The organism is Aminobacter aminovorans (assembly GCF_900445235.1).
GTDB classification, from domain to species: domain Bacteria; phylum Pseudomonadota; class Alphaproteobacteria; order Rhizobiales; family Rhizobiaceae; genus Aminobacter; species Aminobacter aminovorans.
The window spans coordinates 1-115,343 of sequence record NZ_UFSM01000003.1 but is presented as its reverse complement, the minus strand read 5'-3'; the positions used below and the strand labels follow the sequence as shown (position 1 = coordinate 115,343).

Here is a 115,343-nt window from a genome sequence, read left to right as displayed (position 1 = left end):
GGCGGAAGCCGTGAAGAAGGCGGTCGAGCAGGTCGATCGTACGCGGCTCGAGCCAAAGGGGCCCGGCCTCGCCGGCCTCAAGCCAGTGGGTACGTAGGGAACTGCACCTTCGGGCGCGATCTCTTGGGTGAGGATATCAAGGAGGAGAAATGTCAGTCCTATCTATGTTGGCGCAGCACGCCGATATGGCCGTCCAGAACCTGCACGTCGCGGGTTCGATGGCCACGGATGCTGCAATTCACGGCAAGCTCGCCGTCAAGGGAGCAACCAATGATCTCGTCGTGCTCGCCCAGGCGAGCGGCGACCTGACCGTTGAGCAGTTCAAGGAAAAGCTCAACACCGTTGCCCAGGAGGAGCAGCTCGGCTGGCTCACCAGCATCGGCAAATACTTCATCGGCATCTTCCAGAAGGGCGGCGAGGTCTTCGCCGGCTTCGTCACCGGCATCATCCCGACGCTCGTCGTGCTGATGACGGCCTTCTACGCGCTGACCGAACTGGTCGGCGAGGAGAGGGTGCATGGCATCGCTCGCGGCGCCGGCCGCATCGCGCTGACCCGATATACGGTTCTGCCGTTGATCTCGGTATTCTTCCTGACCAATCCGATGGCCTACACCTTCGGCTCATTCCTTGAAGAAAAGCACAAGCCCGCCTTCTACGATGCGGCGGTGTCCTATGTGCATCCACCTCTCGGCCTGTTCCCGCACATCAATCCGGGCGAATACTTCGTCTGGGGCGGCATCCTCGTGGCTCTGCTCGAGCTTGAGAAGAAGGGCGCTGTTCCCGGCGGCTATCACATCCAGGTCGCCATCTGGTACGCCATCGTCGGCCTCGTCGTCATCCTGCTCAAGGGCATGCTGACCGAGCGCATCACCGCAATCATGGCACGCCGCCAGGGCGTCGAGCTGTAAGGGCGGGGAGGGGCACATGGCCAAGTCTTACAAGGCAGTCAAGATTTCCCGCGGCAAAAGCGGCTGGGGCGGTCCCCTGGTCGTCCAGCCGACGCCGGAACGCAACAAGGTCGTCTCCGTCACCGGTGGCGGCATTCACCCGGTCGCTGCGCGCATCGCCGAGATGACCGGCGCCGAAGCCGTCGACGGCTTCAAGTCGCCGCCGGTCGAAGGCGAGATGGCGGTGGTGGTCGTCGACTGTGGCGGCACCGCGCGCTGCGGGGTCTATCCGCGCAAGCGCATTCCTACCGTCAACCTCACCCCGGTGGGGCAGGCGGGTCCGCTCGCCCAGTTCATCACCGAGGACATCTACGTGTCGGGCGTCAAGGAAAGCGACATCACCATGGCCGACGGTTCGGAAGCAGTGACATCGGCAGGTTCTGCCTCCAACGCGAACAACACCTCGTTCGCGACGGCGGCCAAGGCAGCCCCCGTGCCGACCAATGATGGCGGGTTCATCAACCTGATCGCCAGCGTAGGCCGCGTCATGGGCCGCGTCGTCAACATCTTCTTCAATGCCGGCCGCCGTACCATCGACCAGGTCGTCCGCAACGTGCTGCCGTTCATGGCGTTCGTGACGATGCTGATCGGCCTGATCCTGTACACCGGCATCGGCGACGTGCTTGCCCAACCGATGGGACCGCTGGCCAACAACATCGTCGGCCTGCTGGTCATCTCGGCCATCTGCGGCCTGCCGTTCCTGTCACCAATTCTGGGGCCAGGTGCGGTCATCGCCCAGGTCATCGGCGTGGCGATCATCGGCCCGCAGATCGCCAACGGCACGATCTCGCCGGCGATGGCACTGCCGGCGCTGTTTGCCTACAACACCCAGGTCGGCTGCGACTTCGTCCCGGTCGGCCTGGCCCTCGGCGAGGCCAAGCCGAAGACCATCGAGATCGGCGTTCCCGCCGTTCTGATCAGCCGCCAGATTATGGGCCCGGTGTCGGTGCTCATCGCCTGGGCGGTCAGCCTGGTCGTGTTCTGATACCCCTTGCCCGGCGGCACATGCTGCCGCCGGGCATCTTCAATCGCCGGTTCAGGCCGGCACCGAACATCGTCCAGGCAGGCATATCGGCCTGGATTCCATAGAAAGGCTTCGATCATGTCGGTTCATCTCAAGACGCACATCACGGCAATCGGACCGGAAGTGGCAGAGCTGGCCGAAGGCGGCGTGCTGATCCTGTTCGCTGACGGCGCTCCGCCGGAACTGGCCGAGGTGTCGGTGCTGCACAAAGCCGAAGTCGGGCCAAGCGACGCGGCGCCCGCCGTCGGCGCGTCAATAGCCATTGGCGAACTCCAGGGCACCATCACCGCCATGGGTGACAGCGCCTGGAACAAGGTGCGCGAGATCGGCCACGTGGTCATCAATTTCAACGGCGCTGCCGCTGCCGAGCGGCCAGGCGAAATCTGCGCCTCGGCGGTCGAAGGCGGAGTGCTGGTCGCTGCCCTCAAGACCGGCGCTGCCATTACCATCGGCCGCTGATCGCCGCGTGCCACGCCCGTCATACTGAACTGGAACAAGAGACCTGCCTATGGAACGCTCGACGATCGTCAGAGTGCATGAAGGGCTGCATGCCCGGCCCGCGACCCGCTTCGTCAAGCTCGCCAAGAGCTTCGAGAGCGAGGTTGAGATCATCAAGGATGGCAAGTCGGCCAGCGCCAAGAGCGCGGTCAAGCTGATGCTGCTTGCCGTCAAGGAAAACGACGAGGTCACGATCCGCACAAGGGGTGCTGACGAGATAGAGGCTGTGGAAGCACTGGTCGGCTATCTCGAAAACCCGCTCGCTGGCCTCACAGAGGAGCAGGCACCGGCTGAGCCGGATGCTGCCTCTGCCGCTGGCGTGACCCTGAAGGTCGAGCCAACCAAGCCGGCAGCATTCGAGGAAGAGGTATCAGGTGCATTGAAGGGTGTTGCCGCCAGCGAGGGATATGCCGTCGGTGCCGCCTTCGCTCACTTCCCTCCGGAGATCAAGCCGGAACGCCGGACGCTTTCGTCCGGCGACATCAACGCTGAACTGGCTCGCTTCGCGGAGGCCGTCGAAGCCGTGCAGGCGCGCATGAACGCCTCGCTGGCATCGGCCACGCTGTCGGCGAACGACCGTGGCATCATCGCCGCGCTGCGCGACATAGCCGCTGACGACGAACTGCGCGACGAAGTTGTCGCCACCATCAACACCGGCAGCGACGCGGTCACCTCGGTTATCGGGGCCGCCGCCAAGATTGCCGCGCAGTTCGGTCAGGTCGACGACCCCTATCTCAACGCCCGCGCCGATGACGTGCAGGCGGTCGGCCGCCAGATCTGCCTGGCGCTGCTCGGCCAGGCCGACATCAGCCTCGACGACATTCCCAAGGGGGCGATCCTGATCGCCGAGGACATCGGCGCATGGGACCTGGCACGCGCACCGCTCAAGCGCATTGGCGGCATCGTCTGCGGCCATGGCGGAGCTACATCCCACATCGCCATCATCGCCCGCGCCCATGGCATTCCTGCCGTGCTCGGCATGGGCGCGCAGGTGCATGAACTCGCCAAGGCACGCGAGATCGCGCTCGATGGCCATCGTGGTCATGTCGTCGGCGACCCCGATGGTGCGGTGCTCGACCGTTTCCGCGCCCGCATCGACGAGGCGGCCCGCGAACGCGAGGCGCTGAAGGCGTTCCGCGATACCACCCCGCGTCGCGCCGACGGCACGGTCATCGAAGTGGCTGCCAATATCGGCTCGCTGGAAGAGATAGACGCTGCTCGCGAGGCGGGGGCCATGGGCGTCGGCCTGTTCCGTACCGAGCTTCTGTTCATGCGCCATATGCACCTGCCATCCGAGGATATGCAGGCCGAGACCTACGCGGCGCTGGCCAAGGCCTTCGCGCCTCATCCTGTTATCGTGCGCACGCTCGACATCGGTGGCGACAAGCCGATCTCCGGCATCGAGTTTCCTCCGGAGGAGAACCCGTTCCTCGGCTGGCGCGGCATTCGCATGTGCCTTGACCGGCCCGACATCTTCAAGCCGCAGCTGCGAGCGCTGTTGCGCGCAGCCGTCCATGGCAACGTCAAGGTGATGCTGCCGATGGTCGCCGACGTGGCGGAAGTGCGCGCCACGCGCGCGCTGATCGAAACCTGCAAGGCCGAACTTGCGGCGGAGAAGGTAGCCTTCGGCGAATTTCAGCTTGGCGTCATGATCGAGACGCCGGCTGCGGTTCTGATTGCGCCGGCGCTGGCGAAAGAAGTCGCCTTCTTCTCCATCGGTACCAATGACCTGACCCAGTACATCATGGCCGCCGACCGGCTGAACCCGACTGTCGCCAAGCTCAACGACGTGACCAATGTCGCTGTCATGTCGGCGATCGAGATGACGGCAAGGGCAGGGGCAGCGGCGGGCATCATGGTCGGCATGTGCGGCGAGGCGGCCGGGCGGCCGGACCTGATCCCGGAATTCCTGCGCATGGGCTTGACCGAGCTGTCGATGAGCCCGGCCTCGATCCAGCGCGCCAAGAAGCGGATAGCCGAGCTCGGCGGCTAGCCGGATCAGGGCAGATGTGCGAGCAGCACCCGGAAGACGGCGCCAAGCTCCTTGATGGGTTCGGCGCTGTCGAGTGCGCGCAGGATGCGCTCGCGGCGGGCGTCCGCCGCCAGACCGGTGGCCTCCAGCAGGTCGGCGTCACTCATGCCTGACGGCGACAGCGTCAAGATGGCAGAGGCAAGAACCATCGGCGCAAGCGGCACGAGAGCAGGTGCCATTGCCTCGTCGCCAGACAGGGGCTGGCAGGCAAGCAGTTCGACAAACGTTGCGGCGGCAACGGCAGCGACGGCTTCAAGCCGGCTCTCCGGGCTCGCCATGTGCATGGCGGTGAGCAAACCGCCATGCTTCTTGCGGACGGCCAGATGCGCCTGGCTGAAACCTGCTTCGTGAAGCGGCAATCCATCGCCGGCTGCCTTTCGTGGCATGGCCTTGAAAGCTGCATAAAGATCGCGGCGGAACAAGCGCTCGCCCTCGACCGGGGCCGAGCGCCCGGTTGCGAAATAGGTGTCGAAGCCATGCAGCCGGGCGCTGTCACCGGTGCGCACCATCGGCAGCAGCGTGCGCGAAACCGTTTCGGCGACGGTCAGCGTGTCGTCGACCACGCTTGCCGCACGGCCCAGCAGGCGCTCGATCTCGGCCGGGGGCGCAAACGGCTCGGCCATCTGTGGCCGGCGTGGTCCGCCGGGATTGTCGTGGCGGCTGGAGCGGACAAGATGGCGCATGTCGCGGAGGCGATCCTTGATGTTGACGACAACATCTTCCGAAAGACTTCTCAGCATCTCATGCATTCCCTGGCTGCCGCTGCGGTTACATGACGAAGCCGCAGACTCGAGGCATTGCAGCACTCTTTTGCACGGGGTGCAATTCAATCGCGACACCTCGCCGCTTGACCTTGCCTCGGTTCCTTGAAAAGTGATGTGAAATGAAACGGGGGGAATGGCGTGAGCAAGGGTGTCAAAGGGTCGGGTGGAAAATCGCGTGCCGCCGAGACACCTCAGGATGTCGAGGGTTCCCCGACCGACAGCCGGGCTGACCGCCTGCGCGTCCGCGCCGCCTGGATGTACTTCATCGAACAGATGACCCAGAACGACATCGCCGAGGTGCTCGGCGTCGGACGCGTCACCGTCGTGCGCATGCTCGCCGAGGCGCGCCTGCGCAACGAGATCAAGATTGCCATCGAAGGTGACCTGTCCGAGATCGTCCGCCAGGAGCGGGCGCTGGAGCAGAAGTTCGGCGTGCAGCGGGCCATCGTCGCACCGCTCTCGGGGGAGGGCTCGGATCCGATCCCGACGATTGGAGCGGCAACCGGCGCGTATCTGTCCGAGGCGATGAAGTCGGGCATGTCCGTCGGCGTCGGCTGGGGCCGCACGCTCACTGGCACCTTGCCCTACATCAGCGGCAAGCCACTCAATGATTTCCGCGTCATCTCGCTGCTCGGCGGCGTTGGCGTCGCACGCCGCACCAACCCGGCCGAATTCGCCTGGCGTTTTGCCCAGGCCTTCCAGGGTGACGGCTATCTCATTCCGGCCCCAGCCGTGGTCGACAGCGTCGAGACCAAGCGTGCGCTCATCGAGCGCTGCGGACTGTCCGAGGTCTTTGCACTCGCGGATTCGCTTGATGCGGTGCTGGTCAGCGTCGGCGACATTGCCTCGGCCTCGACCTTTTATCGCGGCGGCTTCCTCACCGAGGCCGAGCGCGAGAAGCTGGCTGCCAAGGGCGCGGTCGGCGATCTTCTGTTCCATTTCTTCGACCGCGCCGGCAAGCTTGTCGACCATCCCATCAACCAGCTCGGCATGTCGGTCGATGTCGACCGCATCCTGCGTGCGCCGTTACGCATCCTGACTTCGGGTGGCTCAGACAAGATCGACGCGCTGCTCGGCGCGATGAAGCTGGTCAAGCCGACGGTGCTGATCACCGATGAACACAGCGCAAGGCGGATGATCGAAGCGCCCTGAGCTACAAATGCCTGCCGTGCTTGTCATCCACCGGCGTGACCTGCATGATCGCGAATGGCGGCTTGCTCGACGAGCCGCCGGACGAACCGGATAGCTTTGCCACCATTGGAGGTCCCATGCCTGATTTCAACCCGGAGAATGTCCGTTCCCTGGTCAGCAAGGTCATGAGGGCGTCGCCTTCCGACGTCAGGCTTATCGCGCAGCGGCTGCATGACCACGCCGTCGAAGAGCGCATGTCGCCCGAGGCGGCGAGGGCTTTTGTCACGGAACTCGGCTACGGCAGCCTCGAAGCCTTCTGTGCCGATATCGGCCTTCCCAGCCATATCGCCGAGCGCTGGGGCCGGTTCGGCGTCTCCGGTGAAATGCGCCAGGTCTTCACCTTGCTCGCCGCGCAGCGCCGGAAGATGGCCGAGGCCATCGCCGAATTCGAGGCCATGACCCATGTCGGCATCGAGGATTTTCTGCGCGAAAGAGGGCTGCTCTAAGCCGCTGCCCGCAGGACAGCTAGGTCAGCGCTGCTGCGCTGTCGCTGTCGGTGATCAGCACATTGGCGTTGACGGCGGCAAGGGCGGCGCGAATGGCCGGGATCTTGCGCTTGCCGCCGGCGGCAAGGACCAGGTTCGGCACGGCGCTGACGGCCTCGAGATCGATCGCCATGACCCTGTCATTGACCTCGTGGTCGACCATCCTGCCGTCGGCGTCGATGAAGTAACACAACATGTTGGCGACAGCGCCCTTGGCCTTGAGCGGGGCGACGAAGGATTGCGGCACGATGCCGTGTCTGAAGATGGTGGCGTTGGCCGACATCTCACCAACGGTCAGCAGGGCGACATCGGCTTTGGCCGCGCGCTTGCGTACGTCAAGCAATTCCGGCTGGGCCCACAACAGGTCCCGCAGTTCTGGGCTGTGGGTGATGACAGGCGCGGTGATCTGATAGCTGTCGACGTCGAAGGCCTCGGCCACCCTGGCAGCCACCGTCGACGGGTTGATCCACTGCGAGTGCGGCAGGCTGCCGACGAGAGCAACGACGCTCGCACCCTTGAGGTGCCTGCGGCTGAGGAAGCCGATGCTGGAATGCAATGTGGCCCCGCCGCCAATCGCCAGCGTCATGCCGTCCTGCATCTGCTGGTCGAGATAAAGCGCCACCGAGTGGCCGATCGCCCGTTCCAGATGTTCGTCGTCGGAGGGGGTCGGCACGACGATTGCGGCATCGAGGCCCCACCGCTTTTCCAAAGCTCGCTCGAGTTCGACCTGCCTGGCGGTCTGGGCGTTGATTGTCGTCACCACCACGCCGTCGGTCGTGCAGGCGGCGAGCGTGCGCATCACCTTGACCCGGCTCACCTTCAGCTTGTCGGCAATCTGCTCCTGGGTCAGGCCTTCGACATAATAGAGCCAAGCGGTCTTCACCGTGAGATCGGACGAGACCATGGCGGCACCTGGCTCGACCGGCATTTCCTGCTTCGTGCGCATCCCCGTCCAGTCTCTCCCGCAGCGCCATGACGATTCTGAACAATGGCGTTTCTGCTGTCTCGCGCAAGGGCTGGATGTCCAGCCGGAGACGCCTTTTACGTCAGAAATTTCGCAATGCAGTATGTTCATTTGTATTTGACATGCAACAAATGATCATATCATAAATGTGTCAGCGTTCCGTCACCCAAGTGTCAAACGCGCTGTGTAGGGAGGTCGTGGCACGCGGATCTGAAGCCGACTTGCCATGTGTGGACACAACAGGAGGTTTCATGAAAACGACATTCGCCAGGCTGGCCGCAAGCCAGCTCGCCCTGGCCGTGGTGCTCTTTGCCGGAGCTGCCAGCGCTGAAACGTTGACCCTTTATACCTCGCAGCCGGAAGCCGATGCGACCAAGACCGTCGAGGCCTTCAAGAAGGTACATCCCGACGTCGACGTGCAGGTCTACCGCTCGGGCACCAGCGATATCCTCGCCAAGCTCGCCGCCGAGTTTGCCGCAAACAGCCCGCAGCCGGACGTCCTGCTGATCGCCGATGCTGTCTCGATGGAGCTGCTGAAGAAGGACGCCCGTCTGATGCCTTATGCCGAGGCCAAGCTTGACGGCTTTGCAGCGGATTCTTATGACGCCGACAAGACGTACTTCGGTTCCAAGCTGATCACGACAGGCATCGCCTACAACACCGCCGCCGCCGAAAAGCCCGAGCATTGGGCCGATCTGGCCAAGCCTGCCTATGCCAACGGCATCGTCATGCCGAGCCCGCTCTACTCCGGCGCCGCCGCTTACCTGCTCTCCGGCTTCACCGGCAATGCCGACTATGGCTGGGACTATTTCGACAAGCTCAAGGCCAACAACACCATTTCGGTTCGTGGCAATGGTGCCGTGCTGAAGTCAGTTGCGAGCGGCGAGAAGCCTTACGGCATCCTGGTCGACTTCATGGCGATGAATGCCAAGGCCAAGGGCTCGCCGGTCGAGTTCGTTTTCCCGTCCGAGGGCGTGCCCGCCGTCACCGAACCGGTGGCCATCCTTTCGACGGCAAAGAACGTCGCGGCCGCCAAGCAGTTCGTCGACTTCATTCTCTCCGATGACGGCCAGAGGCTGGCGCTCGATCAGGGTTACCTGCCGGCCAAGCCCTCCGTCGGTCGGCCTGCCTGGCTGCCAGAAGGCGTCGAGGTCAAGGTCATGAACTTCAATGTCAAGGCGATCGTCGAGAAGATCGAAGCCGACAAGGCCAAGTTCTCCGGCCTGTTCGGCGGCTGATTGTTCAACCCGGAAGGCCCTCGGCCTTCCGGGTTTCTCCAGATTTGAACTGGCTGATGTGCCAGTATCGCGCGGCACCCTTGCAAGGGAGAGCCGCCCTGTTTTCCGGAACCGAAAAAATGTCTGTCAGGCTGAATCAGGGTCGCGGCCAGGAATGGGCCATGACGATGGTGGTCGCCGCACTCATCGTGCTGCTGTCGATCCTGCCAATGCTGCGCCTGATCCAGGAGATCTTTGCGCCGGGCGGCACCTTGTCCACCGCAGCGATCAGCTCAGGCTTGACCAACGCGACGACCTGGGTCGCCACGGGCAATACGCTCGTTGTCGGCTTCTTCGGCACCGCGCTCGCCGTGATCCTCGGCACGTCGGTCGCGCTGCTTGTGACCCTCACCGACGTGCGCGGCCGCAGCGCCTTCGTGCTCTGCTACGTCATGCCGCTGATGATCGCGCCGCAGGTGACCGCACTTGCCTGGCTGCAACTGTTCGGACCGGCAAGCCCGCTGCTCAAGATGCTGGGTATCGCGCCGCCGCTCGGCAGCCGCAATCCGCTCTATTCGCCCGAGGGCATCATCCTGCTGCTTGGCGTGCAATATGGGCCGCTGGTCTTCCTGCTCGTGCGCGCCGGGCTGAGGAAGCTGCCGCGTGAACTGGTCGAGGCTGCTCGCGCCAGTGGTGCTGGATGGTTCACTGTGCTGCACACCATCGTCTTGCCGTTGATGACCCCGTCGGTCGTTGCTGCGGCCGCGCTCGCCTTTGTCTCCTGCGTCGGCAATTTCGGCATTCCTGCCTTCCTCGGCATTCCCGCCAATTATCTCGTGCTGCCGACGCTGATCTACCAGAGGCTCGCCGGCGGCGGCCCTGCCGTGCTTGGTGACGCGGCTTTCCTGTCGGTGTTGATTGGCCTGATCGCCATGGCGGGCATCCTTGCCCAGGAAGTGATGAGCCGGCGCCGCGACTACCGCATCAGTTCGACGTCGCTCGCTGCCGAGCCCTACGAACTCGGCAAGTGGCGGATCCCGGTGCAGGTCATGATGTGGTGCCTGATCATACTGATCCTGATCCTGCCGCTGTTCGGCTTGTTGCTGAGTTCGCTGGTGCCCGGTTACGGCATTCCGCTCAACGCTGCCACTGCCACGCTCGACAACTACCGCTTTGTGCTGTTCGAATATGGCGCGGCCCGGCGGGCCTTCCTCAACAGCTTCGTGTTGTCCTTTTCAGCTGCGGCCTTCGCCGTGCTGGTCGCCATCCCTGTCGCCTATCTCGTCGCCTGGAGTGGCAAGAAGTGGGTCAAGTACCTGAACCTAGCGGTCGAGCTGCCCTACGCCCTGCCGGGCGTGGTGCTGGCGATCGCGTCCCTGCTGATGTTCCTCAAGCCGATCCCGTTCACCGGCGTCCAGATCTACAACACCGTCTGGATCATTCTCTACGCCTATCTCGCCCGTTTCCTGGTGCTGGCGTTGCGGCCAACGATCGCTGGCTACCACCAGATCGACAGAGCGCTCGAAGAAGCGGCGCGGGTCGCCGGAGCGAGTCTGTTTACCCGCATGCGCACCATCATCTTTCCCCTCGTCGCCCCGGCAGCACTTGCCGGCGGGCTGCTCATCTTCATGACAGCGCTCAGCGAGCTCACGGTTTCGGCGCTGCTGTGGTCGTCCGGTTCCGAGACCATTGGCGTCTTGATGTTTTCCTTCGAGCAAGGCGGCGATTCCAACTACGCGTCGGCAATTTCGGCGATCACCGTGGCGATAACCTTCGTCCTGATGCTGCTGGCAAACCAGCTTGCCGCCCACCTACCCAGCGGAGTGCTCCCATGGCGGGACTGACCATCAACGGCGTTACCAAGACCTTCGGCGATTTCGATGCCGTCAAGGACGTCTCCATCGATGTCAGGGACGGGGAGTTCCTCGCCGTTCTGGGGCCATCGGGTTGCGGCAAGACCACCTTGCTCCGCCTCGTCGCCGGGTTCGAGAACGTCACCTCAGGCGACATCCGCATCGGCAGCGAGGTCGTTTCCACCGCCGAGGGCTGCGTTCCGCCGGAGAAGCGGCGCGTCGGCATCGTCTTCCAGAACTATGCGCTGTGGCCGCACATGACAGTTGCCGAAAACATCGGCTACTCGCTCAAGGTCGCCAAAGTCGATGCCGAGACCCGCAAGCGCAGGGTCGAGGACGCCATGGCGCTGGTCGACCTCAAAGGTTTTGGCGATCGCCGTCCGGCCAATCTGTCCGGCGGCCAACGCCAGCGCGTTGCGCTCGCCCGCTGCCTGGTCGCTGCACCTTCGCTGGTGCTGTTCGACGAACCGCTGGCCAATCTCGACGTCCACCTGCGTGCTGCCATGGAGGACGAATTCGCTGCCTTCCACAAACGCACCGGCACGACGATCGTCTACATCACCCACGACCAGGCCGAGGCCATGGCGCTGGCCGACCGCATCGCTGTCATGGACAACGGCCGCCTGGCCCAGCTCGCAGCACCCCGGGATCTCTATCGTGAGCCGGCCAACGAGATGGTCGCCTCCTTCATCTCCGAAGGCATCGTCATTCCAGCTCAGGTGCTGAGCCCGGCCGAAGGCGGCCATATCAAGGTCAGCGTGCTCGGCCAGGAGGTTGTCGTCCGCTGCCGTCCTGATGAAGCGCCACGCGCCGGCGCCAAGATATGCTGCCGCGCACCGGAAATCTCGGCAGCCACCTCGAGCGAGCCGGGCATCGACGGCACGGTCAGGCGCGCCGTCTACAAGGGTGGCGTGGCGCGCATCGAGTTGGCGCCAGATGCGGACCCTTCAGTTTTGCTGCACTTCGAGCAGCCCGATCCCAACCCCTTCGAGGCCGGTGCCAGGGCGCGCGTCCGCATCGCCTCCGGTTGGCTGATCCCCGGTGCTGCGGCATGAGCATGCATATCGACCTCTGCGGAGGCTTTGGTGAGAAGGGGCGCACCAGCGTTGCCATTTCAGGCGGCGGCCGGCGCATCCTGCTCGATGCCGGCATCAAGGTCGGCGCTTCCGGCCCGGACTACTACCCGGTGCTTGCTGGCGGTATCAACGAGCTGGACGCGGTGCTGATTTCCCATGCCCATGAAGACCATGTCGGCGCGCTGAGCTGGCTGCTTTCGCAAGGCTATGGCGGTCGCATCCTGATGACTTCCGAGACGCTCGATGAAGCCCCAGCAACGCTGCGCGCCTATGCTGATCCGGACGACTTCAGGCGCTTTCCGCTTCTTAAGGACCGGATAGAACTCTTCGAGCCGGGCGACAGCCTGACCATTGATGGGCTGAGCATAGCGACAGGCCGTTCCGGCCATGTCGTCGGCGGAGTCTGGTTCACGGTCGACGACGGCAGCCGCAAGATTGTCTATTCCGCCGACGTGGTTCCGGACAGCAGCGTGTTCGTCATGGACGCCATGCCGCCTTGCGATCTCCTGGTGTTCGATGCGTCCTATGGCGCTGATCCGGTCGGCGGTGCAGCCCGCGCGCAGGCAATCGCCGAGTGGGTCGCTGCCCGTCCCGGTGGCTGCCTGCTGCCGACGCCGCTTTCCGGCCGCTCGCTCGAGCTCATGGCCATACTCGATGGACCCTTCGCCATCCACGCCAGCATGCGGGCCTCGCTCGCGGCTCAGATCGAGGCGAGGTCGGCTCTCTATCCGGCGGTGGTGCCACTGTTGCAGCGGAGGCTGACTGATGCCGCCGACTGGCATGACGGCGACGCCTTGCCGGCCTGCCCGCTTCTCGCCGATGACGGCATGGGCAAGGCCGGGCCGTCAGCCATGCTTCTGCCGCTGGCCGACGTTGCCGGCTATCCCATCCTGCTCACCGGCCATCTGCCTGCGGGTTCGCCGGGCGAGGCGTTGCATGCGGCTGGCCGTGCCGGCTGGATCCGCATGCCGACGCATCCGACGCTGTCAGGAAATCTCGCTATCTGGGAAGGTGCCGGCCGGCCGCTGGCGCTTGGCCATTCCTGTCCGCCCGACATGCTTGCCGAGCTTGTGCCGCACATACCCTCGCTGCGCGTCGACCTGCGCACCGGCGACAGCTACACTCTCGCTTCTTGAGGTCCGCCATGAAAATCCTGATCTGCAACGACGACGGCATCGCTGCGCCGGGCCTGGCCCGTCTGGTGGCGGCAGCGCAAACCATCAGCGACGATGTCTGGGTCGTCGCGCCCGAGCGCAAGCACACGGCCGCCGGGCCTTCCCTCACCATGGCCGAACCGATCACCATGCGCCGCACCGCCGAACGCTGGTATTCCTGCTCCGGCCGGCCGGCGGACTGCGTCGTCACTGCCATGACCTGGCTGCTTGCCGGCGACGACAAGCCCGACCTCGTTCTCGGCGGCATTAATGACGGCCGCAACGTTGCCGAGGATCTAGCTTATTCGGGTACGCTCGGCATTGCCCGTGAAGCCAGCTTCTGGCGCGTTCCGGCAATCGGTTTCTCCCAGGTCAAGTCGCCTGACATTCGGCCCGGCGACGATACCTGGCTCGGCGGCCTGATCGCCGACCTGTGGCGCAAGCGGGCGGAATGGGTGCTGGAGGGCCATTGGCTCAGCATCAACCTGCCGTCATCGCTGCCGGCCGAAATCCGTCAGCCAAAGATCGGCCGCGACAAGATCGCCCGGCGTTCGGAAATCGTCGAACAGGACGGTGACCGCACCGTGCTCGTCGTGCCCCGAGGCCGTGAGCGGACGAGTGTCGAGGGTGACGAGAACAGCACCATCGATGCCGGCTACATTACCATCAACCGCATCAACTGGTTTGGCGAGACGCGCCTGGCCGACAGCTTTCTGAAGGCGTGACCGTCGGTCAGAGCCGGAACCGGCTGAAGCTGGAACTGCGTTCGGTCTGACGCCAACCGTCGAGCACTGTTGCGACATTGGCATCAACGCCATCCGTCGTGTCCAGTTCCAGGTCGTAGGTCTTGCCGAGATGGATTGTCTCGTAGTCGCGTTTGGCACTTCCTATCAGCCGGTCGCCGCGCTCGCTTTCGCGTTCGATCAGCAGTTCCAGCGGACAGTGAACGGCGACGAAGAACACGTCATGTTGCGCCAAAGAGCCAGAAAGCGTCTCAAGCCACCCTGGTGTATCCAGTATGTGTTCAAGGATCAGGTTGTTGCCGGCGTCGGCATAGGCGGCAAGCGACGCGTGGAAGCCGTCGAAAAAAGCCTTCCTGGATTCGGTCCAGACGAATTCCCCGCTGCGGAAGCGGCTGAGGGGGAGAACGCCGGAGTCGCGCAGGTGGTCGATCGAAATGTGCCAGAACGGCTTTTCGATGCGGGCTTGCAGTTCTCTAGCGATGGTGGATTTTCCGCTGCTGGATGCCCCATGCAGGAAAATGATCTGCGCCATGTCATGCCTCGTCTCGTCTTTCGGCGCCGTTTTGTTGCCGTGATATGTCAGGCATATGACCGCTCTACTCCGGGGCGCCGTCGATGCCTGTGCGACCATGTCGGCGTTCCGCCAGCAGACACATTGCCAGCGCCGCGCATACCAAGCCTAGCGCCAATGGCAGTCCCTGATGTCCGATCAGTTGTATCGCCAGGCCCGTCGCAGGCGAGCCCACGATGCCGCCGATGCCCCATGCAAGCGCGAAGCCCGCATTGCCGGCGATCAAGGTCTGGCCGGAGAAACGCTCGCCGAGCTGAATCAGTGCCATGGTGTAGATCCCGAAGGACGCTGCGCCCCAGAGGAAAACAAGCGGCCAGATCGGCCATGCGTCGAAAACCAGCGGCAAAAGCAGGCAGCCAGCCAGTGAAGCCAGGACACAGAACAGCATGGTTCGCCTTGAGCCGAGTTGCTCGGCCATGCGCCCGAGCAGGATCTGCAACAAGGCGTTGCCTGCGATGAAGCAGGTGATGAGCGAAGCGATCCTGCCTTCGGCGCTGCCGAGTGCTGCGCCATAGACCGCAAACAGGGAGATCAAGGTCTGCTCGAAGGCGGCGGCGGTGAAAACCGCAAACAACAGCATAGGCGCAAGCGCGAAGAAGCCGCCGATCGACGTCGCCTCGCCGTCATGGGGCATCCTCGGCATGCGTTGTACGACCGCAAGCACGATCAGACCGCAGGCAAGGAATGCCACGATGCCGACCAGAAAAGGCGGCCAGCCCTGGGTACCAACCAGGCCGAGCGATAGCGGACCGATGGCGAAGCCGCCGGAAACGATCGCCGAATAAAGGCCCATGATGCGACCTCTCCGGGATGCTGGCGTGATCGCCAGCAGCCAGGTTTCGCTGATCACGTAAAGCGGATTGGCGAAGAAGCCGAGCAGGAAACGCAGTGGCATCCAGGCCCACACGTCCTGCGTCAGGGCGATCGCCACCAGGGTGGCGGCTGCCAGCATCGAACAGAGGACGGCAAGACGTGCAGCACCGACGCGCCGCGTCAATGCCGGAATCGCAGGCGAAGACACAATGAAGCCAAGCGGCGTCATCGCCGCCGAGAGGCCGATCAGGCCCGGCGTCGTGCCTTGTCGCTCGAGCATGAAACTCAGCAGCGGATAGGTCAGCCCCTGTGCCACGGCAAACACCGTGACGGTGGCAATCACACCCGCCATCGCGGCCCACGGGATCTCTCGCTCCAATCTCTTGCTTTCGGCGGTCATGCGGACCTCGAGACAGGGCAGCCCGCCTCCGGCTCGTAGGCGCGCCGGCGAACCGTAGCGGCACGAAGAAGCTGGACGTCAGGTGTCATTGCAGCTTTGCCTCATGCTTGCCAGAAATGTTTGGTGAGTTCCGTCTCGACCTGTCGCGTCGTCAGGCCGACATCGTCGATCAGATGGGGATCGGATCTCCATTTCTGCTCGAGTTCCCAGCGGAAGCGTATCCGCCAACGCCAGTTTGCCAAGATGCCCAGCAGGGACACCCCTCCTGTCTCAGGTGGCGGCGGCATAACCATATCAGTGTCGTTCATGGGCTGCCTCCTTTCGGCTTGAGGTGCTGGACCTTCAACCTGATGAGGAGGACTTCTGCAGCAGACGAACGGCGTTCGTCCTTAAGCGCCGCCAAATAGTTCCAAAAACTTCCAAACCGGCTATAGATGCGCGGCATGCAGGGAGCGCGTTTCGCCTTTGGTCCGTTCGTGCTTGATCCGGACGCTGGAACATTGCTCCGGAACGATGAACCCGTTGCCATAAGCCACCGCGGGCTGAAGTTGCTCGCAGCACTGGTCGGGCGATCGGGCGAGATCCTCGGCAAGGCCGAACTGATGGATGCGGCCTGGCCGGACACCTTGGTCGAGGAAGGCAACCTCACCGTTCAGATCGCACAGCTCAGAAAATGGCTTGGTCTCACGGCCGACGGCGGTGAATGGATCTCCACGGTTCCGCGCGTCGGCTACCGTTTCACGGGGTTGGTCGAACAGCTAGGCGAAGCCAGGCGAAAACCTTTGCCGCTACCCGACAAGCCGTCGATTGCCGTGCTGCCCTTTGTCAACGTCAGCACAGATCCAGAGCAGGAGTCGTTCGCCGATGGCTTGACCGAGGACCTGATCACCGATCTCTCCAGGGTTCCCGGCCTGTTCGTCATCGCGCGCAACTCGTCCTTTGCATACAAGGGGAGGGCGATGGACGTGCGCATGATCGCAAGCGAACTCGGCGTGCGCTACCTGCTTGAAGGCAGTGCCCGGCGCGCCGCGGGGCGGGTGCGTATCAATGCCCAGCTAGTCGATGCGGTGAACGGCGATCATCTCTGGGCGGAGCGTTTCGATCGCGGCCTGGCCGATATCTTTGCCGTTCAGGACGAAGTCACCGGCAAGATCGTCGAGGCGTTGCTTGGCCGGCTGCGCACCCCGCCGCCGCGGATCCGGCCCAAAAGCCTTGAGGCTTACGACCTGTGCGTCCGCGCCCGCAAGCTGATGGACGATTCACCGCAAGCGGCGCGTGAAGCGCATCTGATGCTGACGCGGGCGATTTCGCTCGATCCTGACTATGCCGAGGCCCATCGCTGGCTTGCCATGAACCACTGGATGGGATGGGTGCACAGCGGCGGACCGGCAGAACCCACCCGCAAGGTCGCGCTCGACCTTGCGCGCAAGGCTGTGGCGCTCGATCCCGGCGACGCCGGCTGCTGCTGGGTGCTGGCATATCTGCTTGCCTACCACAAAAGCTTCGCCGAGGCCGATGCGGAGTTCGCCAGGGCGATCAAGCTCGACCCGAATGAAGCCGACACCTGGGCGGCACTTTCCGACATCGCGATCCTTGCTGGCCGGATCGACGAAGGCCTCGATCACATCCGTAAGGCGTTTCGGCTGAACCCGTTTCCGGCAAGCTGGTACTATCTGACGCTTGGCCAGGCGCAGTATGCCGCCCGGGACTACGAAGCGGCCGTCGAGACGCTGCTCAGGGACGAGACCTATCGCACGAGCTCGCGTCGTTTCCTGGCGGCAAGCCTCGCCCAACTGGGCAGGCTCGACGACGCACGTGCGGAAGCCGAACTGTTTCTTGTCGGCAACCCCGAATACACCACCCGCCACTGGGTTGCGACTGAGCCGTTCCGCGACGCTGCCACGCTTGCGCATTTCGTCGAAGGTTTTCGCAGGGCTGGTCTTCCGGAGTGACGCACAAGAAGTTTCCGGTCGCAGCGTAATGACGAGTTCCATAAGATAGATTACGCGGCAATTGGTTGTAGCGCGGTGGGTTCTACCTTGAAGTGCGACTTTGCAGCGATACCAATGGGCTATCGCAGGGCATGGTTCAGGGTTCGGTCACGCTGACCCCTGTCGGCACGGTGATGGTGTGGTTCCAGCAGGACCTCGACGATGTTCAGCTCGGCCCGCTCCATGTCCACCGAGATCGACCTCACATCGACCAACGCCACGCGCCTCTACAAGGGCGGCCAGTGGTCGACACCGTCCTGACCCAGCAAGGCGTCCCGGGCGGCGATCGTCGCCCGGGAGGTTTTTTTCAGCCGGCGTTACTTGCGTCATCGACATGGGCGCTCGTTGTTCCTTGTCATGAAACCATCATCCTGTTGTCATCGCGCTGAAATCTCATTGCCCCAAACGAAGACCGCAATTCCGTTCAGGCAAAGAGGTTTCCCATGTCACGCAAGCTCCTGCTTTTGACGTCCGCGCTGGCGGCGTCCGCAGTCTTCCCTGCTTATGCCGACCAGGCTTTCAACCGGATCGCCACCTTTCCGGTCGCGACCAATCTGCCGGCTGGCGTAGACGCCGCAACCCTGACGTCGTCTGAAATCATCGCCGCGTCCGAAGATGGCATGACGCTGGTCTATTCCGACAGCCCGCTCGGCGCAGTCGGCTTCATCGACATCACCGACGCCAAGGCACCGAAGGCCGCCGGCATCGTCAAGATCGAAGGCGAGCCGACCTCCGTCACGGTGCTGGGCGGCAAGGTCTTCGCCGGCGTCAACACCTCGAAGAACAAGCAAGAGCCCTCGGGCAATCTGACCATCATCGACCTCGCCTCCAAGGCGATCGAGGCCTCCTGCGATCTCGGCGGCCAGCCCGACTCCGTGGCGCTGAGCAAGGATGGAAAGTTCCTCGCCATTGCCATCGAAAACGAGCGCGACGAAGAGCTGAACGAAGGCGCCCTGCCGCAACTGCCCGCCGGCAACCTCAAGATCGTGTCTCTTAAGGACGGTTGGGTGGACTGCGCTTCGATCAGGACGGTCGACCTGACCGGCATCGCAGCGGTTTCGCCGGAAGATCCGGAGCCGGAGTTCGTCGCCTTCAACGAAGCCGGCGAGATCGCCGTCACGCTGCAGGAAAACAACCACATCGCCATCGTCGAAGCCGCCTCGGGGAAGATCGTCGCGCATTTTTCGGCTGGTGACGTGACACTCGAGAACGTCGACACCAAGAAGGACGGCGCGCTCAGCTTCACCGGCAAGGTCGAGAACGCACCTCGCGAACCCGATGCGGTGAAATGGCTCGACAATGATCGTCTCGTCGTTGCCAATGAAGGCGACTACAAGGGCGGTGCGCGCGGCTTCACCATCTTCTCCAAATCAGGCGAAGTGCTCTACGAGTCCGGACCCGCCTTCGAATACCAGGCGGCCGCCGCCGGCCACTATCCCGATGCCCGCAACAAGAAGGGCATCGAGCCGGAAGGCCTGGAGTTCGCCCAGTTCGGCGATCAGAAATACATCTTCGTTGCCGCCGAACGCGCGTCGCTGATCGGCGTCTACAAGGACACCGGCAAGGAGCCTGAATTCGTCCAGCTCCTGCCCTCGGGTATCGGACCGGAGGGCCTCGTTGCCATCCCGCAGCGCAACCTGCTGGTCACCGCCAACGAGACGGACCTCGTCGAGGACGGCCTCGCCCGTTCGCATGTCATGGTCTATGAACTCGGCGAAGGTGCAGCCGTCTATCCGCAGATCGTGGCAGCTTCCAATGACGACGGCACGCCGCTCGGCTGGGGCGCTCTCTCGGGCCTCGCCGCCGATCCCAAGGAAGCCGGGAAGCTTTATGCGGTGTCGGACTCGGTCTACCGCTCGGCGCCGGCGATCTTCACCCTCGACACCACCAAGACCCCTGCCCTGATCACCGCAAAGACCATCGTCACACGTGATGGCAAGCCGGCGCAGAAGCTCGATCTCGAAGGCCTGGCACCCGACGGCAAGGGTGGCTTCTGGCTCGCCTCCGAAGGCCGCACCGACAAGCTGACCCCGCACGCCATTTTCAACGTTAACGCCAAGGGCGAGATCAAGGACGAGATCGCGTTCCCGGCGGAGCTGCTGGCGCATGAGACCCGTTTCGGCCTGGAGGGCATCACCACGGTCGGCGAAGGCGACGACCTCACTCTGGTCATGGCAATCCAGCGTGAATGGGCCGACGATCCCAAGGGCCAGGTCAAGCTTCTTGCCTACAAGCCCAAGGACAAGGAATGGTCGGCGGTACGCTATGCTCTTGATGCGACCGACAAGGGCTGGGTCGGCCTGTCGGAAATCACTGCCCATGACGGCAAGCTCTTCGTCGTCGAACGAGACAACCTGGTCGGTCAGGATGCCGTCAACAAGCGCCTTTATTCGGTGGCGCTCGATGGCTTCAAGCCGGTCAAGCTGGGCGGCGAGCTGCCGGTGGTGGCAAAGATCCTGGTGCGGGATCTCGTGCCCGATCTCAAGGCGGCCACCAACGGCTACGTCGTCGACAAGGTCGAGGGCTTTGCCATCGATGCGTCAGGCGAAGCCTTCGTCGTCACCGACAATGATGGCGTCGACGATTCCTCGGGTGAAACGCTGTTCATCCGCCTGGGCAACATCGCAGCCATCAACTGAGCGGATGGCGTGTCTTGAAAAGAAAGCCGCGGCATCGATGCCGCGGCTTTTTTGCTGTCCGGCTTTGCGGACGTTACATGCTGCTCGGAGATTCAGTCGATCTGCAGGACCAGCGCCGGATGCAGCTTTTTCAGATTTGGCAGCGACTTGGACTGCCAGGGTATCTCGGAACTGCCGCGCACGATGAGCTGCACGTCGGGGTGCTTGCGCACCTCGATGGTAAACTTTGCCAGAAGGTTGATACCGGATGAGTTGAGAAACTCGAGGTCGGTCAGGTTGAGCGTCATGGTTTCAGGCTTTTCGGCGAGAATTGCCGTCATCACCGCCAGTACCGGCGCGTAAGCTTCCGAGCCGGAAAGCCGCATGGAGCCATCGAAATAGACATCGCTGTTTTCGGTCCAGACGCGATAGTCATCGGTTCTTACTTCCATGGGCGCCTTCGTTCTTTCCTTAGTGAGCCTGCGAGATCGGGATCGTGGCGTAGGTTTCGACGTGAACCCGGTTGCTGGATTCAACCGGGCTGAAGATCCATGCCAGTCGGGCGCCATAGTCGCTCATCAACGTCAGCAATCCAAGCCCTGAGCCCGTAGCATCGGGATCGGCGGCATTTGCCTCGATCTGCTGGATCAACAGGTCGCCCGGATCGCCTATGGTAATCTGGGAGAGAAGCTTCTGAAACGTCACCGCGGTCTTGTCGGCAACGATGTTCGAAACCTTCACCTTGAAATTATCGGAATCCATCGATGCTTCGACGATGATCTCGCCCGGCTCACGAAACTTCACCGCGTTCTCGATCAGCTCGTTGACCAGGTATCCGATGCTGTGGCGCACTTCCTTGTAGTCGTTTCGTGACGCGTGGAAGGGCAGCGCGAAAAGATCGGCGATGAAGTCCGAAGTCGTTGCGCAGTGGTGCCATTTCAGGTCCAACGGCCCGTCAAACAATCTGACGCGGCTGATGTTGTCGCGCATGCCCATCGCAATGTCGGCCGGTCCATACATAGTTGTCATGTGCTCACCTGTGCCTCATGACGACGAGTGTAATATCGTCGTGTATCTTCCGTGTGCCGATATATGCCATCAGGTCGTCGACAATTCCCGTCTTGATCTCTTCGGCGCTGCCGCCATAGCGCGACCGTGCGCTTTCGCTGAGCCGGTCGAGACCAAACAGCTTGCCGCCTGATCCTTCCGCCTCCGTCACGCCGTCGGTGTGAAGCACGATGACGTCGCCGCTGCTGAACGGGATGTTGCGGGTCGCGACGAAAGGCGAGATGTCGCGCTCGAGACCGACCGGCAGGCCAAGGTCGAGCGTGTCGATCCGTTCGACGTTACCCCCGGCGCGGACAACCAGAACCTCTTCATGCTGGCCTGACAGAACGAGACGCTCGTCTTCATAGTCAAGGAACGCGAGCGACAGGTGCTTGTCGGAATTGGTGCGCTCCAGGTTCTTGAAGATGGCGCGGTTCAGCCGGTCGAGGAACTGCCGGGGATTGTCTTCGCCAGTCTCCTGGAGCGCGCGCGCGACTGATTGCACCATCAGCATCAGCACGCCGCTTTCAAGGCCGTGTCCGGTGACGTCGCCAATGCCGATCTTGAGGCGATGCCCATCCTGCAGGACATCGTAATAGTCGCCGCCGACTTCATCTGCCGGCCGCATGTAGGCGGCGATCTCGATGCCCGGGATCAGCGCCAGTTCGCGCGGCTTGGGCAGCACCATCATCTGTATCTGGCGCGCGACATCGAGTTCGGCGCCCAATCGCACGTTTTCGCTGCGCAGCTTTTCGTTGAGCGAAGAGATTTCGACGTTGGCGTCTTCGAGATCCCTGGTGCGTTCATCGACCAGCTGTTCAAGGTTCTCGGTGTGGAAGCTGATCTGCTCGGCCATGCGGTTGAAAGCCACGCCGACCTCGCCGACCTCGTCCTTGGACGGGATGTTGACGCGGACGGAATAGTCTTTTGCCTGGAGCCGGCGGGCACCAGCAGCAAGTGCACTCAGACCTGCCGTGATGCGCTTGGACAGGCCAAACACCGCGGCAAAAACGATCATCAGCGAAACGATGATAGCCAGGAGCTGATAGAGCAGGATCCGGTTCGTCGCCTTCGAAATGCTGTCCTGCGCCGCAAACAAGGCAGCATAGATCTCGCGCTCGGGCACGACGATGCCAACCGACATCGCCTGTTTTTCGATGGGGCCGGTGCTCCAGAGATTGGTTGGCTTCAGCCCCTTGAGGACGACGATGTAGGGAACGTTTTCGCCGTCCTCCTGCAGCAGGACATGCTGGATGACGCCGTCATTGCCGCTGTTGAGGTCGAGCGTCGCGATGGCCGGCTGGGTGCTGGAGCGCAGCGAGCGTTCGAGGCCGGTGACCCCGTCCGTACCCTTTTGATTCGAAGAAACCAGGCCGATCGTCGCTTCGCTCTTCGCATTGATGGCCACCACGTTGCCGTTCGGCATCGTCAGGAAGCCGAATCCTGTATCGGCGATCTTGACGTTCTCGACGATCTCGGCGAGCTGGTCGAGGGTGATATCGGCGCCGGCGGCACCTGCGACGCCCGTGCGGTCGCGCGTCCATAGCGGATGGAAGAAGCTGACGATCAGCTTGCCGGTAATCGCGTCGGTGTAGGGGGCGGTCTGGGTGATGTCGTTGTCCGGGATGAAACGCGACGCCGGATCGCGTGCCCATTGCTGCCACGAGCCATAGATGCCGGGGAAGAAGAACTCCCAGAACTCCGAACTGTTATGGCCGGGATAGAGGCGATCGAAAGTCTGGGCCTGGTCCGTATAGGGCGCCGTCCTGAAGATTGGCCGCTCCTTCGGGCCGATGTAATACATCTGCAGCTTTGACGAACCGCTGGTCAGCAGGCTCGGTGCGACGAGGTCAAGCACCGCGCTGTTTTCGATCTCTTCCTGGACGGCCGGCAGCGGCTTGTGGTCGGGGCCAAGCAGATAGCCCCAGACACTGACCACGGACGGTGCGCCGGGCAGGTTCTGCGCCCACTGTCCCTTGGTGTCGTAGACCACCTGAACAGAGGCCGCTGCCTGGTTCGCCAGCGTGGCGCCGACCTGTTTTTGTCGGTCGGGGTCGTCGATCTGACCTTGAATCACGCCGGCCAGTGTCTTGACGTCGGCATGGACCCGGTCGAGCAACAGGTCGACCCGCGACGCCGTCGACTCGGCATAGGAGCGGATATACTCCTGGTTTGCCGTCGTCAGGCCAGCGCCAACCTCGGAGGTTGCGTCTTTCGACAGCCGCTGCACGTTCCACAGCGCCAGGCCACCGCTCATCAAAAGGTCGAACAGGACGGCTCCGCCCACAACCAGCACGAACTTCGCGCGGAAGGAATGCAGTCCGAAACGTGGGGTGTCCTGCATATCCGTGCTCATAGCGGCTTCTGCCCCGAGGCAGCCCAGATGGGCCAGCCTGCGTATCCCTTCGGGTGGAGGGCAGCCGAGATGTGATCCTTGAAACCTTGCCTGAACTGCTTGATGAACTCGCCGGAATCGCCGCGCTTGACCGCCATGTCACCGGCATAGACCTCTTCCCATGCCGCGATCATGTCGGCAAAGTCCTTTGGGTCGCCGTCGAGATTGGTCACCATGAACTGTTCGACGCGGATGTCGTCAAAGCCGGCATCGGCCAGGTAGCGCCGGCTTTTGGGGCCGAGCTCGACATCCATGTCGAAGTGTTCGAACAGCTTTGCCACCTCGTTGTAGGTCCAGCGGATGCTTTCGGCGCGTGGCTCACCCAGACAATGAGAGTTCTTCTCATTGGTGATGTAGACCCGGCCTCCCGGTTTGCAGATCCGGAACAGCTCCTTGAGGATCTGCGCCGGACGATTGAAGATCTGCAGCGAGTGCCGGCAGGTGACGAGATCGAACTGGTCGTCATCGAGCAGCATCTCGGAGGCGTCGCCATAGGTATACTCTATGCCTGTGATGGCGAACTCGCTGGCGACGTTCCTCGCATAGGCCAGGCTCGATTTGGAGTGATCGAGGGCGACGATCCGCGACGGCTCGAACTCCTTCTGGACCAGCACGGCGAAATCGCCGATGCCGCAGCAGATATCGGCCATGACGATGCCCGGACGCATGCCGTGGCGCGGCAGGATCGAGCGCTCGTGCCGCCAGGTCATCTTGGTCTGGGTGCGCAGGATGGGGATGAACCCACCCTCTTCGAGGAAGCTCTGCCCGGGATAGAACTCGCTGTCATATTCCTCGACGGTGATGCCGGGCTCGATCTTGCTGAGCCGACCGAACTTGCGTGTCGTCCACCCGACGACGCTTGAGGTGATAACGATGAACCTCAGGTCCGGCCTGACCCGGCATGCGTCGATGATGACACGGGAAAAGGCATGAAACGCAGTGTTGTTCATCTGCGCGAGGCGTCTGACGTTGATGTAAAGCACGCCGCGGACGCTTTCGATCGACTCCTTCAGCAGCGCCAGGCTCGGCGCAAGCTCGTCGATCGTTTGCGGGCGCACCGAGCCGGCAATCGAAAATTCCTGGTTGTTCAGGTCAAAATGCGCCTTGAAGCGCCCTGAGATGCTGGATGGGGCCGGGTGTGCAGTCAATTTGCCAGGCCCCCGAGCGGAAGGTCGACGACGATCGTGACCGTATCGGCATCAACCTCTTCAAGCCGAAGCGTGGCGTTGTAGTTGACGGTCAGTTCGAGAAGCATCATGTCGCGGCTGGGTGCGACATCGCCTGAAAGCGAGCTCAGGTAGCGCGCCTGCCGATCGGCTCCCTGGACCCGCGCAACCGCAGACTCCAGGAAGGCGTGCTCTTCCCGGCTGCAGGCAAACGTCAACTCGATCCGGTCGGTCTCGCCGAGGCGAGACAGCCTGCATTCGAGCGCTCCCCCAGAGTGGCGTGTCCTGAAAGTGACCTCCAGCAATTCATTCAATGCGGATGAAAAGAGATTTGAAAACAGAACGGAGTCGGGCCTGTTATGGCTGATCGTACGCGCCAGATAACTCGAAATGTAGTCGCAATGCGCCCAATTCGAAAGGAAAGATGCGATCTCCATGTCGACCTGGATCATTGTGCGAAAACTTGGTTCCGCATTCGCATCTTTGGTAGGCATGTCACCCTCTTGCCGTTCTGGCCGAGCAGCAGCGCCGCGCGGCTTGTTTGAGGTGTCCGGCCGGAAGTCGGTCGGCCCTGACACTATCCGTATGTATGGCCTTGTTCGCTTGCCCCGTCGAGGCAAGCTTGCAGGGTGTTGCCTGACGTCATGATCGATCTTGTGCTTGCGGCGCTTTTTCTTCCGCCAGCGGGCGGTCCGCAAACTCACCCGTCGCGTCCGCCCCCATCGGTCGCCCAAGGAAGTTGCCCTGCAAGCAATCACAGCCCTCTTCGATCAGCCAGTTTGCCTGGCCGGCTGTTTCGACCCCCTCCGCGGTGACGCTGATGCCCAGGCCGTGTGCCAGGCTCATGACGGATCGGACGATCGCCTGGCTCTTGCGGTCGGCAACCAGGTCCTTGATGAAATACTGGTCGATCTTCAGCGTATCGAAGGGGAAATTCTTGAGATAGCTCAGCGACGAGTAGTGCGTGCCGAAGTCGTCGAGCGAAATCCGGATGCCCAGGACATTGAGCGTATTAAGCGTGTCGAGATTGTCGACTGTCTGCTCCAGAAGCACCGTTTCGGTGATCTCGAGCTCGACGCGGTCGGCGCGGATGCCGACCTTGTCGATGATCTGGGCCACGGTGTCGGTGAGCGAGCCGCTCAGGAACTGCGCCGGTGACAGGTTTACCGCGACGTTCAGCGAGGGTGGCCAGGTCATTGCCTGTCGGCAGGCTTCCTCGAGCACCCAGCGGCCGATGTCGTCCATCAAGCCGTCGGCTTCGGCAATCGGTATGAACACGTTCGGCGGAATGAGGCCAACCTCGGGATGATGCCATCTCAGCAGCGCCTCGAAGCCGATCACTGTCGATGGCGGGCGAATGAGCGGCTGGTATTCAAGGTAGAGCTCCTGTCGCTCCAGGGCCATGCGCAGGCTTCGCCGCAGATTCTCCCGCTGCTCCAGCAGCAGCATCATCGAGCGGTTGAACGTGCGTGCGCAGCCGCGGCCGTCGCGCTTGGCCGCGTAAAGGGCGATGTCGGCCGCTTTCATCAGTTCTTCGCTCTCGACCCCGTGCTGGGGGCCGAAAGCAATGCCGACGCTGGCGCCGACGAAAAGCGGTATGTCGTTGATGACGAAGGGCGCCTTGAAGGCATCGACAATCGCCTGCGCCAGCCGTTCGGCCGCCATGGGCTGTTGCTTGCCCGCCTGGATGACCGCGAACTCGTCGCCGGCGTATCTGTAGGCAGCGTCGCCGTCCTGCAGCGCGCCGCGGATCCTGTTTGCTGCAAGCTGCAGCAAGGTGTCGCCGGTGCCGTGGCCAAGCGTGTCATTGACCGATTTGAAATCGTCGAGGTCGATCTGCAGCAGGGCCGACTTGTCCCGGGAATCGCCGCTTTCCGCCAGGACCTCGTCCAGGCGCTCGCTGAAGCGGCGGCGGTTCTGCAATCCGGTCAGCGCGTCGTGCGTCGCCTGATGCTGCAGCAACTTCACGCGATCCGCTTCCTCGGTGGCCGCGCGGCCGTCCTGCGCAGTTTCAGCAGTCTCGATGATGCCGACGCCATCAGCCATTCCAAAGCAAAAGATCGCTCCCGTTGGCTGACCTGACAGCGCCTTGAGCTTGATTTGCGTCGATGAACCATCGCGCGCAGCAAGCTGCATTGCTGCGCGAAGCTCGTTCTCGCCAAAGTTTGGGTAAATCTCCCAGGCCATGGCACCTGCGGTCATGGCATTTCCGCGAATGCTCTTCAGCCTGACCGAGCAGTCGGTCAGCCGGAAATCGTGGTCATAGAATGAAACAAGATCGGTGGTGTTTGCGAGGAAGCTTGCAAGGCGGGCATCGCGGTCCATGGAGAGGTTCGAGGGCCTGGGCCCTCCGCCTCTTTTGCCCCCAGCCTTCGGATACGCAAACCAATTCCAAAAGCGGTACAAGTCCGCATCTCCTTACCGCATGACGTAAAGTTAGCACAGCGGAACAAGGGCTTGCAAACACCCGGCGTGCGAACTCCACAATCATCCGTTGGTGTCGGCTGTAGTCGTACACTCGTCTAACAAACGCAGAATGACTTGGTTCCGGTGTTGCGAATTGGCCCTTCCGGATCACAAAGCAGAAAGCTGGAAGGAACTGTTAACCACTCGCTTCCTATTGCTCGGGGGACGTTTCATCAGCGAGTCTTGAGTATGGGAAGCACGCGTTTGCCTCGAGTGAATTTTTCGAACCAAGCCTCGCATGATGACCGCCCGGATCGTGCGGAGAGCAAGGGTGACCGGACACATGTGCCCTCGCCGGCCGATGGCCCCGGCTGGCAGGATTATTTCTACCTGGCGCCCAATGTGCGCTTCACCCGCACGCCCGATTATGACGCCGCGAAGCGCCAGGCATACGAAGCGGCGGAAGCCGCCCATCATGAAGCCCAGACGAATGTCGCGGCGGTTCAGCCGCAGGTGAACGAGCATGCGGTAGCCGCCGCGCCCGTCATCGATCGTGTTCCGTCCCGGCCGGTTACCGTGACGACGGGAGCCCAGGTCGTGGAGGCCTTGCAGGCGCAAATCGCCAGCAGGATCGCCGCGCCGGCCCAGCAGGCGGCCTCGCCCCTGACGCAAGCCGTAGCAGCCATGCCGCCCGTCTCCCCGCCGGCACAGTCGGCAACCAAGCCAGCAGGTGTCAGTGAGGCTCCAGCGGCCCAGCCAAAGAAGGCCCGGTGGTCCTATCTTTCAGACCATGCATTTTTTGAGTTGATGGCGCCAAACACCTCGGACGGTCCTTCGCCGGCAGCCGCGGTGGTTGCCGCCCGCCCCGCGCCTGTCGCGGTCCGCGTTGCGCCGGCGGCACCCGTCGTCGCCAGGCAGGCCGAGATTCCGGCGGCAGAAATTACGGCGCTGTTCCGGGTCATCGAGTGCATTCCGCCGCATCAGGTAAACGCGGCGCCAGCCGCGCCCGCCAACTCCAACGAAGCGAAACTTGAAGTTGCTGCGACTGCCGGGCTGCATCATCCGGCCCCAGCGGTCGGAGCGGCGCCCGAGCCAGCCAGTGTCGTCGAGCCAATGACCCCTGCGCGTCCGGTGTCGCCCTTGCCCCTGATGGGCAGGATCGTGCCTGCGACCACTGGCGATGCCTACGAATTGCCCTCCGAGGAGCTGTTGCAGCTGCCGCCGGCAGGCCAGGGGTTCTACATGTCGCAGGAGCGACTGGAACAGAATGCCGACCTCCTGGAAAGCGTGCTTGAGGATTTCGGCGTGCGCGGCGAGATCATCCATGTTCGCCCGGGCCCTGTCGTGACGCTCTACGAATTCGAGCCGGCGCCGGGCGTCAAATCCTCGCGTGTCATTGGCCTTGCCGACGACATCGCTCGTTCGATGTCGGCGATTTCGGCGCGTGTCGCCGTTATCCCCGGCCGCAACGTCATTGGCATCGAGCTGCCCAACGAGACGCGCGAGACGGTCTATTTCCGCGAGCTGATCGAGTCGGACGGCTTCCGCAATACTGCCTGCAAGCTGGCTCTCTGCCTGGGCAAGACCATCGGCGGTGAACCGGTCATCGCCGAACTCGCCAAGATGCCGCATTTGCTCGTCGCCGGCACCACCGGCTCGGGCAAGTCGGTCGCCATCAACACCATGATCCTGTCCTTGCTCTACAGGCTGAAGCCGGAAGAGTGCCGCCTGATCATGGTCGATCCGAAGATGCTCGAGCTTTCGATCTATGACGGCATCCCGCATCTTCTGACCCCCGTCGTCACCGATCCGAAGAAGGCGGTCACCGCACTCAAATGGGCGGTGCGCGAGATGGAAGACCGCTACCGCAAGATGGCGCGGCTCGGCGTGCGCAATATCGACGGCTACAACGAACGCGCCGCGATTGCCCGCGACAAGGGCGAGACGGTGGTGATGCAGGTGCAGACCGGCTTCGAGAAAGGCACCGGCGTGCCGCTTTTCGAGGAGCAGGAGATCGACCTCGCGCCGATGCCCTACATCGTCGTCATCGTCGACGAGATGGCCGACCTGATGATGGTCGCCGGCAAGGAGATCGAGGGTGCTATCCAGCGCCTTGCGCAGATGGCGCGTGCCGCCGGCATCCACCTGATCATGGCAACGCAGCGCCCGTCGGTCGACGTCATCACCGGCACGATCAAGGCCAATTTCCCGACCCGCATCTCGTTCCAGGTGACGTCGAAGATCGACAGCCGCACCATTCTGGGTGAGCAAGGCGCCGAACAACTGCTCGGCCAGGGCGACATGCTGCACATGGCCGGCGGCGGCCGCATCTCCCGTGTCCACGGTCCGTTTGTTTCGGACGCAGAGGTCGAGCACGTCGTCACCCATCTCAAGGCGCAGGGACGTCCCGAATATCTCGAGACGGTCACCGCCGACGAGGACGACGAGGTACCGGAAGCCGAGGACACGCCAGTCTTCGACAAGGGGGCCGTCGCCGCCGAGGACGGTGACTCGATCTATGACGAGGCGGTCAAGGTGGTGCAGCGCGACAAGAAGTGCTCGACCTCCTATATCCAGCGCCGACTTGGTATCGGCTACAACCGTGCCGCTTCCTTGGTCGAGCGCATGGAAAAGGAAGGCCTCGTCGGTGCGCCCAACCATGTCGGCAAGCGCGAGATCATGGCCGGCCGCCGCGACCACGCGCAGACGAACGACGAGCAGGACTGATCGGCTATTTTGAAAGACAAGACAGGGCATGACGAACCGCCCTGTCTCTGCTGGCGCCTATTTGAGAGCCTGTAGCTTGTCGATCGATCGTGCAAAAGGATGACCGGCTACGGCCTGTTTGCGCCGTGCCAGAGAGGAGTCGACACCAGGCCTCGCCGAGGTGGCTGCCTGATCCTCGGTCTGAATGAGAGGAAAGGAGATACTGACGGAACGAATTGCCGTCTGCGCCGTTCCCCATCTGGTTGCAGAAGGAAAAATCATGGCTGACACACCTAAGACTGAAGTCACGAGCGTCGAAAGCGTTCAAAAGTCAGTCGAAAAGCAGATCTCCGAGCTGCGCAAGGAGATTGCCAAAATCAACAAATCCCTTTCCGAACGGAGCGCAGAGCTCGCCTCCGAAGCGCGCGATGTGGCGAATGACGCCATCGAAGAGGCGTCGACCCGGGCGTCGCGGGCGGCTCAGCAGCTTCGTACACAGGCCCAGTCGGTCTCGGAGACCGCTCGAGAGAATCCGGCTGCAACCGGTATCGTGGTCGGCTTGGCGGGGCTGGTCGGAGTGATGATCGGCTTTGCCATTGCAAAAGGCTCAGGCGACCAGCGTAACGGTTGGTATTGATCGGCACTTCGCCGCCCGAACCAGGCGTTCATTCAACGCCCCTAGGAGAACCATATGGCCTCATCAGTGCTCATCAGTATTCTGATCACATTCCTTGTAATCGTGCTCGTGCTTTATCTGGTGCAGCGACTGCCTATCGACGCAAAGATGCGGCAGATTGCGCAGATAGTCGTGATCATCATCGGTGTCATTTCGCTGCTCAAATACCTGGCAGTTTTTTAGCCGGCTGTGTACGGCAACAAAAAAGCGGCTTTCGAGCCGCTTTTTTTCTGCCTAGCCCCCGACCCCTGCGACGTTGGGTATCAGCGCCACGCATATGGCCAGCCCTTGCGCTCCTCACAGCACGTGAGACAAGAACTCCCGCGTTCGCGGCGATTGCGGATTGGCGATCATCTCGCGTGGTTCGCCGCGCTCCTCAACAACGCCGCGATCCATGAAGATCAACTGGTCGCCGACTTCGCGGGCAAAGCCAATCTCGTGGGTGACGACGACCATCGTCATGCCGCTCTCGGCAAGATCGCGCATGACCACCAGCACCTCGCCGACAAGCTCAGGGTCGAGCGCCGAGGTTGGCTCGTCGAACAGCAGAACCTTGGGGTTCATCGCCAGCGCACGGGCGATCGCCACGCGCTGCTGCTGTCCGCCGGAAAGCTGGCGCGGATAGGCGTCTGCCTTGGCCGACAGCCCTACGCGCTCGAGCAGCGCGCGGGCCTTGTCCTTGGCTTCGGCTTTTGACAGGCCCTTCACCATCATCGGAGCCTCGATCAGGTTTTCCAGCGCGGTCATATGCGAGAACAGGTTGAACGACTGGAACACCATGCCGATGTCGGCGCGGCGCTGGCACAAAAGCTTGTTGTTGACCTCGTAGAGCTTGCCTTGGCGCAGGTCGTAGCCGACGAATTCGCCATCGACCAGGAGCACGCCGCCGCTGACCTCTTCCAGGTGGTTGATGCAGCGCAGAAAGGTGCTCTTGCCCGAGCCCGACGGGCCAATGACACAGGCGACCGAGCCGGTCGGCACGTTGAGGTCGATGCCTTTCAGCACCTCGACCGCGCCGAAGGATTTGCGCACGCCGCGCGCGAACACCATCGAGTTGTCGGGGACGCCGAAGCGGGCCTGGTTTTCTGCTTTCGATGTCATGCTGGCTGTGCCACCCGTCCGAACCTGAAGGCGCGTTTCAACGTGGTGCCCAATGACACGCCCGGCTGCAGGTCGCTCCTGCCGTAATACTGCTCGATATAGTGCTGGCCGATCGACAGGATGGTGACGACGAACAGGTACCAGAAGGCCACGACGATCAGCAGCGGGATCGTCTCGAAGGTACGCGCATAGATGCTTTGTGCGGCATAGAGCAGGTCGTTGACGGCGATGATGGTGACCAGCGATGTCGTCTTCAACAGGTTGATCGTTTCGTTACCTGTCGGCGGCACGATGAAGCGCATCGCCTGGGGCAGCGTGATGCGGCGCAGGATCAACCGATGGTTCATGCCCAGGCTGCCGGCTGCCTCGGTCTGGCCCGATGCCACCGAGTTGATGCCGGCGCGAACGATCTCGGCCATGTAGCCCGCTTCATGCAGTGACAGCGCGATCACCGCTGCGACGAACGGGGTCATGAAGTCGTTGGTCTTGACCGTGAACAGCGTGCCGACGAACGGCAGCGTCAGCGAGAACTCGCGCACGATCAGCGACAGGTTGAACCAGAAGATCAGCTGGATCAGCGCCGGCGCACCGCGGAAGAACCAGATATAGGCGCTGGCAAAGGCATTGAGGATGCGGCTCGGCGATAACCGCATGATGGCAACGATGGTGCCGATGATGATCGCCAGCGCCATGATGGTGACCGTCAGCACCAGCGTCTGGCCGAGCCCGCGCAGGATCGACGGGTGGAACAGGTACTTGCCGACAGTCGGCCAGTCGAAAGCCGGGTTGGTGGCGAGCGCCTTGAGGATCAGCCCGAGTATGACCAGCGTGATCGCGGTGCCGACCCACAGGCCATAGTGGCGCAGCGGTACGACCGTCAGCGCCTCCGGCGGCGTATTCGTATCGGCCCGGTCCATCTTAGCCGCCCTCCCAGAAGTCCTGAGGGCCGGCAAGGGGGCGTCCCCTCGCCGGCCTTGTCGATTATTTGCGGATCTTGTCGGCGCTGTCGACAACATAGGCTTCGTCGATCATGGCGCTGGTCATGCCGTACTTGGTCATGATCGTCTTGTAGGTGCCGTTCTTGATCAACTCGTTGACGCCGGCGGCCAGCATGTCGGCCGTTTCCTTGTCGCCCTTCGGGATGGCGATGCCGAGCGGTGCGACGTCGTAAAGCCCTGGGACGACCACCATCTGGCCCTTGCTGGTCACCTCGAAATAGCCAGATGCTGTGGCATCGTCGAGGCGGGCGTCGATACGATCGGAGAGCGCGGCCTGGATGATGTCCTTGCCCTCGGGGAAGATGCTCTTGGCAATCTCGGGCAGACCCTTTTCCTTGCACTCGGTGCTCAACCGGTCGGCGATGAAGTCCGACACCGCGCCGCCGATGACGCCGACCCGCTTGCCGCAGAGATTGTTCTCGCCCTGGAACTGCGAGGCCTTGTCGGCGGTCGTCGAGGCGACGATGCCCGACTTGATGAACATCACGAAGTCGACCTGCTTCAGCCGCTCGTCGGTGGCGGCGAAGGTTTCCCACGCCACCTTGAAGCGACCGGCGGCAAGTCCGGGCACCATCGAGGGAAACGGAATACGGGTGACCTCCAGCTCGGCGCCCAGCAGCTTGGCTGTTTCCTGGGCCAACTCGATATTGATGCCGACCTGCTTGCCGTTTTCGTCGATGAATTCGAACGGCGCGTATTCGAGCGTGTTGGCGATAATCAGCTTGCCGGTGTCCTTGACCTCGGCCGACTTCGGCAGTTCGGCAGCGGCCAGCGTACCGGCAAAGGCAACCAGGGCCGTTGCAGCGGTCGCGGCGAATGTTGCGCCGCGCAGAAGCGAAAAATGATGCACTTTGATCCTCCTCATGATGCTGAGATGGCCGGCGGCGACTGCCCCTGGCTTCGTCCCCGTGACCGCCCTCCCCTCTATGGAGCGCGCTTCTTGCCGGCGGCTGTCACGTCAGAACCAAATTCTGATATTGAAATGTATTTTTATGGCTGCCGAATTGTCAAGCGAGCAGCCTCCGCCCGCTACAGAAATCGCGCGGGCAAAAGGCCCCGTTGGCAGTGGCTTCATGCCTCACCTGATCATCATCAGAAACGGAGCGAGCGCAGCCCCACGGTCCGGTCTATGATCAGGATCGCGGCAAAAGTCATGAAGATGCTGAGCGAGGCGATCGCTGCGGCGGTCGGATCGAAATTGAAGCGCAGATAGTCGAACAGTTCGAGCGGCAGCGTATTCTTGCCGAGCGACTTCAAAAGCAGCGAAATGTTGAAGATGTCGAAGGAGATGACGAAGGCAAACAGGCAGCCGGTAATGATGCCGGGCTTGATCGCCGGCAGCGTCACCCGCCGGAATGTCATCCAGCCACCGGCGCCGAGACTGCGCGCGGCCTCTTCCTGCGAACGGTCGAAGTTGAACAGCGCCGAGGACACGTTGAGGAAGACATAGGGGAAGGTGACGACGATGTGGCCGATCTGGATGCCGATCGAATATTCGGTGCCGATCCTGATCTCGTAGAAGTAGAACAGCAGCGCGATCGCCGTCAGGATTTCCGGCACTAGCAATGGCGCGGTCATGACCAGACGGATGTAGTCGCGGAAGGCGGTCGCGTGACGTGCAACGTAGATGGCCGCCAGCGTGCCGATCACGCCATTGACGATGGTCGACGTGGCAGCGATCTGGATCGAATAGAGCGTGGCGTCGAGGAAGCGTTTGTTCGAAAACAGCGCTTCGAACCAGCGCAGTGAAAAGCCCTCGAGCGGAAACGCCAGGAACTCGCCCGAGTTGAACGACAACAGTACAACCAGCACGATCGGGAACATCAGGAAAATATAGATCGCCGCCACCAGAACTGTGAACAGACGGTCCCAGATGGTCTTTTCGACGCCGCTCGACGAACCTGTCATGGCAGCCTCCGCATCGCGCGCGCCGTGAGCCTGAGATAAACCCCGACAAAGATGACCGCCACCGCCGCCATGATGATGGCCAGTGCCGCACCTGCCGGCCAGCGGAAGTTGTCGACGAGATATTGCACCACCAGCACCGACATTGTGCGGCCGCCAGTGCCGCCGAGCATGGCGGGTGTGACATAGGCACTGATCGACAGCACGAACACCAGGATCGTCCCGGCCTGAATGCCGGGCATGCTGAGTGGCAGCGTGACCTTCCAGAAGGTCCGCATCCGCGAGGCGCCGAGCGAGCGCGAGGCCATGGCAAGGTCGGGGCTGATCGCCTGCAGGTTGCCGAGCAAAGGCAGGATGATGAAGGGCAGGAACACATGCGTCAGCGCGATGGTGACGCCGAGAGAATTGTTCATCAGCTGAAGCGGAAAATCGATCAGTCCGGCTGCCTTGAGCGCCTGGTTGGCAACGCCGTTGTTGGACAGGATGATCATCCAGGCAAAGGTCCTGACGACCAGACCGACGAGCAGCGGCGACAGCACGAAAATATAGAGCAGGCTTGTCCAGCGCGAGCGCGACTTGGCAAGGTGATAGGCGACGGGATAGCCGAGCAGCAGCGAGATGACGGTGACGGTTGCACCTATCAGCAAGGTGCGTCCGAGGATGCCCCAGATGTAGAAATCGCCGAGCGCCGTCGTGTAGTGCGCCAGTGTGAAGCCATCGCCATAGACGGCGCGGGTCGATGCCTCGCGCAGGCTCATGGTGATGATCGTCAGATAGGGCAGCGCAAAGAAGCCGATGAGCAGTACCAGTGCCGGCACCACCATCCAGGTGGCACTGCCGCGATTGCCCCGGCTTTCCAGGCGTGGAGCCGCCTCGGTTGCACTCATGATGCCAGGACCCAGGTGTCGCGCGCGGCAAAGCGCAAGGCGACCTGCTCGCCTATGTCGAGCGGGTTGCGGCCATTGACGTCGACGATCACGCGGTCGCCGCTGGCCAGCTTGACGGCCAACTGGTTGGCGCTGCCCTGATAGACCGAGTTTACCACCGAGCCGGTAAGCACGTTTCCATGTGCGCCGGCCGGCCCTGCCGACGTCGGGCGGCCTGCTCCCTTTCTCTGCGTATCGATATTCTCCGGCCGGATCATGATCTTGACCTCAGCCCCTTTGGCGAGCCCCGCCGGGCCCGTCGTGCCGATGCTGCCGCAAGGCGTGTCGACCTTGTAGCTGTCCTGGCCGAGCGCTTCGGCGATCTTGCCCGCGATGGTGTTCGACCGTCCGATGAAGCCGGCAACCGATTGCGACGCGGGCCGCTCGTAGATCTCGCGCGGCGAGCCGAACTGCGAGATCGTGCCGGCGCTCATCACCACGATCTTGTCCGACATCACCATCGCCTCGGCCTGGTCGTGTGTGACATAGATGCTGGTAATGCCGACGCGCTGCTGCAGGTCGCGAATGAAGAAGCGCATCTCGTCGCGCAAGGTGGCGTCGAGATTGGCCAGCGGCTCGTCGAGCAAAAGCACCGACGGCTCGATGACCAGCGCGCGGGCCAGTGCCACGCGCTGCTGCTGGCCACCGGAGAGTTCGCGCGGATAGCGTTTGTCGTAACCTTCGAGGCGGACCATGGCAAGAACGTCGGCGATGCGTCGCTGGCGATCAGGCATGGAGATCTTGCGGACCTCGAGGCCGAAGCTCAAATTCTCTGCCACCGTCATGTGCGGAAAAAGCGCGTAGGACTGGAACACCATGCCGATGTCGCGCTGCTCCGGCAGCGCGCGTGTCACGTCGCGGTTGCCGAACAGGATGCGGCCATCGTCGGGGCGTTCGAAACCGGCGATGCAGCGCAAGGTCGTTGTCTTGCCGCAGCCGCTGGGGCCGAGCAGCGAGACGAACTCGCCCTGGCCAATCGGGATCGATATATCCTTCAGGATGTGCAGGTTGCCATACCGCTTGTTGATACGGTCGATGGTCAGTGCGGTCATCCGATGTCCTCGCGCGGTTCGCGACCGGGAGGTGGGGGCCCCTCCCGGCCATTACGTCGATCTGATCGCGGGGTGGCGTTACGCCATCTCCCGGTTCCAGCGGTCGGCAATATCGGCCGCCTTATCGACGTAGCTGTCCCAGTCATAGCTCTTGATCTCGGCCATGCGCGGGCCGACGATCGGGGTGCGTGCCTTCATCGTGTCGTCGATTGACGACTCGCTGTTGCTCGGCGAGGTGTAGAAGGCCTTGGCCATGTCCTGCTGAACCTTGGCGTCGAGGATATAGTTCAGGTAGGCGTGAGCTGCGTCCTTCTCTGCCCCCGTCGCGACCAGGTTGAACGACTGCTCGAAGGCAAGAACGCCTTCCTTGGGGGCGACGATGGCAACCGGCGCACCCTTGTCCTGCAGCGTCATGATCTCGGTCCAGTCGACCGGCGCGATGATGGCGTCGCCGCGGATCAAGGCGGTTGCAACCTCGCCGCTCCATGACGCCTGTGTGAAGGGCAGCAGTTCCTTGATCTTGGTGAATGCGGTGTCGAAATCGTCCGGCCCGCTGCCGAACAACTCGGCGACCAGTCGCAGGAACAGGACCGCACCGGTGTTGCCGATCTGATAGAGCCCGGTCTTGCCTTTGAATTCGGGGTTATCCCAGAGGTCGTGCCAGGAGGTGGGGGCTGTCTTCACCATGTCGGTGCGATAGGCAAGCCCGATCGGCGAGACGATGGCGCGGATGCCCTTGGCGTCCTTGTTGACGAACTGCGGGAAGGCCTTCGCCGCGTTCGGCACCTTGGCGAGGTCGAAGGGCTCGAAGAAACCCTCGGCACGCAGTACGGCGGCGATGTTTTCGTTGCCCATGAAGATGCTGTAGGGCGAACGGCCGCCACCGGCGCGGATCTTGGCGACGAAATCCTTGCCGAGCCCGACGTCGAGTTGCGGCTGGATGCCAGTAGCGGTCGTGAGGCCGGGCAAGAGCTTCTCTTCCCAGAACTTGGCCCATAGCCCGCCATAGGTCGGAACGACCAGTGGCGATTGCGCTGCGGCAAGCCGCGGCAGGGTCATCGAGGCAATAGCCGTCGTCATACCGACGGCGAATTCACGCCTGGTCAGCTTCATCGGAAATTATCTCCCATGTTCCCACTGAAGTTCTTATGGTGGCTTGCGTCGCGGGTCGAAAGCGCAGCCCTGTTGGATCGAAGGCTTGCATTTTTGGATCAGGCGGTCAACAATTTAGATATTGTAATATTGAAATAATAAGAAGCGGCCAACGAGGGAGAGCATAAGGGCATGGAGGACGCCAAGCAGGCAGTCCAGGCGACCAAGAGCCTGGCACATCAGATCGCGACATCACTGCAGCAGGAGATCGTGCAGGGTACCCTCAGCGTCGAGGCGCGGCTGCCTTCCGAAGCCGAGATCGCGCAACGCTTCGGCGTCTCGCAACCAACGGTGCGCGAGGCGCTCAAGATACTCGCGGCGAAGAAGCTGGTGCGTTCGAAGCGCGGCCCCAATGGCGGCGTCTTCGTCAATGCGCCGTCGCTCACCGCGGCGAGCCAGATGCTGCAGGAGATGACGACCTGGTTCGTCGGGCTCGGCGTCTTCGGGCTCAGCGAGATCGTCGAGGCGCGTCTATTGCTCGGCCGTACCTGTGTCCAGCTCGCGGCCGAACGCGCCACAACAGAAGATCTCGAAACGATCGAGGCGACGCTTGAGGCCTTCGAGCGCGACGACATTTCCGATGAGGAGTTTTGTCGGCTCGACGTCGCCTTCCACCACGCCATCGCCCAGGCTACCGGCAACAACGAGTTGCGCTTCATCATGTTGGTCGTCAACGATTCGCTGATCCCGGCGACCAACATGATCTCCTTCCGCTTCCGCGAGCGTGGCCGCGTCGTGTCGCTGCACGCCGACATACTGGAGGCGCTGCGCGCCCGTGATGGCTCGGCCGCCACGGCGGCCTTCGAGGAACTCATCGCCTACCAATCAAGCGTCTACGAAAAGGCGCTGTCGGCACGCCAGGGTGATGCCGCCCAGCGGCAGGAAGCCTGATGGGCCGGCTCCTGGCGCCCGGGCAGAAGCTGGTCGAAGAGCAGCTTTCCGACGGGCGCCGCGTCTATCGCAGTTCGATCCCCCTACCCGACAATCTGCCTGATATTCTGGAGCGGCTTGCCAGATGGGCGGAAGTTCAGCCGGACACGCCCCTTTTGTCCGAGCCTCGGGACGGCGCCAGGCGGTCGATCAGCTATGGCGAGGCACTTGCCCGCGCACGTGCCGTGCGGCAGATGCTGTCGGGCCGCTACGGCCTGCGCAAGGGCGATTGCGTGGCGACATTGGCTCCGGCCGGCATCGATGCGCTGGTGCTCAAGCTTGCCTGCTTTTCCGGTGGGTTTGTCCATGCTGCACTGCCGCCATTTCCGTTCCGCGACGGCGTCGAAAGCGAGGCGACACGATCGTTTCTCGAAAACGCCGGACCCAGGCTGCTCGTGGCGCCATCCGGCCATCCTGCCATCCGGGGCATGAAGGCCATTTCACTCGACGAGCTCGCGCGCGACAGCACTGAGGTGACCGTACCCGGAGCAGACGAGCCGGTGAGGCCCAACGACTGGGCGGCAATCTTCTTCACCTCCGGCAGCACAGGAGCACCGAAAGGCGTGCCGGTCACGCGTGGCATGATCTCGTCCAACCAGGCTGCCATCGCCGCGATGTGGCCGTTCGTCGCCGACACGCCGCCGGTACTCGTCGACTGGTTGCCGTGGCACCATGTCTTCGGTGGGCTCGACAACATCTTCAAGGTGATCTGGAACGGCGGTGCGATGCATGTCGACGCTGCACCAAGCCCCTCGACGATCGAGGCAACGGTAAAGCTCATGGCCGATGTCGGCCCCACCATGCACATCGCCGTTCCGCTCGGGCTGAAGCTCCTGCTCGACCGACTGGAAAAAGATGACCTAGCCGCTGGTGCGCTGACACGAAAACTGCGCGCCATCTTCTTTGCCGGTGCGGGTATCGATGCCGAACTCTGGCGCCGTCTCACGGCATTTCGCGACAGCCATGGCGATTTCCAGATCCTCTCCGGCTATGGCGCGACGGAGGCTGCCTCGACGATCACGCTGTCACCGGCGCCGCTGGAGCGTCCCGGCGAGCTCGGTCATCCGCTGCCCGGCCATTCCGTGGCGCTGGTCGATGTCGACGGCCGCAGCGAATGTCGGGTCGCGGGGCCCAATATAGCACCCTGCTATCTCATTGACGGCCGCAGCGTCGAACTGCCGATGGACGAGCACGGCTTCTACCGCACCGGCGATGCAGCCGTGCTGCGCCGGCGCTCAGACGGTGTTGCCGTTTTCGGGTTCGATGGCCGTCTCGCCGAGGATTTCAAGTTGTCGAGTGGGGTCAAGGTGCGCACAGGGCCTCTGCGTGCCGGCCTTCTGGCGCGATGTGCGCCGCTGGCCGACGACATCGTCATTTCGGGCGAGAACCGCGATCGTCTCGTGGCGTTGGTCTTCCCATCAGTGACGGGTAAGGCTCGTCCGGACGAAATCGGCGCACTCATCGCCGGCTGGAATGCGGCCAATCCCTCTGGATCGACGGTGATAGCCCGCTTCGATCTGGCAACTGCTCCAGCCGAACGTGCCAAGGGCGAACTGTCGGACAAGGGCCAGATCGTGCAGTCGCGCTATCTGCGCAATCACGCCGAACTGTTCGAAGCGCTGCAGTCAGGTGGTGGTCGGGCGCCGGTAGGCGCCTGACCCCTCACAGGCTTAATCCAAGTCGCGGAACGGCTTCTCGCGGATGTCGAGAAATTCCTTCAGCGAATGGTCCTTGAGCAGCCGCATCCAGTGGCGGCCCTCTTCCGAGGCATGCAGGATCGCGGTGGTTTCGCGATTGTAAGTCCAGGAGCTCTCAAGACCGGCTGTCTGCTGCTGGTGATTGAGCGCTGCCTTGGCGAATTTGATCGCGGCACCCGGCATGCGGGCGCATTTACGCGCCAGCTTCTCGGCTTCCGCCTTCAGTTGGGCGCGTGGCACCGCCTTGTTGACGAGATGGATGCGCGCCGCCTCACGGCCGTCGATCAGGTCGCCGGTATACATCAGGTGGCGGGCATGGATCATCGGCACCGTCCACGGCAGCATCAGCGTCGGCGGTGCCGAGACGTGGCGCACTTCCGGCTCGCCCAGCATTGCGTCCTCGGCGGCGATCGTCATGTCGCAGCACATCATCAGCTCCAGCCCACCTGCCAGCGCATAGCCGTTGACGGCGGCGATGATCGGGATCGGCGCCTCGCGGATGAGCTTCATGCGGCGCATATTCGCGCCGATGTCCTCGCGCCAGGCTTCGGCGTCCATCTCGAAGTCTTCGCCGCCGAGATCGAAACCGGCGGTGAAGGCGCGCCCGGCGCCGGTGATGATGACGGCGCGGATCTCGGGATCCTTGACCGCCCGCACAATCGCCGCCTCGAGCGCGTCACCGAGCTCCTGGTTCATGGCGTTCATCTTGTCGGGGCGGTTGAGTGTGAGAGTGACGAACGCGTCCTCGGCGTCCTTCTCCCACAATACGACGTCGCTGCCCATGATCTCCCCTCCCCTTACGCGATTTCGATGACGACGCGGCCGCGGATCTGGCCGGCGACGATGCGCTTGGCGAGGTCAGGCAGTTCGCTCATCTTGTGGGTCTCGGTCATTGCCGCAAGCTTGGTGCGGTCGAGATTGTCGGCGAGCGTGCGCCAGGCCCGTTCGCGCTTGGCCTGTGGCGCGAAAACGGAATCGACGCCGATCAGCGTCACGCTGCGCAAGATATGCGGCATGACCGTAGCGGGCAGATCGTGACCGCCGGCCAGGCCACAGGCAGCGACAGCACAGCCATAGACGGTCTGCGCCAGCGCATTGGCAAGCGTCGTCGAACCGACGGAATCGACAGCACCTGTCCAGCGCTCTTTCTGCAGCGGCCTGACCTCGCTGGCCAACTCGGCGCGGTCGAGGAAGGACGTCGCGCCGAGCGAGCGGAGATAATCATGTGTTTCGGCGCGGCCGGTAGAGGCAACGACGGCATAACCCTTCGAGGACAGCAAGCTGACAGCAGTCGAGCCGACGCCGCCGGCGGCACCCGTCACGAGCACCTCACCCTTGCCGGGCTGGATCTTGCCCCAGTCCTCGAGCGCGTCGACGCAGAGGGCGGCGGTGTAGCCGGCCGTGCCGATCGCCATCGCCTGTTCCATGGTGAAGGCATCAGGCAGGCGGATCAGCCATTCCGGTTTCAGCCGTTGGAAGCGCGTGTAGGCGCCCCATTCCGTCTCCGACATGCCCCAGCCATTGGCCACGACCTTGTCGCCCGCCTTCCATGCCGGCGAGCGTGACTCGACGACGGTGCCGGCGATGTCTATGCCCGCGACCATCGGCAGGCGGCGCGCAATGCGACCCTTGCCCGAAATGGCGAGGCCGTCCTTGTAGTTTAGGCTCGAATAGGCTACCTCGACCAGCACGTCGTTGTCGGGCAGGTCGGCTTTGGTGATCTCGCGGAAGCCGGCACGCGGCTTGCCGTCGACATCTTCCAGCATCAACGCCGTAAAAATCTCGCTCATGAAAGTCTCCAGGAAGTCATGGGGTAATCTCCGGCTCAGCCGCGTTTGGCTTCGCGTTCGGCGCGCCGCGTTAGGCTGAGCGCATAGCTGTCACGAACATAGGCCAGCAGTTCCGACAGCACGGCGGTGGCATCACTTGCGCTACGCGCCTCGATGGCGCCGGCAAGCTTTTCATGGAAATCGGCGACCGTGCTGCGTTCGCGCACATGCGAGACGATCATGTTGGTGATCGGCATGAACGCCTCGACCACTGTGTACATCATCAGGCTGAGCGGGCCGTTGCCAGCCGCCTGCACCACGGCGCGGTGGAAGCGCACGTCGGAAGCGCAAAAGTCCTCGTCGCTGAGCAGCTTGGAACGCTGCAGCGCGATCTCGGTGCGCATAGCGGCAAGGGCGGCGTCGCTGCGGCGCTCACAGGCAAGCCGGCAGCAGATTGCTTCCGTTTCCAGCCGCGCGCCGATGATCTCGTCGATGTCGAAGGCGCCGACGCCGACAAGCAACGTTGCGGCTCCTGTGATTGCCGATGACAGGCCCTCCGGATCGGGGCGGCTGACGAAGGTGCCGCCGGTCGGCCCACGCTGCGAACGGATGAGGTTCTGCGCTGCCAGCCGCTTCAGCGCCTCCCGCACTGTCGGGCGCGATATGCCGAAGCTCTTGGCGAGGTCTTCTTCGGTCGGCAGGCGCTCGTCGATCTGCAGACGGCCGTCGAGAATGGCCGCTCGAATCTTGTCTGCGACCTGCCGGGCAACGCCTGTGCGCACCACGTCCTGATATTCGATCGGCATTCGCCCTCCGTCGGTGCTGCCTTGGCGGCCGCCTCCGTTTCGATAAGGGTAAACAATATAGGTTTGACAAATATTGCAAGCGAAATAAGCTTGACCGAGACAGCGCCCGGACATGGCTTCCTCCGGGCCATCCAGGCGCCATGACACCCAAGAGCAATCAGGTTCTGTCCATCCTCCAGGCCCGGCTCGACAAGGCTGCGATCCTGGCTGGCGACGCCATCGATCCACGCTACAGCGACGATCTTGCCGGCGAGCCGGGCGCCCGGCCGGAACTGGTGCTGCGCCCGCGCAGCACCGACGAGGTTGCCGAGATCCTGAAGGCCTGCAACGACGCGTGTCAGCCGCTGGTCGTCCAAGGCGGCCGCACGGGACTCTCGGGCGGGGCGAGGGTGCTGGCGGGCGAGGCGGTGCTGTCGCTCGAGCGCATGACCGCCTTGCAGGAGGTCGAGCCGACGGCGGCAACCATTGTCGCCGATGCCGGCGTGCCGTTGCAACTCGTGCAGGAAAAAGCGGATGCAGCGGATCTCGTTTTCGGCGTCGACATCGGTGCGCGCGGCACCGCCACCATTGGCGGCAACGTCGCCACCAATGCCGGCGGCATCCGCGTTTTGCGCTATGGCAGTTTCCGCGCCCAGGTGCTGGGGCTTGAGGCCGTGCTCGCCGACGGCAGCGTGCTGTCCTCGCTGAAAGGGCTCGCCAAGGACAATTCCGGCTATGACCTCAGCCAGCTTTTCATCGGCTGCGAAGGCACGCTCGGCGTCGTCACGCGTGCCTGCCTCAGGCTTCACCCCAGGCCCGTGACGCAATCCGCGGCCTTCTGTTCATTGCCATCACTCGAAGCGGCCTTCGGCCTGCTCAAATTCCTGCGCGCCCGCCTCGGCAACCTGCTGTCCGGCTTCGAGGTCATCCTGGCGCCGCTGATGGGCGACATGGTTGCCGCCCTCGGCTTGACGGCGCCTGTCGCCCTGTCGTCGCCGGTCTATGTGCTGGCCGACATCCAGGGCATGACGCCGCAAGCCGACGAGGAGGCCTTAGTCGAAACGCTGTCGCAGGCAATCGAGCACGGGCTGGTCGAGGACGTCGTGGTCTCGCAGTCCGAACGAGAGTTCCGTGCGCTGTGGACCCTGCGGGACGACGTCAACCGCTTTCTGTTTGCCGAAGAGGCAATGCTCAGCCTTGATGTCAGCCTGCCGCTGCCTGAGATGGGCGCCTTCCTCGACATGGCGAGAGCGGCCCAAGGCCAGGTCGACCCGGGCGCACAGGACTATGTCTTCGGCCATCTCGGCGACGGCAACCTGCATTACGTCGTCCGAACTGACAGGCCCGACGATGTCGCCAGTGCGGTGTTCGATTGCGTTGCGAAAAGCGGTGGCTCGATCTCGGCCGAGCATGGCATCGGCCTCGACAAGAAGGCCTATCTGCATCTGACGCGCAGTCCGGGCGAAATTTCGGCGATGCGGCGGCTGAAGGCCGCGCTCGACCCCAACAACATTCTCAATCCGGGTCGTATCTTCGACATGCCCCCTGCCCTGTCCAAAGTCTGAGTGCCGCAATGACAGCTGTGACTTCTCCTGAAAATGGCGCCCGCCCGGTCGACATGCCCTCGGCGCTAGACGAACGCTATACGCTCGAACGCGGCCGCATCCTGGTTTCGGGCACGCAGGCACTGGTGCGCCTGCCGATGGTCCAGCGCCAGCGCGACCTTGCCGCGGGCCTCAACACTGCAGGTTACGTCTCGGGCTATCGCGGTTCGCCACTGGCCGGCTTCGATCGCGAGATGGGCAGCGCCCGGAAATATCTCAAGGAAAGCCATATCGTCTTCCAGCCCGGCCTCAACGAGGACATGGCGGCGACCGCCGTGTGGGGCACGCAGCAAACCGGCATGTTTCCCGGTGCACGCTATGATGGCGTCTTTTCGATGTGGTACGGCAAGGGCCCGGGTGTCGATCGCACCATGGATGTCATCCGCCACGCCAACGCCGTCGGCACCAGCAAGCATGGCGGCGTACTGTTGCTCGTCGGCGACGACCATGGTGCGGTGTCGTCCACCTTACCGCACCAGAGCGAACACAATCTGATCTCGGCCATGGTGCCGCTGGTGTCGCCGGCCGGCATCAGTGAATATATCGACTACGGTCTGCTTGGCTGGGCGATGAGCCGATATTCCGGTGCCTGGGTCGGCTTCAAATGCCAGACCGAGATCGTCGAGTGCTCGGCAACCGTCGACCTCGATCCGAGCAGGCTGGAGATCGTCACGCCAGAGCTGCCTCTCCCCGCCGACGGCCTGTCGATGCGCTGGCCCGACGGACAGCAGGCGATGGAGCGCCGGCTCGAGACCAAGCTCGCCGCGGTGCTCGCCTTCGCCCGTGCCAATCGCCTAGACCGTCAGGTCTGGCCCTCCCCTGCTGCACGACTCGGCATCGTGTCGACCGGCAAATCCTGGCTCGACCTCAAGGGAGCACTGGCACTGCTCGGCATCGACGAGGGCCGCGCTGCCGAGCTTGGTATCCGCCTCTACAAGGTCGGCATGGTTTGGCCGCTGGAGCCGGAAGGCCTGCGTGAATTTGCCGACGGGCTGGAGCAGATCCTCGTCGTCGAAGAAAAGCGTCCGGTCATCGAGGAGCAGATCAAGTCGCTGCTGTTCAACCAGCCGGCTGACCGCCGGCCGCAAGTCTTCGGCAAGACCGGGCCGGACGGCTCTCCTCTCTTGCCCTCGATAGGCGAGATCGGTGCCCTGTCGGTGGCGCGTTCCGTCCTGCAGTGGCTGGGCACAGATGATGCCGGGCTCGCCGCGCGCACCGTACAGCTGTCAACGGTTGGGGCCCCCTCCCCTGCCGAGCCAGCCCTGCTCAACCGCGAGCCCTACTTCTGCTCCGGCTGCCCGCATTCCACGTCGACGGTACTGCCCAAGGGCAGCCGCGCCTCCACCGGAATCGGCTGCCATATGATGGTGATCGGCATGGAGCGCGACACCTCGACCTTCACCCAGATGGGCGGCGAAGGTGGATCGTGGATCGGCCTGTCGCCTTTCACCGACGAGAAGCACATCTTCGTCAATATGGGTGACGGCACCTATTTCCACTCCGGCCTGTTGGCCATCCGCGCCGGCATCGCCGCCAAGGTCAACGCGACCTACAAGATCCTCTATAATGACGCGGTCGCCATGACCGGCGGTCAGCGCCATGACGGCGAATTGTCTGTGCCGTCTATCGTCGACCAGGTGCTCGCCGAAGGCGCCAGGCAGGTCGTCGTCGTATCCGAACGGCCGCAGCTGCTGGCCGGTCTGTTGCCGCGCTCGGTCAATGTGCGTCATCGCGATGAACTCGACGAGGTGCAGCGAGAGCTGCGCGAGGTCGAAGGTGTCACGGTGCTGGTCTACGATCAGGTCTGCGCCGCCGAGAAGCGCCGCCGGCGCAAGCGCGGCACCTACCCCGTCTCGCCCAAGCGGGCCTTCATCAACGAGCTGGTCTGCGAAGGCTGCGGCGATTGCTCTGCGGTCTCGAACTGCATCTCCATCGAGCCGCGCGAGACCGAGTTCGGCCGCAAGCGCGCCATCAACCAGTCGAGCTGCAACACGGACCTCAGCTGCACCAAGGGCTTTTGCCCGAGCTTCGTCACCGTCGAAGGCGGGCGCCTGCGCAAGCCGCACGCCAAGGCTGCCGGCGATGTCGATGCTAGCCTGGCAGAACCAAGCCTGCCCATGCTGGGCAACGAGCCCTACAGCGTGCTGCTCACCGGCATCGGCGGTACCGGCGTCATCACCGTCAGCGCCATCCTGTCACAGGCAGCCCATCTCGACGGCCTGTCGCTGGTGACGCTTGACCAGACGGGGCTTGCCCAGAAAAACGGCGCCGTCGTTTCACACATTCGCCTCGCGCGACACTCAGAGACACTCAATGCAGCCCGCATCGGCCCCGGCGAGGCCGATCTGGTGCTCGGCTTCGATCTGGTGGTCGCGGCATCGCCGAATGCCATCGCCACCTTCGGCAAGGGCCGCACCAGTGCAGTGGTCGACGACCACTTCGCCCCGACCGCCTCCTTCGTCAAGGACACCACCATCGACTTCCGCGAAGGCGCCACGCTGCGGCGGCTGCGCAATGCCGGTGGCGAGGGCGCGCTTGCCACCCTGCCCGCGATCAAGCTGGCAACCGCGCTGTTCGGCGATGCGATCGCCGCCAACATGTTCCTGCTCGGCCATGCCTGGCAGAAGGGCCTCGTGCCGATCGGTCGCAAGGCGATCGAAAGGGCCATCGATCTCAATGGCGCCGGCGTTGCCATGAACCGTGCCGCCTTTGCCTGGGGACGGCGCTCGGCCGATGACATGGATTTCGTCAACAGGCAGGCCGGGGGCGTTGCAGCATCGGCGCCAGAGGCCAGGTCGCTTGATGAGATTGTCGGGCAACGCGTGGCGTTTCTGACCGGGTACCAGGACGCCAGATATGCCGAACGCTACCGTGCCCTGGTCGACAAGGCACGTCAGGCCGAGGCGAGGGTCAATCCGGGGCAGACAGCATTTGCTACTGTCGTTGCCAGGGCCGCATTCAAGCTGATGTCCTACAAAGACGAGTACGAAGTGGCGCGGCTGCATCGCGACCCGGCTTTCCGGCAAAAGCTGGCCGAGCAGTTCGAGGGCGATTTCACGCTGCAGTACAATCTTGCGCCGCCGATGTTGACCCGCACCGATCCGCGCACCGGCCATCCTGCCAAGGTTGCCATCGGCAGCCGCTGGATCGAACCGGTCTTTGCTGTGCTGGCTCGCCTCAAGGGCCTGCGCGGCACCCGCTTCGATCCGTTCGGCCGAACGGCCGAGCGGAAGATGGAACGCAAGTTGGTCGCAGACTACTTCGCGCTCATCGAGGAGCTTGTTGTCCGCCTGTCGGTTTTGAACCTGTCAGCCGCAACCGAACTTGCCGCCTTGGCCGAAACCGTGCGCGGCTATGGTCATGTCAAGCTGGCGGCCGTCGAGCGCTACGAAAAGCGCAAGTCGGAACTGCTTGCCGCCTTTGCCCAGGTTGCGCCAGTGGGGCAGGCGGCCTGACAGGTCTGGTCCATCAGTGTACTGAATCGACGACGGCTGATCGATTCAGGAGTTTCATTGGACGGTGGAATCGCCGCGCGCGATTCTGCCGTCCATGCAAAAGCCGAGCTTCATCCTACATCTCCAGCGTCGCGATCCGAGCCGAAACATGGCGCGGTTCTATTGCCTGTCAGTGGAAAGGTCTCTGTTCGGTGACGCGGTGCTGGTAAGGGAATGGGGTCGCATTGGTACGCTGGGCAGGAGGCGCCTCGATCTCTTCGCCGATGTTGCCCAGGCACAGGGCGCTCTGCGTCGCTTGGCGGCTTCCAAAATCCAGCGCGGCTACAGATCTGTCGGTTGACAGCTGTCAACGGCCGAGGCCGAAACGTTTTTGCAGAAGCGCTGTTTCGGCTCCGTCACAATGGTTAATTTCCGTTAACTATAAACAAGTTGACTCGACTCGCCCTCTCCAGCACCCTTGTTACGGTAATTGGTCGTAATTCGATACGTCCAGCGTAACCGCTTCAGCAAACCGTTATCCACGCTCCGGCACGTTAAAATGTGCGAAGGCGTAACCCGGATTCGGATTCTGCAGCGAATCGGCGCATAAATCTTAACGAAGCCTGACGGCGCATCGCTGATGCGTGCGCTGAACGGCGAGAGAGGACTAGAGACTTGGTTGGGGCATTTCTAGCACGGGCGGAAAACGCGAGCGAAGAGGCCGAGGTCATGGCGACTGATCGTGCTATTGCGCGTGACGCCGAGATGTTGTCGGCGCAATTGCAGGCGATGCGCGACCGGCTGTTTTCGCCAACCTCGAAGAAGGCGCTACGCAAGTTTTCGAGTGGTGAAGCGGCACGCCTGATCGGCGTCACGGACGGGTATCTGCGCCAGCTCTCCATCGCAGGGGAGGGGCCGCAGCCCGAGACCGGGGCAGGGGGGCGCCGCTACTACGCGCTCGACGACATCAACGGGCTGCGCCGACATCTTGCCGAGCAGAATCCGACCAAGGCGCGTCATTACTTGCCGCGCCGCGATGCTGCCCGTGGCGAGCACATGCAGGTGATTGCCGTGACCAACTTCAAGGGCGGCTCGGGCAAGACCACCACCAGTACCCACCTGGCGCAGCATCTGGCGCTTGCCGGCTACCGCGTATTGGCCATCGATCTCGATCCGCAGGCCTCGATGTCGGCGCTGTTCGGATATCAGCCCGAACTCGACCTCAATGGTAACGACACGCTCTATGGCGCGATCCGATACGACGAGGAGCGCAGGCCGCTCAGCGACATCATTCGCCGCACCTATTTCGACGGGCTCGACTTCGTGCCCGGCAATCTAGAGCTTCAGGAGTTCGAGCACACCACGCCGCAGATGCTGGCGGCGCGCCAGGCGGGCGACAACAAGGCGATGTTTTTCGCCCGCGTGCAGGAAGCGCTGCGCGGCGTGGCGGACAATTACGACGTTGTCGTCATGGACTGTCCGCCGCAGCTCGGCTTCCTGACGCTTTCAGCACTGTGCGCGGCAACATCAGTGCTGGTGACCATCCACCCGCAGATGCTTGACGTAGCCTCGATGAGCCAGTTCCTGTTCATGACTGCCGACCTTCTGTCGGTGGTGCGCGAGGCTGGCGGCGAGCTGAACTTCGATTTCATGCGCTACCTGATCACGCGCTACGAACCCAATGACGGGCCACAGACGCAGATCGTCGGATTTCTGCGCTCGCTGTTCGGTGATCGCGTGCTGACGGCACCACTGGTCAAGTCGACCGCTTTCTCGGATGCCGGCCTGACCAAGCAGACGCTTTACGAAGTGTCGCGCGAGAGCTTCAGCCGCGCCACCTACGATCGCGCCATGGAGTCGTTGACAGCTGTCAACGGCGAGATCGAGGGCCTGATGCTCAAGGCCTGGAATCGGGCGGCGTGAGGGAGGCTGGCATGGCATTGAACCGCAAGGACCAGCTCAAGGCGTTGTTCGGCACGGCCGAACCGTCTATGGCGCCCGCAACACCGTCTGAAAAGACGCAAGAGACCAAGACAGCCGAGCCGGAAGCGGCGCGGCCGCGTAGCGCATCTGGCGCCGTCAAGGCGATGGGGCTGTCGCTCGGCGGCCTGTCCAAGGAGATCGAGGAAGCGCGCAGGCTCAAGGAAAGCTTTGATGCCGCCGAACGCATTAGCCAGGTGGATGCTTCCCTGATCGAAGCGTCGTTCGTTGCCGACCGGCTCGATCATGGTGCGCTGGATCCGGATTTCGACGCGCTGGTCCTCAGCATCGAGGCGTCGGGTCAGCAGGTTCCGGTGCTGCTCAGGCCGCACCCAGACAAGCCGGGGCGCTATCAGACCGCCTATGGTCACCGTCGTGTGCGTGCAGCAGGCAAGCTTGGCGTTCCGGTTCTGGCGATCATACGGCCGCTCTCCGATGTCGAGTTGGTGCTTGCACAGGGCAAGGAAAACAGCGAGCGGCGTGATCTCTCCTTCATCGAGCGGGCGCTATTCGCGCACGAACTGATTGCTCGCGGCTTCGAGCGCGGCGTGGTCCAGGACGCGCTATCGCTGCACAAGGCCGAGATGACGCGCTTCCTGCAGGTCGCGGATGCAGTGCCCGAGCAGATCGTGCGCGCCATTGGCGCTGCGCCCAAGATCGGTCGTCCCCGTTGGATGGCGCTGGCCGATCTGCTGAAGAGTGAAGCCGCACGCGTCAAGGCCGAGGACGAGATCACCAGCCAGCGCTTCCGTGACGCTGCGAGCGACGAGCGGTTCAACCTGCTGTTCATGCGCCTGCAGCGCAAAGGCCAGTCGATCGTTGGCGCTGCCCGCGAAATCCGTGACGACAACGGCAAGGCGGTGGCGAATCTGACTGTTACCAAGGGCAAGGCCAGGGTCGATTTTCTGGAAAGAATGACCGATGGGTTCGAGGACTTCCTGGGTCAGGAATTGCCCAAGCTCTTGGAGAGGTTCGAACAGAAGCGCGGCGGCTCGGCCGGGCAAGGCTAGTTTTGGTCCACAGCCAGCGGCGTGGACGCCTGCTTCACCGCAGCGCCATTCCGGGAAGGTGGAGCGTAAAGCGTAGGTCCAATGCGTAGAGGATCGGAACAAGAAGGATAAACGGCAAGAAAAAGGCCCCCGAAACGTCGCCATTCCGGAAGCCCTCATCAATGTAGCAATTGTGAGAGAATCATTTTCGGATCGACTTGTCAACCACTGGACGCGTTCCGGCATGCCTTCGGCTTGCCTCGACAAGAGGTGAACGAGGATGATTGAGCATATTTCGACGACGCCCTTTGGGCGGCGGTCGCTATCGCTTGCCATGGTTGCAGGTCAGATGGCGGCGGACAGCTGTGCGCCTGGCGCCAGCTCCAACAAATGGCAGGTGTTTCGTGCCGTCTGCGAGGCCAAGCAATTGCTGGGCGCCAGCGATCGCGCGCTTGCCGTACTCAACGCGCTGCTGAGCTTCCATCCCGACACGGATCTCGTGGAAGGGGAGGGGCTGGTGGTGTTTCCGTCGAACGCCCAGCTGGCGCTGAGGGCACACGGCATGGCGCCGGCGACGCTGAGGCGGCATCTCGCGGTGCTGGTCGACTGCGGCCTGGTGGTGCGTCGCGACAGCCCCAATGGCAAGCGCTACGCCCGCAAGGGCTTCGATGGCGCGATCGAGCAGGCCTTTGGTTTCGACCTGACGCCGCTTTTGGCCCGAGCCGCAGAGTTCGAGCGCATGGCCGAAGCTGTCAGGGCCGAACGACGGGCGTTGCTGCTCGTTCGCGAGCGCATCACCATCCTGCGTCGTGACATCGCCAAGATGATCGCCTTCGGCCTCGAGGAGGGCATTGCCGCCGATTGGCAGCGCTTGCATCTGAGCTATCGCGAGATCGTGGCCGCCATTCCCCGCACGGCCAGCCGGCTTGAGCTCGAACCGATTTCCGCGGAACTGGCGATGCTTGCCCAGGAGGTGCGCAAGGCGCTGGAAAGTCACGTAAAAACTGAAGAAACAAGCGCCAATGAGTCTCATTTCGAGCGCCACATACAGAATTCAAATACACACCCTCATGAACTTGAACCCGGCCTCGAAAAAGGCCAAGGCGCAACCGCTGCGGTGAAACCGGGAACCAGGAGCCAGCCGCCAACGGGTTATCCGCTTGGCATGGTGCTGCGCGCCTGCCCGGATATTGCCGATTACGCACGAAACGGTATTTCGGGCTGGGCCGATCTGGTGGAAACGGCAAATCTGGTGCGCGGCGCCCTCGGCGTCAGCCCGGATGCGTGGAACCAGGCCTGCGAGGCCATGGGGGCTGTCGATGCCGCGATCATGGTGGCGGCGATGCTGCAGAAGGGCGAGGCCATTTCCAGCCCCGGCGGCTATCTGCGCAGCCTCACTGCCAAGGCACAGGCCGGAGAATTCTCGATCGGGCCGGTGCTGATGGCGCTCCTGCGCGGAAGGGGAGGGGCACAGGCAAAGGCAGGGTGAGCGTTGCGGCAGGACGGTAGCCCGTCGTCGCTCGTCGGCCTTGGGATTGAAAAATGCCAGGGTAGGTAATACCTCTAGCAAATCAATCATTACCGAGGCGAACATGCCGACAACAGTTACAGCCAAAGGCCAAGTCACAATTCCAAAGCCGGTTCGCGAGCTTCTGGGGATCGTACCCGGCAGCAGGGTGGACTTTCGGCGTGCCGCGGACGGTAGCGTGGTAATCACGCGTGCGGATAAGAAGCAGCCGCCGAGCCGGTTCGCGAAATTGCGGGGTCATGCTGGAACCGGTCTCGATACAGATGCTATCATGGCACTGACGCGGGGCGAGGGGTGACACTGGTCGATACCAACGTCCTGCTCGACTTGGTCACGAATGATCCGCATTGGGCAGACTGGTCGATTAGCCAGCTTGAGACGTGGAGTTTGCGGGGACCACTGGTCATTAACGACGTGGTCTATGCCGAGCTTGCGGTTAGATACGAGCGGATCGAAGATCTTGACGCATTTGTCGAGGAAGCGGGGCTTGAGATCGCGCCGATGCCGCGTGAAGCGCTGTTTCTGGCGGGCAAAGTGTTTACGCAGTACCGTCGTGCTGGCGGCTCACGGACTGGCGTGTTGCCAGACTTCTTCGTCGGCGCACACGCGGCAGTAGCCGACCAGGCCGTCCTAACGCGCGATGTTGGCCGCTTCCGCACCTACTTCCCTTCGCTGGTGTTGATAACTCCGAGCGGGGCCTGAGTGGACATCCTCGTTGTCCTGATAACGGGCCCGTAAGTCACGTGAGACAAGCTTAGTTCTGTGCTGGTGATCAGCCGTTTATGGAGTCACGCTCCATAAAGGCAAGGAAGCAGTTGCCGCGACTGCCTGCACAAGCGTGAGAGGCGGACTGCGAATGCCTTTAACGGAACTTCAAACAAGCAATCGCCGGATCGGCTCTACAATCCTGACGCTTTGGTGAGGTTGATGCGGAAGCGGTCGCGGCGGCGCTGGTATTTGCGGGTCATTTCGGCGCTGGCATGGCCAAGCTGCTTCTGCACGTAACGCTCCTCGACTTCGGCCGATGAGGCGAGGCCGGCGCGTAGCGAATGGCCGGCAAAAAGCCTGGTCCGTTCAGCCTCGGTCAGGTCGCCGCGCACGCCGGCGGCAAGGGCCGTGCGCTTGACCAGACGGGCGACTTCCTGGTCATTCAGCCGCTCAGTGCCGACCTTTTTGCCCTCGCCGGTGATACGCCGAAACAATGGGCCATGGCCAATGCGGGCAAGGCTCAGCCATGTCTCCAAAGCCACGACCGGGCAGGTAATGTCGGCGGAACCGCGGCCGATCTCGACCTCGCGCCAGCCGGTCTTGCCGCGCAAGGTGACCAGGATGCCCTTGCCGGGAAAGATTTCGATCCAGCCGCGGCCGTCTTCGGTCTGGTCGCGACCGCAGTCGAGCCCGACGATCTCCGAGCGGCGCAGCGCACCGGTGAAGCCGAGCAGCAACATGGCGCGATCGCGCAAGCCGCGCAAAGTGCCGCGTTCGAGCGTTTCCAGCATCGCCATCAGATCCTCGGGCAGGATTGCTTCCTTCTGTCGGGGAGGGCGGGCATGGGCGTTGCGGATGCCGGCCATGACGGTGGCGATGGCACGGTGCTTCCGGTCGAGTTTTTCTGCCCCGCGCTGGGCATAGTTCCAGGCGAGCGAGGAGAGCCGTCTTTCGATGGTCGAGACGGACTTCTTGTCGCCGCCGCCGGCGCCGGAAGCGAGTGCGGTGATGTAGAGCCCGACGGTCTCGGGATCGGGCGGCATGGTGGCAAAACCCTGGCGCCGGGCCCAGTCGGAAAAATGCTTCCAGTCGGCACCATAGGCGCGGCGGGTGTTGGCGGAACTGGCCGCCTCGACATAACCGCGCGCCCGTTCAGCCAGATCGCCGAGCTGGCCCACAAGGCCGCCGGCGGGCATGACGTCGACAGATGGCAGGGTAGGGGAGGGGTTTCCGTCCGACGCGATGGCGGCTTCCGGCTCGAGCGCCCGCTCGGCTTGCCGGCCCATGGCCATCACGACATCGACGATGTCGGGCAAGGCATCGATGGAAACGGCATCAGCGGGGCTGTTCCCGTCCAGAACAGCGTTTTCAGACGTGCTCTCTCGTCGAGGAGAGTGCAGTTTGGTATGGTTTTCCGGATTTTGCTCGACATTAGAGGCCATTTTCACAGTAGGCCATCAAATGAGCGATAATGCAACATTATCGATCATTGTGCAGGTATGACAGGCAGTGCGGTTATGGCATTGATTCTGGGTAATAACCGCACGACAACTTCCCGCCATAAGACGGTATGTTTCCGAGGCCTTCGTACGCGATCCTGAGGCAAATCCCCTGAAGACCCCGTCCGGCAGGATCGAGATGGCCATTGGCGCGATGGGGATGGCGGAGCTTTCGGACACACCCGAATGGCGCGAGCCTGTCGAATGGCAGGGGCGGGCGCAAGCGGATGAATTGCACCTGATCTCACCACAACCGTGGCACCTGCTGAACGGCCGGAGCGACGCCTCGGCCGAGGTCTGCGTCCACAAGGTTCGAGGATGCGAGGTTTGCCGCCTGCATCCGGACACGGCCGCGCGCCGCAGCCTCGACCAAGGTGACGTGCTGAAATCTACACCGCGCGCGGGGTCTGCCTTGCAACTGTCGCGCTTAATCCGGAAATGCGCGCCAACTGCGTCGTCCTGCCCCGGCGCTGGCTTGATGTGGTCAGGATCGACGGCCGATGTCCAAGGCAACCCCAACGTGCTGACGCTCGACAAGGGATCGAGCGAGCAGCCAGCGCCAGTTTCAGTCCGAATGAATGGCCTGCAGGGTTTTGCGGCCACGTCTGGTTACTGTCCGGAGGGTTGCTACCGGACCCGCTCGGCTTCTGCGCTACGCCGCCGCAGCACCAGCCGCCTGACTGCGACGTAGAAGACTGGCGTCAGGATCAGGCCGAACAGCGTCACCCCCAACATGCCGGCGAACACGGCGACGCCCATGGCGTGGCGCATCTCGGCGCCGGCGCCCGTCGCAATGACCAGTGGTACCACGCCGGCGATGAAGGCGAGCGAAGTCATCAGGATCGGACGGAGGCGCAGGCGCGCGGCTTCGAGGACCGCGGCCAGGGGATCGCGCCCTTTCCTTTCCTCCTCATGGGCGAACTCGACGATGAGGATCGCGTTCTTGGCGGCAAGGCCGACAAGGACGACGAAGGCGATCTGGGTGAAGATGTTGTTGTCGCCGCCCGAGAACCAGACCCCTGATATCGCGGAGAGTAGCGCCAGCGGCGCGATCAGCAGTACCGCGAAGGGCAAGGACCAGCTGTTGTATTGCGCGGCCAGGATCAGGAAGGCGAGCAAAACCGCGAGCGGGAAGACGATCATGGCGGTGTTGCCTGCTTGCTTTTCCTGAAAGATCAGGTCGGTCCACTCGAAAGCCATGCCGGCCGGCAATGTCTCCTTCATGATCCGTTCGATGGCATCGGTGGCCTGGCCGGACGAATAGCCTGCGGCCGGTCCTCCTGTTATGTCGACCGAGGAATAGCCGTTATAGTGCATCACGCGATCTGGGCCGGAGCTCGCGGCGATCGTCGCCAATGCCGCCAGCGGCACCATTTCGCCTGAGGCATTTCGAACCTTCAGGCGAGCGATATCGTCCACCTCGGCGCGGAACGGCGCGTCCGCCTGCACGATGACGCGATAGGTGCGACCGAAGCGGTTAAAGTCGTTGGCATAGAGCGAACCGAGATTGACCTGCAGGGTTTCGAATATGCCTGTCAGCGGCACATGCTGGGTCTTTGCCTTGACGCGATCGATGTCCACCTGGACCTGTGGCGCGTTGACCTGGAAACTCGCCATCATGCCCGCGAGTTCGGGGGCTGCGGCAGCCTTGGCCATGACCTCGCTTTGCACTTTCGCAAGAGCGTCGAGGCCGAGGCCGGCGCGATCCTCGATCTGCAGCTTGAAACCGCCGGTCGTGCCAAGGCCGGGTACGGGCGGTGGCGGGAAGATGCCGACGAAGCCGTCCGGGATCTGGCTGTACTTGCTCATCAGGCGACCGGCGATGGCGTTGGCCGAAAGTGACCGATCCTTGCGCTGATCGAACGGGTCGAGCATGGCAAAGACCACGGCGGCGTTGGGCAAATTGACGAAGCCGTTGACCGAAAGGCCGGGAAAAGCGACGACGCTTTCGACGCCAGGCTCGGCCAAGGCGATCTTCGACATTTCCCTGACCACGGATTCGGTGCGGTCAAGCGATGCACCGGAGGGCAGCTGGGCGATGCCGACAAGATAGTATTTGTCCTGTGCCGGTACGAAGCCGCCGGGGATGCTCTGGAAGCCGAGATAGGTCGCGCCCAGCAATCCGGCATAGGCCAGGAACACCACGCCGCTGATGCGGATGGCGCGGCGCGCCGCTCCGACATAGGCGTTCGAGGTGCTGTCAAAGAAGCGGTTGAAGACTCGGAAGAACCGTCCAAACAGGAAGTCGATGGCGCGAGTCAGCCAGTCGTGGCGGCCTTCGCCATGGTGCGGCTTCAAAAGCATAGCTGCGAGCGCCGGCGACAGCGTCAGCGAATTGATCGCCGACAGCACGGTCGAGATGGCGATAGTCACCGCGAACTGGCGGTAGAACTCGCCCTGCAGGCCGGACAGGAAGGCCGAGGGTATGAACACGGCCGCGAGCACCGAAGTGATGGCGATGATCGGCGCCGTGACCTCATCCATCGCCCTGCGCGCCGCCTCCTTCGGCGTCTCGCCCAGCCCTATGTGGCGTTCGACATTCTCGACGACGACGATGGCATCGTCGACAACGATGCCGATCGACAGTACCAGGCCGAACAGCGACAGCGTGTTGAGCGAGAAACCGAGGAGGTACATCACCGCCAGCGTGCCGACGAGCGAGATTGGCACTGCGACAAGCGGGATGATCGAGGCGCGCCAGCTCTGCAGGAACAGCACGACGACGATCACGACGAGGGCGATGGCCTCGAGCAAGGTCTGCACGACGGCCGCCAGCGACGCCCGGACAAAGACGGTCGGGTCATAGGCGATGCGATATTCCAGGCCCTCGGGGAACCCTGCCTGCAGGCGTTGCATTTCGGCGCGGACCGCGCTTGAGACATCAAGCGCATTCGCCCCCGGACGCTGGATGATCTGCAGGGCAACCGCCGGTTCGCCGTCGAGCAGGCTGCGCAGCGCATAACCGTCGGCGCCAAGGCCAATGCGGGCGACGTCGCGCAGGCGCACGACCTGGCCGTCCGCGCCCGTCTTGATGATGATCTCACCGAACTGCTCCTCGCTGGTCAGCCGACCCACAGCACTTACGGTGACCTGGAAGCTGGCCTCCCGAGACGGCTGCTGGCCGATCGCGCCTGCGGCGACCTGTACATTCTGTTCGCGAATGGCGCCGACCACGTCGCCCGCCGTCATGCCGCGCGCCGCCACCTTGGCCGGGTCGAGCCAGACGCGCATGGCATATTCGCCCGCCCCCCAGACGATCACGTCGCCGACACCGGGCAGGCGGGAGAGCGTGTCGCGCACCTGCAGGCTGGCGAAGTTGGAGATGTAGAGCGGATCGTAGCGCTTGTCCGGCGACACCAGGTGAACGACCATCAGGATGTCGGGTGAGGTCTTCTGGGTGACAACGCCGATGCGCTGGACTTCCTCGGGCAGGCGCGGCAGGGCCCGCGACACGCGGTTCTGCACCTGGATCTGCGCCATGTCGGGATCGGTGCCCTGGGCGAAGGTCACGGTCAAAGTCATCCGCCCGTCGGTGGCTGCTTGCGAACTCATGTAGAGCATGCCTTCGACGCCGTTGATCGACTGTTCGAGCGGCGAGGCAACAGTCTCGGCGATCACTTCGGGACTGGCGCCCGGATAGCTCGCCGACACCTGGACGGTGGGCGGGGTGACGGCAGGGTATTCGCTGAGCGACAGGCGGAACAGTGCCAAGGCGCCCGCAATCAGCATGAGCGCCGACAGCACGATGGCGAAGATCGGGCGGTTGATGAAGAAGTGAGGTAGGTTCATCGACGCGCCTCCAAGCTGGCGCCATCAACGGAGGCCGCGACAGGTGCCATCGCGATCCGGTTTGGCGCCACCTGCATGCCCGGTCGCACCAGTCCCTTGATGATGATCGTCTCGCCACCGCTGAGGCCATGCTCGACGACGCGCAACCCGTCGACCATCGCCCCCAGTTCGACCGGTCGGTATTCGACCATGTCGCCGGCAGCCAGCACCAGCACGTAGCGCCGGCCCTGGTCGGTGCCGACCGCCTGGTCATCGATGAGGACGGTCTCGCGGGCGGCACTCGTGGCGAGCTTCACCCTTGCGAACAGGCCTGGCGTCAGCCGGCCGTCGGCATTGGCCAGCATGGCGCGCGCCCTTATCGTACCAGTGCTGCGATCGACTCGGTTGCCGAGAAAATCGAGGGCGCCGGCATGGGGAAAGCCGTCCTCGCCGGTCAGCCCGACAGCAACAGGCGCCGGAGACACGAATGCCGCTCCTTCAGGCCGGAAACCCAGGTAGGTTGCCTCGTCGATGTCGAAGTAGACATGGGCAGGATCGACTGAAACGATCGTCGTCAGCAACGTCGCGGCCCCCAACGCACCGACAACCAGGTTGCCCTCCGTCACTAACACCCTGTCGACGCGGCCCGAGATCGGCGCGGTCACGCGGGTGTAGGACAGGTCCAGCTTAGCTGCAGCGACGACGGCTTGCGCCTCCTCGACCTGGGCTTCCCGCTCGCGTTTGCTCGCAACATCATCGTCCAGCGTCTTTGCGGGAATCGCACCCTTCGGGGCCAGGCGCTGCGACCGTTCGAGGTCGACCTTGGCCTGCTCGAGCAGGACCGTTGCCCGGCGCAGTTGCGCTTCGGCACTCTGTAGCGCGACCTCGAACGGCCGTGGATCGATCTGGAAAAGCAGCTGGCCACGTTCGACGAGCCCCCCCTCCGGCACGCTGACGGTTTCGATGACCCCGCCAACCCGCGGACGCAGCTCGACGGTCCTGACAGCGGCAACGACACCGGTGAACTCGGACGCCGGCGCAAGCACGCGGGTGACGACTTCGGCTACCGGAACCTGTGGCGGCGGCGGTGGCGGTGCGGCCTCCACCGACGCCATTGCCTGCCTGACATAGGCCGGCCCATCGCCTGCCTGCATGAGCCATGTGGGAGCGCCGACGGCCACCGTGGCCAACAGCAACATTCTTGTCTTTCCAGTCATTTGGTGTGCCTCGCAGACAGATGCGCGACGCCCGTAACGACGCCGCTGGATGATTTGTGGCGACGCTAGGGTTTCCGGTGACTGGAAGGTCAACCGTCTTTGTTGCCGGCTATGCGCCCTCGCTTTTTTTGGCGGTGGACGCAGCGAGCGTCCGCTGACCGCCCCCAAGGTGCAGTCGAAAGGACCGGCGGAAAGATCGTGAATTGACGACTTGACTTTCCAGTGACTGGAAAGAGCAGCCTTCAATGACGGCTCGAAAGCCGATGAACATTGGAGACGGAAAATGCCTGACTGAAATCGACGATGACCTGCTGCCAGGCGGCAGGTTTGTGGCTCCGGTCATCCGACCGCAGTCAAACCCTCACGAAAAACTCTGGTGCGAGCAGCAGTCCGGACATCCCAGCGATGCCGGACAACGCCCCACCTTTGTCCAAGAAACGGAAAGACCTCCCAAATGAAGACCATCCTCCTCATCGCGTCGTCCATCGCGCTCACCGCCGGCGTGGCATTCGCCGCCTCCAGCGACGGCGTCGTCGCCAGCTACAACCATGACGTTCGCGTCATAACGCTTGAAAACGGCAGGAGCTTTACGGTGCCGCGTGACGTCGCCGTGCCAGCGCTGCAGGCTGGCGAGAAAGTGTCGATCCAGCTGAATGGCGAAGGAGACCGCGTTACCGCCGTGCTGAAGTCGTACTAGTCGTATCAGCTCGGACGGGACAAGCGCCACGGAATCCCCCGCCCCGTGGCGCTTGTTTCTCGTAGACCGCGATTGGCAGCAAGGCCTGGCGCCATCACCTCGATGACCTGCCCTCGGCTCCCACTTGCCGACTTGGCTCGGCTCAGGGAATTGGTCCGACAGGACTACCGGGTAAAGCTCTGGGCGTTGCCGGCGTCGACATTGATGATGTTGCCGGTCGACTTGGCCGACATATCTGAGGCGAGGAAGTAGACCGCTTCGGCGATGTCTTCCGGGAAGACCGAGCGTTTCAGCATCGAGCGCTTGCGGTAGTGTTCCTCGAGTTCGTCCGGCTGCATTGCGTAGGCCGCCGCGCGCTGCTCGCGCCATTCGCCGGTCCAGATCTTCGAGCCGCGCAGCACGGCGTCGGGATTGACGGTGTTGACCCGGATCTGATGCTCGGCGCCCTCGAGCGCCAGGCAGCGCGCGAGATGGATCTCGGCCGCCTTGGCCGTGCAGTAGGCGGCCGCATTGGGCGAGGCGGCCAGTCCGTTCTTCGAGGCGATGAAGACGATGTTGCCGCCGATCTGCTGCTGCTTGAAAGTGCGGAACGCCTCGCGCGACACCAGGAAATAGCCCTTGGCGAGGATATCCATGTTGCGGTTCCACATGGCGAGTTCCGTGTCCTCGATCGGCGCTGACGAGGAGATGCCGGCGTTCGAGACCAAGATATCAGTGCCGCCGAACTCGACGGCGCTGTCGGCATAGGCCGAGGCCACGCCTGTTTCGTCGGTGACGTCGAGGCGGACGGGCCGCACGAAGTCCTTGCCGAATGCCTTGCCGAGTTCGTCATGCGCGGTGGCAAGGGCGGCCTCGTCGATGTCAGCGATGACAACGCAAGCGCCTTCGCGCAGAAGCCGGGCGGCCGTCGCCTTGCCGATGCCCCCGGCGCCGCCGGTGACGAAGGCGATCTGGCCGGCCAGCGATTTCGGCTTGGGCATGCGCTGCAGCTTGGCCTCCTCGAGCAGCCAGTACTCGATGTCGAAGGCTTCCTGCTCGGGCAGACCGACATAGGTTGAGACCGATGATGCGCCGCGCATGACGTTGATGGCGTTGACGTAGAATTCGCCTGAAATCCTTGATGTCGCCTTGTCGGCTGCGAAGGTGAACATGCCGACGCCGGGCATCAGGTAGACCACGGCGTTGGGATCGCGCACGGCGGGCGAGTCCGCATGCCGGCAGCGGTCGTAATAGGCCTGGTAGCTGGCGCGATAATCGTCCAGCGCCTTGGGCAGCATCGCAATCACGGCGTCTACATCAGGCCTGGCAGGATCAAAGTCGATCACCAGCGGTCTGATCTTGGTGCGCAGGAAATGGTCGGGACAGGAGGTGCCGAGGGCTGCGAGATCGCGCAGATGGTGCGAGTTGACGAATTCCAGCACGGCGTCGCTGTCGTCGAAATGACCAAGCTTGCGCACGCCCTGTTGCGAGATCATGCCGCGGATACGCGGCATCATGCGCGCGGCGACTGCCCGGCGTTCATCTGCCGGCAGCGACGTCGCAACCGCGCCGCCAAAGGCCGGCTTGCCCTTCGCCTCGCTTTCGAACCAGCCGATCGCCTTGTTGATGGTGTCAATGGTGGTGGCGTAGCACTCCTTGGGCGTGTCGCCCCAGGTGAACAGGCCATGGCTCTCGAGAACGACGCCCTTGGCCGCCGGGTTCTCCAGGCAGAATTTTTCGAGCCAGAGCCCGAGTTCGAAGCCCGGGCGCTTCCACGGCAGCCAGCCGATCTCGCCGCCGAAGATCCTGGCAGTGAGCGCCTTTGAATCCTTGGCGGCCGCGATCGCGATGATCGCGTCGGGGTGCATGTGGTCCACGTAAGCCCTTGGAACATAGGCGTGAAGCGGGGTGTCGATGGAGGCGGCGCGCGGGTTGAGGTTGAACGTGCAGTGCGGCAGGTAGCCGACCATCTCGTCCTCATGTGCAAGACCGCGATAGAGTCCTTTCAGCGCGCGCAGCTTGTCCATGTACAGCGTGGCGAAACCGTCGAGCTTGATCGACGCGCTGTCGCCGCCCGAACCCTTGACCCACAGAACCTCCACCTCGGCGCCTGTCAGCGGATCCTTCTGGAGGATCTTGGAAGAGGTGTTGCCGCCGCCATAGTTGGTGACGCGCTTGTCCGAGCCCAAAATGTTGGAGCGATAGACCAGGCGCTCCGGCTCGCTCATGGCGGCCGCCCTGGCGTCGTCCCACAGATTTGCAAGCCGCGTGGAGTTGGTGTCGGGCATGTCGGATTCCTCCCGGCGCGAGATCGGGCGCCGCTCTCGTTTGGCCGTAAAATCAGGCCAAGCCATGCGGTTTGTCAATCGTAAAAAGAGCGAACTAAATCATTGTGCGTCGCATCATGATCTAGTTGCAGCGCAGTATGAGCAATTTTCATCACAAATCGCTTGCGCATCAAATCGATTTGCGTAAGTTAGCTCATGGCATAGCCTTTTCGCGAAGCCATGGGAGGTGTTTTCGTGAACGACCTGGTCCGCCAGCGGCAGATCATCGAGCTTTTGCGCGACCGGCCTTTTGCGTCTGTGCGTGATCTGCAGGAGCATCTCGGCGTTTCCGCAGCCACCGTGCGGCGCGACATCGACAAGATCGATGAGGCGGGCAGTGCCCGAAAGGTCTATGGCGGCATCTCCGCGCTGGATAGCGCGGCTCAGGGGACCGCATTCGCTCGTCCTTATGACGAGAACCGCGACCTCGCGGTCGAGCCCAAGCGGCTGATCGCCGAACTGGCCGCGACTATGGTCGCCGACGGCGATGCGGTCATCGTCAATGGCGGTTCGACCTGCTTTCATCTGGGCGTCAAGCTGGCCGATCGCAATGTCCGCCTGTTCACCAACTCCATGCCGTTGGCGGGCTATCTCGGCGAGCACGGCAAGTGCAGCCTGACCTTGGCGGGTGGCGAGCTGCATCGCGAGCCCCGGGTCATCTACTCGCCGTCGCAGCCGATCAACTTCTATGCCTCCAAGTTCTTCCTCGGCGCGCAGGGGATCAGCCCTGATGGCCTACTTGAATCGCATCCGCTGATGGTGCGCTCGATCCAGGAGCTCAGCCACAACGCCGACCAGATCGTCGTCCTGGCCGACAGCCGCAAGTTCTCGATCCATGCCCGTAATGTCGCCCTGCCGCTGACGCGGCTGGCCATGGTCATCACCGATGAAGGCCTGTCTGACCAGCATGCCAAGATGCTCGAAAGCGCGGGTATCGCGCTGCGAATCGCGTCCAACGGGGGCGGTGCATGAGCGGCGCGCTGGCGGTCTTCGATCTCGGCAAGACGAACTCCAAGCTGTTCGTGTTCTCGCCTGACGGCACGCTGCTCGACGAGCGCCGCACCAAGCCGGTCTGGCATGATTATCGCGGCAAGAGCGTGCTCGACGATGAGCGCTTGTTTTCCTGGATGAACCATGAGCTGGCCGAGGTCGCAGAGACACATGACGTGACGCGGATGATGATCTCCGCTCACGGATGCGCTTTTGCACTGGTGCGCGGCAACGAGCTGCTGCATCCGATCCTCGACTATGAGCAGGAAGTTCCGAGGCCCATCGCCGGAGCGATCGATCCGATCTTGCCCGACTTCTCGGAGACCTACACGCCCTGGCTGCCGCTGGGTTTCTCCATCGCCCGCCATATCTACTGGCTGGAGGTCGAAGAACCCGAAGCGTTCGCGGCCACCGAAGCGATCCTGTGCTATCCCCAATATTGGGTCTGGCGCTTCAGCGGGCGCAAGCTCGCCGAATGGTCCTATCTGGGCGCGCATAGCCAGCTTTGGGCGCCGCTCAAGCGCGACTACAGCTCGCTGGTCGAGCGGCTCGGCTGGCGTGACCGCTTTCCGGCCATTGCGCCTGCGGGTGCGGTGGTCGGCGAGGCCAGCGTCACCACGCCGGACGGCAGCATACGGGCGATCGCCGTCCACAATGGCGTGCACGATTCCAATGCGGCGCTGGCCTATTACCGCATGACCGGGCTGCACGACTTCACGCTGGTTTCGACCGGCACCTGGGTCATCATCATCAATCTGGACTGTCCGCTCGGCGCGCTCGACCAGGAGCGCGACATGATCGCCAATGTGACGGTCAACGGTGAGCCGGCGCCGTCGCTTCGCTTCATGGGCGGTCGCGAATACGATCTGATCAGCGAAAACTGGAACAAGCCGATCTCGCAGGCAGCGGTCGAGCGTGTGATGGAGCGCGGGGTCTTCGCCATGCCGTCATGGGCTGCCGGTGGACCCTTCCCCGAGACGAAGGGGAATGTCGTCGGCGGCGACGTCACCGGCGAGGAGAGGGCGGCGGTCGCCGCACTCTATATCGCCATGATGACGGACCTGTCGCTCGACCTGATCAAGTCGGAAAATCTCCTGGTTATCGACGGCGGCCTGGCGAAGATCGACCTGTTCACCGCCATGATGGCGCAGCTGCGCCCGACGCAGACAGTCATGCGCTCGATGATGAGCGAAGGCTCTGCAACGGGCGCCGCGGCACTGGCCTTCAAGGCGCTTGGCCTGAAGCCGTTCGGGGACGAGACCGTCCCGGTGTCGGCCAGCCACATACCTGGTCTCGATGCTTACCGCGCGCGCTGGCGCGAACTGGCCGACGGTGCGCGCGCCGCTGCCAGGACGGCAACGCCTGAAGCGAAGGAGGCGGGCCGATGAGCAGTTCGACCGCCTATGTTAGCCTGACCGGCATGTCCAAGTCCTTCGGCGGCGTGAAGGTGCTGAAGGACGTCAGCTTCGACGTCCGCCCCGGCGAGGTTCATGCGCTGCTCGGCGAAAACGGCGCCGGCAAGTCGACGCTGATCAAGATGATGTCGGGGCTCTACACGCCCGACGCCGGCGCCATCACCGTCGACGGCAAGGAGATGAAGTTCTCGTCGACTCGCGACGCAGGTGCTGCAGGCATTGCCACGGTCTACCAGGAATTGCTGCTGTTCCCCGAGCTGTCGGTGGCGGAGAACGTCTTCCTCGGCAACTATCCGCGCACGGCCACCGGCATCATCGACTGGACGGAGGTGCGTCGCCTGACCCGCGATCTGCTCGACCAGCTCGACACCTATGACCTTGACGTCGATACCAAGGTGCTGAGCCTGTCGGTCGCCCAGCGTCAGCGCGTCGAGATCGCCAAGGCGCTGAGCAAGAACGCCCGCATCCTGATCATGGATGAGCCGACGGCGTCGCTGGTCGAGTCCGACGTCCAACGGCTGATGGCCGTCGTCCGGCAACTGCGCGAACGCGGCGTCGGCATCGTCTATGTCAGCCATCGCATGCCCGAGATCTTCGCGCTCGCCGATCGCGTAACCGTGCTGCGCGACGGTGCCCATGTCGCGACCAGGGACATCGGCGAGGTCGACGAGAACCAGCTTGTTTCGATGATGGTCGGCCGCTCGATCGAAAGCCTGTTCCCGAAGGCGCAAGCCAGCATCGGCGACACCGTGCTTCGGGTGAGGAACCTCAATCACGGTCGCCATGTGCGCGACATCTCCTTTGATCTGAGGCGCGGCGAGATCCTCGGCATTGCCGGCCTCGTTGGCAGCGGCCGAACCGAACTCGCACTGACCCTGTTCGGCATGACGCCAGCCACGTCAGGCGAGATCGAGATGGAGGGTAAGGCGGTCCGCATCGCCTCGCCACGCCAGGCGCGCGATCTCGGCATCGCCTATGTGCCGGAGGACAGGGGTTTGCAGGGCCTCGTCAAGTCCATGGCCATCCGCAAGAACGTTTCGATGGCGACCATCGAGCGGCTATCTTCGGGCATCTTCATCAAGGCCGGCGAGGAGGCGCAGCGCGCCCTCGAAGCGGTCAAGCGGCTCAGCATCCGCTGCCGCAGCATCGGCCAGCCGGTCGGCGAGCTGTCGGGCGGCAACCAGCAGAAAGTGGTCATCGCCAAATGGCTGGAGACCAAGCCCAAGGTGCTGATCCTCGACGAGCCGACGCGCGGCGTCGATGTCGGCGCCAAGGCCGAAATCCACACCATCATGGGAGAGCTCGTGAAGCAGGGCGTTGCCGTCATCATGATTTCGAGCGAACTGCCTGAGGTGCTTGGCATGAGCGATCGCGTGCTGGTGATCAGCGGCGGCCAGATCACCGGCGAGATCGATCGTGCCGACGCCACGCCCGAACGAGTCGGCGCTGCCATGACGGCGCATCGCAGCGGGGAGGCGGCATAATGACGACGACTGTCGAAGCGACCGCCCGCTCCCGCCCGGTGCTGCAGCGCCCGGGCTTCTTCAAGCGGCTTTTTGCCGAATATGGCCAGGAGATCGTGGTGCTCGCTGCCATCGTCGTCCTCTTTGCCGTGGTCACGATGGTCAATCCACGCTTCATCAGCGCCAACAATTTGACCACCATATTTTCCGGCAACGCCTATATCGCTGTCGCCGCCATCGGTATGGCGATGGTCATCGTTACCGGCAACATCGACGTGTCGGTCGGCGCGCTGATCGGCGTCTTGGCGACGATTTCGGGCTCGCTTGCGGTTGCCGGCTATCCGATCTGGTTCGCTTGGCTGGCGCCGGTGCTGGTAGGCATGGCTGTCAATGCCATCATCGGCATCCTCGTCGCTTATGCCAGGATACCATCCATCGTCGTGACGCTCGGCGCGCTCTCCATTCTGCGCGGCGGCCTGATCAGTATCACCGGCGGCACCTGGATCACCGACTTGCCGCCCGCCTACCTGATCGCCCAGAAGCAGATCTTCGGAATGCCGGTGCCGCTGGTCTTCATGGTCGTGCTGACTCTGCTTGCCGCATTCTGGATGCGCTATACCGCCTTCGGCCGCTCGCTCTATGCCATCGGCGGCAATGCCGAGGCAGCACTGGCGACCGGAATCCCGATTGCGCGTCGCACCGTTGCCGTCTTCGTCATCCATGGCGCCTTTGCCGGCCTCGCCACGATCCTGTTCGCCACCCAGTTGCAGGTCATCCAGTCGACGGTGCCGCCAAATCTCGAACTCACCGTCATCACCGCCGCCGTCATCGGCGGCGTGTCGATCCTAGGCGGTTCGGGCACGGTGATCGGCTCGACGCTGGCGACTGTCCTGTTCGCCACGATTGGGTCGGCTCTGATCTTCGTCAACGTCTCGGCCTACTGGCTGCGCGCCGTGATCGGCCTTCTGATCCTGGCGACCGTGCTGGCCGATATGCTGCGCCGTCGCGGCAGAGGGGTATGAGATGACGCTGAAATCCCTCATCCGCCACGAAACCTTCCTGGCCCTGCTGCTGGTCGCGGTCCTGATCATCCTATCGTTCCAGTCGGACCGCTTCTTCACCGTCGACAACCTGCTCAACCAGGGACGGCTGATGACCGAGATCGGGCTGATCGCGATCGCCATGACCTTCGTCATCGCTACCGGCGGCATCGACCTGTCGGTTGGCTCGATCCTTGGCCTGACGGCGATCCTGACCGGTGTGTTCTGGCAGAATGTTGGCCTGCCACTGCCGGTCGCGGCTACCGCCGCGATTGCAGCGGGAACCTTTGCCGGCTTCGTCAACGGGGTCATCATCACGCGCTTCCGCGTCCCACCGCTGATCGCCACGCTGGCGACGCTCGCACTTTATCGCGGCCTCGCCGAGGGCATCAGCCAGGCACGCTCGGTACGCGGCTATCCCGAATGGTTCTACGTGCTGGGTCAGAAGGATGTGCTCGGCGTGCCGACGCAACTGTGGGTCCTGCTGTTCGCGGCCATCGTTGCCTCGGTCATCCTTGCCTATACGACATGGGGCCGCACGGTCTACGCGGTCGGTTCCAACGAGGTCGCCAGCCGTTTCTCCGGCCTGTCGGTCGAGAAGACCAAGTTGGCGCTCTACACCGCCTCGGGCTTTGCGGCTGCGGTGGCAGCCGTCATCTTCGTCTCCCGCGTCTCCACGACGCGCTCCGACATGGGCACAGGCATCGAGCTCGACGCCATCACCGCGGTGGTGCTTGGCGGTACTTCGATCTTCGGTGGGCGCGGAACGATCATCGGCACCATCATCGGACTTTGCCTGATCCAGGCGCTGAAGAACGGCCTGTCACTTGCCGGCATCAAGGGTGACGGCACGATCATGCTGATCGGCGCGGTACTTATACTGGCGATCCTCGCCAGCAACCTCTTCGAGAGGAGCGGCACTCGAACCTAGGGAGAGCAACGTCCTTCACTGCCGCTCTACAGTGTCCGGACGATCAATGGAGGATGGAATGCGTAACGTAGTACTTTCCGCGCTCTTGGCCTTGTCGTTCTCGACAAGCCTCAGCAATGCCCAGTCTGTCTGGACGGGCGGCGACGACCTGCCGACCAACCCGCTGGCCTGCGACGCCACGCCCGCGACCGCTGCCGCCAAGCCTTATGATGGCGGCCAGCCGACCAACGCGCCCGACCGCAAGGGCAAGACGATCAAGGTCGTCGACGTGCCGAAGCTGGTCGGCATCGGCTACTTCAATGCCACATCCAAGGGCATTGCCGACGCCGCCAAGGAAATGGGCTCGATGGATGCCAAGACCGATGGTCCGTCCAAGGCCAATATCGACGACCAGATCACGCTGATCGACAACTACATCACCTCCGGCGTCGACGGCATCCTGTTTGCCGCTAACGATCCCGTCGCCATCGCGCCCGTGCTGAAGAAAGCGCTCGGCGCCGGCATCAATGTCGTCGGCTACGACGCCAACTCGTCGCCGGATGCTCGCCAGTGGTTCGTCAACCAGGCCGAGTTCAACGGCATCGCCAAGGCCATGGTCGACTCCATGGCTGCCGAAATCGGCGATGAGGGCGCATTTGCCATCGTCACCTCGACCTTCACCACGCCCAACCAGGCGCGCTGGATCGCCGAGATGCAGGCCTACCAGGCCAAGTGCCATCCCAAGATGAAGTGGCTCGAGACGGTCGAAGCCCAGGAAGACAACATCCTGTCCTTCAACCAGTCGAACACGCTCATCAACAAGTATGGCGACGAGCTGAAGGGCATCTTCGGCATGACCAGTGTGGCGACGCCGGCCGCTGCCGACGCCGTGACCCAGGCAAAGAAGTGCGGCAGCGTCGCCGTCGTCGGCCTCGCCACGCCGAACGCGATGAAGCCCTATGTCGGTGCTGGTTGCGTCAAGTCTGTGGTGCTGTGGAACCCGGTCGATCTCGGTTATGCCGCAGCCTATGTGCTGCGCGCGGTTGCCGATGGCACTTTGGCTCCCGGTGCGACCTCGGTGAAGGCTGGCAAGCTCGGCGATCTCTCGGTCATCAACGGCTCGGAGATCCTGCTCGGCGCGCCGACCGTCTTCAACAAGGACAACATCAACAACTTCGACTTCTGAGGTCGGAGTGGGAGGCGCGTTCACGCGTCTCCCCAATTTCCGGAGTTGGCCGGCGACATGACCACCGGCCAATTCCACCCCCAATTTGAAAGGACCGTCGCCATGCCAGAAGCGGCCGGCTGGCAAGCCGAACTCGAAGAGCTGAAAGTCGTCTCTGCCCGTATTGGCGGCGACCCGCTGCTGACGCAGGGCGCCGGCGGCAACACGTCGCTCAAGACTGGCGGCACGCTCTGGATCAAGGCGTCAGGTACCTGGCTCGCGCATGCGCTGGCGCGCGACATCATGGTGCCGGTGGAAATGGCGCCGTTGATCGCTGCTGTCGAGGCAATCGATCCCGCTGCCGAGCAGGCGCACCAGTTCACCATCACCACGCTCAACAGCTCGGGCCTGCGCCCTTCTATCGAGACGACTGTGCATGCGCTGTTGCCGCAGCGCGTGGTGCTGCATGTTCACTGCGTCGACACCATTGCCCATGCGGTCCGCGCCGATTGCGCCGAACGGATTGGCCCACGCCTCGCCGGGTTGAACTGGGCTTATGTGCCTTATGCACGGCCGGGTCTGCCGCTGGCGCTGGCCATCTCGGAACATCGCGGCCAGCAGCCTGACGTGCTGATCCTTGGCAATCATGGTCTCGTCGTGGCGGCCGACACGGTGGCGGGTGCAGAAGCCTTGCTGGAAGACGTCAAGGTCAGGCTGCGCGCTGAGCCGCGCGGCGCTCCCGCGCCTGATGTCGGTCGCCTTGCTCAACTTGCCGCGGTCACTGACTATCGCCTTCCGTCATCCGAAGCCGCCCATACTGCTGCGACCGACCCGATAAGCCTGAAATTGGCAGGCAAGAGCAGCCTCTATCCAGACCACGTGATCTTCCTTGGAACCGGTTCTGTCACTGCCCGTGACGGGGAAGACGTCGCGGCCGTGGTCGCACGCTTGGGTACCTCACCGATCTCGATCCTGTTTCCCGGAACGGGTATCCTGATGCGCAGGGATGCGACGCCGGGCGCCGATGCCATGGCCCGCTGCCTCGCCGACGTCCTCGCACGCATTCCAGGAAATGCGCCGGTACGGGTGCTGACGCCGGAAGAGCATCTCCAGCTGACAGACTGGGATGCCGAGAAATACCGGCAGGACCTCGCCCGCAAGGCTGCGGCCAAGAAGATCGCCTGAGATGAATACCCCGCTTGCCATCGGCATCGACCTCGGCACGTCAGGCGCCCGCGCCGTGGCGATGACGCCCGGTTTCGAGATCGTGGCGCAAGGGGCAGCCAAACTCTCTGATTTCGGCGCTGACCAGCGCGACCCCGGCATCTGGTGGCAGGCGGTCGGGGTGGCGTTGAATGCGGTGCTTGTCCAGGTGGATCGAGCCTGGGTTCATGCCCTTGCCGTCGACGCCACGTCAGGCACGCTGCTGCCGGTCGACGCCGAAGGCACACCGCTCGCAGAACCGCTGATGTATGACGACAAGGTCGGCGATGCCGCCATCCTGGCACGTATCGCCGCCGTCATCCCGGCCGAAAGTGCCGCCCATGGCGCCACGTCGGGGCTCGCCAAGGCGCTGGTCTTCCAGTCTGTGCCCAACGTCGCGAAGGTCCTTCACCAGGCCGACTGGATCGCGGGAAGGCTCGCCGGCCACTTCGGCACGACGGACGAAAACAATGCGCTGAAGACCGGTTACGACCCGATCGACCGGCATTGGCCGGACTGGCTTGCTGCCGCCGGTCTGAACACCAGCCTGCTGCCGCGCGTCGTGGCGCCGGGTGCGCCGATCGAAACCATCGAGCCAACCATGGCCAAGGCGTTCGGCTTGAGCGAGGAGGTCGAGATCATCGCCGGGACCACCGACGGCTGCGCCTCGTTCCTGGCGACCGGCGCTGACAGGCCGGGAGATGGCGTTAGTGCCCTTGGCTCGACGCTGACGCTCAAGCTGCTCTGCGACCGACCGATCTTTGCGCCCGAATTCGGCATCTACAGTCACCGCCTCAACGGCATGTGGCTCGCCGGCGGCGCCTCCAACAGCGGCGGCAAGGTCTTGTCCCATTTCTTCTCCGCCGATCAGATTGCGCGCCTGTCCGCAGCCATCGACCCTGATGCTCCGACCGGCCTTGATTTCTACCCGTTGCTCGAAGCGGGCGAACGCTTCCCGGTGCTTGATCCCGCATGGCCGCCAAGGCTGACGCCGCGTCCGTCCGACGATGCCAGCTTCCTGCAAGCCATGCTCGAGGGCATCTCCGCCATTGAAAAGCTCGGTTATGACAGGTTGGCCGAACTCGGCGCGCCGCCGCTGCAGTCCATGCGCAGCCTTGGCGGCGGCGCATCGAATTCCGGCTGGACCGCGATCCGGCGCAACAGGCTCGACGTGCCGTTCCTGCCCGCGCATTCGCAGGAGGCCGCCGCCGGTGCGGCGCGGCTGGCGCTGATCGGCCTCGAAGCGGTGGGGGACTTTTGATGCCGACCCACCAACTTGCAGGCATTCGTGACCTGGCTGATCGCTTCGACGTCTTTATCCTCGACCAGTTCGGCGTCTTGCATGACGGTGCGGCGCCTTACCCTGGTGCTGTCGAGACGCTGGTTCGGCTGAAGCAGGCCGGCAAACGCACGTTGCTCTTGTCCAATTCCGGCAAGCGTTCGGCGCCCAATGAGGCGCGGCTGGTGAAGCTTGGTTTCGTACCAGGCAGCTGGGATGATTTTCTCTCGTCGGGCGAAGTCGCCTGGCAGAGCCTGCGCAAGCAGCTTGGCAACGAAGCAGGCCTGCGCTGCCTGCTGATCGCGCGCGACGGCGACCGGTCCGCCGTCGAAGGCCTGCCGCTCACCTTGGTCGAAACCGGCGAAGAGGCCGACATCGTGCTGCTTTCGGCCAGCGAGGGTGATCGCTTCGACCTGGACCACTACCGCCAGCTGCTTCAACCCGCCGCCGCACGGGGCGCGAGGTGCCTGTGCACAAACCCCGACAAGATCATGCTGACATCGGTCGGCCCGCGCTTCGGCGCCGGACGTATCGCCGAACTCTATGCTGAGCTTGGCGGCGAGGTGACCTGGATCGGCAAGCCGTTCCCCGAGATTTACGCTGCTGCGCTCGACATGCTCGGCACTCCCGAACGGAAGCGCGTCGTCTGCGTCGGCGACAGCATCGAGCATGACATATCAGGCGGGCAGGGGGCTGGGCTACGGACCGTCCTTGTCATGACCGGTGTGCTTGAGGCGAGCAGTGCGGCAGAGCGCGAAAAACTGTTCGCTGAGCACGGCGCTATTCCTGACTTTCTTGTGCGGACATTTGCGTGGTGAGGCCGCGCAAGAGGAGGATGTGATGGAGACGATGATTTCAGGCGACGCCGTCGAAAAGAGTAATGCCACACTCGAGAAGGCTCTGCGCGCCGACTACGCGTCGCTTGGCGCGCAGCTCGACCGCCGCGGCATCGCGATCGACGCCATTCTTGCCAAGGTCGAGACGTTCGGCGTCGCCATCCCCTCTTGGGGCGTGGGCACCGGCGGCACACGCTTCGCCCGCTTTCCCGGCCAAGGCGAGCCGCGCGATGTGTTCGACAAGGTCGAGGACTGTGCCGTCATCAACCAGCTGACGCGGGCGACGCCGACCGTCTCGTTGCACATTCCCTGGGACAAGGCCGACGCCAACAGGTTGAAGCAGGCCGCGGCGCGTTTTGGCCTCGGTTTCGATGCAATGAACTCCAACACCTTCTCCGACGCGTCGGGGCAGAAGCAGTCCTACAAGTTCGGCTCGCTCAGCCACGCCGACGCCGCAGTTCGCCGTCAGGCGGTCGAGCACAACATCGAATGCATCGAGATCGGAAAGTCGCTGGGGTCGAAGGCGCTGACGGTGTGGATCGGAGACGGCTCGAACTTCCCGGGCCAGGTCAACTTCGCCCGTGCCTTCGAGCGCTATCTCGGCGCGATGAAGGACATCTATGCGGCGCTGCCCGACGACTGGCGGCTGTTCACCGAGCACAAAATGTACGAGCCGGCCTTCTATTCGACGGTCGTGCAGGACTGGGGCACCAACTACATCATATCAAAGGAACTGGGCGACAAAGCCTATTGTCTCGTCGACCTCGGCCACCACGCCCCCAACGTCAACATCGAGATGATTGTCTCCCGTCTGATCCAGTTCGGCAAGCTGGGTGGCTTCCACTTCAACGACTCGAAATATGGCGATGACGATCTCGATGCCGGTTCGATCGATCCTTACCGACTGTTCCTTGTCTTCAACGAACTCGTCGACGCAGAGCTCTTTAGCGCGAAGGACTTTCGTCCTGCCCACATGCTCGACCAGAGCCATAACGTCACCGACCCGATCGAAAGCCTGATGCTGTCGGCCGTCGAGGTTCAGCGTGCCTACGCGACCGCATTGCTGGTCGACCGCAAGGCGCTCGAAGGCTTCCAGGAAGACAATGACGCGCTGATGGCGACGCAGACGTTGAAGGCGGCATACCGCACCGATGTCGAACCGATCCTTGCCATGGCGCGGCTCAACCGTGGCGGCGCCATCGATCCGGTCGCGGCTTACCGTGCCAGCTTCTATCGCCAGAAAGTTGCGGCCGAGCGGCCGGCATCGGTCGGTGGCGGTGGCGGCATCGTATGAGGAGGACAGGAAATGCCCGAGCGCATCGCATTCCGTATGGTCCTCAATCCAGGCCAGGCCGCCGAGTACAAGAAGCGGCACGACGAGATCTGGCCGGAGCTCAGCGCGGCGCTGCGCGAGGCGGGCGTGTCCGACTACACGATCTGGCTCGATCCCGAGACCAATCACCTGTTCGCGACGCTGGTGCGCACCGACGACCACGGCATGGACAGCCTGCCGCAAACCGAAGTCAACCGCCGCTGGTGGGACTTCATGGCCGACATCATGCAGTACACGGACCGAAACGAGCCGTTGGTCGTGCCGCTGCGCAAGGTTTTTCATCTGGAGTAGACAATGACTGACAAGGCACTGCGCGAGGAGATGGTGTCGATCTGCCGGCGCATGAATTCGAACGGTATCAACCAGGGTACGGCAGGCAATCTTTCGGTGCGGTCGAGCGGCGGATTCCTCATCACCCCGTCTGGCATGCCTTACGACATCATGGGTCCGGACGACATCGTCGAGATGGATTTCGACGGCACCTATGTCGGGCGTCGCCCGTCGTCGGAGTGGCGCTTCCACCGCGATATCCTGAAGGCGCGCGAAGACATCAGCGTCGTGCTGCATTGCCATTCGGTCTATGCGACGACGCTCGCCTGCCACCACAAGACCATTCCGTCGTTTCACTACATGACCGGCGTCGCTGGCGGCACCACCATCCGCTGCGCCGCCTATGCCACCTTCGGCACCCAGGCCCTGTCGGACAATGCGCTGATCGCGCTCAAGGACCGGCTCGCCTGCCTGCTCGGCCAGCACGGCCAGATCTCGCTCGGCACCAATCTCGAACACGCGCTGTGGCTGGCTATCGAGGTGGAGACGCTGTCGCGCATGTATGTCCAGGCGCTGACGCTCGGCGAGCCGCCGATCCTATCTGACGAGGAGATGGAGAGGGTGATCGAGCAAATGCGCCGCATGAGCTACGGCCTGGCGCCGGATGCCGAGGGCACCAACGATGTGGCCCGGCCGCGTTAAGGCAGACGCGATGTAGTGTATCTGGGCTCATGCAGTACGGGCGATAGCGGAGCCGTTTTTACCTAACAGCGACACTCGATTGCGTCTCGGCGATGCGCACGAATGTGTCTGCAGGCGCGTTGACGTTGATCAGGGCGAGGCGGTCGATATTAAGCCAACGAACCAACCGCTGCCTGCGTCAGCTTTCAAGACGGTCCGCGACCAGCGCCGGTATTTCCTTTACTGCAAAGGCGCGGAAGGCGGCGGCGACCGGCGAGGGCGAGACGTCGCGTCGTTCGACCAATCCAACCTGTCTCGATGCCGCGGCGTCGGCAAGCTCTAGCACAGACACGCCATCATGGGCGCCATGCATGGTCAGGGACGGCAGGATGGTCAGGCCGAGCCCAGCCTTCACCAAAGCCATCAGCGAAGTGACGTTATAGACGGTCATGAGTGACCGTGCCGAGAGCTGCTTGTATGCCTCCGCATCGATCGTGTCGGATGCGCCATTGCGGATCAGCGTCGTGCCGCTCAGGTCGCTCCATTCGACAGGGCGTTGGAGCTGGCAGAGTTCGTGATCGTTCTTGCAGAGCAGCTTGAACCGGTCGCTGAACAGTGGCGTGAATTCCACGCCGCCGCCGGCACGGCTTTCGCCGGCAATGCCGATGTCGGCGACGCCACTCTCCACCATGCGCCGCACCTGGGCGCTGTCGATGTCGAACAGCTCGACCTCAACCTGAGGCCGCGTTTCGAGGAAGCGCTGCAGGATCGGCGGCAGCACGTTTGTCGCGACCGAGGGCACCGAGGCGATGGACAGGCTGCCGATACGGCTGTGCGCGAAGGCCCGCATGATACCGACAGACTTGTCGAAGCTGCGGATCTGCTCGCGGCCGAGATCGAGCATCAGATTTCCGAGTGCCGTCAGGCTGTTCTTGCGGTCGGTCTGAAACAGCGGCCCGCCGATCTCGTCTTCCAGCTGCTTGAGCGTCATCGAAACGGCTGAGGCCGTGCGGCCAACCGCATCGGCTGCGTCCTTGATGTTGCCGCTCTCGGCGACCGTGACGAAGACCCGCAATGCTTCCAGCTTGATCATGGCACCGACTTCAATTCTTCTGAAATTGATAACAGAAATATCTGCTTGATTGAAGCGGTGTGGTGGCGGATTTTTCGTCCGATCAATGGAGACGGACATGGCAGAACACTATGCCAATCTGATCGGCGGCCGGTGGCGGAAGGGGGAGCGCTTTCACGAAAACCGCAACCCGTCCGATGTCAGTGACCTGATCGGCCTGTATGCGCAGGCCGGCGCGGATGATGTCGACGAGGCGGTCGCTGCCGGCCGCGCGGCCATGCCGGCCTGGCGGGCGATCGGGCTCGAGCAGCGCCAGGCGATCGTCAACAGGATCGGCAATGAACTGATGGAGCGCTCGGCCGAGCTCGGTGAGCTGCTTTCGCGCGAGGAGGGCAAGCCGCTTGCCGAGGGTCGCGGCGAGGTGTTCCGCGCCGGCCAGTTCTTCACCTACTACGCGGCCGAGGTGCTGCGGCAGCTCGGCGAGAATGCGGACTCGGTGCGTGCCGGTATCGAGATCGACATGCGCCGCGAGCCGATGGGGCTTGTGGCCGTCGTCTCGCCCTGGAACTTCCCGACCGCCACCGCCAGCTGGAAGATCGCACCAGCGCTCGCTTACGGCAATGCCGTCATCTGGAAGCCGGCCAACGAGACGCCGGCCTCGGCTTGGGCGCTCGCTGAGATCATCCATCGCGCCGGCCTGCCCGAAGGTACGTTCCAGCTGTTGATGGGGCCGGGCGCAGTCGTGGGCAACGGGCTTGCCGGCCACCCAGGCGTTGATGCCATCACCTTTACCGGCTCCTACGAGGTCGGCCGCGAGGTGGCTGTGACCGCAGCCGCGAAGTTGACGAAGTTCCAGCTGGAACTTGGCTCCAAGAACGCGCTCCTTGTGATGGATGATGCCGACATCGACCTGGCCGTGGCGGCAGCCATTGGCGGTGGCTACTCCGGCACGGGCCAGAAATGCACCTCCTCTTCGCGCCTCGTCGTCCAGGAGAACATTCACGACGCCTTCGTCGAGAAGCTGGCAGCGGCAGTTGGTGGACTGAAGGTCGGTCACGCGCTGGCGGACGGCACGCAGGTCGGCCCGGTTGTCAGCGAGCGCCAACTCACTGCGAACCTGGACTGGATGGATCGCGCCCGAGCCGCCGGCGCCGAGGTGGCTGTCGGTGGCGAGCGACTGCAGCTTGCCCATGACGGCTTTTACATGGCGCCGGCGCTTTTGACCGGCACGACCAATGCGATGGCCTTCAACCGCGAGGAAATGTTCGCGCCCATCGCCGCCGTGCAGAAGGTCGGTTGCTATGAAGAGGGGCTCGCCGTCGTCAATGACACGCGCTTTGGGCTGGTCGCCGGCATCTTCACCCGCTCGCTCGCCCGTGCCAGCCATTTCCGGCGACATGCCGAAACAGGCTGCGTCACCGTAAACCTGCCGACGGCGGGAACCGACTATCACGTGCCGTTCGGCGGACGGAAGGATTCCAGCTTCGGCTCGCGTGAGCAGGGCCGGTCGGCGGCCGAGTTCTACACTCAGGTCAAGACAGCGTATATTCGAGCAGGCGAGCCGGAGTAAGACCATGGACGCGAAGTTTACCAGCCCTGTCGTCGACTGCCTGCAATATGCCAACTGGAGCCCAAGCGTCTTCGCCGAAATGCGGGCCGGCGGCGTGCATGCCGTGCATGCCACCATCGCCTATCATGAGAATTTCCGCGAAACGGTGGCGAACATCATCGCCTGGAACCGCCATTTCGAGCGCCATTGCGACCTCATCTTCCCCGGCCGCACCGGCAGTGACATCGAAAGGGCGATGCGCGAAGGGCGCACGGCCATCTTCTTCGGCCTCCAGAACCCGTCGCCGATCGAAGACGACATCGGTCTGGTCGAGGTCTGCCATGCGCTCGGCGTGCGCTTCATGCAGCTGAGTTACAACAACCAGTCATTGCTTGCCACCGGCTGCTACGAGGGCGAAGACCCCGGTATCACCCGCTTCGGCCGACAGGCCATCGCCGAGATGAACCGTGTCGGCATGGTTGTGGACATGAGCCATTCGGCCGAACGCTCGACACTCGAGGCGATAGAGCTCTCAGCGCGGCCGATCGCCATCACCCATGCCAATCCGCACTGGTGGCATCCGGCGCTGCGCAACAAATCCGATACCGTGCTGAAGGCGCTGACGCGATCGGGCGGCATGCTCGGCCTCTCGCTTTATCCGCATCATATGAAGGACGGCTCGAACTGCACGCTAGCGAACTTCTGCGCCATGGTCGCGGAAACGGCCTTACGCTACGGCGTCGAGCATGTCGGCATCGGCAGCGATCTCTGCCAGGACCAGCCGGATGCGGTCGTCGCCTGGATGCGCAACGGCCGCTGGTCGAAGGTCTTGGACTATGGCGAAGGCTCGGCGTCGGCAGCGGGTTTCCCCCGGCAACCAAGTTGGTTCACCAGCAATGCGGATCTCGGAAATCTCTGCGACGGGCTACGCAGAACTGGTTTCTCAAACGAAGAAGTCGGCGCCATCATGGGCGGCAACTGGCTGCGGTTCTACAATCACTCCTTCGGACCGATGTCATGATAAACAGGGCAGCAGCCATCACGACAGCGCCTGAGCTGGCCATGCGTTCGCCCGATGTCGTCATGCGCCTACGGCGCATGGGGGCTTCGTTTCCGACACGATTGAGTTTCCTGCGCAGCCTGATCCGGCGTCTTGCCTCAAGCGGTGCTACGGTGCGCTGCCCGCTCTGGCGCATGGACGACCAGGGTTTCGGCGATGCGGTCTATACACTCGAGCTGGGCGGGCACGATTACAGTCTCGTTGCCTTTTCCTGTCCGCTTCCCGACAACCAGCGTTCCGACCGTGTCATCGCCGAGGCCTGGGACACCAGCTACGTGCTTTATGACGGCATTCCCGATGACGCCGAGATAGCACGGCTGCGGGACAATGCGCCGCGGCAGGAGGCGGGGCGTTTCGGACCGCGCGACCTGGTGCTGAGCCGCGCCAACAAGTCCGTGCGCTTTTTCGAACATGTCGTCGACAGCCTGGCGCGTGGGCGACAGCCGGAGCGCGACCGGCTTGGCGAGGTCGGCTATCTCCTGCGCACCACCGCCGTCTATGGCAACGGCAAGTTCGGCATCGCCGACCGTTTCGTGCTGGCCGAACGCGAGGGGCTCGCCGGTCCGTTCCAGGCCGAGATGCTGACGGTCTGGCTGATCCGCGAGTTTTCGCATGATCTCGTCGAGCACGTCGCCAGGTGTCGCGCGCCGGAAACGTTCGTGCCGCTTGCGCCGGAGCTGCGTCGCCATATCGGGGTCGGCAATTCCACCGGTCTAGGCATGGCGCCGTTCCTGGCAAATCATCCACAGCTGCTGAACAACTGGGTTTTCGCCCGCGAGACCGCGCTAGCGCGGGTGCGGTCCAAACGATACCTGGATGCAGCGTCGCTGGACCGACTGGCTGAACTCTGGCAGCAGGCGGGCATGCATCTCGATCAGTGGTCGGTCGAGGACGATGCCTTGATGGCGCGTATCCTGGGCCTGCGTGAAGAGTGGGCCGAGGCTCAGGCCTGGAGCGAGCCCGCAAGGTTGCGAACCGTATCGTCACCGGTGGCGTCACTCCTCGAGCGTTCGCAATTCATGTCGGTGGACTTCCAGGAATTGCTTGCTGCGCTGGTAATCGAAATGGCGGGAGCTGAAAACGATGATCTGGCGGACGGTATGTCAGCGGCGCGGGAAGCAACCTTCCAGCCAGCCATGAGGCTTGCGGCACTTCGCGGGCTGCTGCGCGACCACTATGGCTGGGCCTTGGCTGTGGCGTTCGACAGGTCCGCCGAAACCGCCCAGTTCTGGTATGTCTCGGAGGAGAAGCTGGAACCCAGGCTCGGCCGTCGCGCCACTGAGCCTGGCGCGGATCTCGAGCTTCCGCTCGATATCGCCCGGCAGGTGCAACGCCTTGCCGCTGACCTTGCGGCCGAGCCGGATATGCTGACCGTTGCTGCGTTCCTCGCCCGCTTCCCGCAGCATCGTCATGTGGTTCGCCGCATCCAGACGGCGGCGACCGCACCTTACTCCGAGATCCGCGACAACCTGCTCTCTGACCGCTGTCTGCCGATCCACATGCTGCGCTGCAAGCTTGCCTTCTTCGGTGCATCGAAGTTCGATCCGCGCTCGGATCGCTGGACACGGATCACCCTGTTTCAGGGCGCCCCGACGGCGGGTGAAATCGCTGCCGGAGAAACCGACGATTGCTGGCTTCCGGTGCTCAGATGACGACGATCCAGCTGTCCTACAACGAAGCGCAGACGCTTGCCCGCAAGGCCGCGAACGGGGCGGGGCTGCCTCACGGCGTCGCAGAGGACATAGGCGGAGCTGCCGTCTGGCTGTCGGCGCGTGGCGTCGATGCCATCGGGGTCGTGGTCGCCGCCCTTTCAGACTGCCAGCCGGCAATTCTGGCCGGCCAGGCGGCGATTGACGCGCTGTGCTGTGGCGAGTCGGACGAAGTCAACGTCGATGATGACAATCCGCGCCTGCTGTTGATCGGCCTAGCGGGTGCTGCGGCGATGAACATGGGATTGAGCCTCGCGGTGCGGTTTCGAAATGGCGATGTGGTGTCGCTGGCGCAGGTCAGCGATCTCGCAGATCAGGCATCTTCAATCGAGGCCTTGCGCCTGACATCTCGCAATACCGATGACATGTCCGAGCGCTTGGTGTCACGACGACCGGCCGCGACCGACACGAAAGCCTACGCAGCGGCACTCGGTCTTGCGGCGAAGACTTATGTGCCCGCCTCGGAATTGTCGCGCGTCCAAGGGGCCGGTGCGGGCACCACCGACAACGATTGAGGATCTCATGACGGAGCTGATGATGACGCTCGCCGCGGTCGAGCAGCTGTGCCTGCGCGCGCTGACGGCGGCGGGAGCCAGCGAGGACAATGCGGGTGCCGTTGCCCGCTCGACGATGCTGGCGGAGCGCGACGGCATCCGCAGCCATGGCCTGCTCTATGTGCCGATCTATGCGGAGCATGTCCGCTGCGGCAAGGTCGACGGCAAGGCCCGGCCAGGAGTGTCGCAGCCGCGGGCCGGTGCCGTCGTCGTCGATGCAGCAACTGGTTTCGCCCATCCTGCGATCGATGCCGGATGGAATCGATTGATTGCCGCCGCACGGCTCAACGGCATCGCTGCTATGACGGTGTTCAATTCCTATAATTGCGGCGTGCTCGGTCATCACGCCGAGCGCATCGCCGAGGCGGGACTGCTCGGGCTCTGTACCACTCATGCACCGGCTTCCATAGCGCCCCCGGGTGGGCGCTCACCGGTCATCGGCACCAATCCCTTTGCGCTTGGTGTTCCCGACGGGGCAGGGGGTGCCGCGCTGGTGCTCGACCAGTCGGCGAGCGTGGTGGCGAAATCGGAGATCTTGCTGCGCGCGCGCGAAGGGCGGCAGATCGAACCCGGCTGGGCTATAGATGAGCATGGCGCGGGCACGGTTGATCCAGCCGAAGCCCTCAAGGGCTCGATGCTTCCGGCCGGCGGCCACAAGGGCTTTGGTGTAGGGCTTCTGGTGGAAATTCTCGCATCGTGTCTTGCGGGGGCCGTTCTCAGCAAGGATGCAAGCCCGTATTCCGGAACGTCGGGCGGGCCGCCGAGAACCGGACAGTGTTTCGTCGCCTTTGACACGGCGGCCTTTTCGACGGGATTTTCGCATCAGGTCGCAAGTCTGGTGAACGCCATCGTCGGGCAAGGCGACGTCCGCCTTCCAGGTAGCGGCCGGCAGGTCGCGCGCCGTCGCACGGAGCGGGAAGGCGTGCGGGTCGATGCCGACCTGGTGGGTCGGATCGAGGCGTTCTGCCATTAAAGTTTTTCTGAAATCCGGATCAGTTATTTCGGTTTGATAAAAGTGGCTGCTTTCGACATCGTATTCCTTGAGGCCATTACAACGACAACAAAGGGAACTGCGATGAAGCTCAAGACATCCATTCTTGCGGGAGTTTGCCTTGCCTGCATGGTTCTCGGCAGCAATGCCGCCGAGGCCACCGAATGCGGGACGAAGGATCCGATCACGATCGCCGAAATGACCTGGCTGTCCGCCGGTACGCTCGCCTATGTCACCAAGGAGATCCTTGCCGAAGGCTATGGCTGCAACGTCCAGATCGTGCCCGGCGACACGGTGCCGACCGCATCGTCCATGCTGGCCAAGGGAGAGCCTGACATCGCGCCCGAGCTCTGGGTCTCTACCGTCAAGTCGACCTGGGACCAGATGCTGGCCAAGGGAACCGTCTACAAGGCCGGCGACATTTTCGCGAGTGGCGGCCAGGAAGGCTGGTGGATCCCTGATTACATCGCCGAGGCTCATCCGGAAATCCGCTCCGTCAGCGACCTCAAGGACAACTGGCAGGTGTTCGAGGATGCGTCGAACCCGGGCAAGGGCCGCTTCTATGCATGCCCGCCCGGCTGGGGCTGCGAAATCATCACCAACAACCTGGTCAAGGCGCTTGGCCTCGAAGCGACCTATGAGGTCTATCCGACCGGCTCGGGGGCGAACCTCAAGGCGATGATCGCCAGGCAGGTCTCACGCAAGAAGCCGTTCATCGGCTGGTACTGGGGCCCGACCGAGGTGATCGGCAAATACAAGCTCAAGGTGCTCGAGATGCCAGCCTATGATCAGGCGAAGTTTACCTGCCTCACCGATGCCAAGTGCGAGAAGCCGGAACTGACGGGCTGGGCGGTCGGTGAAGTCGCAGTCGCGGCCACCACCAGCCTCAAGGACAAGGCGCCTGCCGTGGCCGAGTTCCTGTCGAAGATGCAGGTGCCCAATGTCGAGATCAGCGACGTGCTGGCCTGGGGCGACGACAACAAGGCCTCCCCCGAGGAGGTCGCCACCTATTTCTTCAAGAACTACGAAACGATCTGGACGAAATGGGTTCCGGCCGATGTCGCCGAGAAGGTGAAGGCTGCGCTCTGATCGCAGCCTGGCGGTCGCGTATCTTCCCCAAGGCGCGGCCGCCACTTCGCATGCGATGCCTGTCGCGCTTATGCGCGGAACGCCGGCAACCGGCCGCCTCCGCGAGAGCCGCAGGTCGCCAACCTTGAAAGGGTCATGTCGTGGCAGACAATTTTCCCGAACTCGTCGATACGCGCGGGCTCCGCTTCGCGATCGATGACGGCTTCAGCTGGGTCGTTGCCAATTACGGCGACACGCTCGAGCGGGTGCTCGGGCCGCTGCTCAAGCTTCTCGGCGCCATGGAGGCGTTCCTGCAATGGCTGCCCTGGTATGTCACGATCGCCGGCATCGCCCTGCTGACCTATTCGGCCTCGCGCAATCTGAGGATGACCGGCAGCGCGATCGTCATGCTGTTCTTCATCGGTGCCGTAGGCCTGTGGAACGATGCCATGGCGACGGTCGCCCTGATGCTCGCCGCCACCGTGGTCGCCGTTGTGGCAGGCATACCGCTTGGCATCCTGATGGCGCGCTCCGACTGGTTGCGATCCATTGCCTTGCCGCTGCTCAACATCATGCAGACGCTGCCGATCTTCGTTTATCTCATACCTTTCGTCATGCTGTTCGGGCCCGGCAAGATCCCGGCCATCCTCGCCACCGTGTTCTTTGCCATTCCGCCTGTCATCAGGTTGACCGATCTCGGCATCCGCCAGGTCGACGGCGAGGTGGTCGAGGCGATTGTCGCCTTTGGAGCGACACCTAGCCAGAAGCTGGTCAAGGTCCAGATCCCGCTTGCCCTGCCGACCATCATGGCCGGCATCAACCAGACGACGATGATGGCGCTATCGATGGTGGTAATCGCTTCGATGATCGGCGCCGGCGGCCTCGGCTACCAGGTTTTGCAGGGCATCCAGCGGCTGGAGGTGAGCCGTGGCCTTGTTGCCGGCATTGCCATCGTCTTCCTCGCCGTCATCTTCGATCGCATCGCCCAGTCTTATGGCCGGCGTGCCCAGAAGCATCTCGAGCACGGGGAGTAAGGCCGTGACCGTTTCGGACGTGAAGATTCAGGTCGACAAGGTCTACAAGATCTTCGGCAGCAGGCCGGACGATGCGATGTCTGCACTCCATGCGGGCGCCGGAAAGGCCGAGGTCCTGCAGAAGACCGGCTGCATCGTCGGCCTCAAGGGTATCGATTTTTCGATCCGCAGCGGCGAGACCTTCGTCATCATGGGGCTTTCGGGCTCGGGAAAATCGACGCTGATCCGTCATTTCAACCGGCTGATCGAGCCCACTGCCGGACGAATCCTTATCGACGGCCGTAACATCATGGACATGAACGCTGGTGAATTGCTGGCATTTCGCCGTAGCGGCATTTCCATGGTGTTCCAGCGTTTCGGTTTGCTGCCGCACCAGACAGTGCTGGAGAACACCATCTGCGGGCCGATCCTTCAGGGTGTGGATCGACGTGAAGCGCTGATACGCGGCATGGAGCAGCTGGAACTCGTCGGGCTCAAGGGTTTCGAGAACCGCTTCCCCCGCCAGCTCTCGGGCGGCATGCAGCAACGGGTTGGCCTGGCCCGAGCGCTTGCGACGCAGGCGGACGTGCTGTTGATGGACGAGGCCTTCAGCGCGCTCGACCCGCTGATCAAGAGCGACATGCAGGAACAGCTGAAGGAGATCCAGGCGCGGCTGAAGAAGACCATCATCTTCATCACACACGACCTCGACGAGGCGCTGCATCTCGGCGACCGCATCGCCATTCTCAAGGATGGCGAATTACGCCAGGTCGGCACCGGCGAGGAGATCCTGTTCAGCCCGGCGGACGACTATGTCGAGCGTTTCGTCCGCAAGGTCGATCTGTCGCGCGCGCTCTATGCCAACGACGCCTTTGCCAAGGTACCTGTCCTGACGCAAGCGGAAGCCGCTGGAGACCGGACAGCCGCGCTGCTGCGCCAACATCCGGCGGTGATCGTCGCGCAAGGGACGGAGATGTGCGTGCTGACATCTTGCGAGCCTTACAGCACCAAGCGGGTTGCGCACATCGATGCCGCGGCCACACTCGGCCAAAGCTTCCCGCTCCTCGCAGGCAACAAGACCGTCGTCGTCATGGACTGCGGGTCCCCGGCCGGAATCCTGACGCGCGAAATGGCGTTCAAGGCGCTGTCCCGGTCAGTGCGTGCTGCCTGAGCGGCTGCTCCGTTGCAGGCATCGGCACAGCGTATCTAGGGTTGGACCCCAGTCCTGAGTGGCGAGGCAGGTGCCGAACACATCAGGTGGCCGACCCAGTCGATCGCAATGTGTTTGGTCCTGGCGCGCCATGTGCGGAAAGGCTCGCCGTCTTCGGCCATGCCGACGCGAGCCCAGTCGCTCCAATCCCGCATGGCCCAGATCAGCACCACTTCGGAATCATTGCGCATGGCGGTACGAAAGGCGCCGACAAGCTGCAGCCCCAATTCCATTGCCGGGCCAAGCCAATGCTGCGACACCAGCTGCAAATAATCCTGCGCCAGGCCTGGCTTGATATTGACGGTCTCGTGCAGGAACACCTTGGCGCCGACCACCCTGCTGTCGGCACAAAGTTGCTCTGTGTCGGGTGAGTAAGGGGCTGCGATCAACAAACGGTCAAAGCCCCCGCTGCGGTAATTTTGCGCCGTGAGCCACCACGTCTCAAGCGCCTTGTCCTGCATCGTGTCCGTGCCGGTCTCATGCGCGAAACTGGCAGCCAGGCTGTCCCAGTCTTCGTACTCCCACAGGTTTACCACTTGTGGCCAACGGCCCGTGCTGCCGAGCGTCCCCCAGACGCCGAAGCATTTTTGAAGGCGTTCGGCACTGTGCCGACCCCAGTCGGTCGTCATGTGTTTGAAGTAGTTAGCCCGGTTGGCGCCGATGATGTCGATATATTCGTGGATATAGATCTTGGAATTCATTCGGGCCTCCCAAAGGTCAGCTAGCTGCCACGCCCTGCCGGGTGGCACTACAAGGGCAGACGAAGAAGGATGCCCATCTCGCCGAACGGCCCCGAAGCGTCGCATTTCGGGGCAGTTCGGATGCTGCTTTGGATCTAGCGGGATCCTTTGGTCGAGGACGCCGTCCAGGGCAGCATCAACCGTCCGAGCCAGCGGACCAGCGAGCTGAACAGGAAACCCATGAGGGCTACGGTGCAGATACCGACATACATCCGGTTGGCCTGAAACAGCGACCACGAATGCCAGATGCGATAGCCTATGCCCTGGCTTGCCTGGACGAACTCGACGCCGACGATGACCAGCACCGCCGTGCCGATGGCGATGCGCATGGAAATGAACAGCTGTGGCAAAAGTGCCGGCCAGGTGACGTGCCTGAACATATTCCAGCCCTTGGCGCCGAAGGAGCGGGCGGCCTCGTGATAGTTCTCGGGGATGGCAAGCACTGCCTCCATGCACTGGATCCAAACCAGGAAGAACACGGTCATGCCGACAAGCAGCACGCTCGGCAGTTCGCCAAGTCCGAAGATCAACAGCAGCAACGGCAGCAGGGCGAGCTTTGGTACCGTGTAGAGCGCGGTAAGGAACGGCTCCAGCGCGGCGCGTGTCAGGCGCGACAGGCCGAGCAACAGGGCGGCGCCAAGGCCTGATGTGACGCCGATGGCGAAGCCGGCGAGCACACGCAGAGCACTCGCGATCACATCCTGCTGCAGCATTCCTGTGCGCAGCATTTCGACCGCTGACAGGAAGATCGCGCTCGGGGCGGGAAAAAAGCGCGAATCGAGAAGGCCGGCGCGGGCGCAGATCTCCCACAGGATGAAGAACACGACGGGCGTTGCCATCGCCAGCAACTTTTCCTGCCTTCGCGCCCGCAGCGCATAACCACGGGGGTCGCGCTCGGCTTCGCCCGGTCTGATAGCGATGGTCTTTTCCATGCTCGGCGCCTCCTCTGCGTCGATGTCTGTTTCAGGCAGCGTGCTTGCCGACCTGCTCTCGCAGCAGGTTCCAGATTTCCTGCTCAAGCTTGGCGAACATCGGCTCTCCGCGGATTTCCGGCGCGCGTGGTCGGGCGAAAGGCACCTCGAATTCGGCGATGATGCGACCCGGTCGCGCCGACATCACCACGACCCGGTCGCCGAGCAGCAACGCTTCTTCAAGGCTGTGGGTGACGAAGACGACCGTGCGTCTGTCTTCTTGCCAGAGCGTCAGCAACTCGTCCTGCAGGATGCGACGGTGCTGGGCGTCGAGCGCGGCGAAGGGTTCATCCATCAGAAGGATTTCGGGCTCGACCGCCATGGCGCGAGCGATGGCGACACGTTGCAACATGCCGCCGGAAAGAGCCGGGGGATATGCATTGGCGAAGTCGGCGAGGCCCATCTTGCCGAGCCATGCCGTCGCGCGCCTGTCGGCCTCGGCTCCAGACATGCCAGTCATCTCCAGACCGAAGCGGACATTGGCCTGGATCGTCTTCCACGGAAACACATTGTAATTCTGGAACACCATGGCGGTGGGGACCGCACGCGTGCCACTGGCATGGACGAGGACCTCGCCCTCGCTCGGCCTGTGCAGGCCGGCAATCATCCTGAGTACCGTCGACTTGCCGCAACCCGACGGACCGACGAGGCAGACGAATTCGCCACTCCTCACGTTGAGATCAACACCGGCAAGCGCTTCGACATTGCCGTTGGCATCATAGCGCTTGCGCACGCCTCGCACTTCTATCTTGGCAGGGGCCTCGGCGGCCAATGGCATGGCAGCGTCGATGTCGGTTCTGCGCAATGAATTCATCTGTCGCTCCGTAGGAAGTGCAATCCGGCGAACGACAAGGGCATCCGCGGAGGGGAGGCTAGGCCGATAGGCGAAATCAAAACAATCGCTTCCGCAGATTTTCCGGATAGCCGGAAAATTGTCGGTTGCGTTTGACAGCCTGCTCCGTTCGACGCCTAATCGACGTGTCTCAAGTGGCGGAAATCGTTGCCGCCTTGGAGAGCGGCGGCGGCATTCGTTCCCCGCAGGATTGTTTCAATTCCGTGCCGGATTTCCGGCTTTCACGGCAGGCCATCAACGGCGAGCGCCACGCGTTCGACGGACGGCGGACTGCGTCCTGAAGAATGATTTGCGAGTTTGCATATGCAGATCGTCGGCATCGACACTGGCGGCACCTTTACCGATACGGTCATTCTTACCGGCGACGGCAGGATCGGGGTCGGCAAGGCACTGACGACGCACGGCCGCCTGATGGAAGGCGTGATCGCCTCGCTTGCTGTCGCCTCCCGCTCGCTTGGCAAGAGTCTGCGCGAAATCCTCGAGGCGACCGACATCCTGTCGCACGGCACCACCGTCGGCCTCAATGCCCTGCTGACCAACGCCGGCGCCAAGGTTGGCCTGCTTGTGACCTCAGGTTTTGAGGCGACACTGCCCATGGCGCGCTCCAACAAGGTGCACGGCCTGCCCGACGAGGACAGCATCAATGCGCTCAAATGGCGCAAGCCGGATCTGCTCGTACCCCGCCGCCGCATCATCGGTGTGCGCGAACGCATCGACGTCGACGGCAACATCATCGTGCCGCTGGATGAAGAGCAGGCCCGTCAGTCGATCCGCCAACTGGTCGCGCGCGGTGCCGAGGCGATCGGCATTGCGCTGATGTGGTCGCCGGTCAATGGCAGTCATGAGCACCGCCTAGCCGAACTGGTTGCCGAGGAGGCACCTGGCCTGCATGTGACGCTGTCGAGCGAGCTTGCGCCGCGCATCGGCGAATATGAGCGCACCGCGACCGTTGCCATGAATGCCTATGTCGCGCCGCTTGTCCGCGACTACCTGACCTCGCTCGACCAGGCGTTGCGCGATGAGGGATTTTCGGGCCTGTTTCTGATCGTGACCATGGGCGGCGGTGTCCGACGGGCGAGCTCGTTGCGCGACGCCCCGGTTCACCTGCTTCAGTCCGGGCCCGTCGGCGGCATCATGGCCGCCCGCCAGATCGGCGCGCGGCTTGGGCATGCCGATGTGCTCGCCACCGATGTCGGCGGCACAAGCTTCGATGTCGGCCTCGTCGTCGGTGGTGCCCTGCCGACCGCTTCCCGACCACGCATCGACCGGCATAGCTTGGCCGTTCCCGTCATAGACCTGGCCTCTATCGGGACGGGTGGAGGCAGCATTGCCTATGCCGATCCGGAACTCGGTGTGTTGCGGGTCGGACCGCAAAGCGCCGGTTCAATGCCCGGCCCGGCTTGCTATGGCCGTGGCGGCACGCAGCCTACAGTGACGGATGCCGCTGTCGTTCTTGGCCATCTCGATCACCTCGGTGGGGCGCTCACCCTGGATCGCGACGCTGCGCGGTCGGCGCTTGCACCGCTTGCCGGCAAGCTCGGCCTTGAAATCGAAGAGGCGGCCGAGGGGATCTTGCGCGTCGCCAATGCACAGATGGCCGATCTCGTCCGCCGTGCCAGCGTGCAACGCGGCCACGATCCTCGCAACTTCGTGCTTTATGCCTATGGAGGGGCGGCGCCTCAGCATGTCGGGCGCTATGCCGCCGAGATCGGTGTGAAGGCAATCGTCATACCGCGTCTGGCGCCGGAGTTCTCCGCCTGGGGGGCGGCCTCCAGCGACATGCGGACCTCCTATGAAATCGAGCTGCCCGCCCGGCCGCTGCAGGACTTCCGTGATGGCGAGATCGACGCCTTCGCCCGGCTCGAGCAGCGCGCCCGAGGCGAATTCGAGGGGCTGGCGGAGGCGAGCCTGGCAGGTGCCGTCGAGATACGGCGCAAGATCGGTCTGAAATTTTCTCGCCAGCTGCACCGGATCGACATCGAAGTGCCATCGCCGCGGCTTGGTAGAGCCGAGATTGCCGCTGCCGAGGCCGCGTTCCGGTCCCGCTACGAGCAGATCGTTGGTCGGGGTTCGGCCCATGCAAAAAGCACGATCGAACTTGCGGCCGTCGTCGTTGAAGCGCGCATGCCGATCGTCATGCCCGACAGCGCTCCGACGGGGATGCGCGGCGCGCTCCGGCCCAGCCGGCAACGGCGGGCCTGGTTCGGGGGTCGTGAGCAGGAGACGCCGGTCTTCTTGTGGGCCGAGCTTGGCGTGGGCGTCGTGATATCTGGACCTGCCTTCATCGAATCCGACCAGACAACGGCAGTGATCTATCCTGGCCAGACGGCGACGACCGACGCGGACGGCAACCTCACCATGACAGTGGCTGTGGTGCATAAGCGCGCGCCGTCGCCGAGCATCGAGGAATTCGCATGACAATCGGTCCGATCGAGCTCGAAATCATCCGCCACCGACTTGAAGCCATCAATGCGGATGCAGGGGAGACGCTGGTCCGTGTCTCCGGTTCGCAGATCGCCTCCGAGGCGAGTGATTTCAACACCGCGATCATGACGGCCAACGGCACCGTGATCTCGTGCAGCAAGTTCATTCTGGTGCAGTCGACATCGCTCAACCTTATCGTTCGCGACATTCTCGATCGCTATGGCGAAAACCCGGGCATTGGTCGCGGCGACCAGTTTCTTACCAACGATCCCTATCTCGGGACGCTGCACCAGCCCGATGTCACGCTGGTGGCGCCGATCTTTCACGGCGACAGGCTGATTGCCTGGGCGGGGTCGACGGTGCACGAGCCGGATGTCGGCGGGCCGGTCAGCGGCGGCTTCAACTATGCAGCCCGCTCGATCTTCGACGAAGCGATTCCGATCCCGCCGGTCAAGATCGTCGAGGCAGGCAGCATCCGCCGCGACATCGAGCGTGACTACCTTGCCCGCACCCGAACACCCGAACTCAACGCGCTCGATTTGCTTGGCCAGATCGCGGCCAATCGCGCATCCGAACGTCAGGTGCTGGAACTCTGCGCCGCCTATGGCACCGATGGTCTCGTCCACGCGATGGACAGGCTGCTCGCTTCCACGGAGGCTGCCTTTCGTCGCCGCCTCATTGAGCTGCCAGATGGCATTTGGCGCGAGAACTCGTTCATTCAGCATGAGCAGCGTAGCGGCGCCGACTATTTGCCGAACCAGGTCTACGCCGTCCGCCTCGCCATGGCCAAGGCAGGCGACAAGCTCAGCTTCGACTTCACCGCCAGCGACGACCAGGCTCCTGGCGCGGTCAACTCCACCTATCCGACGCTGGCCAACTTCACCATGGCGGCGGTGCTCGTCCACATCTGCCAGGGCCTGCCCTGGATGCCCGGCGCCATATGGCGAACCATCGACATACATACTCGAAAGGCTTCGATCGTCGATGCCGAGTGGCCGGCCGGCGTGGCGATGAGCACAGGCACCTCGGCACAAGCGATCCGCAACTGCGTCAGTGGTTGCCTCGCGCGCCTGCTGGACGGTTCGGCAGCTCATGCGCACATGGCCATGGCATCGTCGCAGTCCTCGGGCGCGGGTGGCATGTCGATTTCGGGCCACCGGCTCGATGGCGCCCCATTCACCACGCTGTTTCTGGACGAGTTGAGCGGCGGGGGCGGTGCCACCAGCAATGCGGACGGAAGCGATACCTCCGGCACCGCGACGTCGCCCGGCGCAACGCCCTCGAACATCGAGACCAACGAAGCATACTATCCGGTACTGTATCTGACGCGCCGCGAGCTGGCCGATTCCGGCGGACCGGGCAAGCGACGCGGTGGCGTCGGCGCGATGCATGCCTATCGACCGCATCAGACCGCTCAATCGATCGCACTGCTGTCCATGGCGCAAGGCTTGCAGCATCCCGCGACCATGGGCGCAATCGGCGGTGAACCCGGTTTTCCCAGCGGCTTCGCCATCATGAGTTGTGACGTGCCAGTGGCCGTTTCAAAAGGCTGGCCGGAGCTTGCGGATGCCACTGATTTTCGGCTGCCGGATGCTGCAACCAGGCTCTACCCGGGTCAGATGTTGGTCACGTCGTCGCAAGGGGGCGGCGGCTTTGGCGATCCGCTCGAACGCGATCCGGCTGCGGTTGCCATGGATGTGCTCGATGGCCTCGTCAGTCTGGGCAATGCATTGCGTGACTTTGGCGTGGTCCTGCGTCTCGACGGCGACCAGGTAGAGATCGACCGTGACGCGTCGGAGGCCGAGCGAAAAGTACGGCTCAAGGCTCGGCTCGGCGGTCGCGATCCGCGCACGATTGAAGGTCCGGTCAGCGGACGTCGCCTGTCCAGCCATTTCCGGGCCGTCGCAGTCTCCGGTGGCGAGCAGGTCGTATGCGCCGTCTGCGGCTATAGTATCTGCCGCGTTGGCGCGGACATCTACGCATCCCTTGCCGTCCATGAAGCCGTCGCCGGCGAGCGATCAGCCATCACCGACCGCTATCCCGGCAGCGAACGCTTCCGCATCCGCCATTTCTATTGTCCCGGTTGCGCCCGGCAGGTCGACGTCCAGGTCGCGCGCGCCGACGATCCAGTGCTCGAGGCGATTGAATTGCCGGTTCCCCGCATTCCGACAGAGACAAGACCATGACAGCCATCCCTTTGCCCTATGCTGACGATCCCGACACGGCGGGCTTCTGGGATGCGGCCCGCGAAAGGCGCCTCGTCGTCCAGCGTTGCAAGGCCTGCGGCCATTGTCAGTTTCCACCACATCCGTTCTGCGCCGCCTGCGCCCATGCCGAGACGGAATGGACCGAAACGTCCGGTCGAGGTTCTGTCTGGTCGTACGGTGTTGCGCATGGTCCGACGCTGCCCGGTTTTCAGGATGTGGTGCCGTATCCAATGATCGTCGTCGAATTCGAAGAACATCCGCATATCCGCATGGTCGGCAGCCTGGTTGCGGCACCCGACGCTGCCATCGACAGCGTACCAGCTTCGGCAATCCGCATCGGCATGCCGGTCGACGTCACCTTTGCCGCCGTCTCCGACGACATCACCCTGCCGCGCTGGATGCCGCGCGCTTCCGAGAGCCTGAAGCCATGAGCGATACGATCTCCCTCAAGGACCGGACTGCGATTGTCGGCATCGGCGAGACCGCCTTTGGCAAGGCGATGGTGCAAAGCGAGGAGCAGCTTGCCTGCATGGCGATCAAGGCGGCGCTCGACGACGCCGGCATCTCGCCGTCGGAGGTCGACGGCCTCTGCTCGCTCAACATGGAGAACGTCTTCCAGCACGACATCGCGCGTGACCTCGGCATGAAGGAGGTGACCTATTATTCGCAGATGCCCGCGGGTGGTCATGGCGGCTGCGGTACTGTCGGCCATGCGGCCATGGCGATTGCCACCGGCCAGGCCAAGGTGGTCGTCGGCTGGCGCTCGCGCAAGCGGAGCGGCCGTGCAAGCCGTGTCTGGGCGCAACTGGAGCAGCGCATTCAGGGCAGCCGCGACACTTGGCTGAGGCCCTGGGGCATCATCCGGCCTGTCGACGAGGTCGGTGTGATGTACACCCGCTATATGCACGAATTCGGCGCCACCCGCGATCATCTCGCCAATGTCGCATTGGCGTTCAGAAGCCATGCCAACCGCAATCCCAAGGCCTTCATGCATGCCAAGCCGATGAGCCGCGAAGACTATTTCGCAGCGCGCTGGATCAGCGAGCCGTTATGCCTGTTCGATTGCTGCCTTGAGACGGACGGCGCGATCGCCTTCGTCGTCACAGCAGCGGACCGCGCCAGGGATTGCCGCAACAGGCCCGTCTACGTCCACGCCGCAGCCCAGGGGTTCGATGGCGGCAGCGCCATCCTTGCCAACTACTTCACTGCCGATCCGATGTGCTCGCAGGCTGCGACCTGCGCGAAGTCCCTGTGGCGACAGAGCGACTTCCGTGCTGCCGACATGAAGGTGGCGCAGTTCTACGACGCCTTCACGCCGGAGGTGTTCTTCACCCTCGAAGGCTACGGCTTCTGTGGGCGAGGTGAAGGCGCTGCCTTCACAGAGGATGGGGGCGTCGCGCTCGGTGGACGCCTGCCGGTAAACACCGGCGGCGGCAGCCTCTCGGAGGTCTATCTGCATGGTTTCAATATGATCACCGAAGGGGTGAAGCAGATGCGCGGAACCTCGAGCGGTCAGGTCGAGCAAGCCGACTGCTGCTTCGTGAGCTCGAGCGATCTGGGCCCGACCTGTGCTGTCGTGTTGCGCAACTGAGAGGGGGCTATTGATGCACGATACCATTGTCTGGATCAGCGGCGCTACGCAGGGTGTGGGCCTTGGGCTTGCTCGCAACGTTCCGTTCAAGAACGCCCGCATCATCAATCTGTCGCGTCGCAAGCACCCCGACTATGAGAGCGTCACCTTTGATCTGACAGACCCCGCTTCATGGGATCGCGTCCGTGGACATTTCATCCGGGAGCTGGCTGCCTTTCGCGGCAAGCGCGCCATATTCATTCACAACGCATATTATTCCGAAGCGATCGGCGTGGTCGGCAAGGTCTCCTCGGAGACCTACGAGAAGGGCGTCCTTGCCAATCTCGCTGCACCCTTCGTGCTTGCTGAAGCGTTTCTCGACGCTTGTCGTCCCGGCTATGAGGCAGGGCTGGTGATGCTCTCTTCCGGCGCCGCAGTGGCAGCGCTCGAAGGTCTGGCGACCTACTGCGCGTCAAAGGTGGCGATCGAACACTGGGTCGAAGTCGTCGCACGCGAACGCGAAAGCCGCGGCGGAGCCGGGCCATGGGTGGTGGCGGTACGGCCGGGCGGCGTCGACACGCCGGCCCTGCGCGCGGCATCCGAAGTCGATCCTGAACTCTATCCGCGCGTGGCGAGCCTCAAGCGCAACATTCCCAATCGCCTAGACATAGACACGGCGGGCAGACGGATCTGGGCGGCGCTGCCGCCGGCCCCTGATACCGCGGTCATCTCATTCGCCGAGCCGCCGGGCGAGCCGGCATTCCAGTTTGGTGGTCCGCGCATAAGGCAACTCGCCGGGTCGAGCTGGAAGCTGGTCTACGACGCTGGCTGACAGGCGCATCGGTCCGAAACCGGAACGGTTTCCGGAGAGCACGATGTGCAGGGGCAATGGATCAGAGCGTCCTTTTGCGTTCCGTTCGGACGCACGGCGCTCCAGGAGGTTGCCGACCGGTGGAGGACCGGCGGCGAAAACAAGCAACAAGGGAGGAAGCAATGAAATCTCTATGGAAGAAACTGGCACTCGCCGCCGCCGTGGTCGGGGTAAGCTTCGGCGCCCGTGCCGAGGGCTCCGACGCGCCGAAGCCACTGCCGCAGCGTGAGAAGGTGATCGTCGCCATGACCGCCAAGGTCGAGGCATACATACCGATGCTGCTTGCCGACCGGATGGGGGAGTTCGACAAGGAAAACATCGACATCGAATACACCTTCGCCAAGTCGAGCGACGGCATCGTGCTCCTGTCCACGGGGCGCGCGGACGTGCTTGGCGGCCAGCCGAGCGCGGCCATCTTCAACGCCATTGCCAGTGGCGCCGACATTCGTGTCGTGGCGCCGCTCTTCGTCCAGTCGCCGGCCTCGAAGCAAGGCATCTGGGCCAATAACGTCTTTCTCAACGGCCGCAAATTCACCGTCGACCTGTTCAAGGATCAGACGGTCGCCAGTGCCATCGGCCTCGGCTCGACGGCCTCCTACTTCCTGCAGACAGAGCTGGAAAAGGTCGGCCTGTCGCTCAAGGACGTGAAATTCCAGACCATGGCTTCGGCCGACATTCTCGTGGCTCTGGAAAACGGTGCCGTCAATTTTGGCTACCTGATCGATTCCATCTGGCAGAAGGCCGACGAATCCAAAGTGTCTTTGGCCTTCGTCCAGGGGCCTGAGATGTCCGCAGGCTCTTGGAGCTTCGGTCCGCGCCTGCTCAAGGAGCGGCGCGACGTGGGCGAGGCGGTGATGCGGGCACTGGTGCGCACGACGCGCACCTATCTGCAGGGGAACTACCACGACAACCCCGAGATCATGAAGATCATGCTCGAGGAATTGCAACTGCCCGAAGAGACGCTGAAGAAGGGCGTATCGCTGACCTTCGATCCCAATCTCTACATGCCGGCAGATCTCGCCGCGCGCCTGCAGAAGACCTACGCGCTCATTCCGGAAGTGCTGTCCTACAGCGAGTTGATGCCGGAAGACCGTGTCGTCGACCAGGGCTTCATTGCTGCAGCGGGCATTCCCATTCCGGCGAAATAGGCAAGTCGTCATTGGCCCGGTGCAATTCCGCGAGGCGTTGATGCCGGGCAGCTATCTGCCGGAGAGCGGATCCCAAGGCCGCTGTGGCGGGACTTTCCTCGGGATCGGCACTGACAAGCCCGACGGCGACGGGAACACGCATGAACTTCGACTGGAAGGATGCCGCGACAGCGGTAGCCCCTTCCGCCGAGAAGCCGCGGGAGGTGGCATAGCCTTGTTTGCGAACCGATCTGACCTTGTCGAGCAACGTGGCCACACTGGCGACGCGCCTTGCCGGAGGTTCGGTGCGAAACATGCGCTTGGCAATCTCCACCACCACCTCCTGCGGCTTGCCCGACAAAAGCGCCATGCCAGCCGCCGTCGACCAGTCGTAGTCGGTGAAGCCTTCGACATGGACGCCGGCGTGAAAGTCAGAGCCGGCGATGATCGCCGAGCACTGGACCCAGCGGTCATTCTGCATGCACAGCCATACCGTCAGGCCGGTGCGGCGATGAACTTCGTCCATCAGGTCGGAGACTGCCGTGCCGCCGAAGAAGGAACCTTCGATGCGCCGGGCCAGAGTGACGATCCTGTAGGAGGGCAGGTAAACCTTCTGGCGCGGGTCGAAGGCGAGGTAGCCGGTGCGCACCAGCGTCTTCAGAATGTCGTCGGCGCTGGAGTTGGGAATGGCAAGCGCGCGGCTGATCTCGGTCGTACGCGCCGGCCGCGCATTGGCCTGGAAGTATTCGAGCACGGAAAGCACGCGCAGGCTGGATTTCACCACGCCGCCAGAGCGGTCATTGGTGACGCCCCGCAGCAATTCGTTGGGCTCCTCGAATCCCAACTCCGCCTGTCTCGCCGTGTTGGCTGCGGTTCGCATGGCGCTCTCCTCTCCTTGCGCCGGCGGGCCGGCACAGAGCGTTTCGCCTCCAGCATGGCACCTTACCGAGAAGCTGAATTCGGCCATTTGGCCTAGGCCAATCGCCCGGAAATCCGAGAAACCGAAAGACCCGAGATCATGCAGACCATCCCACAGGCAATCCTGCACGCCCGCGAAGAACTCGACCGCAGCCTGGTCGATCTCCAGCGCATGTTTCGCAAGAAGAGCGGCATTGCCTATGTCGGCCGTGTCGACGCATCGCCGCAAGCGCATAGCTGGTTTCGCCGCTTCGGCGATGACGTGCGGTTTTGCTACGTCAATCCGCGCGGCGGTGAGGCTGGTGGTGTGCCTGTCTTCACGTCGATGGCGGAGGTACCTGATTATATCGACCTCGCCGTGGTCAAGGTGGCGCCGGCGATCGTTCCGCAGGTGATCGCCGATTGCGGTCGTCGCGGCGTGCGCGATGTCATCGTCTTCAGCTCCGGTTTTTCAGAAGTGGGTGCCGAGGGTGCCGCGCTCGAGGCCAAGGTCGCCGAGGCGGCGCGTGAGCATGGCGTGCGTGTCATTGGGCCGAACACCAACGACAATACATTCGAGCAGTTTCCCGTGCCGGAGCATCATCGCGGCGGCCTTGTCGGGCTGGTAACCCAGAGCGGCTTCAACGGCAGGCCCATCGTCGAGGGCATCGCCATGGGCGCTGCCTTCCGGCGTTGGGTGACGGTGGGCAACGAGGTCGATCTCGAGGTTGCCGACTTCATCAACTACTTTGCCCACGATCCACAGACGTCGGTCATTGCAGCCTATGTCGAAGGCTTCAAGTCGATCGCCAAGCTCAGGCTGGCGCTTGAGGCTGCCAATGCAATGATGAAGCCAGTGGTCATGCTCAAGATGGGATCGACCGAGCGTGGTGCGCGCATGGCCGCATCGCATACCGGCCACCTCGCAGGAGCGGATGCGGTCATCAACGGCTTGTTCCGGCAGTATGGGGTGATCCGGGTCCGCGATCTCGACGAGTTGCTCGAGACGGCCAACCTGCTCGCCAAGCTGCCGGCGGGCACCGGCCCAAACTGTGCGCTCTACTCGGTTTCGGGAGGCTCGACGACGCTGATGGCCGAGCTGGCCGACAGCTATGGCGTGAGCTTTCCCGATCTGTCGCCGGCGACGATCGAAAAGCTCTACACTTACCTGCCCAACTACGTCACCGTCTCCAATCCGATCGACAATGGCGGCGGCTTTGTCATCGCTGCCCCGCAGCAGCAGCGTATCGAGGTGCTTGAAGCCATCGCCGCCGACGCAAACGTCGACGTCATCGTGGTCGGGCTGACGGCGGCCCTTGGCCTGCTGTCCGACAGCTTTGCCGCCGACGTTCTGGCTTTCGCACCACGTTCGCCCAAGCCCTTGGTCGCGGTGTGGGGGTCGGTGCTGACCGACAGTCCCGGCTATCGCGACCTGGTCAAATCAGGCGTGCCGATCTTCCGCTCATTCCGCAAATGCTTCCGCGCCATGCGCGCGCGCGCTGATTACGAGGCCGCGAAGGCGGCATTCCGCAGCCGCTCCTGGGATGCAGCACCATTGTCGGCCAGCCAGCAAGGCGCGCTGAAGCAGGATGGAATTCTCGATAGCGGACAGGTCGCCGCACTGCTGGACGGCTCAGGCATCTGTCGTGCCGGCGAGCGCCTGGTCACCTCGTCCGCCGAGGCAGCAGAAGCGTTCGCGGCCTGGGGAGGACGCGTCGTCATGAAGCTGGCTTCGCCCGACATCGCCCATAAGTCGGATGCGGGTTTGGTGCTGCTCGACATCGGTGACGCTGTGACTGCCGCAAGCGCATACGAGAGCCTGATGGCTAAGGCGAAGATCCATTTTCCTGCTGCTCGGATCGAGGGCGTGATGATGCAGGAACTGATCGGCGCCGGCGTCGAGATGATCGTCGGACTGACGCAGGATCCCGATCTTGGCCCAACCATTACCGTCGGTGCCGGGGGCATCTATGCCGAAATCCTGAAGGATGCGGCTACGCGACCGTTGCCTGTCGACAAGGACGATATCCGCGACATGATCGCCAGCCTGAGGCTGTCCCCGTTGCTCGATGGCGCTCGTGGCGCGGAACCCTCGGACAAGGAGGCCCTTGTCGATTTGGTTTGCAAGCTGGCGGAGCTGGGGCTTGTCGCCGGTTCGGCGATTGCCGAGCTCGACCTGAATCCGGTTATCGTCCTGCCGGACCGGGCCGTGGCCGTCGATGCGCTTGTCGTCGCCAGTCGATCATCGACCTAGCTATGTGACGACGTCATTGCGTCCCGTTTCGGCGGTGCCGGCTCCCGACCCTGATCGCCGCAACGAAAGGGGCATGTCGGCCGCCGACGAGCGGAAAAGCCCGATCCGCGCTCTAGATTACCAAGCTCCCCTGCGCCAGTTTCGTGAGATCTCAGGCGGTCATCTTGTGGCGGTCTGGCCAGACAGCGTCTGGCTAGACATGTCGACGAGATGGTTCGGGAAGCAGCTTCGAAGAGAGCGCGGCCGGCCGCAATGTGCGACGGCAGGTACGCGTCGCTGACCATTTCTTTTGAGGGGCAAAATGCCTGTGCGCTTTTGGCCTGCAACCGTGGCAGCAAGCGCACCGCTCGACTACTCTCATGGCACATGATTCGCGCCAGCCAACCACCTGCCGTCCCGCCTGCGCTGCCGCGCCTGCCTGTGTGGGCACAGCCCGACGGACCGGTGGCCAATGATGTGGACGCGGCATTCTATGCAGGTGCGGCCCTGGGTTCCCTCGACGGCCTGGTGCGCTCGGAGCCGGTGTGGGTCGGCAGCTGGCGCCAGAGGTTGGCGCTCAAATGTGCTGTCGCTGCCGTCCGGCTCGCCGGACGCTCCGAGGAAGAGGCGGCGCTGCGCGACGCCTGGTATCTGCGACCCGCAGGCGGAGATCCTGGACCCGCAGGCAGCATTCTGGGAGCATGGCGCTACCTGGCCTCGCGTCCGCCGGCGATAGACGCTGGAGGACTGGAGCAGGTCTGCGAGTGGCTCGGCCTGCGCCCCGACGATAGCTACGACAGACTTGCCGAAACCATCGAGGAACTGGCAGCAAGCGACAAGCCGGCGCCGCTTGCTGCAGCCGCAATCGCCAGTCATGTCGTTGCCGGTCGGGGTGACGCCGAACTTTTGGCATGGTGGCTTGCCGATCTCGTGTTGGCGCGAAAGCTGCGCTGGTCCCTCCCCGTGCCGCTTCTGGCCGCGCAACTGTTTTCGCCGGCCTTCCGTTCTGGAGACGGGCGCGGCAGGCGCATCCGGCCCGGGGAGGCAGCATTTGAACGGGCGGTGTATGTTGCCTTTGCATGCGGTGCCGGCGACGGCCTGAGGCTGGCGCTCGACATCGCACGGCGCGCCGACCGGCTGGCGGCAGCAACGCCGAAGCTGCGGGCGAAAGGTGCAGGCGAGGCAATCCGGCGATTGCTTGACGACGATGCCGTCCCCAGCTCGCTAACCACGCGCAATCTGTCGCGATTTGCGGCTCGGCGTCTGTTCGAGCGACTACAGACGTTCGAGGCGGTGCGCGAACTCTCCGGGCGCACTTCCTTCCGGCTGTACGGCTTGTAGCGATGACCGAAACATCCGCGCGCCGAATGCAAAACGATCAGCCGGCCTTGCTCGACACCGAGCTCGAACATCTGCCGCCGGAACTTCGCTGGCGCGAATGGATGGGCCGGGTGGAGGCGGTGATCTTTGCCGCGAGCGCACCGGTGCCGCGCGAGATGCTGGTTCGGGTCGTCGGCAAGGACTGCAATCTCGACCTGATCATCGACGACATCCGGGCTGAGCTCGCCGGTCGACCCTATGAGCTGGTTTCGGTCGCCGGCGGCTGGCAGCATCGCACCAAGAAGGCGTTTGCCGATGCCATTCGCGCGGCGACCGGCCAGGTTGATATGGCGCGCCCGCTGTCACAATCGGAAGTGCTGGTGCTGATGTGCATTGCCTATTTCCAGCCGATTACCCGCGGCGAACTGACGGCCTTTTTCGGCAAGGAGGTCAGCCGCGACTTGATCGGCGTGCTGAGGTCGCAGGACTTCATTGCTTCGGGGCCGCGCAGTCCGACGCCGGGCGCGCCCTACACCTATGTCACCACCAAGACGTTCCTGTCCCAATTCGGCCTCGATACGCTGCGCGACTTGCCCGACTTCGAAGCGCTCGAAGATGCCGGGCTGCTCAGCAAGGAACAGCTGCTTGCAGGGAATGTATCCCTGGGATTGGCACGCGCTGGAACCGGCGAGGACTCCGATTAGCCCGCCTTTCTCGTGGTGCGAACTGCATAGGGATCGGCAGAGTGCATGCCATCAAGAAGCAGAGTTTGAGCTTGAATTGAGCGCATTGTGAGCACATATTGAGCTCATGGTTGTCAAAACAAGTCAGGAGCGTGTCATGGCAGCTCAGAGTTTTGGAATGTCGGCGGCCCATTTCGGCGAGGCCAGGTCGCAGTTTCTCTCGGCTCGCCGCGTGTCGGAACTGCTGGGTGTGACACAGGCTGACCTTGCTCGGCTCGTTGGCGTGGCCCGCAACACACTGACCGCGCGCTCTGGCGCGCGCAAGGTCGATCAGGCGCTCAGCCCAGTCGTCCGCATCCTGGCGATGGCCGCCGAAATGGCCGGCGACGAGAGCCGCGCCGCGATCTGGTTCAAGCATCAGCCGATCCCGGGCTGGGCCGGCAAGACCGCCTATGACCTGGTCGGCGAAGGAAAGGCGGACAAGGTTCTGGCCTATCTGGAGGCGGTGCGCTCCGGCGTCTATGCCTGAAGCCGGCCTGCAACAGCAGCGAACGTTGTGGCGGGCCTTCGTGCCGCGCTGGGCGCATATGCCGCTGTCGGGCGAGGGTGCGGCGCGCTTTGGCGGACGCTGGAACCCGGTCGGCGCAGTGACGTTGTATGCGGCCTGCGAGCTGTCGACCGCATGGGCTGAATACAACCAGGGTTTTGTCCAGCATCCGGCGTTGATCGCCCAACTCGAGCTGTCGGACGCCAGGCTGGCCGACCTGACTGATGCCGCGATTTTGCAAGAACTCGGCGTCGACGCCGGCATTCACAGATGCGAGTGGCGCGCCGATCTCGATGAGGGCAGGGTACCGCAAACCCATCTGCTGCGGCAGCGCCTGCTTGTCGAAGGTTTCGATGGTGTCGTCTACCCCTCCTTCATGTCGCCCGGCGGCAGCTGCGTTGCCCTGTGGCATTGGAACGGGCCCGGCCAGCCGTCGCTCAAGGTCATAGACCCTGATCAGCGCCTGCCAAAGACGCCGGCCTCCTGGCTCTAGCGTTGACCAGATGAACAGTCTTGGCGACCCGGCGCCTGGCCGCCTGGTGTCTTGAACCTGGTGAACGACGCGCATCTGCTGATGCCGGCGCATGTCCTGCGCTCGAAGATACGGCAGGGTTCTGCCATTTGGGCGAAGGCGGCAATGCTGGAACGTGGCCGCGGTGAGCATTGCTGAAATCGCCGGTTGGTAGGCGATCAAATGGCTGCGTGCCTGATGGCACCATCAGGCACTTCATCCCATTTTCGATTGGTCTCCCAATGCTTGTATGTTAGGAATAACTAATTCCTCGTAGGGGTGGCTATCGGCAGCAGCGTCATAAGTTGCCCCGGGCCATGGCTTGGAAACCGGCCGACGAGGGGCATGGAAGGCGGAGGATCGGATGTTCGCATTTTACCTTGCCATGGACGGCAGTTGAGCATGGGCTCGACGGGTGAGCCCTGGCGCGTTGGCGTCCTCTTCTCGCAATCCGGAGACACCGGCGCGATCGAGGAGACGCAGCTCAAGGGCACGATGCTGGGCATCGCCGAGATCAACGCGGCGGGCGGCATAAATGGCCGCGAGATCGTGCCGATCATCTATGATCCGACATCCAGCACCGAACTCTATTCCCACTATGCGCGGAAACTTCTGATCGAGGATCGCGTTACCACGATCTTCGGCTGCTACACCTCGACAAGCCGCAAGGCCGTGCTGCCGCTGGTGGAGCGGGTCAACGCATTGCTGTGGTACCCGACGCGTTATGAGGGCTTCGAATTCTCGCCCAACATCATCTACACCGGGTCGTCGCCCAACCAGAACACCATCGAGCTGATAAACTACCTGCTCACGACCCACGGCAACCGGTTCTACCTGCTCGGCACCGATTATTGTTATCCGCGGCGTACCAACCGGATCGTTCGCGATCTCGTGTGCGGCCAGGGCGGCACGATCGTTGGCGAGGAGTATCTGAGCTTCGGTGCCAGCCCGAACGACTTTCGTCCGATCATCCGCGACCTTCGCAACAACAAGCCCGACGTCATCTTTTCGACCGTCGTCGGTCAGGCGATCTCCCATTTCTATCAGGCCTACACCGACGCCGGCTTCAGCCCCGACAACATGCCTATCGGCAGCCTGAACACCTGCGAGGCGGAGTTGCGGCTGATGGGGACGGATGTCGGGGCCGGGCATATCACCGCTGCGACCTATTTCGAGAGCGTCGATAATGAAGAGAACGACCGCTTCGTTCGTCTCTTCAAGCAGCGCTTCGGCCAGGATCAATCGACCAACATGTGCGCCGAGGCGGCGTATTTCCAGGTTCACCTCTTTGCCCAGGCCGTTGCCGAAACCAACAGCATGGACACCGACACCTTGCGCCCGGCGGTACTCGGCCGGGAGATCGCAGCGCCTCAGGGACGGATCGGCATCGACTACAAGAACAGCCACGCCGAGCTCTGGACGCGTATCGGCAAGGCGGATGATCACGGCCGGTTCGACATATTGCGGGAATCGATGGTGGCGCTGCGGCCCGATCCGTTTCTGGTCACATGAGGGTGGCCGACTTGCCTGAGAGCTCAGCATACGAGGTTCGGTCATGAGCGGTCCATCTCGCGGTCTCCACGGAGCTGGTGCCGACGGCTCGCAACGTGCAAGTGCTGCGCAGCCACGGGCCACGCGCGGATCGGGCGGCGTGCAGGCGGAATTGCGTCAGTCGACTGTGCTGCTTGTTCATCCGCGCGGCGGCGAGGGCGACGCCGTCCTGCACGAGATCAGGCGGGTTGGATGTCGCGTCGAGATGGCCTGGCCTGCGCCGATGCTGCCGCCGATCGGTTTCGACTTCGCGCTGGTGGCAATCGATGCCGCGGTGCTTGCGGCGGCGCCGTGGCTTTCCGGGGCGCCACCGGTGCCCGTCATTGCACTGGTCGACGGGGACAAAGGCGTGCCGGTCGACGTGCTCAGGCTTTCCAACGCCCAGGCAGTGCTGGTCAAGCCGTGCCAGCCAGCCGCGATCCTGTCCAACCTCGCGCTGGCGCGCAATATATTCAGCTATGAGCGACGGTTGCTGAACAAGGTGGCGAAACTTGAAGAGACACTGCATGCGTCACGTCAGATCGAGCAGGCAAAGCTCATCCTGATGTCGCAGAAGAAGCTGCGTGCCAACGAAGCCTATGACTACCTGCGACGGCAAGCCATGACCAAGCAGATGTCAGTTGCGGCAATTTCTGCGGCGCTGGTTGACGCCTACGGATTGATGGAATAATATTCAAGTGTTCGTGAGGCCTGATGGCCTCCGAAGGCTCCAAGCGAGCCAGTTTCCGCGGCAAAAGCGCCGTGTTTCATAGAGGATCTAGATAGACCTCGCGCAAACTCAGGTTTCTGAGTGCGCGGGGTTTTTGCGTTTTTCTGCCGATTGCGGATCCCGCTGGAGAATTACGCCAGAAAATTCGAGGAAGACTGCAACTGACCATAAATGGTCAGAACGAATACTTATTGCCTGATCGGAACTATCAAAGCAGCCATCCTGAACCGGGTGGCTGAACCCTGAATTATTGCCGAAAGCAGGAGGTAGCTATGGCGCAGTGGAAAATAGACAAGGAAGTCGACTATGAAGTCTTTAATCTTGGAGATCTGAAGCTCCAGAAAGGGATGACCCTTCCCAACGCGAAGCTCGCATACAAGACGTTCGGCAGGCTGAACGCCGACAAGAGCAACGTCATCGTCCTGCTGACTTACATGGCCTCGACCCACTACGACAACCAGTGGGTCATCCGGGAAGGCGGCGCGCTCGACCCGAGCAAATATTTCATCGTCATTCCCAACGTCTTCGGCAACGGTCTGTCGTCATCGCCGAGCAATACGCCGGCGCCCTACAACAAGGCACGCTTCCCCCATGTCACCTACTACGACAACATCAAGGCGCAGCATCGCCTGCTGACCGAGAAGTTCGGCATCACCAAAATCAAGATGGTCACCGGCTGGTCGATGGCCGCCGCACAGACCTTCCATTGGGCGGCACTCTATCCTGAAATGGTCGAGACGATCTGCCCGACTGCCGGCTCGGCGAAGACGGCAAAGCATAACCACGTGATGCTTGAGGGCGTGAAAGCAGCGCTGACGGCTGACGATGCCTTCAAGGAAGGCTGGTATGACGAGCAGCCCTTCAAAGGCCTGCGCGCCATGGGCCGTGTCTATGCCGGCTGGGGTTTCTCGCAGGAGTTCTTCCGCAAGGAAGAGTATCTCGAGCTCGGTTACGCCTCCGTCGAAGACTTCATCGTCGGCTATTGGGAGCAATGGTTCAACCTGCGCGACGCCAACAACATGGTCGCCATGATCCGCACCTGGCAGTCCGGCGACATCAGCGACAATGAGCTCTACAACGGCGATTTCCGCAAGGCGCTTGGCGCCATCAAGGCCAGGGCGATCGTCATGCCGGGCGACTGCGACCTCTACTTCCCCCCCGAAGACAGCGCGTTCGAGGTCGAGCATATGCCGAACGCCGAACTGCGTCCGTTCCGCTCGAGCCATGGGCATTTCGCCGGCGGGTCCGGCCTCAGGCAGGCGGACGTGAAGTTCCTCGATGAAGCCTGGCGGGAGTTGCTCGGCGCCTGACGAGGCGGACGTTCGCGATGTGATTTTCAAGCATGAACCTAGTCGGCCGGCGCATTGGCGTCGGCCGCGGAAAACAGGGGAACAAAAATGATAATGAATTCACACCTCAATCGCCGCACACTTCTCAAATCCGGCGCTGGTGCCGCGGCGGGCCTCGGCCTGGCCAGCATCGGTGGCCGCGCTTTCGCGCAAGAGGATACGATCAGGATCGCCAGCCTGCTCGATCTCTCAGGTGGCCTCGATGCCGCCGGCAAGCCGATGCAGGACGCCATCACCTTCGCCGTCGAGGAGATCAACCAGGCAGGCGGGCTCCTGGGCAAGCAGATCAGCCTGATCACCTACGACACCCAGACCGACATGCGGCTCTATCCGCAATATTCCCAGCAGGCAGCCTTGAAGGACAAGGTGTCCGCCGTGTTCGGCGGCATCACGTCCGCCTCGCGTGAGGTGATGCGGCCGGTGCTTCGGCGCCTCAACACGCTCTACTTCTACAACACCCAATATGAGGGCGGGGTCTGCGACCGCAACATCTTCTGCACCGGCATCACGCCGGCGCAGAAGCAGTCCAAGCACGTGCCCTATGCGATGAACAAATGGGGCAAGAAAATCTACACGCTGGCTGCCGACTACAATTATGGCCAGATCACCGCGGCCTGGACCCGGAAATACTGCACGGAAAATGGCGGCCAGATCGTAGGCGAGGACTTCTTCCCACTCGACGTCACCAACTTCGGATCGACGATCCAGAAGATCCAGGAAGCCAAGCCGGACTTCCTCTATCTCGTCCTTGTCGGCGGCGCGCACCAGTCGTTCTACCGCCAGTGGGCTGCCGCGGGCATGAACAAGCAGATCCCGATGGCATCGACGACGATGACCATCGGCGGCGAGCAGATGGTGCTGTCGCCGGAGGAAACCAACGGCATCCTGTTGTGCTTCAACTATTTCGAGGCGCTCGACACGCCGGCCAACAAGGCCTTTCTCGATCGCTTCCACAAGCGGTTCGGAGCCGACTACCCCTATGTGACCGAACTGGCGATGGCGACCTACCAGTCGGTCTATCTGTGGGCGGAAGGGGTGAAGCGGGCCGGGACCGCGGAGCGCATGCCGGTGATCGAAGCGCTCGAATCCGGTATCAGTCTCGACCTCCCCAGCGGCAAGTTCTCGATCGATCCGCAGACGCATCACTGTGTCATGGACATCAACATCGGCCAGATCCAGGACCGCAAGATCAACATTCTGGAGAGCTTTTCGCAGCAGCAGCCGCTCGACACTTCGGGCGTCTGCGATCTCAAGAAGAACCCTGACGACAACTCGATGTACGTCATCAAGGTCTGAATGACCCGAAAGCTTGCGGGTCGTTCGGTCGCGTTGGAGCGAACGACCCGCAGCGATCCAGGAGGCTGTGCCCGATATGGACCTGCTCGTTGTACTTTCCTTTGAGGCTCTCAAAGCCGTTGCCAGCCTGGCGCTGATCAGCGTCGGACTGGCCATCATTTTCGGCATGATGCGGGTGATCAACCTCGCGCATGGCGAATTCCTCATGCTCGGCGGCTATGCTGCGATTGTTGCGACCAAGGCGGGCATCAACATCTGGGTTGCCACGCTGTTGATCAGTCCCCTCGTCGTCGGGCTGATCGGCGTGGTCATCGAGCGGACGATCATCCGCTTCCTCTATGGCAGGCCGCGCGACACCATGCTTGCGACCTGGGGGCTGAGCCTATTGCTTGTCGGTTTGGCGACGACGGTCTTCGGTAATACCACCGAAGGCATCTCGGCGCCGGCCGGCTCGCTGCTGATCGGCGACTACCGCATCGCCGCCTATTCGCTGATCATCATCGTCATCGCAGTCGCCGTGTTCGCGGCCATCTGGGCCGTCTTCCGCTTCACGCGCTACGGGCTGATCGCACGCAGCACGATGCAGAATGCCGACATGGCCGCCGCACTGGGGGTCAATCCGTCGCGCGTCTATGCCGTCACATTCGGTGTCGGCGCGGGGCTCGCCGGGCTTGCCGGCGGCGTCATGGCGCCAATCACCGGCATCGTGCCGACAATCGGCGCGGCTTACGTCGCCAAGGCATTCATCACCGTCATCGGCGGCGGCCCGGCAATCCTCGCGGGCACGGTGTCGGCCTCCGTCATGTTCGGGGCGATAGACCAGATCATCACATATCTCTCTACCCCGGTTATCGGCGAAGTGGCTCTGCTGGCCGCGGCCGTCGTGTTGCTGCGCTTCATGCCGCAGGGCATCACCGGGCGCTTCTTCAGGAGGGCGGCATGACCGCGAATTGGCAAGGAAACGGCGGGCTGGTTGCCGCCACGGTGCTGGGGCTGTTGTTGTTGCTAGCGCTGCCGCAGATCGTTGACCCGGTCATGATGATCGAGCTGACATCCTATGTGATCATGGCGATCCTGGCGCTCAGCCTCGGGTTGATCTGGGGTTATGGCGGCATCCTGTGCTTTGGCCAGTCGGCATTCTTCGGCATCGGCGCCTATGCCTATGCCATTGCCGTCATCAATTTCGGCGACAGCACCATCCCGCTGCTGCTCTCGATCGTCGTCCCCGGACTGTTTGCGGCGTTGCTCGGCTATTTCCTGTTCTACGCGCGTATCACCGATGTCTATTTCGGCGTCATCACGCTGACGGTGACACTGATCCTCTACAAGGTCATGGGCGCGACCTCGGGTTCCCAATATGTCATCGGCACAGCACCCCTCGGCGGCTACAATGGCATTCCGGCTGTGCCGCCACTGAATTTTCCCGGCAGGCCCGACGTCGCGCTCTCCTTTGACGGCCTGTTCTACCTGTCCGGCCTCACCTTGCTGGCGGTCTATGTCGGCTTGCGGCTGATGTTGAAGAGCCGCTTCGGTCAGGTCGTCGTTGCCATTCGCGAAAACGAACGCCGCGCCGAACTGCTTGGTTATGACGCGCGGTTCTACAAGCTGGCGACCTTTGCCATCGGTGGCGCCATCGCCGGCCTGGCAGGCTGCCTGTTTGCCAATTGGGGCATGTTCATCAGCCCCGATGTCTTCGGACTGGCGCAGTCGGCACAGGTGATCATCTGGGTGATCGTCGGTGGCACCGGCACGCTGCTCGGCCCCATCGTCGGCTGCTTTGCCATCCAGTGGATCGCCACGAAACTGGGCGCCCAGCAGCTCCTCAATGCCAATCTGGTGCTCGGCACGATCCTGATCGGCTTCGTCTTGCTGGTGCCAAAAGGCGTGGTGCCGACTGTCAGTGATGCCTTTCGCCGGTTGAAGTTCCGTCCTTACGTCGCGCCGCTCGTCGAGCAGAGGAGGGTGCCATGACCTCGTCGGATTCCATCCTCGAGACCCGGGGCCTCGAAAAGCGCTTCGGCGGTGTCGTCGCCATCGCCAGCGTCGACTTCAACCTGAGACAGCGCGAGTTGCGCTGCCTGATTGGTCCAAACGGGGCTGGCAAAAGCACCTTCTTCAAGATGCTCACGGCGCAGCTCAAGCCGACGACGGGCCAGATCTTGTTCGATGGCATCGACATCACGCGCGCTCAGCCGCATCAGGTCAGCCGGCTCGGCATCGGAATCAAGAATCAGGTGCCCGATGTGTTCAACAACCTGACGGTGGCGGAAAACATCTCCGTTGCGGCCAGGTCGCGACATGGCAAGGCCCGCGCCGCCGCCAAGGGCAAGGACGTTATGGAGCGGCTGGGACTGACCTCGCTGACGGGCAGGCTGGTCGGTGAACTTGCCCACGGTCAGCGTCAATGGGTCGAGCTTGCCATGGTGGTTGCGCTCGAGCCCAAGCTGATCCTGCTCGACGAGCCGGCAGCAGGAATGACGGCGGATGAGACCAACAAGACCGCCGAACTCATTCGCGAGGTCAACAAGTCGGCCGCCATCGTCGTGGTCGAGCACGACATGCAGTTCATCAAGCAGATCGCGCAGACGGTGACCGTTTTCCACCAGGGGCGCGTGTTGATCGAGGACACGATGGACAAGGTTCAGGGCAACGAGCTTGTCCGTGAAGTCTATCTGGGGAAATCCGAAGATGATTGAGGTCAAGAACCTGCACTCCGGCTACGGCCGGATCCCGATCCTGCACGGTATCAATTTCGCCATGAAGCCTGGCGAGGTCGTCGGCATCCTCGGCCACAACGGCATGGGCAAGACCACGCTGCTGCGAACGCTCGTCGGCCAGATCAAGACGACGCAGGGGCGGATCGAGTTTGACGGCAGAGACGTCACTTTTGCCAGCTCGTCCGAGCGCGCCCGCGCCGGCATCGGCTACGTGCCGCAAGGTCGCGACATCTTCCCACTGCTCTCCGTCATGGAGAACCTGAAGATGGGCGAGATCATGCGTGGCGGTGAAAGCGCGATCCCAGAGATGCTCGGCCATTTCCCGGTGCTGACGGATCTGCTCGATCGGCCCGGACGAGGGCTGTCTGGTGGACAGCAGCAGATCCTGGCGCTCGCCCGGTGCCTTGCCGGGCGCCCGAAGCTGATACTGCTCGACGAACCGACCGAAGGCATCCAGCCGTCGATCGTCGATCTCATCGCCGAGAAGCTCGGCGAACTGAAGGTAACACTGGGTCTGGGCATCATCCTTGTCGAACAGGACATCCGCTTCATCCGCCAGCTGGCCGACCGTGTGCTGATCATCCAGAAGGGCGCGTTCGTTGCCGAGATCTCTCCAGATCAGCTCTACGACAGGGAAACGGTCGACACCCATCTGGGGATCTGATCCGTACGTCTGCCTGCGAACTGCCTTGCGACCCAGCGGTCAACCGCTCCAGGGGACTTTGAATGTTGAAGCTGAATTCCATCGTCGGATTGGCGGCCGACCAGCAGCTGAGCGCTCGGCTTCATCTGCTGGACCACGAAGGCCGTGTCGAGTTCATCATGCTCGACACTGCCGAAATCGCGCGACGGCGACTTTCGGCAAGGACCGACCGCGGCACGCTCTGCGCCATCGCCCTGCCGCGGACGCAGCGGCTCGTCGACGGCGCGGTGCTGTTGCTGGAGGACAAGCGCGCCATCGTTGTCCGCGCCGAGCCGGAACGGTGGCTGGTCTTCAAGGCGGCCGATGCGGCCGCGGGGATCGAACTCGGATATTGCGCCGGCAACATGCACTGGCCGGTGCGTTTCGAAGGCGACCACCTCTACGTAGTCGGTGAACTAGGCTCCGGTCATGTTCTGGACCGGCTCCAGCATGTGCTCGACCAGGGCGCTGTCGTTTTCCTCGGCGAAGGCAAATGATCGTAGTTTTTGTCAGATGAGAATAAGCGAAACGATGCCATAGTCCCGCTAGGGCAACGTCCTCTTGGCACTTCTTATGCCAGCGTCAGCTTGGCACGCTGATCTTCGAGATACCGCCTGAGTTGCGAAATCGCCATCGGAGGGCTGAAGAAGTGTCCCTGGACGGCGTCGCATCCGGTGGCGCGGACGATCAACAGCTGCTCTTCGGTTTCGACACCCTCGGCAACGGTGGTCATCTCCAACGCGTGCGAAAGGTTCACGATTGCGCTGACGATGGCGCAATGATCGCGGTTGCCGGCGATCTCGGCGATGAACGAACGGTCGATCTTGACCTTGTCGACGGGAAAGTTCCTGAGATAGCTGAGCGACGAGTAGCCCGTCCCGAAATCGTCGAGCGAAATCTTTACGCCGAGCGCGTGCAGCTTGTTCAGGGCGAGCAAGGTTTCCTTGTTGTCGCCCAAAAGTAGCGATTCCGTGATTTCAAGTTCAAGGCGCTCGGGCGCAAGGCCCGTCAGCGACAGCACGTTGGCGACGGTTTCTACGATGTTTCCCCGCCTGAACTGTCCCGGCGACAGATTGACCGCAACATTGACGTTGCCCGGCAATTTCACGGCTTCCCGGCAGGCCTTTTCGAGCACCCAGGCGCCGAGTTGCACGATCAGGCCTGTGCTTTCGGCGATCGGGATAAATTCGTCGGGCCGGATCTGACCGCGCTGGCAGCCCGGCCAGCGCAACAGCGCTTCAACCACGGCGACTTGCTTGCTCTGGAGATTGACGATTGGCTGGAAGACGAGCTCGAACTCCGTGTCGAAGTCGGCGCCCCTGAGGTCGAGTTCGAGCATCCGCCGGCGTTGCAGCCGGTCGTCCATCTCGGGCGCATAGAACTGGTAGCTGCCGCGGCCATCACTCTTGGCGCGATAGAGTGCCAGGTCGGCATTCTTGACCATGTCGTCGGCAACCCCGTCACAATCCGAGGCAAGCGCAATTCCAATACTTGCGCCGATGACGACATGGTGGGCGTCGAGATGGTACGGTTCCTCGAGGGCTTCGATCAATCGCTGCGCCACATGGGCCGCATCCTCGCGTCCAACCGCCGGCTGGATGACGATGAACTCGTCACCGCCGAGGCGTGCAACGACGTCATATTCACGAACCATGCCCGAAACGCGGTTGGCAACCTCGCGCAGCAATGCGTCGCCGACGGGATGGCCGAGCGTGTCGTTGACGTTCTTGAAGTTGTCCAGGTCGAGGCAGAGGACCGCAGTGTCCTGATGATGCCTGCGGCCATGCGCAAGCTCCTGCTCCAGGCGCTCGCGCAGCATTAGGCGGTTTGGCAACCCGGTCAAAGGATCGTGGCGCGCCATGTGGGCGATGCGCTCTTCCGAGAGATGGCGTTCGGTAATGTCCTCATAGGTGGCAACCCAGCCGCCTGAATCCATCGGCTGATGCAGGATCGAGACAATGCGGCCGTCGACGAGCTTCTGCAGCAGGACGCCGGGCTGGCCCTTTTCAATCAGCTGTTGCTGGGAGCGATGGGCAAGTTCGGCACTATGCTGCGTCGACGTTGCGGCATCGATCGACGCTTGCATGATCTGCTTCGGCGTAGTCCCCGGCGCAAGGCTACCTTCGGGGAGGCCGTACATGGCGGCGAACTTGCTGTTGCTGACGATGAGCCGCTGGTCGGCATCGAACATGCACAGGCCCTGGGACATGTTGCTCAGGGCGGCATCAAACAGGCCGTTCTGAGTGGCAAGCGCGTGGTTGGCCCCAAGCACCGCGGCGTTCGCCCTTTCGAGGTCATCGGAAGTGCGGCGCAGGTCGTCATTTGCAGCATTGAGAGCGTCGGAGGTCTGCGTCAGCAGCCGATTGTGCCACCCCAGAAGCGCGATGAAGGCAAGGCTGCACAGGAAGAAGCCGATCGCCACGGCGGAGAAGCCGCTGTGGAGGCGCAACAACTCGTCGTCGACCTTGGCCGCCTGCACGGCGCTGTACTGGTTGGCCTCCGAGGCGAGGCCGATCAATTCGGCCTCGAGCGCGCGCATCGATGTCAGTATGGATTGCGCCTGGCCCGGGGCGTCGACCCTAGTGATGACGCTGTCCATGTCCGCGACGAACTTGGACAGCTGAGCTATTGTTGCCTTTCGCTCGGGCGCCTCGGCGACAAATTCCTCGAACTGGCCGGTGCTGAAGCCACCGAGGCGGCTCTTCAGAATCTGAAAGCGAAGCTGCGTGTCGGCCTTGAGCTGATCGTTTGGCGATGCAGCCAGCGTGGCTACCCGCTGGTAGAGGCGCAGATATTCGTTGACGCCCTGGCTGGCACTCCACGCCACGTCGTATCGCGAGAGCTTCCCGATAGATGCCTGACGTTCGAAGATGACGACGGACAAATAGGCAGCTGCGACAGCGAAGACGGCAATGGTGCCGATCAGCAGTGCCTTGAGCAGATGGAATGCAAATGCACGGCGGGATCCAGGCGCCAACAAAGCGGCCATGACATCTTCCCTACCGGATGATCAACCGGGCCAGCTGCCAAACCGAGCGCGAATAGAACTTCTGGCTCTGAAGCTCCGGCTTGCTGTCATAGGGATAGACGATGAACAGCGGGCCCTTGTCGCTGACCTCCATGTACTGGCCGTCGCGCTTGAGCGCCAACAGAACGTTGTGGAGCGCAAAATCCTCAGTCGGGATCGTCGTCTTGTAGTCGTTGAGGGCAACTGCAACGGCTTCCTTGCCGTCGGCGCCCACCAGCTCCATGATCTTCTGGAGCGGAACGCCCTCGAACTTGACCATGCCCGTAAACCACGGCGTCGTGGTCTCGATCGACGTAACGCCGAGCGCTTCGAGCATGTCGCGGTCAAACGAAGCCACACCATTGCCATTTGTGGCGCTGATCTTGCCTTCGATGACCAGGATCGGGGTGCCCTTGGGTGCCTGCAGTTTGCCGTCTTCGGCCTGAGCCGACGTCAGCGCGAAAAGTGCCAATGACGTCGCCACTGCGACTGCGCGGATGATTGAAGACACAAGATGATTCATAGCACGTACTCCCCGGCACCGTCAGTTTGCATCGGACCATGCCAAAGGTCACTGAAAAACACATTAACGACGTTGAATATGCCACAATAATCAGCACGATATCGTGCATCAACAAGTAGCAAGCGGATGTTTCTTGTTTTGATCGAATTGACCGGCTCGGAAGCCGGTGGCAGATATCCGGCACCAGGTTGAGCATGACGATGGGCAGGACGGCAAAATGATCGAGACTTACAAGGAGTTCACCTTCGAGGCAGCACACCAGCTGCAGCCTTACTCGGGCCTCCACGGTCACTCGTTCCAGGTCAGCGTCCACCTCGTCGGAGACCCCGACCCGGTCTTTGGCTGGCCGGCCAATCTCTATGAGCTGGAGCAGCAGATAGAGGTCGTCCGGATGACCCTCGACCACAAATATCTCAACGAGATCGAGGGGCTGTCCGTGCCGTCGCTCGAGAATGTCGCGCGCTGGATCTGGGAAAAGCTGGAACCCCAGTTTCCGCAGCTCGATCGCGTGGCGGTTCGCCGGGGCGCGCAAGGTCAGGCCGAGGGTACGGTGTACAACGGACGCGTCCTGCGAAGGGCTCGCGCTTAGGCGGCTTTGGATTCTACCCCTCGTACGGCTTTGCCCGGCTAGACATAGCCGATCGATTGCAGATCCATGTGCGGCTTGGGCTGCGAGTTGAGCAGTCCCATCAGCCGGTTCAAGCCGAGCGCGATCTGTGGCAGGGAGTGTGCCGCTCCGAGGCAGAGCCTCACTGCATGCGGCGCGTGATCCCGTTTCACCGCGAACGCATCGGCGGTGATTACCCTTACTCCTTCGCGCAGGGCCGTTGCCGAGAACGAATCCATTCGCCAGGGTTCGGGAAGCTGCAACCAGAGGTGATAGCAGGACGTCGAAGCGTGCTCCGCATGTGGGCCAAGGATCCGGTGGGCGACTTGCTGGCGCTCATGCGCCTGATTGCGGT

General features: G+C 63.0%; 101 protein-coding genes and 1 pseudogene (1 of these 102 running past the window's edge). 69 read left to right on the top strand and 33 right to left on the bottom strand.

From position 1 onward, the window contains the following. The 5 genes from DY201_RS27070 to ptsP form a co-directional block, all read left to right on the top strand. Positions 1-97, top strand: partial view of a transcriptional regulator GutM gene (locus tag DY201_RS27070; protein WP_115734429.1) — the end only. Its footprint begins 338 nt before the window's first position; 97 of the gene's 435 nt are visible here — the last part of the coding sequence; its start codon lies beyond the left edge, outside the window; its stop codon occupies positions 95-97. 52 nt (positions 98-149) lie between these two features. Then, entirely contained in the window at positions 150-908 is a 759-nt protein-coding gene (gene srlA / locus DY201_RS27065; protein ID WP_115734428.1) for a PTS glucitol/sorbitol transporter subunit IIC, read from the top strand. Positions 909-924: 16 nt separating this feature from the next. Next, entirely contained in the window at positions 925-1,932 is a 1,008-nt protein-coding gene (srlE, locus tag DY201_RS27060) for a PTS glucitol/sorbitol transporter subunit IIB (protein ID WP_115734427.1), read from the top strand. Positions 1,933-2,049: 117 nt separating this feature from the next. Then, positions 2,050-2,430, top strand: coding sequence for a PTS glucitol/sorbitol transporter subunit IIA (locus tag DY201_RS27055; protein WP_115734426.1), 381 nt, complete (start codon positions 2,050-2,052; stop codon positions 2,428-2,430). Between the two features lie 49 nt (positions 2,431-2,479). Further along, positions 2,480-4,462: a phosphoenolpyruvate--protein phosphotransferase gene (gene ptsP, locus DY201_RS27050; protein WP_115734425.1), complete on the top strand. Its 1,983-nt coding sequence runs from the start codon at positions 2,480-2,482 to the stop codon at positions 4,460-4,462. 5 nt (positions 4,463-4,467) lie between these two features. On the opposite strand, the gene DY201_RS27045 is transcribed toward ptsP, so the two are convergent. Continuing rightward, positions 4,468-5,241, bottom strand: a complete 774-nt coding sequence (locus DY201_RS27045) for a hypothetical protein (RefSeq protein ID WP_131922469.1) — start codon at positions 5,239-5,241, stop codon at positions 4,468-4,470. A 162-nt stretch (positions 5,242-5,403) separates the two neighbouring features. Here DY201_RS27045 and DY201_RS27040 point away from each other — a divergent pair, with 162 nt between their 5' ends. Together DY201_RS27040 and DY201_RS27035 are read left to right on the top strand one after the other, a co-directional pair. Then, complete coding sequence (locus tag DY201_RS27040) at positions 5,404-6,417, top strand: sugar-binding transcriptional regulator (protein ID WP_115734423.1); 1,014 nt, start codon at positions 5,404-5,406, stop codon at positions 6,415-6,417. A gap of 116 nt (positions 6,418-6,533) precedes the next feature. Further along, positions 6,534-6,902 carry a hypothetical protein gene (locus tag DY201_RS27035; RefSeq protein WP_115734527.1) on the top strand — a complete coding sequence of 123 codons (369 nt, stop codon included), beginning with the start codon at positions 6,534-6,536 and terminating at the stop codon, positions 6,900-6,902. Positions 6,903-6,921: 19 nt separating this feature from the next. Here DY201_RS27035 and DY201_RS27030 read toward each other — a convergent pair whose 3' ends face one another. Beyond that, positions 6,922-7,887 (bottom strand): sugar-binding transcriptional regulator, encoded by a 966-nt coding sequence (locus DY201_RS27030; RefSeq protein WP_245432187.1) that lies wholly within the window; start codon positions 7,885-7,887, stop codon positions 6,922-6,924. A gap of 269 nt (positions 7,888-8,156) precedes the next feature. On the opposite strand from DY201_RS27030, the gene DY201_RS27025 reads away from it, so the two are divergent. The 5 genes from DY201_RS27025 to DY201_RS27005 all read left to right on the top strand — a co-directional run bounded on the left by DY201_RS27025 (position 8,157) and on the right by DY201_RS27005 (position 13,930). Next, positions 8,157-9,143: an ABC transporter substrate-binding protein gene (locus DY201_RS27025; RefSeq protein WP_115734422.1), complete on the top strand. Its 987-nt coding sequence runs from the start codon at positions 8,157-8,159 to the stop codon at positions 9,141-9,143. 119 nt (positions 9,144-9,262) lie between these two features. After that, complete coding sequence (locus tag DY201_RS27020) at positions 9,263-10,966, top strand: ABC transporter permease (protein WP_115734421.1); 1,704 nt, start codon at positions 9,263-9,265, stop codon at positions 10,964-10,966. Continuing rightward, positions 10,954-12,030 carry an ABC transporter ATP-binding protein gene (locus DY201_RS27015; protein WP_115734420.1) on the top strand — a complete coding sequence of 359 codons (1,077 nt, stop codon included), beginning with the start codon at positions 10,954-10,956 and terminating at the stop codon, positions 12,028-12,030. The genes DY201_RS27020 and DY201_RS27015 overlap by 13 nt, the downstream gene beginning before the upstream one ends. Further along, positions 12,027-13,187, top strand: coding sequence for an MBL fold metallo-hydrolase (locus DY201_RS27010; RefSeq protein WP_425358771.1), 1,161 nt, complete (start codon positions 12,027-12,029; stop codon positions 13,185-13,187). Before DY201_RS27015 ends, DY201_RS27010 begins: the two co-directional genes overlap by 4 nt. A gap of 8 nt (positions 13,188-13,195) precedes the next feature. Next, the gene (locus tag DY201_RS27005; RefSeq protein WP_115734418.1) at positions 13,196-13,930 is read left to right on the top strand and encodes a 5'/3'-nucleotidase SurE; all 735 of its coding nucleotides are present in this window, start codon (positions 13,196-13,198) and stop codon (positions 13,928-13,930) included. 7 nt (positions 13,931-13,937) lie between these two features. On the opposite strand, the gene DY201_RS27000 is transcribed toward DY201_RS27005, so the two are convergent. From DY201_RS27000 to DY201_RS26990, 3 genes are all read right to left on the bottom strand, one after another. Further along, positions 13,938-14,480, bottom strand: coding sequence for a chloramphenicol phosphotransferase CPT family protein (locus DY201_RS27000; RefSeq protein WP_115734417.1), 543 nt, complete (start codon positions 14,478-14,480; stop codon positions 13,938-13,940). A 64-nt stretch (positions 14,481-14,544) separates the two neighbouring features. Continuing rightward, entirely contained in the window at positions 14,545-15,732 is a 1,188-nt protein-coding gene (locus tag DY201_RS26995) for an MFS transporter (RefSeq protein ID WP_115734416.1), read from the bottom strand. Between the two features lie 101 nt (positions 15,733-15,833). Next, on the bottom strand, positions 15,834-16,040 hold the full coding sequence (locus DY201_RS26990) for a DUF1127 domain-containing protein (RefSeq protein WP_115734415.1): 207 nt from the start codon (positions 16,038-16,040) through the stop codon (positions 15,834-15,836). Between the two features lie 126 nt (positions 16,041-16,166). Between DY201_RS26990 and DY201_RS26985 the strand changes: the two genes are divergently transcribed. Both DY201_RS26985 and DY201_RS26980 read left to right on the top strand, forming a co-directional pair. Then, positions 16,167-17,684 (top strand): winged helix-turn-helix domain-containing tetratricopeptide repeat protein, encoded by a 1,518-nt coding sequence (locus tag DY201_RS26985; protein WP_172582968.1) that lies wholly within the window; start codon positions 16,167-16,169, stop codon positions 17,682-17,684. 482 nt (positions 17,685-18,166) lie between these two features. Beyond that, complete coding sequence (locus tag DY201_RS26980) at positions 18,167-20,362, top strand: esterase-like activity of phytase family protein (RefSeq protein ID WP_115734414.1); 2,196 nt, start codon at positions 18,167-18,169, stop codon at positions 20,360-20,362. A gap of 92 nt (positions 20,363-20,454) precedes the next feature. Here DY201_RS26980 and DY201_RS26975 read toward each other — a convergent pair whose 3' ends face one another. From DY201_RS26975 to DY201_RS26950, 6 genes are all read right to left on the bottom strand, one after another. Beyond that, positions 20,455-20,793 (bottom strand): slr1659 superfamily regulator, encoded by a 339-nt coding sequence (locus DY201_RS26975; RefSeq protein ID WP_115734413.1) that lies wholly within the window; start codon positions 20,791-20,793, stop codon positions 20,455-20,457. A 19-nt stretch (positions 20,794-20,812) separates the two neighbouring features. Further along, a complete protein-coding gene (locus DY201_RS26970; RefSeq protein ID WP_165916103.1) occupies positions 20,813-21,370 on the bottom strand; it encodes a slr1658 superfamily regulator in 558 nt (185 codons plus the stop codon). 4 nt (positions 21,371-21,374) lie between these two features. Then, complete coding sequence (locus tag DY201_RS26965; protein ID WP_115734412.1) at positions 21,375-23,744, bottom strand: SpoIIE family protein phosphatase; 2,370 nt, start codon at positions 23,742-23,744, stop codon at positions 21,375-21,377. Beyond that, on the bottom strand, positions 23,741-24,931 hold the full coding sequence (locus tag DY201_RS26960; RefSeq protein ID WP_115734411.1) for a class I SAM-dependent methyltransferase: 1,191 nt from the start codon (positions 24,929-24,931) through the stop codon (positions 23,741-23,743). The genes DY201_RS26965 and DY201_RS26960 overlap by 4 nt, the downstream gene beginning before the upstream one ends. Then, the gene (locus tag DY201_RS26955; protein ID WP_115734410.1) at positions 24,928-25,401 is read right to left on the bottom strand and encodes a ubiquinone biosynthesis methyltransferase UbiE; all 474 of its coding nucleotides are present in this window, start codon (positions 25,399-25,401) and stop codon (positions 24,928-24,930) included. The genes DY201_RS26960 and DY201_RS26955 overlap by 4 nt, the downstream gene beginning before the upstream one ends. Before the next feature lie 190 nt (positions 25,402-25,591). Then, positions 25,592-27,274, bottom strand: coding sequence for a putative bifunctional diguanylate cyclase/phosphodiesterase (locus tag DY201_RS26950; protein WP_115734409.1), 1,683 nt, complete (start codon positions 27,272-27,274; stop codon positions 25,592-25,594). A 330-nt stretch (positions 27,275-27,604) separates the two neighbouring features. On the opposite strand from DY201_RS26950, the gene DY201_RS26945 reads away from it, so the two are divergent. The 3 genes from DY201_RS26945 (at position 27,605) to DY201_RS26935 (ending at position 30,920) form a co-directional block, all read left to right on the top strand. Next, complete coding sequence (locus DY201_RS26945) at positions 27,605-30,082, top strand: DNA translocase FtsK (protein ID WP_115734408.1); 2,478 nt, start codon at positions 27,605-27,607, stop codon at positions 30,080-30,082. A gap of 259 nt (positions 30,083-30,341) precedes the next feature. Beyond that, the gene (locus tag DY201_RS26940) at positions 30,342-30,698 is read left to right on the top strand and encodes an ElaB/YgaM/YqjD family protein (protein ID WP_115734407.1); all 357 of its coding nucleotides are present in this window, start codon (positions 30,342-30,344) and stop codon (positions 30,696-30,698) included. A gap of 54 nt (positions 30,699-30,752) precedes the next feature. Next, the gene (locus tag DY201_RS26935) at positions 30,753-30,920 is read left to right on the top strand and encodes a Thivi_2564 family membrane protein (protein ID WP_115734406.1); all 168 of its coding nucleotides are present in this window, start codon (positions 30,753-30,755) and stop codon (positions 30,918-30,920) included. Positions 30,921-31,034: 114 nt separating this feature from the next. On the opposite strand, the gene DY201_RS26930 is transcribed toward DY201_RS26935, so the two are convergent. The 7 genes from DY201_RS26930 to DY201_RS26900 all read right to left on the bottom strand — a co-directional run bounded on the left by DY201_RS26930 (position 31,035) and on the right by DY201_RS26900 (position 37,832). Continuing rightward, on the bottom strand, positions 31,035-31,838 hold the full coding sequence (locus tag DY201_RS26930; RefSeq protein ID WP_115734405.1) for an amino acid ABC transporter ATP-binding protein: 804 nt from the start codon (positions 31,836-31,838) through the stop codon (positions 31,035-31,037). Continuing rightward, complete coding sequence (locus DY201_RS26925) at positions 31,835-32,755, bottom strand: amino acid ABC transporter permease (RefSeq protein ID WP_115734404.1); 921 nt, start codon at positions 32,753-32,755, stop codon at positions 31,835-31,837. Before DY201_RS26925 ends, DY201_RS26930 begins: the two co-directional genes overlap by 4 nt. A 64-nt stretch (positions 32,756-32,819) precedes the next feature. Beyond that, positions 32,820-33,686 carry an ABC transporter substrate-binding protein gene (locus tag DY201_RS26920; protein ID WP_425358770.1) on the bottom strand — a complete coding sequence of 289 codons (867 nt, stop codon included), beginning with the start codon at positions 33,684-33,686 and terminating at the stop codon, positions 32,820-32,822. Positions 33,687-33,928: 242 nt separating this feature from the next. Beyond that, positions 33,929-34,744, bottom strand: coding sequence for an ABC transporter permease (locus DY201_RS26915; RefSeq protein ID WP_115734403.1), 816 nt, complete (start codon positions 34,742-34,744; stop codon positions 33,929-33,931). After that, on the bottom strand, positions 34,741-35,628 hold the full coding sequence (locus DY201_RS26910; protein WP_115734402.1) for an ABC transporter permease: 888 nt from the start codon (positions 35,626-35,628) through the stop codon (positions 34,741-34,743). Before DY201_RS26910 ends, DY201_RS26915 begins: the two co-directional genes overlap by 4 nt. After that, on the bottom strand, positions 35,625-36,719 hold the full coding sequence (locus DY201_RS26905; protein ID WP_115734401.1) for an ABC transporter ATP-binding protein: 1,095 nt from the start codon (positions 36,717-36,719) through the stop codon (positions 35,625-35,627). Before DY201_RS26905 ends, DY201_RS26910 begins: the two co-directional genes overlap by 4 nt. Before the next feature lie 78 nt (positions 36,720-36,797). Next, positions 36,798-37,832 carry an ABC transporter substrate-binding protein gene (locus DY201_RS26900; RefSeq protein WP_115734400.1) on the bottom strand — a complete coding sequence of 345 codons (1,035 nt, stop codon included), beginning with the start codon at positions 37,830-37,832 and terminating at the stop codon, positions 36,798-36,800. A 171-nt stretch (positions 37,833-38,003) separates the two neighbouring features. Between DY201_RS26900 and DY201_RS26895 the strand changes: the two genes are divergently transcribed. Together DY201_RS26895 and DY201_RS26890 are read left to right on the top strand one after the other, a co-directional pair. Continuing rightward, a complete protein-coding gene (locus tag DY201_RS26895) occupies positions 38,004-38,762 on the top strand; it encodes a FadR/GntR family transcriptional regulator (protein WP_115734399.1) in 759 nt (252 codons plus the stop codon). Next, a complete protein-coding gene (locus DY201_RS26890) occupies positions 38,762-40,459 on the top strand; it encodes an AMP-binding protein (RefSeq protein WP_115734398.1) in 1,698 nt (565 codons plus the stop codon). The genes DY201_RS26895 and DY201_RS26890 overlap by 1 nt, the downstream gene beginning before the upstream one ends. A 12-nt stretch (positions 40,460-40,471) precedes the next feature. On the opposite strand, the gene DY201_RS26885 is transcribed toward DY201_RS26890, so the two are convergent. From DY201_RS26885 to DY201_RS26875, 3 genes are read right to left on the bottom strand one after another with little or no spacing between them, the layout of a single operon-like run. Next, the gene (locus DY201_RS26885; protein WP_115734397.1) at positions 40,472-41,281 is read right to left on the bottom strand and encodes an enoyl-CoA hydratase/isomerase family protein; all 810 of its coding nucleotides are present in this window, start codon (positions 41,279-41,281) and stop codon (positions 40,472-40,474) included. A 14-nt stretch (positions 41,282-41,295) separates the two neighbouring features. Then, positions 41,296-42,288, bottom strand: coding sequence for an MDR family oxidoreductase (locus DY201_RS26880; RefSeq protein WP_115734396.1), 993 nt, complete (start codon positions 42,286-42,288; stop codon positions 41,296-41,298). A 35-nt stretch (positions 42,289-42,323) separates the two neighbouring features. Further along, positions 42,324-43,073: a FadR/GntR family transcriptional regulator gene (locus DY201_RS26875; RefSeq protein WP_115734395.1), complete on the bottom strand. Its 750-nt coding sequence runs from the start codon at positions 43,071-43,073 to the stop codon at positions 42,324-42,326. A gap of 140 nt (positions 43,074-43,213) precedes the next feature. Between DY201_RS26875 and DY201_RS26870 the strand changes: the two genes are divergently transcribed. From DY201_RS26870 to DY201_RS26835, 8 genes are all read left to right on the top strand, one after another. Next, positions 43,214-44,617, top strand: a complete 1,404-nt coding sequence (locus DY201_RS26870; protein WP_115734394.1) for an FAD-binding oxidoreductase — start codon at positions 43,214-43,216, stop codon at positions 44,615-44,617. 8 nt (positions 44,618-44,625) lie between these two features. Further along, positions 44,626-48,111, top strand: a complete 3,486-nt coding sequence (locus DY201_RS26865) for an indolepyruvate ferredoxin oxidoreductase family protein (protein ID WP_115734393.1) — start codon at positions 44,626-44,628, stop codon at positions 48,109-48,111. A 94-nt stretch (positions 48,112-48,205) separates the two neighbouring features. Beyond that, the gene (locus tag DY201_RS26860; RefSeq protein WP_115734392.1) at positions 48,206-48,451 is read left to right on the top strand and encodes a WGR domain-containing protein; all 246 of its coding nucleotides are present in this window, start codon (positions 48,206-48,208) and stop codon (positions 48,449-48,451) included. 368 nt (positions 48,452-48,819) lie between these two features. Then, positions 48,820-50,013 carry a plasmid partitioning protein RepA gene (gene repA / locus DY201_RS26855; protein ID WP_115734391.1) on the top strand — a complete coding sequence of 398 codons (1,194 nt, stop codon included), beginning with the start codon at positions 48,820-48,822 and terminating at the stop codon, positions 50,011-50,013. Positions 50,014-50,024: 11 nt separating this feature from the next. Next, positions 50,025-51,080, top strand: a complete 1,056-nt coding sequence (gene repB, locus DY201_RS26850; protein ID WP_165916102.1) for a plasmid partitioning protein RepB — start codon at positions 50,025-50,027, stop codon at positions 51,078-51,080. Between the two features lie 259 nt (positions 51,081-51,339). After that, positions 51,340-52,548: a plasmid replication protein RepC gene (gene repC / locus DY201_RS26845; RefSeq protein WP_115734390.1), complete on the top strand. Its 1,209-nt coding sequence runs from the start codon at positions 51,340-51,342 to the stop codon at positions 52,546-52,548. Between the two features lie 103 nt (positions 52,549-52,651). Further along, positions 52,652-52,885, top strand: a complete 234-nt coding sequence (locus DY201_RS26840; protein WP_115734389.1) for an AbrB/MazE/SpoVT family DNA-binding domain-containing protein — start codon at positions 52,652-52,654, stop codon at positions 52,883-52,885. Continuing rightward, positions 52,882-53,289 carry a type II toxin-antitoxin system VapC family toxin gene (locus DY201_RS26835; protein WP_115734388.1) on the top strand — a complete coding sequence of 136 codons (408 nt, stop codon included), beginning with the start codon at positions 52,882-52,884 and terminating at the stop codon, positions 53,287-53,289. Before DY201_RS26840 ends, DY201_RS26835 begins: the two co-directional genes overlap by 4 nt. 197 nt (positions 53,290-53,486) lie before the next feature. Here DY201_RS26835 and DY201_RS26830 read toward each other — a convergent pair whose 3' ends face one another. The 3 genes from DY201_RS26830 to DY201_RS26820 all read right to left on the bottom strand — a co-directional run bounded on the left by DY201_RS26830 (position 53,487) and on the right by DY201_RS26820 (position 59,761). Then, a complete protein-coding gene (locus tag DY201_RS26830) occupies positions 53,487-54,737 on the bottom strand; it encodes a site-specific integrase (RefSeq protein WP_115734387.1) in 1,251 nt (416 codons plus the stop codon). A gap of 684 nt (positions 54,738-55,421) precedes the next feature. Further along, a complete protein-coding gene (locus DY201_RS26825) occupies positions 55,422-58,583 on the bottom strand; it encodes an efflux RND transporter permease subunit (RefSeq protein WP_115734386.1) in 3,162 nt (1,053 codons plus the stop codon). Next, the gene (locus tag DY201_RS26820; RefSeq protein ID WP_172582967.1) at positions 58,580-59,761 is read right to left on the bottom strand and encodes an efflux RND transporter periplasmic adaptor subunit; all 1,182 of its coding nucleotides are present in this window, start codon (positions 59,759-59,761) and stop codon (positions 58,580-58,582) included. Before DY201_RS26820 ends, DY201_RS26825 begins: the two co-directional genes overlap by 4 nt. 472 nt (positions 59,762-60,233) lie before the next feature. Here DY201_RS26820 and DY201_RS26815 point away from each other — a divergent pair, with 472 nt between their 5' ends. Further along, entirely contained in the window at positions 60,234-60,476 is a 243-nt protein-coding gene (locus DY201_RS26815) for a DUF1344 domain-containing protein (RefSeq protein ID WP_115734384.1), read from the top strand. 164 nt (positions 60,477-60,640) lie between these two features. On the opposite strand, the gene DY201_RS26810 is transcribed toward DY201_RS26815, so the two are convergent. Then, entirely contained in the window at positions 60,641-62,743 is a 2,103-nt protein-coding gene (locus tag DY201_RS26810) for a bifunctional rhamnulose-1-phosphate aldolase/short-chain dehydrogenase (protein ID WP_115734383.1), read from the bottom strand. A 234-nt stretch (positions 62,744-62,977) separates the two neighbouring features. Here DY201_RS26810 and DY201_RS26805 point away from each other — a divergent pair, with 234 nt between their 5' ends. From DY201_RS26805 to DY201_RS26755, 12 genes are all read left to right on the top strand, one after another. Next, positions 62,978-63,754, top strand: coding sequence for a DeoR/GlpR family DNA-binding transcription regulator (locus DY201_RS26805; protein WP_115734521.1), 777 nt, complete (start codon positions 62,978-62,980; stop codon positions 63,752-63,754). Then, positions 63,751-65,160 carry an FGGY-family carbohydrate kinase gene (locus DY201_RS26800; RefSeq protein WP_115734382.1) on the top strand — a complete coding sequence of 470 codons (1,410 nt, stop codon included), beginning with the start codon at positions 63,751-63,753 and terminating at the stop codon, positions 65,158-65,160. Before DY201_RS26805 ends, DY201_RS26800 begins: the two co-directional genes overlap by 4 nt. Beyond that, the gene (locus DY201_RS26795; RefSeq protein ID WP_115734381.1) at positions 65,157-66,671 is read left to right on the top strand and encodes a sugar ABC transporter ATP-binding protein; all 1,515 of its coding nucleotides are present in this window, start codon (positions 65,157-65,159) and stop codon (positions 66,669-66,671) included. Before DY201_RS26800 ends, DY201_RS26795 begins: the two co-directional genes overlap by 4 nt. Then, positions 66,668-67,672: an ABC transporter permease gene (locus tag DY201_RS26790; RefSeq protein WP_115734380.1), complete on the top strand. Its 1,005-nt coding sequence runs from the start codon at positions 66,668-66,670 to the stop codon at positions 67,670-67,672. Before DY201_RS26795 ends, DY201_RS26790 begins: the two co-directional genes overlap by 4 nt. A gap of 1 nt (position 67,673) precedes the next feature. After that, entirely contained in the window at positions 67,674-68,621 is a 948-nt protein-coding gene (locus DY201_RS26785; RefSeq protein WP_115734379.1) for an ABC transporter permease, read from the top strand. Between the two features lie 58 nt (positions 68,622-68,679). After that, complete coding sequence (locus DY201_RS26780) at positions 68,680-69,786, top strand: autoinducer 2 ABC transporter substrate-binding protein (protein ID WP_115734378.1); 1,107 nt, start codon at positions 68,680-68,682, stop codon at positions 69,784-69,786. A gap of 102 nt (positions 69,787-69,888) precedes the next feature. Then, complete coding sequence (locus tag DY201_RS26775) at positions 69,889-70,950, top strand: class II aldolase/adducin family protein (protein ID WP_115734520.1); 1,062 nt, start codon at positions 69,889-69,891, stop codon at positions 70,948-70,950. Between the two features lies 1 nt (position 70,951). Next, positions 70,952-72,229: an FGGY-family carbohydrate kinase gene (locus tag DY201_RS26770; RefSeq protein WP_115734377.1), complete on the top strand. Its 1,278-nt coding sequence runs from the start codon at positions 70,952-70,954 to the stop codon at positions 72,227-72,229. Next, positions 72,226-73,065, top strand: coding sequence for a TIGR01459 family HAD-type hydrolase (locus tag DY201_RS26765; RefSeq protein WP_425358769.1), 840 nt, complete (start codon positions 72,226-72,228; stop codon positions 73,063-73,065). Before DY201_RS26770 ends, DY201_RS26765 begins: the two co-directional genes overlap by 4 nt. A 22-nt stretch (positions 73,066-73,087) precedes the next feature. Further along, entirely contained in the window at positions 73,088-74,377 is a 1,290-nt protein-coding gene (gene rhaI / locus DY201_RS26760) for an L-rhamnose catabolism isomerase (protein WP_115734375.1), read from the top strand. A 12-nt stretch (positions 74,378-74,389) separates the two neighbouring features. Next, positions 74,390-74,707, top strand: coding sequence for an L-rhamnose mutarotase (rhaM, locus tag DY201_RS29245; RefSeq protein ID WP_131922476.1), 318 nt, complete (start codon positions 74,390-74,392; stop codon positions 74,705-74,707). A 3-nt stretch (positions 74,708-74,710) separates the two neighbouring features. Beyond that, the gene (locus DY201_RS26755) at positions 74,711-75,388 is read left to right on the top strand and encodes a class II aldolase/adducin family protein (protein ID WP_131922478.1); all 678 of its coding nucleotides are present in this window, start codon (positions 74,711-74,713) and stop codon (positions 75,386-75,388) included. A gap of 178 nt (positions 75,389-75,566) precedes the next feature. Here the strand turns inward: DY201_RS26755 and DY201_RS26750 are convergent, their stop codons facing one another. Continuing rightward, complete coding sequence (locus DY201_RS26750; protein WP_165916112.1) at positions 75,567-76,460, bottom strand: LysR family transcriptional regulator; 894 nt, start codon at positions 76,458-76,460, stop codon at positions 75,567-75,569. Positions 76,461-76,557: 97 nt separating this feature from the next. On the opposite strand from DY201_RS26750, the gene DY201_RS26745 reads away from it, so the two are divergent. From DY201_RS26745 to DY201_RS26710, 8 genes are all read left to right on the top strand, one after another. After that, the gene (locus tag DY201_RS26745; RefSeq protein ID WP_115734373.1) at positions 76,558-78,009 is read left to right on the top strand and encodes an aldehyde dehydrogenase family protein; all 1,452 of its coding nucleotides are present in this window, start codon (positions 76,558-76,560) and stop codon (positions 78,007-78,009) included. Between the two features lie 4 nt (positions 78,010-78,013). After that, entirely contained in the window at positions 78,014-79,009 is a 996-nt protein-coding gene (locus DY201_RS26740) for a membrane dipeptidase (RefSeq protein WP_115734372.1), read from the top strand. Continuing rightward, entirely contained in the window at positions 79,006-80,700 is a 1,695-nt protein-coding gene (locus tag DY201_RS26735; protein WP_115734371.1) for a hypothetical protein, read from the top strand. Before DY201_RS26740 ends, DY201_RS26735 begins: the two co-directional genes overlap by 4 nt. Continuing rightward, positions 80,697-81,272 carry a DUF3726 domain-containing protein gene (locus DY201_RS26730; RefSeq protein ID WP_115734370.1) on the top strand — a complete coding sequence of 192 codons (576 nt, stop codon included), beginning with the start codon at positions 80,697-80,699 and terminating at the stop codon, positions 81,270-81,272. Before DY201_RS26735 ends, DY201_RS26730 begins: the two co-directional genes overlap by 4 nt. Positions 81,273-81,279: 7 nt before the next feature. Continuing rightward, the gene (locus tag DY201_RS26725) at positions 81,280-82,284 is read left to right on the top strand and encodes an Ldh family oxidoreductase (protein WP_115734369.1); all 1,005 of its coding nucleotides are present in this window, start codon (positions 81,280-81,282) and stop codon (positions 82,282-82,284) included. A gap of 102 nt (positions 82,285-82,386) precedes the next feature. Then, the gene (locus DY201_RS26720) at positions 82,387-83,391 is read left to right on the top strand and encodes a glycine betaine ABC transporter substrate-binding protein (RefSeq protein ID WP_115734368.1); all 1,005 of its coding nucleotides are present in this window, start codon (positions 82,387-82,389) and stop codon (positions 83,389-83,391) included. A 140-nt stretch (positions 83,392-83,531) separates the two neighbouring features. Next, positions 83,532-84,404: an ABC transporter permease gene (locus DY201_RS26715; RefSeq protein WP_115734367.1), complete on the top strand. Its 873-nt coding sequence runs from the start codon at positions 83,532-83,534 to the stop codon at positions 84,402-84,404. A gap of 4 nt (positions 84,405-84,408) precedes the next feature. Beyond that, a complete protein-coding gene (locus DY201_RS26710; protein WP_245432186.1) occupies positions 84,409-85,554 on the top strand; it encodes a quaternary amine ABC transporter ATP-binding protein in 1,146 nt (381 codons plus the stop codon). A gap of 35 nt (positions 85,555-85,589) precedes the next feature. Here the strand turns inward: DY201_RS26710 and DY201_RS26705 are convergent, their stop codons facing one another. The 3 genes from DY201_RS26705 to DY201_RS26695 form a co-directional block, all read right to left on the bottom strand. After that, positions 85,590-86,294 carry an NIPSNAP family containing protein gene (locus DY201_RS26705; protein WP_115734365.1) on the bottom strand — a complete coding sequence of 235 codons (705 nt, stop codon included), beginning with the start codon at positions 86,292-86,294 and terminating at the stop codon, positions 85,590-85,592. Between the two features lie 134 nt (positions 86,295-86,428). Beyond that, positions 86,429-87,265: an ABC transporter permease gene (locus DY201_RS26700; RefSeq protein ID WP_115734364.1), complete on the bottom strand. Its 837-nt coding sequence runs from the start codon at positions 87,263-87,265 to the stop codon at positions 86,429-86,431. Between the two features lie 31 nt (positions 87,266-87,296). Further along, entirely contained in the window at positions 87,297-88,118 is an 822-nt protein-coding gene (locus DY201_RS26695; RefSeq protein WP_115734363.1) for an ABC transporter ATP-binding protein, read from the bottom strand. A 342-nt stretch (positions 88,119-88,460) separates the two neighbouring features. On the opposite strand from DY201_RS26695, the gene DY201_RS26690 reads away from it, so the two are divergent. From DY201_RS26690 to DY201_RS26665, 6 genes are all read left to right on the top strand, one after another. Then, positions 88,461-90,575, top strand: coding sequence for a hydantoinase/oxoprolinase family protein (locus tag DY201_RS26690; RefSeq protein WP_115734362.1), 2,115 nt, complete (start codon positions 88,461-88,463; stop codon positions 90,573-90,575). After that, positions 90,572-92,767 (top strand): hydantoinase B/oxoprolinase family protein, encoded by a 2,196-nt coding sequence (locus tag DY201_RS26685; protein WP_115734361.1) that lies wholly within the window; start codon positions 90,572-90,574, stop codon positions 92,765-92,767. Before DY201_RS26690 ends, DY201_RS26685 begins: the two co-directional genes overlap by 4 nt. Beyond that, the gene (locus tag DY201_RS26680) at positions 92,764-93,219 is read left to right on the top strand and encodes a Zn-ribbon domain-containing OB-fold protein (protein WP_115734360.1); all 456 of its coding nucleotides are present in this window, start codon (positions 92,764-92,766) and stop codon (positions 93,217-93,219) included. Before DY201_RS26685 ends, DY201_RS26680 begins: the two co-directional genes overlap by 4 nt. After that, positions 93,216-94,379 (top strand): thiolase C-terminal domain-containing protein, encoded by a 1,164-nt coding sequence (locus tag DY201_RS26675; protein WP_115734359.1) that lies wholly within the window; start codon positions 93,216-93,218, stop codon positions 94,377-94,379. Before DY201_RS26680 ends, DY201_RS26675 begins: the two co-directional genes overlap by 4 nt. A gap of 13 nt (positions 94,380-94,392) precedes the next feature. Then, positions 94,393-95,190, top strand: coding sequence for an SDR family NAD(P)-dependent oxidoreductase (locus DY201_RS26670; RefSeq protein WP_115734358.1), 798 nt, complete (start codon positions 94,393-94,395; stop codon positions 95,188-95,190). Positions 95,191-95,351: 161 nt separating this feature from the next. Beyond that, on the top strand, positions 95,352-96,377 hold the full coding sequence (locus DY201_RS26665) for an ABC transporter substrate-binding protein (protein WP_165916113.1): 1,026 nt from the start codon (positions 95,352-95,354) through the stop codon (positions 96,375-96,377). Here DY201_RS26665 and DY201_RS28845 read toward each other — a convergent pair. Beyond that, the gene (locus tag DY201_RS28845; RefSeq protein WP_165916114.1) at positions 96,340-97,236 is read right to left on the bottom strand and encodes an IclR family transcriptional regulator; all 897 of its coding nucleotides are present in this window, start codon (positions 97,234-97,236) and stop codon (positions 96,340-96,342) included. The two genes, DY201_RS26665 and DY201_RS28845, sit on opposite strands and share 38 nt — an antisense overlap. Positions 97,237-97,374: 138 nt before the next feature. Between DY201_RS28845 and DY201_RS26650 the strand changes: the two genes are divergently transcribed. The 14 genes from DY201_RS26650 to DY201_RS26585 all read left to right on the top strand — a co-directional run bounded on the left by DY201_RS26650 (position 97,375) and on the right by DY201_RS26585 (position 111,348). Next, on the top strand, positions 97,375-99,507 hold the full coding sequence (locus DY201_RS26650) for an acetate--CoA ligase family protein (protein WP_115734356.1): 2,133 nt from the start codon (positions 97,375-97,377) through the stop codon (positions 99,505-99,507). A gap of 366 nt (positions 99,508-99,873) precedes the next feature. Continuing rightward, positions 99,874-100,827 (top strand): DUF1403 family protein, encoded by a 954-nt coding sequence (locus DY201_RS26645; protein WP_115734355.1) that lies wholly within the window; start codon positions 99,874-99,876, stop codon positions 100,825-100,827. A gap of 2 nt (positions 100,828-100,829) precedes the next feature. Beyond that, entirely contained in the window at positions 100,830-101,510 is a 681-nt protein-coding gene (scpB, locus tag DY201_RS26640; RefSeq protein WP_115734354.1) for an SMC-Scp complex subunit ScpB, read from the top strand. 136 nt (positions 101,511-101,646) lie between these two features. Next, positions 101,647-102,018 carry an antitoxin Xre/MbcA/ParS toxin-binding domain-containing protein gene (locus tag DY201_RS26635; protein WP_115734518.1) on the top strand — a complete coding sequence of 124 codons (372 nt, stop codon included), beginning with the start codon at positions 101,647-101,649 and terminating at the stop codon, positions 102,016-102,018. Beyond that, positions 102,011-102,529 carry an RES family NAD+ phosphorylase gene (locus DY201_RS26630; RefSeq protein WP_115734353.1) on the top strand — a complete coding sequence of 173 codons (519 nt, stop codon included), beginning with the start codon at positions 102,011-102,013 and terminating at the stop codon, positions 102,527-102,529. Before DY201_RS26635 ends, DY201_RS26630 begins: the two co-directional genes overlap by 8 nt. Positions 102,530-102,949: 420 nt before the next feature. Beyond that, entirely contained in the window at positions 102,950-104,059 is a 1,110-nt protein-coding gene (locus DY201_RS26625; protein WP_115734352.1) for a transporter substrate-binding domain-containing protein, read from the top strand. 43 nt (positions 104,060-104,102) lie between these two features. Continuing rightward, positions 104,103-104,768 carry an ANTAR domain-containing response regulator gene (locus tag DY201_RS26620; protein WP_115734351.1) on the top strand — a complete coding sequence of 222 codons (666 nt, stop codon included), beginning with the start codon at positions 104,103-104,105 and terminating at the stop codon, positions 104,766-104,768. 311 nt (positions 104,769-105,079) lie between these two features. Then, positions 105,080-106,117, top strand: coding sequence for an alpha/beta fold hydrolase (locus DY201_RS26615; protein ID WP_115734350.1), 1,038 nt, complete (start codon positions 105,080-105,082; stop codon positions 106,115-106,117). A gap of 87 nt (positions 106,118-106,204) precedes the next feature. Continuing rightward, positions 106,205-107,452, top strand: a complete 1,248-nt coding sequence (locus DY201_RS26610) for an urea ABC transporter substrate-binding protein (protein WP_207904371.1) — start codon at positions 106,205-106,207, stop codon at positions 107,450-107,452. A gap of 76 nt (positions 107,453-107,528) precedes the next feature. Continuing rightward, positions 107,529-108,395, top strand: coding sequence for a branched-chain amino acid ABC transporter permease (locus DY201_RS26605; protein ID WP_115734348.1), 867 nt, complete (start codon positions 107,529-107,531; stop codon positions 108,393-108,395). Beyond that, a complete protein-coding gene (locus DY201_RS26600; RefSeq protein WP_115734347.1) occupies positions 108,392-109,423 on the top strand; it encodes a branched-chain amino acid ABC transporter permease in 1,032 nt (343 codons plus the stop codon). The genes DY201_RS26605 and DY201_RS26600 overlap by 4 nt, the downstream gene beginning before the upstream one ends. Then, the gene (locus DY201_RS26595) at positions 109,420-110,148 is read left to right on the top strand and encodes an ABC transporter ATP-binding protein (RefSeq protein WP_115734346.1); all 729 of its coding nucleotides are present in this window, start codon (positions 109,420-109,422) and stop codon (positions 110,146-110,148) included. The genes DY201_RS26600 and DY201_RS26595 overlap by 4 nt, the downstream gene beginning before the upstream one ends. Continuing rightward, entirely contained in the window at positions 110,141-110,833 is a 693-nt protein-coding gene (locus DY201_RS26590; protein ID WP_115734345.1) for an ABC transporter ATP-binding protein, read from the top strand. Before DY201_RS26595 ends, DY201_RS26590 begins: the two co-directional genes overlap by 8 nt. 62 nt (positions 110,834-110,895) lie before the next feature. After that, the gene (locus DY201_RS26585; RefSeq protein ID WP_115734344.1) at positions 110,896-111,348 is read left to right on the top strand and encodes an urease accessory protein UreE; all 453 of its coding nucleotides are present in this window, start codon (positions 110,896-110,898) and stop codon (positions 111,346-111,348) included. A gap of 74 nt (positions 111,349-111,422) precedes the next feature. Here DY201_RS26585 and DY201_RS26580 read toward each other — a convergent pair whose 3' ends face one another. Together DY201_RS26580 and DY201_RS26575 are read right to left on the bottom strand one after the other, a co-directional pair. Then, positions 111,423-113,840: a putative bifunctional diguanylate cyclase/phosphodiesterase gene (locus tag DY201_RS26580; protein ID WP_115734343.1), complete on the bottom strand. Its 2,418-nt coding sequence runs from the start codon at positions 113,838-113,840 to the stop codon at positions 111,423-111,425. A 10-nt stretch (positions 113,841-113,850) separates the two neighbouring features. Continuing rightward, complete coding sequence (locus DY201_RS26575; RefSeq protein ID WP_115734342.1) at positions 113,851-114,381, bottom strand: putative pterin-binding protein; 531 nt, start codon at positions 114,379-114,381, stop codon at positions 113,851-113,853. 217 nt (positions 114,382-114,598) lie between these two features. On the opposite strand from DY201_RS26575, the gene DY201_RS26570 reads away from it, so the two are divergent. Beyond that, positions 114,599-114,970: a 6-pyruvoyl trahydropterin synthase family protein gene (locus tag DY201_RS26570; protein WP_165916115.1), complete on the top strand. Its 372-nt coding sequence runs from the start codon at positions 114,599-114,601 to the stop codon at positions 114,968-114,970. 38 nt (positions 114,971-115,008) lie between these two features. Here DY201_RS26570 and DY201_RS29215 read toward each other — a convergent pair. Next, positions 115,009-115,343, bottom strand: a pseudogene (locus DY201_RS29215) (hypothetical protein); the annotation flags it as partial.

Coding starts and splice junctions, on each gene's coding strand:
- srlA (WP_115734428.1), top strand. CDS start 150: ATGTCAGTCCTATCTATGTTGGCGCAGCACGCCGATATGGCCGTCCAG.
- srlE (WP_115734427.1), top strand. CDS start 925: ATGGCCAAGTCTTACAAGGCAGTCAAGATTTCCCGCGGCAAAAGCGGC.
- DY201_RS27055 (WP_115734426.1), top strand. CDS start 2,050: ATGTCGGTTCATCTCAAGACGCACATCACGGCAATCGGACCGGAAGTG.
- ptsP (WP_115734425.1), top strand. CDS start 2,480: ATGGAACGCTCGACGATCGTCAGAGTGCATGAAGGGCTGCATGCCCGG.
- DY201_RS27045 (WP_131922469.1), bottom strand. CDS start 5,241: ATGCTGAGAAGTCTTTCGGAAGATGTTGTCGTCAACATCAAGGATCGC.
- DY201_RS27035 (WP_115734527.1), top strand. CDS start 6,534: ATGCCTGATTTCAACCCGGAGAATGTCCGTTCCCTGGTCAGCAAGGTC.
- DY201_RS27030 (WP_245432187.1), bottom strand. CDS start 7,887: ATGCGCACGAAGCAGGAAATGCCGGTCGAGCCAGGTGCCGCCATGGTC.
- DY201_RS27025 (WP_115734422.1), top strand. CDS start 8,157: ATGAAAACGACATTCGCCAGGCTGGCCGCAAGCCAGCTCGCCCTGGCC.
- DY201_RS27020 (WP_115734421.1), top strand. CDS start 9,263: ATGTCTGTCAGGCTGAATCAGGGTCGCGGCCAGGAATGGGCCATGACG.
- DY201_RS27015 (WP_115734420.1), top strand. CDS start 10,954: ATGGCGGGACTGACCATCAACGGCGTTACCAAGACCTTCGGCGATTTC.
- DY201_RS27010 (WP_425358771.1), top strand. CDS start 12,027: ATGAGCATGCATATCGACCTCTGCGGAGGCTTTGGTGAGAAGGGGCGC.
- DY201_RS27005 (WP_115734418.1), top strand. CDS start 13,196: ATGAAAATCCTGATCTGCAACGACGACGGCATCGCTGCGCCGGGCCTG.
- DY201_RS27000 (WP_115734417.1), bottom strand. CDS start 14,480: ATGGCGCAGATCATTTTCCTGCATGGGGCATCCAGCAGCGGAAAATCC.
- DY201_RS26995 (WP_115734416.1), bottom strand. CDS start 15,732: ATGACCGCCGAAAGCAAGAGATTGGAGCGAGAGATCCCGTGGGCCGCG.
- DY201_RS26990 (WP_115734415.1), bottom strand. CDS start 16,040: ATGAACGACACTGATATGGTTATGCCGCCGCCACCTGAGACAGGAGGG.
- DY201_RS26985 (WP_172582968.1), top strand. CDS start 16,167: ATGCGCGGCATGCAGGGAGCGCGTTTCGCCTTTGGTCCGTTCGTGCTT.
- DY201_RS26980 (WP_115734414.1), top strand. CDS start 18,167: ATGTCACGCAAGCTCCTGCTTTTGACGTCCGCGCTGGCGGCGTCCGCA.
- DY201_RS26975 (WP_115734413.1), bottom strand. CDS start 20,793: ATGGAAGTAAGAACCGATGACTATCGCGTCTGGACCGAAAACAGCGAT.
- DY201_RS26970 (WP_165916103.1), bottom strand. CDS start 21,370: ATGACAACTATGTATGGACCGGCCGACATTGCGATGGGCATGCGCGAC.
- DY201_RS26965 (WP_115734412.1), bottom strand. CDS start 23,744: ATGAGCACGGATATGCAGGACACCCCACGTTTCGGACTGCATTCCTTC.
- DY201_RS26955 (WP_115734410.1), bottom strand. CDS start 25,401: ATGATCCAGGTCGACATGGAGATCGCATCTTTCCTTTCGAATTGGGCG.
- DY201_RS26950 (WP_115734409.1), bottom strand. CDS start 27,274: ATGGACCGCGATGCCCGCCTTGCAAGCTTCCTCGCAAACACCACCGAT.
- DY201_RS26945 (WP_115734408.1), top strand. CDS start 27,605: ATGGGAAGCACGCGTTTGCCTCGAGTGAATTTTTCGAACCAAGCCTCG.
- DY201_RS26940 (WP_115734407.1), top strand. CDS start 30,342: ATGGCTGACACACCTAAGACTGAAGTCACGAGCGTCGAAAGCGTTCAA.
- DY201_RS26935 (WP_115734406.1), top strand. CDS start 30,753: ATGGCCTCATCAGTGCTCATCAGTATTCTGATCACATTCCTTGTAATC.
- DY201_RS26930 (WP_115734405.1), bottom strand. CDS start 31,838: ATGACATCGAAAGCAGAAAACCAGGCCCGCTTCGGCGTCCCCGACAAC.
- DY201_RS26925 (WP_115734404.1), bottom strand. CDS start 32,755: ATGGACCGGGCCGATACGAATACGCCGCCGGAGGCGCTGACGGTCGTA.
- DY201_RS26915 (WP_115734403.1), bottom strand. CDS start 34,744: ATGACAGGTTCGTCGAGCGGCGTCGAAAAGACCATCTGGGACCGTCTG.
- DY201_RS26910 (WP_115734402.1), bottom strand. CDS start 35,628: ATGAGTGCAACCGAGGCGGCTCCACGCCTGGAAAGCCGGGGCAATCGC.
- DY201_RS26905 (WP_115734401.1), bottom strand. CDS start 36,719: ATGACCGCACTGACCATCGACCGTATCAACAAGCGGTATGGCAACCTG.
- DY201_RS26900 (WP_115734400.1), bottom strand. CDS start 37,832: ATGAAGCTGACCAGGCGTGAATTCGCCGTCGGTATGACGACGGCTATT.
- DY201_RS26895 (WP_115734399.1), top strand. CDS start 38,004: ATGGAGGACGCCAAGCAGGCAGTCCAGGCGACCAAGAGCCTGGCACAT.
- DY201_RS26890 (WP_115734398.1), top strand. CDS start 38,762: ATGGGCCGGCTCCTGGCGCCCGGGCAGAAGCTGGTCGAAGAGCAGCTT.
- DY201_RS26885 (WP_115734397.1), bottom strand. CDS start 41,281: ATGGGCAGCGACGTCGTATTGTGGGAGAAGGACGCCGAGGACGCGTTC.
- DY201_RS26880 (WP_115734396.1), bottom strand. CDS start 42,288: ATGAGCGAGATTTTTACGGCGTTGATGCTGGAAGATGTCGACGGCAAG.
- DY201_RS26875 (WP_115734395.1), bottom strand. CDS start 43,073: ATGCCGATCGAATATCAGGACGTGGTGCGCACAGGCGTTGCCCGGCAG.
- DY201_RS26870 (WP_115734394.1), top strand. CDS start 43,214: ATGACACCCAAGAGCAATCAGGTTCTGTCCATCCTCCAGGCCCGGCTC.
- DY201_RS26865 (WP_115734393.1), top strand. CDS start 44,626: ATGACAGCTGTGACTTCTCCTGAAAATGGCGCCCGCCCGGTCGACATG.
- DY201_RS26860 (WP_115734392.1), top strand. CDS start 48,206: ATGCAAAAGCCGAGCTTCATCCTACATCTCCAGCGTCGCGATCCGAGC.
- repA (WP_115734391.1), top strand. CDS start 48,820: ATGGCGACTGATCGTGCTATTGCGCGTGACGCCGAGATGTTGTCGGCG.
- repB (WP_165916102.1), top strand. CDS start 50,025: ATGGCATTGAACCGCAAGGACCAGCTCAAGGCGTTGTTCGGCACGGCC.
- repC (WP_115734390.1), top strand. CDS start 51,340: ATGATTGAGCATATTTCGACGACGCCCTTTGGGCGGCGGTCGCTATCG.
- DY201_RS26840 (WP_115734389.1), top strand. CDS start 52,652: ATGCCGACAACAGTTACAGCCAAAGGCCAAGTCACAATTCCAAAGCCG.
- DY201_RS26830 (WP_115734387.1), bottom strand. CDS start 54,737: ATGGCCTCTAATGTCGAGCAAAATCCGGAAAACCATACCAAACTGCAC.
- DY201_RS26825 (WP_115734386.1), bottom strand. CDS start 58,583: ATGAACCTACCTCACTTCTTCATCAACCGCCCGATCTTCGCCATCGTG.
- DY201_RS26820 (WP_172582967.1), bottom strand. CDS start 59,761: ATGTTGCTGTTGGCCACGGTGGCCGTCGGCGCTCCCACATGGCTCATG.
- DY201_RS26815 (WP_115734384.1), top strand. CDS start 60,234: ATGAAGACCATCCTCCTCATCGCGTCGTCCATCGCGCTCACCGCCGGC.
- DY201_RS26810 (WP_115734383.1), bottom strand. CDS start 62,743: ATGCCCGACACCAACTCCACGCGGCTTGCAAATCTGTGGGACGACGCC.
- DY201_RS26800 (WP_115734382.1), top strand. CDS start 63,751: ATGAGCGGCGCGCTGGCGGTCTTCGATCTCGGCAAGACGAACTCCAAG.
- DY201_RS26795 (WP_115734381.1), top strand. CDS start 65,157: ATGAGCAGTTCGACCGCCTATGTTAGCCTGACCGGCATGTCCAAGTCC.
- DY201_RS26785 (WP_115734379.1), top strand. CDS start 67,674: ATGACGCTGAAATCCCTCATCCGCCACGAAACCTTCCTGGCCCTGCTG.
- DY201_RS26780 (WP_115734378.1), top strand. CDS start 68,680: ATGCGTAACGTAGTACTTTCCGCGCTCTTGGCCTTGTCGTTCTCGACA.
- DY201_RS26775 (WP_115734520.1), top strand. CDS start 69,889: ATGCCAGAAGCGGCCGGCTGGCAAGCCGAACTCGAAGAGCTGAAAGTC.
- DY201_RS26770 (WP_115734377.1), top strand. CDS start 70,952: ATGAATACCCCGCTTGCCATCGGCATCGACCTCGGCACGTCAGGCGCC.
- rhaI (WP_115734375.1), top strand. CDS start 73,088: ATGGAGACGATGATTTCAGGCGACGCCGTCGAAAAGAGTAATGCCACA.
- rhaM (WP_131922476.1), top strand. CDS start 74,390: ATGCCCGAGCGCATCGCATTCCGTATGGTCCTCAATCCAGGCCAGGCC.
- DY201_RS26755 (WP_131922478.1), top strand. CDS start 74,711: ATGACTGACAAGGCACTGCGCGAGGAGATGGTGTCGATCTGCCGGCGC.
- DY201_RS26750 (WP_165916112.1), bottom strand. CDS start 76,460: ATGATCAAGCTGGAAGCATTGCGGGTCTTCGTCACGGTCGCCGAGAGC.
- DY201_RS26745 (WP_115734373.1), top strand. CDS start 76,558: ATGGCAGAACACTATGCCAATCTGATCGGCGGCCGGTGGCGGAAGGGG.
- DY201_RS26740 (WP_115734372.1), top strand. CDS start 78,014: ATGGACGCGAAGTTTACCAGCCCTGTCGTCGACTGCCTGCAATATGCC.
- DY201_RS26735 (WP_115734371.1), top strand. CDS start 79,006: ATGATAAACAGGGCAGCAGCCATCACGACAGCGCCTGAGCTGGCCATG.
- DY201_RS26730 (WP_115734370.1), top strand. CDS start 80,697: ATGACGACGATCCAGCTGTCCTACAACGAAGCGCAGACGCTTGCCCGC.
- DY201_RS26725 (WP_115734369.1), top strand. CDS start 81,280: ATGACGGAGCTGATGATGACGCTCGCCGCGGTCGAGCAGCTGTGCCTG.
- DY201_RS26720 (WP_115734368.1), top strand. CDS start 82,387: ATGAAGCTCAAGACATCCATTCTTGCGGGAGTTTGCCTTGCCTGCATG.
- DY201_RS26705 (WP_115734365.1), bottom strand. CDS start 86,294: ATGAATTCCAAGATCTATATCCACGAATATATCGACATCATCGGCGCC.
- DY201_RS26700 (WP_115734364.1), bottom strand. CDS start 87,265: ATGGAAAAGACCATCGCTATCAGACCGGGCGAAGCCGAGCGCGACCCC.
- DY201_RS26695 (WP_115734363.1), bottom strand. CDS start 88,118: ATGAATTCATTGCGCAGAACCGACATCGACGCTGCCATGCCATTGGCC.
- DY201_RS26690 (WP_115734362.1), top strand. CDS start 88,461: ATGCAGATCGTCGGCATCGACACTGGCGGCACCTTTACCGATACGGTC.
- DY201_RS26685 (WP_115734361.1), top strand. CDS start 90,572: ATGACAATCGGTCCGATCGAGCTCGAAATCATCCGCCACCGACTTGAA.
- DY201_RS26680 (WP_115734360.1), top strand. CDS start 92,764: ATGACAGCCATCCCTTTGCCCTATGCTGACGATCCCGACACGGCGGGC.
- DY201_RS26675 (WP_115734359.1), top strand. CDS start 93,216: ATGAGCGATACGATCTCCCTCAAGGACCGGACTGCGATTGTCGGCATC.
- DY201_RS26670 (WP_115734358.1), top strand. CDS start 94,393: ATGCACGATACCATTGTCTGGATCAGCGGCGCTACGCAGGGTGTGGGC.
- DY201_RS26665 (WP_165916113.1), top strand. CDS start 95,352: ATGAAATCTCTATGGAAGAAACTGGCACTCGCCGCCGCCGTGGTCGGG.
- DY201_RS28845 (WP_165916114.1), bottom strand. CDS start 97,236: ATGCGAACCGCAGCCAACACGGCGAGACAGGCGGAGTTGGGATTCGAG.
- DY201_RS26650 (WP_115734356.1), top strand. CDS start 97,375: ATGCAGACCATCCCACAGGCAATCCTGCACGCCCGCGAAGAACTCGAC.
- DY201_RS26645 (WP_115734355.1), top strand. CDS start 99,874: ATGATTCGCGCCAGCCAACCACCTGCCGTCCCGCCTGCGCTGCCGCGC.
- scpB (WP_115734354.1), top strand. CDS start 100,830: ATGACCGAAACATCCGCGCGCCGAATGCAAAACGATCAGCCGGCCTTG.
- DY201_RS26635 (WP_115734518.1), top strand. CDS start 101,647: ATGGCAGCTCAGAGTTTTGGAATGTCGGCGGCCCATTTCGGCGAGGCC.
- DY201_RS26630 (WP_115734353.1), top strand. CDS start 102,011: ATGCCTGAAGCCGGCCTGCAACAGCAGCGAACGTTGTGGCGGGCCTTC.
- DY201_RS26625 (WP_115734352.1), top strand. CDS start 102,950: ATGGGCTCGACGGGTGAGCCCTGGCGCGTTGGCGTCCTCTTCTCGCAA.
- DY201_RS26620 (WP_115734351.1), top strand. CDS start 104,103: ATGAGCGGTCCATCTCGCGGTCTCCACGGAGCTGGTGCCGACGGCTCG.
- DY201_RS26615 (WP_115734350.1), top strand. CDS start 105,080: ATGGCGCAGTGGAAAATAGACAAGGAAGTCGACTATGAAGTCTTTAAT.
- DY201_RS26610 (WP_207904371.1), top strand. CDS start 106,205: ATGATAATGAATTCACACCTCAATCGCCGCACACTTCTCAAATCCGGC.
- DY201_RS26605 (WP_115734348.1), top strand. CDS start 107,529: ATGGACCTGCTCGTTGTACTTTCCTTTGAGGCTCTCAAAGCCGTTGCC.
- DY201_RS26600 (WP_115734347.1), top strand. CDS start 108,392: ATGACCGCGAATTGGCAAGGAAACGGCGGGCTGGTTGCCGCCACGGTG.
- DY201_RS26595 (WP_115734346.1), top strand. CDS start 109,420: ATGACCTCGTCGGATTCCATCCTCGAGACCCGGGGCCTCGAAAAGCGC.
- DY201_RS26590 (WP_115734345.1), top strand. CDS start 110,141: ATGATTGAGGTCAAGAACCTGCACTCCGGCTACGGCCGGATCCCGATC.
- DY201_RS26585 (WP_115734344.1), top strand. CDS start 110,896: ATGTTGAAGCTGAATTCCATCGTCGGATTGGCGGCCGACCAGCAGCTG.
- DY201_RS26580 (WP_115734343.1), bottom strand. CDS start 113,840: ATGGCCGCTTTGTTGGCGCCTGGATCCCGCCGTGCATTTGCATTCCAT.
- DY201_RS26575 (WP_115734342.1), bottom strand. CDS start 114,381: ATGAATCATCTTGTGTCTTCAATCATCCGCGCAGTCGCAGTGGCGACG.
- DY201_RS26570 (WP_165916115.1), top strand. CDS start 114,599: ATGATCGAGACTTACAAGGAGTTCACCTTCGAGGCAGCACACCAGCTG.